The organism is Phaeobacter sp. JH20_02 (assembly GCF_048056915.1).
Classification (GTDB): Bacteria; Pseudomonadota; Alphaproteobacteria; order Rhodobacterales; family Rhodobacteraceae; genus Phaeobacter; species Phaeobacter bryozoorum.
Map to the genome: position 1 here is coordinate 114,520 of NZ_JAYMVP010000009.1, position 111,120 is coordinate 225,639.

A 111,120-nucleotide genomic window follows, 5' to 3' on the forward strand; every position below is an offset into this window, starting at 1 on the left:
GACTGCACCTGCAAGGACAGTTTCCATTGCAATTTGACTGTTTGACCAATCAAAGCCGTCAGTAATGCCATCTCGGCCACCAACGCCTCGACGACAGGTGGGTAATTATGCTGCTTCAGAATACCATCCAACACACCGTCCAGCCGCGCAACGCGGCCGCGCATGTCCGATACGTCAAGCTGGAAGGGCAGGACGGTATCGTCCCACGCGATTTTCGATACAAGTGTCATGGGGTTTCCTTACGCGCCGTGGATTGGCATATCGGGCCTATATAGGGTTTACACCATCAGAGTGAAGAGGTCAGCGCCGTGATCAGACGTTTTGGCGATACGCCGGATAATTCGAAAAGATACCGACGCAGGCCCGGCGTCTACGCTCTCTTGCCGCGAAATGGCAAGCTTCTGGTGACCTGTCAGCAGGATCCAGGCCCGGATATTCAGCTGCCCGGAGGCGGCATAGATCCGGGCGAATCACCCATTCCTGCATTGCACCGCGAGGTGATGGAGGAGACCGGCTGGACCATTTCCTCCCCCCGCAAGCTGGGGGCATTCCGCCGGTTTGCCTATATGCCGGAGTATGATCTATGGGCTGAGAAACTCTGCCATATCTATATTGCGCGCCCGGCCCGGCAGATCTCAGACCCGAGCGAACCACTGCATGAAGCGCTCTGGATGCGAGCGGATGTCGCGCAAGAGATGCTCGGCAATGCCGGTGATCGCCACTTTGCCGGATATATCGCGCGATGGATGGGACAAAGCTAGAAATCGACCGAAGATTGGCCAGCGACCCGGTGCAGGCTCAGCTTACGGGCCTTCATATTCGAATAGGGTGGCGGATACATCATCCTCCAAACCGTATTGCGACGACATCACCTGTGTCAGGTTCCAGTAGAGATCGTCGAGGAATTCCTGGCCGGTCTGATCCGAGTTGCACTTGCCGATCAGATCCACCAATCCCTCGGCCTCAAGCATCTCGCCATTCTCCAAACGCGCCTCAGTAAAACCGTCCGAATACAGCAGCAGCCTGTCGCCCTTCTCCATCACCACATCTTCTTGGGAATAGGTGATATCTGGCACCAGCCCCACAGGAACGCCGCCCTTCCCGATGAACTCTGTGCTGCCATCCTTGCGGATCAGCAATGGGTGCGGATGGCCAGCCTGCACCATCTTCAACACGCCGCTGCGCAGATCGACGATGCAATAGGCCATAGTAAAATACTCTTCGATCCCGGTGTCGGCGATCAGCCGGGCATTCAGCAGGCTTGCAACTTCTTCAGGTTGGCGAAGGGCGTAAAAGCGGTTGAATCGCTTCTCCATGCCGACGTTCTGATCGAAATAGGTCGACGACAAATAGCCGCCAAGTCGCGCCGTCATCATTGCGGACGTAATGCCATGACCGGAGACATCGACCGAGTAAAAGCCAATCCGGTTCACCCCGGGTGAAAACATGCCAACCAGATCACCACCGATATGACCGCAGGGTTTCAAGAGCAGGCTGACAGTGGATGACCCGAATTTTCGCGACAGTTCTGGAACCAGCGATTCCTGAATTTTGCGCGCCTGAATCAGATCCTTGTCGATAGCATCATAGACCCGCTGCAATTCATCCAGCGTATCCGAGACGATCCGGTTCTTCTCTGAGAGTTCTCGCTGCATCCGCAGGATACGCTCACCCGCAGAGATTCTGGCGCGCAGCTCGTCCGAACTGACAGGTTTGGTCAGAAAATCATCCGCGCCGGCATCCAGCCCCTGCGCCACCTCGTTCTTTTCACTCTTGGAGGTCAGCAGGATGAAATAGCTGTAGTTATCCTGCGATTTGGCCCGGAACGCCCGGCAGAACTCCAGCCCATTCATTCCCGGCATCATCCAGTCGCTGAGGATCAGATCTGGCGGATCACTCTCGCAGATCTCCATCGCGACCTCGCCGCTTTCAGCGTCGACGACGTCGAATCCCCATTTCTTCAGTGATGCCACCAGGATTCGTCGCTGCAGACGGCTGTCATCGACCACCAGGACACGGCGGATCGAATTGGTCGTAACCTCTTGGTTTATTTCGATCGAACTGTCTGGCAACACCGAGTGAACCCCACAAAAAACGGCGCAAGATACCTTAAACGCAAGTCACTATCGCGCTCTTCGCTTAACAGGAAGTGAAGTTTGCGAAATATGGATCTAGCCTCGCGTTAAACGGTGATTTACGAGTTTATAAGTAAAGCAATCGTAAAATGCGATATCAAAACAAGGATTGCAAAGATGATTGATTGGTCACGCGCTAAGGAGCTGCACGAGGAAGTCGGCGCTGAGGACTTCTCTGAAGTTGTCGAGATCTTCCTCGAAGAGGTCGAAGGCGTCATCGAAAAGCTGAGATCTCCGGATCTGACCACCTTGGAACAGGACTTGCACTTCCTGAAAGGCAGCGCCCTCAATTTGGGCTTCTCTCAATTCTCCCGCCTCTGTCAGGAAGGCGAGCGCCGTTCGGCACAGGGCGAGGCAAAGGATGTGGACACAGCCACGATCATCGCCAGCTATGAGGCGTCAAAAGAAGAGTTCCTGCGCGACATGAGCAGCAAGCTCTGAGCCAGTACCTGCTCAGATCACGAATTGCGCCAGGGTTTCATCGCTGGTGATGTCGGTATAGGCAAAGCCGGCAGCATCCAACCGGACGTAGAGATCAGCGAAATTCTCAGGTCGCTTGGTTTCTATACCAATCAAAACAGAACCGAAGTTGCGCGCTGATTTCTTCATATATTCGAACCGGGCGATATCATCCTCTGGCCCCAGAATACCCAGGAACTCCTTCAGTGCCCCGGGTCGCTGCGGCAAGCGCAAAAGGAAATACTTTTTCAATCCCATATAGCGCTGTGCTCGTTCCTTCACTTCTGGCAACCGCTCGAAGTCAAAGTTGCCGCCCGACGTGAGACAGACCACCGTCTTGCCACGGATCCAGGAGCGTACATCGCGCAAGGCCTCGATCGCCAGCGCGCCAGCCGGTTCCAGAACCACACCTTCGACGTTCAACATCTCAAGGATGGTCGTGCAGATCCGATCTTCGGCAATCGACAGGACGTCCGGCAGGGGCACATGTTTCAGCACCTCGAACGGCCGCTCACCGATGCGGCCAACTGCGGCGCCATCGACGAATGTGTCGACATGGTCCAGTGCTACGGGGTGTCCAGCAGTTAGCGCCGCCCTCAGACATGCGCCGCCAGAGGGTTCTGCAAAAAGACAATGCACCTTGTCGCCGAACCAGCGGGCCACGCCGGACGACATGCCACCACCGCCCACCGGCAGGATCACATGATCGGGAACGGCGCCCAGCTGAGCCTCGATTTCAACCGCGATGGAGCTCTGGCCTTCGATGACATCATCATCATCAAATGGTGACAGAAAATGCCCGCCTTCCGTTGCACACCAAGTCTGAGCTGCCGACAGTGTGTCGTCAAAATAGTCGCCAACCAGATGGATTTCGACGTTGTCGCCGCCAAACATGCGGGTCTTCTGGATCTTCTGCTGAGGGGTGGTTACCGGCATAAAGATCACCCCGCGCTTGTCCAGCTCGCGGCACATAAAGGCAACGCCCTGCGCATGATTTCCAGCTGACGCACAGACAAACAGCGACTGGTCCAGCTGCTTACGCATTGCGTTAAACGCACCGCGGATCTTGTAGGACCGCACCGGGCTCAGATCTTCTCGTTTCAGGTAGATATCCGCATCGAACCGTTCCGACAGCAGCGTGCTGCGCTGCAGCGGCGTGGCAGGGAAAATCGCGCGCATGGCCTGTTCGGCGGCCCGGGCCTGGGTCTGAAAATCACTCATGCCACTTGAGTGACCCAACCCCGCCCCCATGACAAGGGGGCAGGATCAAAGCATACTGAAGAATACCGCAGATCAGATCGCACGTTTCTCGACGTAGTAGCCGTATAGTGTAGTGAGAGCACTGATATTCAATACTGCAAGTCCAACCGAGAATATCAGCTGCAGAACAATAGCAATCAACACGGCATCGGCCAGCAGATACAGGATCAGTTCGGACAGCAATTGCAGACCAAAAAGGCAAAGCGCGAGGACAAACAGCGTTCCAAAAGCTCCTGCCGTCAACTCAAACGACTCACCTATCCCAAGTGGTTTGCCCAGCGCTGCCGCAGGTAGGATCAGAACAATCCGATACATGAAGACGGCAATCAATATGGCGATGACGAGCAGGAAAGCGAGGCCAACCATCCCCATTCCGCTAATCAGGGCAATCCCGATAAACATCACCACGCCGATGACAACGATACCGATAACGATCAGCTTGATCAGACCAATGATGTAGTTGCCGACCTCAGCTTTGTAGAAAGATGGCAGCCAGCCGTTGGGGTGTTCCTCCAACAAGACATAGCGATGCCAGACGACCGCGGTCCATGCCCCGATCACACCAACCACTATCGACATCCCTACAATGCGCCACAGAACTGCAAATAATTGCGGGCCCTCCCCCCTCTGCTCCTGCATCCAGCCGCCACCAAAAAGACCGCCAAGAAGCAAATAGGCAATCCCCATGGCAATCAGCGAGGGAACAAGGAAGATCTTCAGAAGCTGCGGCAAATTCCGCTGCACCATGCTTACCGAGTGTAGAAATAGCGTCCAGCCAATCATTTATTCAAACTCCAATACTGCTCAATCGTTGCACGCGACCACTATGCGGACACTCCGGTTCCGATATGGGGAAAACCTTGCTCTTCTGTCAAAAACCGGATAGGCCGCTGGCGTTCTGATCAAGAGGAAATCCCATGTCCGCGCCCAAGAAAGTTGTCCTCGCCTACTCCGGCGGCCTTGATACGTCAATCATTCTGAAATGGCTGCAGACCGAATACGGTTGTGAGGTTGTGACCTTCACCGCCGATCTCGGCCAGGGTGAGGAACTGGAACCTGCCCGCCAGAAGGCAGAGCTGCTGGGCATCAAACCAGAGAACATCTACATCGAAGACGTACGGGAAGAATTCGTGCGGGACTTCGTCTTCCCGATGTTCCGCGCCAATGCCGTCTACGAAGGCCTCTACCTGCTGGGTACCTCCATCGCGCGTCCGCTGATCTCCAAGCGTCTGGTCGAGATCGCCGAGGCAACCGGCGCCGATGCGGTTGCTCATGGCGCCACCGGCAAGGGCAACGATCAGGTCCGGTTCGAACTGGCGGCCTATGCGCTGAACCCTGATATCAAGGTGATCGCCCCCTGGCGCGAATGGGATCTGACCTCGCGCACCCGTCTGCTCGAATTCGCAGAGGCGCACCAGATCCCTGTGGCCAAGGACAAACGTGGCGAAGCCCCCTTCTCCGTGGATGCGAACCTTCTGCACACCTCCTCCGAAGGCAAGGTGCTGGAAGACCCCGCCGTTGCAGCGCCTGACTATGTCTATCAGCGCACCGTCCACCCGGAGGATGCTCCGAATGAAGCTGAATTCATCGAGATCGGCTTTGAAAAAGGTGACGCCGTCAGCATCAACGGCGAGGCAATGTCACCCGCGACCATTCTCACCAAACTGAACGAATACGGCGGCAAGCACGGCATCGGTCGTCTCGATCTGGTCGAAGGCCGGTTTGTTGGCATGAAATCCCGCGGCATCTATGAGACACCGGGCGGCACCATCCTCCTCGAAGCCCACCGCGGCATTGAGTCCATCACGATGGACCGGGGCGCAATGCACCTGAAAGACCAGCTGATGCCGCAATATGCCGAGCTGATCTACAATGGTTTCTGGTACTCGCCCGAGCGCGAAATGCTGCAAGCCGCCATCGACCGCAGCCAGGAACATGTCACCGGCACCGTACGTGTGAAACTGTACAAAGGTTCTGTATCCACCGTAGGCCGCTGGTCAGATCACTCGCTCTACTCCGAAGCACATGTCACCTTCGAGGAAGACGCAGGTGCCTATGATCAGAAGGACGCAGCAGGCTTCATCCAGCTCAACGCGCTGCGACTGAAGCTCCTCGCCGCTCGCGAGCGCCGGTTGAAGAAATGAGCGACCGCGTCGATATCGAAGATGATATAGACGACGATCTGACCGAAGAGATGGAGATGTTCGTCGAGGCGCAGGACACCGTTTGGAACGATGTCCGCGCCGAAATCTCCGCCGGTAAAAAGACGAGCCACTGGATGTGGTTCGTCTTTCCCCAGCTTGCTGACCTTGGCCAGTCCCATATGGCGCAGCTCTACGGGATCGAGGATCTGACGGAGGCCACCGCGTATCTGGCCCATCCGGTCCTGAACGCACGGTTGACCGAGGCGAGCGAGCTGCTGCTCACCCACAAAGACCGCAGCGCCGCGTCCATCCTCGGCGAAACTGACGCCAGGAAACTCTGCTCATCAATGACGCTCTTTGCTGCCGTTCCTGGCGCATCAGATGTGTTTTCACAAGTATTAGAGACGTTTTTCGACGGAACCCCCTGCCCGGTCACCCGTAGCACCCTGTCTTGAAAGCTGACGTAACCTCCCCTTTGGTCACCCTTGCCTGCTGACAGACGGATGCCTAACCCTTGGCGCAAAGATACCGAGGGGGAGACAATGGCACTTCAACCGCTGGCGGATGGTATCCGCGCCGGGCTGACCGGGAAAAACTTTGACGGTTCGTTGAAATTCGATTGCGGCGACGATGGCGTCATCGTTCTCGCAGATGGCGATGCCACGACAGAAAACCGTGACACCGACTGCACCATCCGCATCAGTACCGAAAACCTGAAGAAGCTGCTCACCGGAAAACTGAACCCGATGACCGGCGTGATGATGGGCAAACTGAAAATTTCAGGTGATATGGGGGTGGCAATGAAACTGGGCAAGCTGATCGGCTGATCACGGCGCAGCCCTGCGGCCTGTCATCTTTCCAAAAAATACTCCGGGGGTGAAGCGCCGCAGGCGCGAGGGGGCAGCGCCCCCCTGGTTCCCTTCCGTCAGATCTTTGTCGTTTGCAGCTGCTCGTAATAGGGCAATGCCGCTTGCAGAACCGGTTGCAGTTCATCCGGAACCTCGGGCAACGGTCCTTCTGGTCCTGCGAATTTCGTCGACTGCCAGACAGATCCATACCAATGTGCTGCCCAGATGCCGTCATCCTTGTGTCCGCCCATGGGCCATGACAGCATCTTCGGGGAAAACGGCATCTCGATCCTGTCACAGAGCCGTTCCAGCATCTGCGCGGGATCTCTGCGAATATCGTTGCTGTCCAGAACCACCGGACTCTGACCCCAACTCTGGACCAGATCGAGCAATTCCGCCTGCTGGCGAAACCCTATGTCATCCAACGTCGGATTTTCCCGTTTCTCCGCGTAGGAGGCAATGACCCGCGCCGGATGGCGGATCAGAAACACATTTGTTACCTCACGCATCCAGTCACGGGGTATGCCCTCGATCATATGCTGCGTCATGTGCTTCTGATAGAAAAACGGTTTTGCAGCCGGGACCGGCCCCAGCAACAAATCCACGACCGCTGCCGGCTCCTGTGGCTGGCTCTCCAGGATCTCAGCGCGCATTGGGTGCTCCAGTCCCGTTTTCGCCAGATACGCCGCATAAAAAGGTTCATCCACCACAGCGCAATCGCCGCGATTGCCAAAGGCATACATCATCGCCGTCGACAGATTGCGCGGCCCTGACCACATCGCGATCCGCATCAGGCGCACTCCCGCGCGACGAGATCCTTGTAGAGCGAGCGGATCCGCTCGGTCACAGGCCCCATGGCACCCTCACCGATCTGGCGACCATCAATCTCGCCCACGGGCGTCTGCGCACCAAAGGTTCCGGTCAGGAAAGCCTCATCCGCGCCGTAGGTATCCACCAATGAATAGTTGCGCTCAAAGACAGGGATGTCGTTGGCGCGGCACAGGTCGATCACTTTCTGTCGGGTGATCCCGTTCATGCAGTAGTCACCGGTCGAGGTCCAAACTTCACCTTTGCGAACGATAAAGAAATTGCAGGCGTTCGTCGTGTTCACAAAGCCGTTCACGTCCAGCATCAGCCCTTCGTCGGCGCCCGCCTTCTCGGCTGCGATACAGGCCAAGATGCAGTTGAGCTTGGAATGCGAATTCAGCTTCGGATCCTGCGTCATCGGCAGTCCGCGCAGATGTGGCACGGTTGCCAGCCGGATCGGGCGCGGCAGGTGAGGGCGCGAATGCTCCATGATGATGGTGAAGGTCGGTCCCTGCTGCGACAGCGAGGGATGTTGAAAAGGCCGAGTTTTCACGCCGCGTGTCACCATCAGCCGCGCATGGGCATCTGTGGTCATACCATTGGCTTTCTGCGTGTCCAGCACGACCTGTTTGACCTGATCAGGGGACATGCCGATATCCAGATCAATCGCCTTTGCGGCCTCGAACAGGCGGTCCAGATGCTCATCTATGAAGGCCCAGGTCCCATCATAGAGGCGCAGCCCCTCCCAAACGCCGTCACCCAGCATGAAACCGCTATCATAGACGCTGACCTTGGCGTCAGCTTTCGGAACAATCTCGCCGTTCAGATAGATCAGGATCTCTTCGTTGCGCTGATCTTCTTCCGCTTGGTGCGTACTCATTTTCTTGGTCATCTGCTCCTCCTGCGAGCCGCACGCTAGAAGCATTGGATCCCATTTCCAAGCGGTAACTTCCCGTCACCAAGCCGTGACAAACCATGTCATGTGATTGAGCCCGAAAGAGCCCCGAGCCACAGTAGAGCAACGATGGAGGCCATGATGCGTTCGACCAAATCCCTTAGACCAATCGTACTGACCTTGTTCATGGTGCTGGCCGTGGCCTTGAAAGGTCATCAGGCCCATGCCCAGAACGTCGAAACCCTGACCGTGGCGGGTGGCTGCTTCTGGTGCGTGGAAAGCGATTTTGAAAGCGTTCCAGGTGTTCTCTCGGCAGTATCCGGCTTCACGGGCGGCAGCGTGCCATCACCTACGTACAAACAGGTCACCGCCGGCGGCACCGGTCACTACGAAGCGGTTCAAATCCGGTTTAACCCCCAAAAAGTAACGCGCCAACAGCTGCTGTCCATGTTCCTGAGGTCAGTTGATCCGACAGATGCCGTTGGTCAGTTCTGCGACCGCGGCGACAGCTACAGAACAGCCATATTCGTCTCTGGATCGGATCAGAAATCTGCCGCAGAGGCCGCCAAGGCCAAGGCGCAAGCAGAACTCGGTCAGGCCATCGTCACACCGATCCTGCCTGCAACGGCATTCTATCCCGCCGATGCCTACCATCAGGATTATTACAAAGGGAACCGGCTGGTGCTCACGCGATTTGGTCCCAAACGTCAATCAGAGGCGTATAAGCGATATCGGCAGGCCTGTGGTCGCGATGCAAGGGTCTTGCAGCTATGGGGGGCCGCAGCGCCTTTTGCCAAGCAGCACTAGGTGCGGCACCATGGATAACTGCACGAAAAAGGCGCGGTGGAAAACGCGCCTTTTTCATATTGACTGATTGATGTCGTCAGAAACTTGCGTCTTGCACCTCTTTCAGGTCGGGGATCACATCGGCGGTGCCTTTGCGGGTGACCATCAATGCAGCTGCGCGACTGGCCTGCGCCAAGGCCTGCGCCATCGGCATGCCACGGTCCAATCCCGAGAGCACATACCCCGTGAAGGTATCCCCGGCACCCGTTGTGTCGACCGGAACAACCGAATGCGCTGCAACATCGTGGGTTTGACCACTCTTGCACGCATAATGGCGCGCGCCCTTGGACCCCAGAGTCACGATAACATCTGACACGCCCAGCGCTTCGGGCGTCTTGCCGGTCGCTTCACGCAACTGTTCAGCTTCGACCTCGTTCAGGAACAGATAGTCGAGATACGGCAGGACCGCCTGGACTGCCTCTGCATCAAAAGGCGCGGCGGCATAGGCAACCTTCAGGCCAAGATCGCGCCCCATTCGTGCAGCCTCGGCCTGCATGTTGGTCTCGTTCTGCATCACCAAAATGTCGCCCGCACTCGCCTCTGACAGCGCAGAGCCGACCTGATCTTCGCCGATCTGACGGTTGGCCCCGGGAAACAGGATAATCTGGTTCTCGCCCGACGGATCAACCGCGATGATTGCATGGCCGGTCGGCACCTCCAGCTGCGCAATATGGCGCGCGTCGACGCCATATTCCAACAACCGCGTGACGGCCCAGGCCCCGTCCGGTCCGACCGCGCCAAGATGGCAGACATGACTGCCTGCGCGCGCGGCGGCCACAGACATATTTGCTCCCTTTCCGCCCAGGAACTGCTCCAGCCCCTCCGCCGCAAGAGTTTCCCCCGCAGCTGGCATGTGAGGCAGCGCATAGATCATGTCGGCGTTGATTGAGCCCAAATTCCAGATCGCCATGAAATCACCCGATGTTGCAGGCAGCCAGAACCGCCATGTTCAGAATGTCGTTTGCAGTCGACGTGGTGGAGCAGATCTGGATCGGTTTATCAACACCGGACAGGATTGGACCAACAACTGTCGCGCCCCCCATTTCCTGCATCAACTTGACCGAGATCGACGCAGAGTGCCGCGCAGGCACGATCAGGATATTGGCCGGACCAGTGAGACGCTGGAACGGATATGCCTCCTGTGCCTTGGCGTTCAGCGCCACGTCGACCGTCATTTCGCCTTCGTACTCAAAATCAACGCCGCGCTTGTCCAGAACTGCCGGCGCGATGTGCATTTTCTCAGCCCGTTCGGAGACCGGATAGCCAAAGGTCGAGAAGCTCACAAACGCAACCCGTGGCTCCAGGCCCATATGACGGGCCACCCCGGCCGCATGTTCGGCGATATTGGCGAGATCATTCTCATCCGGCCATTCATGCACCAATGTATCACCGATCAGAACGATACGACCCTTGTGCAGCAGTGCGGTCACACCAGCCGATCCATTTGTCGCATCCGCATCAAACACATGATTGATCTGGTCCAGCACATGCGCCGACTTCCGCGTCGCCCCGGTGACCAAGCCGTCACCATGCCCGTGCGCAAGCATCAGGGCCGAGAACACATGGCGATCACGGCCAACCAGCCGGTGAACATCCTTACGGTCAAATCCCTTGCGATTCAGCCGCTCATAAAGAAAGTCCTTATAGGTTTCGAAATGCTGAGTATTGGCCGCGTTCACGATTTCCAACTCACGAACCGCATCCCCCAGCCCGGCTGTTTCCAGCTTGCTACGCACATCATCGGGGCGTCCAACAACCAGCGCCTTACCAAAGCCGGAGCGTTGATACATCACCGCCGCACGCAAGACGCGGGGATCGTCACCTTCGGCAAAGATCATCCGCGATTGCGCTGCGCGTGCACGCGCGTTCAATCCGCGAAGGATCGACTGAGTCGGATCCATCCGACCACGCAGGCCGTGCTCATAGGCATCCATATCTATGATCGGCCGACGCGCGACACCAGTGTCCATACCAGCCTTGGCAACTGCTGGCGGAATGCGATGGATCAAACGCGGATCAAAGGGAGTCGGGATGATGTAGTCACGGCCAAAGGACAGCGATTTCCCATAGGCCAGCGCCACCTCATCCGGCACATCCTCACGCGCAAGACCTGCCAGGGCATGGGCGCAGGCAATTTTCATCTCGTCGTTGATGGCGCGCGCATGAATATCCAGTGCGCCGCGGAACAGATATGGGAACCCCAGCACGTTGTTCACCTGATTGGGGTAGTCTGATCGGCCTGTGGCGACGATAGCATCAACGCGCACTTCATGGGCTTCTTCCGGTGTAATCTCCGGATCCGGGTTTGCCATCGCAAAAATCACCGGATTGTCGGCCATGGATTTTACCATGTCCTGTGTCACCGCCCCTTTGACAGAAACGCCAAGGAACACATCCGCGTCCTTCATGGCCTCTTCCAGGGAGCGCAGTTCCGTCTTGACGGCGTGGGCTGACTTCCACTGGTTCATACCTTCGGTGCGCCCCTGATAAATCACGCCCTTGGTATCACAGACGATACAGTTCTCATGCCGCGCGCCCATAGCTTTCAGGAGCTCGATACAGGCAATGCCGGCAGCTCCGGCACCATTGAGGACGATCTTCACATCCTCGATTTTCTTGCCAGAGATATGCAGTGCATTGATCAGGCCGGCCGCGCAGATCACAGCGGTACCGTGCTGATCATCATGGAAGACCGGGATATCCATCTCTTCCTTGAGCTTCTGCTCGATAATGAAACACTCCGGCGCCTTGATATCCTCAAGATTGATCCCGCCAAACGTCGGCCCCATCAGGCGCACCGCCTTGATGAACTCATCCGGATCCTCGGTGTCCAACTCGATGTCGATGGAATTCACATCTGCAAATCGTTTGAACAGGACCGACTTGCCCTCCATTACCGGTTTGGATCCAAGCGCACCCAGATTCCCCAAACCCAGCACCGCGGTCCCGTTGGAGATCACGGCCACAAGGTTGCCCTTGTTCGTATAATCATAAGCCGTCTCCGGGTTCGCCGCGATCGCCTCGCAGGGCACAGCTACACCGGGCGAGTAAGCCAGCGACAAATCGCGCTGCGTGGTCATCGGGACCGTTGCGTTGATCTCCCATTTTCCGGGTGTCGGTTCCAGATGGAAGGCAAGCGCCTCTTCGTTGGTAATCTTGGCTTTGGGCATTGGCTTTGGGTGTCCTCTCACTGTCCCAAGCGTCATAGCTCAGCACGCGCATCATCTCAACGAAGTTGCGTTTTCACCTTTCGTCGCAGTCGCCTGATTTGTAAGGTCGCGCCAACCAAATCCCCCATTTTACGGAGCCGAACTTTGTCCACAGTCACGCCGATGATGGCCCAATACCTCGACATCAAGGCGCAGTACCCGGATGCCCTCCTGTTCTACCGCATGGGTGATTTCTACGAGATGTTCTTCGACGATGCCGTAAACGCCGCCGAAGCGCTCGACATTGCGCTGACCAAACGCGGTAAACACGACGGCGACGATATCCCGATGTGCGGCGTGCCCGTCCATGCGGCGGAGGGATACCTGTTGACGCTGATCCGCAAAGGCTTTCGTGTGGCGGTCGGTGAACAGCTCGAAAGCCCCGCAGAGGCCAAGAAACGCGGGTCCAAATCCGTAGTGAAACGCGATGTGGTGCGACTGGTCACACCCGGCACCATCACCGAGGATTCCCTGCTGGAGGCGCGTCGTCATAACTTTCTGACCGCCTATTGCGAATTGCGCGACCAGGCGGCGCTTGCCTGGGCCGATATCTCGACGGGTGCATTTCACGTGATGCCCGTCGCGGCCGTGCGACTATCGCCCGAACTGGCGCGTCTGGCCCCTTCCGAACTGATTGTGGCTGATGGCCCAGCGCTGGATCATCTGCGTCCCATAGCTGACGACCACCAGATCCCCGTGACCCCATTGGCCAAGTCCAGCTTCGACAGCAGCGCTGCTGAGAAACGTATCTGCGATCTGTTCAAGGTCTCGACGCTCGAGGCATACGGCACCTTCAGCCGCGCCGAGATTTCGGCGATGGGCGCGGTTATCGACTATCTTGATATCACCCAGAAGGGCAAATTGCCCCTTCTCCAGCCACCGGTACAGGAAGCCGAAGACCGCGTCGTGCAGATTGACGCCGCAACCCGCCGCAGCCTGGAACTCACCCGCTCGATGACCGGGGGGCGAAGCGGCTCGCTGCTTTCAGTGGTTGATCGCACGGTGACGCCCGCCGGTGGGCGTCTGCTCGAACAACGGCTGTCCAGCCCCTCCCGCAATCTCGATGTGATCAGAGCGCGGTTGGCGTCTCTGGACTTCATCGTCGAGCAAACGCAGCTGGCCCAATCTCTGAGGGCCACCCTGCGCAAGACACCTGATCTTGACCGGGCACTCTCCCGCCTTGCGCTTGAGCGTGGCGGCCCTCGAGACCTCGCCGCCGTACGCAATACGCTGATCCAGGCGGAGGCGATTTCCAATCTCTGCGCGACGATGGAGATGCCTGAGCTGTTGCAGCAGGCACTCGCTGGCCTGACCGGGTTTGATGATCTCCTCCCCCTCCTTGACGCAGCGCTGATCGCAGAACCGCCACTTTTGGCGCGCGACGGCGGTTTCATTGCCGAAGGCTACGACAGCGATCTGGACGAAGCCCGCACCCTGCGCGACGAAGGGCGGTCCGTCATTGCGGCCCTGCAAAAGAAATACTCGGACCACACCGGTATCACTTCGTTGAAGATCAAGCACAATAATGTGCTGGGCTACTTCATTGAAACCACGGCAACCCATGCCGAGAAAATGCTCTCTGCCCCATTGTCAGAGACATATATTCATCGTCAGACCACCGCCAATCAGGTGCGTTTCACCACTGTCGAACTCAGTGAGATCGAAACACGCATCCTGAACGCGGGCAACCTCGCCTTAGAAATAGAGAAACGGCTCTATACAAGGCTTTCCTGCGCTATTCTCGACCATGCCGCGAGATTGAATGCTGCCGCGCGCGGGTTGGCGGAACTGGATCTTGTTACAGCGCTTGCCGATCTGACCCTAGGTGAGAACTGGCAACGACCATCGGTTGATAACTCCCGAGCCTTTGACATCATCGGTGGACGGCACCCAGTTGTGGAGCAGGCCCTGCGCCAGCAGGGTGGAACTTCATTTGTGGCAAATGACTGTGCACTCACGGCCAACGGTGGTGCCGCGATCTGGTTGCTGACCGGCCCGAATATGGCCGGCAAATCAACCTTTCTGCGCCAGAATGCCTTGATCGCCATACTCGCGCAAATCGGCAGCTATGTACCCGCCGACAGCGCTCATATCGGGCTGATCAGCCAATTGTTCAGCCGTGTCGGTGCCTCTGACGATCTCGCACGGGGCCGGTCAACCTTTATGGTGGAAATGGTCGAAACCGCAGCAATCCTCAATCAGGCGGATGACCGGGCGCTGGTGATCCTCGATGAAATCGGACGCGGCACCGCTACCTATGACGGCCTCTCGATTGCCTGGGCAACACTGGAACACCTGCATGAGGTCAACCGAGCCCGGGCGCTGTTTGCCACCCATTATCACGAGCTGACCCAGCTCGCTGGCAAATTGCTTGGCGTCGAGAATGCCACGGTTTCAGTCAAGGAATGGGAAGGCGATGTGATCTTCCTTCACGAGGTGAAGAAAGGCGCAGCAGATCGCTCCTACGGGGTACAGGTGGCCCAGCTCGCAGGGCTCCCGGCAAGCGTTGTCACCCGGGCCCGCGATGTGCTCTACATGCTGGAGGAAGGCAGCCGCAGTGGCGCCGGCAAAATTCAGATCGACGATTTGCCGCTGTTTGCAGCCGCCCCGCCTCCGCAACCGAAAGCTCCGACAGGCCCGTCACAATTGGAACAGCTCTTGGGTGACATCCACCCTGACGATCTCTCACCAAGAGAGGCGCTGGAGGCACTCTACCGCCTGAAGGAGGCCGCGAGCTGACATCGAAAAGCGGCCAGCTTGGATCACCAAGGGCCGCTTGTCATCTTTCCAAAAATACTCGCGCCGCAGGCACGGGCCATAGGCCCGCCTACGACCGCCGGTATCAACCTGCCGGTGTCGAAGACACGCCAACCTGCGCCGGGCGCAGAAGACGGTCGTGCAGCATGAACCCCTCGGCAGATACCTGAATGATATCGCCGGCTTTGGTTCCTGGAACCGGAGCTTCGAACATGGCTTCATGCACCTGCGGGTCAAATCTATCGCCCACTTCCGGCGCGATCACCTGCATACCATGTTTTTCAAACACGCCGAGCAGCGCCCGCATGGTGAGTTCGACGCCTTCGATCAGCGCTGCAGAAACTTCACGCTGCTCATCGGTCGCCGCTTCAATCGCGCGTTTCATGTTGTCGTATACCGGCAGCATGTCACGTGCCAGTTTGGACCCACCGTATTGCTCAGCTTCGCGACGCGCCTTGTCGCCGCGCTTGCGGGCGTTTTCCGCATCCGCCAGCGCGCGCATGAAACGGTCTTTCAGTTCATCCCGTTCGGCACGCAGGCTGTCCAATTCCAGTGCAGCATCATCATATTCTTCAGTCTGCGCAGAGAGCTCTTCCGCTTCGGCTTCTGTGATGTCGTCCAAAAAATCGTCGTTCTTGGGCTCTGCCATATTTCACCTCTAAGTCCGGTCGGAAAGAAGCTTCCCGACCAGTTGCGCCGTATAGTCCACAATCGGCACGATCCGGCCGTAATTCAGGCGGGTCGGGCCAATGACACCCACCGCACCAATGATCTTTCGATCCGCGTTCATATAGGGAGACACCACCAAAGAGGAACCCGAAAGTGAAAAAAGTTTGTTCTCCGAACCGATAAAAATGCGCACACCTTCGCCATCCTCGGTCAGCTGGAGAAACTCCTCGATATCGCGCTTCCGTTCGAGGTCATCAAACAGGTTTCGGATCCGGTCCAGCTCCTCAGCCGCCCCCCCTTCCGACAGCAGATTCGCCCGGCCGCGCACAATCAGTCGCGCCGTATCGCTGCCCTCATCTTCCCAAGCCGCCAGACCGCTTTCGATCATTTCACGGGCCAGAACGTCGATCTGCTGCTGACGGGCCTTGATCTCTTCCTGTATCGCACCGCGCACATCGCCCAATGTGCGCCCTTCGATCAAAGCGTTCAGAAAATTTGCCGCCTCCCGCATCGAACTTGGCGTTTGCCCCGGCGGTGGCGTGAACAGACGATTTTCCACGTGGCCGTCTGAGAACACCAGCACGACCAGAGCGCGATCATGGGCCAGGGTGACGAATTCGATGTGCCGGATCTCTGCCTCGTGCTTGGGCGTCAGCACTAGAGATGCTCCCCGTGTCACGCCTGACAGCGCGGAGCCGACACGATCCAACATACCTGCAAGACCTGCGGACCCGGTCCCGGAATTCGTACCCATGGTTTCATCAATTTTTTGACGATCCTGATTATTGAGATCACCGACCTCCAACAGACCATCAACAAACATCCGCAAACCGACCTGTGTTGGCACCCGCCCGGCACTGGTGTGCGGACTGTTCAGCAACCCCAGATGCTCCAGATCCTGCATTACGTTACGCACCGTGGCGGCGCTTACCTTCTCGTTCAGGGAGCGCGTCAGGGTACGGCTGCCAACCGGATCTCCCGTCTCAAGATAGGATTCCACAACAGCGCGGAACACGTCCCGCGACCGGTCGTTCATATCCTTCAGAATGTCACTACTGCTGTTCATCGCACTCTATGTGTGGTCGCTGCCGTTTCTGCGCAAGGCTTCGCCCGCCCCTACCCTTGTCATTAAAGAGCGCAGCATCAAAAGGTCAATCATGCTTGCATCGCCAACCCTGCGGGCGCTATCCCGATTGGTAAGCAAACAAAGGATGACCCATGCGACCCTCTGGACGAGACTTGAACCAAATGCGCGCCGTTTCCATCGAAACAGGCTTCACCAAACACGCCGAAGGGTCCTGCCTGATCAAGATGGGCGACACCCATGTGCTGTGTACCGCAACCATCGAGGACCGCGTTCCGCCCTTTATCAAAGGCACCGGGTTGGGCTGGGTAACCGCCGAATATGGGATGCTGCCCCGCGCCACGAACACCCGTATGCGCCGTGAAGCCGCAATGGGCAAACAGGGTGGCCGCACTGTCGAAATCCAGCGCCTCATCGGTCGTGCCCTGCGCGCAGGTGTTGACCGCGTCGCGCTTGGCGAACGGCAGATCAGCATCGACTGCGATGTCCTCCAGGCCGACGGCGGCACGCGCTGTGCGTCGATCACCGGTGGTTGGGTGGCATTGCGGCTTGCAGTGAACAAACTGATGAAGACAGGTGAGGTCAAGATAGACCCGCTTGTTGATCCCGTCGCGGCCGTTTCCTGCGGTATCTATGCAGGCCAGCCTGTCCTGGATCTCGACTACCCGGAGGATTCCGAAGCCGGTGTGGATGGCAATTTCATCATTACTGGATCGGGCCAGTTGATCGAAGTCCAGATGTCCGCCGAAGGATCCATGTTCAGCCGTGAGCAATTGAACACCCTGATGGATTTGGCGACCAAAGGCACCGCTGAACTGGCCGAGATGCAAAAGGCAGCCTGCGCATGACACGCAAGTTTGCCGGCGACCGCCTGCTTGTCGCCACACACAACAAAGGCAAGCTGGAGGAGATGAAGCATCTCCTCCAGCCGTTTGGCGTCACGGTAATTGGTGCCGGCGAAATGGACCTGCCCGAGCCGGCCGAGACAGAAGATACCTTTGTCGGAAATGCGCGGATCAAGGCCCATGCCGCCGCAAAGGCGACCGGCCTACCCGCCCTGTCCGATGACTCGGGTATCACCATTGATGCGCTCGACGGCGCCCCCGGAGTGTATACTGCCGACTGGGCAGAAACCGGTGACGGACGCGATTTCATGATGGCAATGACGCGTGCCCATAACGAACTGGAAGCGAAACAAGCCCCCCACCCGCGGCTCGCCCAATTCCGCTGCACTTTGGTTCTGGCCTGGCCAGATGGTCATGATGAGGTCTTTGAAGGTGTGATGCCTGGACAACTCGTCTGGCCCATACGGGGCAAGGACGGCTTTGGCTACGATCCAATGTTCCAACCTGATGGTCATGATCAGACCTGCGCCGAAATGGATCGCTGGGCCAAGAACAAGATCAGCCACCGCGGCCAGGCCGTTGCCAAATTCGTCGAGGCTTGTTTCGGTGGATGATTGGCGCAACGGGGGTTTTGGGCTTTATATCCACTGGCCGTTCTGCCAGGCCAAATGCCCCTACTGCGATTTCAACAGCCATGTCACGGCGCAGATTGATCAAACCAGATGGGCCGCCGCCTATCGTGCAGAGATGCTGCGCGCTGCTCCAGAGCTTTCTGGTCGTGTCTTGAACACTATCTTCTTCGGAGGCGGTACGCCGTCGCTGATGCATCCGGATACTGTCGCCTCCATCATCGAAACGGCGCGTGAAATATGGCCTTTTTCCAATGACATAGAGATATCGCTTGAAGCAAATCCGACCTCGGTCGAAGCCGGTCGCTTTGCTGGTTACCGAGATGCCGGCGTCAATCGGATTTCTATGGGTATTCAGGCACTTAACGACGATGACCTACGCCGCTTGGGGCGTTTGCACAACGTCGCCGAGGCGCAGAAGGCGTTTGATGTGGCTCGAAACTGCTTTGACCGAGTCAGTTTCGATCTGATCTATGCCCGACAGGGCCAAACACTCACCGACTGGCGACAGGAGCTTGATCAGGCCTTGTCGATGGCCATTGATCATCTTTCTCTCTACCAGCTGACAATTGAGGAAGGTACCGCCTTTGGGGATCGCTATGCCAAGGGCAAGCTGCGGGATCTTCCCAGTGATGACAACGCAGCAGACATGTATCTAGCGACACAAGAAATCTGCGACAATCATGGCTTGCCCGCTTATGAAATCTCCAATCATGCACGCCCCGGTGCGGAGTCCCGACACAATCTGATCTATTGGCGGTATGGTGATTACCTTGGTATCGGTCCGGGCGCCCATGGACGCCTCACCATTGGAGGTCAGCGATATGCTACTGAAACCTATCTTCAACCCGGTGCCTGGCTCAATGCCGCCGAACGCACAACCGGTGAGACCAGCCGCACGCAATTGACATCAGAAGAGAGTAGCGCCGAATACATGATGATGGGCATGCGGCTTGTCGAGGGGCTAGATAGTGATCGTTTTCAGGAAATCTCCGGCCGATCACTTCCTGCTGACCGTATCTCCGACTTGGCAGATATCGGTATGATCGAGATTTCGGGCAACCGTCTGCGGGCAACCGATTCCGGTCGTGCAGTCTTGAATGCGGTCCTCCGCGAACTATTGGTGGAGTGATCGAATGAGGGTTCTATACGCCACGCTCGGAATGCTCTGTGTTGGCCTGGCGCTACTGGGTGTTGCCCTCCCACTTCTGCCGACAGTCCCCTTCCTTCTTCTTGCAAGCTTCTTCTTTGCCAACTCCTCCGAACGCCTGCATGACTGGATCATCAGTCACCGCTTATTCGGCCCCATGATTCAGAACTGGCACGAAAGAGGAGCGATTCGCCCGGCCGCAAAAAAAGCGGCAACCCTATCGGTTGCCGCCGTTTTCAGCCTATCCATTCTACTGTCTGCCTCTTCACATGTCCTGATCATCCAGGCCATTGTCCTAAGCGCAGTGATGGTCTTTATTTGGACGCGCCCTAACGGCTGAGACGTCCGCAAAGATCATCCAACTCATCCAGAGACGCGTAGCTGATAGATACAACCCCGCTCTCGCCACCAGCACGATGGTCAATCGACACCTTCATACGCAAGGCAGCTGATAGATCAGCTTCCAACGCACGGGTATCGGCATCCTTCTCTGCAGACTTCTTCGCCGAGCGAGAGGTCGCAGCCTGAAGACCCGCTGCATCCTTCTTCACCAGAGCCTCAGTTGCGCGAACCGACAGACCACCCTTGACGATTTTCTTGGCGAGCTCTGACGCGTTGTCTGAGGTGATCAGAGCACGAGCATGACCGGCCGAAAGGCGGCGCTCCTGAACCAAGGTCTGAACATCATCCGGCAAATGCAACAGCCGGACGAGATTTGCAATGTGACTACGGCTCTTCCCTAATGCCTCGGCCATTTTCTCCTGGGTATGGCCAAATTTATCCATAAGCTGTTTATAGCTCTGCGCCTCTTCCATCGCATTCAGGTCGGACCGCTGAATGTTTTCGATAATGGCGACTTCCATCATCTCGACATCCGAGTAATCCCGAATAATAACTGGGACCTCGTGCAGCTGAGCGCCTTGCGCGGCACGCCAACGACGTTCGCCGGCAACAATCTCGTATTGACCGCCTGGGCGCGGGCGCACGATCAGCGGCTGCAGTACGCCCTTTTCCCTGATTGACGCCGTCAGATCGTCCAAATCCTCCTGTAGGAACTGGCGACGCGGCTGATCCGGGTTCGCGATTACTTTTTCGATCGGCACCATGACTTCGGTGCTTCTGATTGCCTGTTTTTCTGTGCTAACAGGTTCCGGGTTCACATCCGCCATTAGAGCTGACAAGCCTCTTCCCAATCCTCTGGGTTTGTTTTTCTTTTCTGACATTACTGCGCCTCCAGCTGTGGTCAGGCTGCGAGTTTCTGATGTCTCGCAATCAGTTCTTCTGCAAGGGCGCGATACGCATTCGCCCCAAGCGAGTTTGTGTCGTAGTTCAGCACCGGCAGCGCATAAGACGGCGCCTCACTGACACGTACGTTACGAGGGATCTTCGTTTCGAATACCAACTCCCCCAAATGACCGCGAGCGTCTTGCTCAACCTGCTGAGACAGATTATTCCGGCGATCAAACATGGTAAGGACAATCCCCTCAATACGAAGATTGGGATTGGCGGTTTGACGCACCTCACGGATGGTCAACATCAGCTGAGACACCCCTTCCAGAGCAAAGAACTCACTCTGCAAAGGAACGAGAACCGAATCCGAAGCCACCATAGCATTAACCGTCAATAGGTTCAGCGATGGTGGGCAGTCGATCAGGATATAATCCCAGTCGTATTCATCCATTGCCGGCTGACGAAGTGCATCGTGCAGAAGGAAGCTGCGCTTTTCATTGGTGAAAAGCTCGATATCAGCCGAACTCAGGTCGACGGTAGCAGGAATAATGCAAAGATCTTCGATCTCAGTCTCTCGAATGACATCGCTCAATGCGACATCATCAACGAGAAGATCATATGTCGTATGGGTTCGGTCAGCTGCTTCGATACCTAAACCTGTAGACGCGTTTCCTTGCGGATCAAGATCGACCACCAAAACCCTGTAGCCGGTTTCTACCAAGGCCGCCGCCAAATTGATTGCTGTCGTGGTTTTGCCAACTCCGCCCTTTTGGTTGGCGACTGCAATAATACGAGGCCCAGCCGGCCGGGACAAATCAGACACGCGTCACTCCCCTGATTTCTAGTATAACCGCCTCGGGTTCAGTCCAACTACTAGTAGATTTCAGGTCGAATTGCCATTGGCTCCTCGCGTTATCCACTTCTTTTTTCCATTGCACTCCTTTGGAAAGCAAAGCAATTCCACCGGGATGAAGATGATGTTCGGCAAAACCAAGAAGAGTCGTCAGATCAGCCAGAGCGCGGGCAGACATGACATCGGCGCCGATTGATGGAACCTTTTCAATTCTCTCAGAAACCACTTTTGCCGTCGCGCCGCATTCCCTAATAGCCGTGCGCAGAAAGGCGCATTTCCTTTGATCGCTTTCAATCAGCGTGATCGAACAATCAGGCGCCCGCTCCGCTGCAATGATCGCCACAACCACCCCAGGAAAGCCGCCGCCGCTGCCGATATCGACCCAAGTCTTCGGAAACTCAGTCAGCTCACAAATCTGGATAGAGTCGACGATATGCCGGTCCCAAACACTGTCCAGAGTGGATTTTGCTACGAGATTGATCTTGGGAGACCACTTTTTTACTAAACTTTCATAATGCTTAAGGCGATCATATGTTTCACGTGAAACATATGACTTTCCAATTTGCATTTCAATCATCTCAGGCGGTCCTACCCTGGGTCACAGTACTGCCACGCCGGAGCCTGGCAAGGATCAAAGCAAGCGCAGCTGGTGTCATGCCATCCACCCGACCAGCCTGCGCGAGGGTTTCAGGCCTTGATCGCTCCAACTTTCCGCGCAACTCGTTCGAAAGCCCTTCGAAATCATAGGTAAAATCAGCGGGAATAAGATATCCTTCGTCGCGCTTCATCGCCTCGATCTCGCGCTTCTGACGGAGGATATAATTCGCATAGAGTGCGTCCCGCTCGATCTGTCGGCGAATAGGCTCCTCGCACTGCTCCAACTCGGGAAGCAAGCGCAGGATATCTTCAAAAACGACATTCGGGAACGCCAGCACATCCATGGCAGTTCGCCGCTTCCCGTCCTGGTTCACAATTACGCCGGCCTCGTTGATCTCCTTTGGCGTGAATTGACGGCTATCCATCACGTCCCGCGCAGCCTCAAGCTTCTCCATTTTTTTGGAGAAGGCAGCGTGGCGGCGTTCTCCCACGCAACCCAACTCGATGCCAATACCTGTCAGCCGTTGATCAGCATTATCGGCGCGAAGTGAAAGGCGAAACTCAGCTCGCGATGTGAACATGCGATAAGGCTCAGTTACGCCATTGGTTGTCAGATCATCGATCATCACGCCAATATAGCTTTCAGAGCGACTGAATGTGACCGGATTGTTTCCTTTGGCATAGCGCGCCGCGTTCAGACCAGCCACTAGCCCTTGAGCTGCAGCTTCCTCATAACCCGTCGTGCCATTGATCTGGCCGGCTAGATACAAGCCTTGATGCGATTTCAGCGCCAGATCCAACCCAAGCGCGCGAGGATCGACATAGTCATACTCAATTGCATATCCTGGCTGCAGTATTTCGGTTTCTTCCAATCCGACTATCGAGCGCACGTAGCGCTCTTGGACATCCACCGGCAGGCTCGTTGAGATGCCGTTTGGATAAACGGTATGATCATCTGCACCTTCCGGCTCAAGAAAGATCTGATGGCTTGTCTTATCGGCAAAGCGCACAATTTTATCTTCGATGGATGGGCAATACCTGGGCCCTACCCCTTCAATATGCCCACCATACATCGCAGATCTGGCAAGATTATCTCGGATGATATCATGTGTGTTTTCATTGGTGTGCGTGATCCCACACACCACTTGAGGCGCTGAAATTGACTTACTCAGGAAGCTGAACAGAGTGGGATCTTCATCTCCAGGTTGGCCTTCAAGTCTATCCCAAGCGATTGTCCGACCATCCAGTCGCGGCGGAGTGCCGGTTTTCAATCTTCCCAAGCGAAGATCGAAACTGTCCAGCCGCTCTGCAAGCCGCACTGAGGGCTTATCGCCCATACGGCCACCGGGCCTGGAGACGTCCCCGATATGAATGACGCCTCTTAAAAACGTACCTGAAGTCAGGATCACGGCCTGGCTGAAGATTTCACTATCATCGGCGAGACGCACACCCTGAATGCGGTCACCGGTCATAAGAAAGTCGATGACTTCACCGATGACGATATCCAGATTGGACTGATCCTGAGTTTCGGCGAGCATTTGCAGGCGGTAGATTTTACGATCGGATTGCGCTCTCGGCCCCTGAACCGCAGGGCCTTTACGTCTATTCAGCAGTCGAAACTGGATACCGGCCTTATCTGCAACACGCCCCATGACGCCATCAAGGGCGTCTATCTCTCGGACAAGATGCCCCTTCCCCAATCCGCCAATGGCGGGATTACAGGACATCACACCGATGCCCTCCTTCGTCAGGGTCACGAGTGCGGTCCTCACACCCATGCGGGCTGCTGCATGTGCAGCCTCCGTGCCGGCATGACCACCGCCAACAACAATCACATCATAATCTGGATGTTTCACGTGAAACACTCCTCATTTCCCCAAGCAGAAACTTGAGAATATTTCGTCCAGTAGGTTCTCAACACCGACCCGTCCCACAAGCATCTCCAAAGCACGGATAGCAGACCGGATATCCTCCGCTGCGACATCATAGTATTCAGGTCCATCGGCTAAGATCATCTGTGCCGAGTTTAGACGATCAGATGCGGTTCGCATCGCTTCCTTGTGACGCGCACGCGTTGCAATACCAGCTTTTCCGGCCCTGTTCTGTAGGATATCGGTGATAGCCACTATCAAAGCCTCGACGCCCTGCCCGGTTTTTCCAGATATCGCCAGCACATCCTGATGTTCTTCGGCCAGGTCGGCTTTTGGAACCACCACAATATCGTCAGGCTCGATGTCGATATCAATAGCAGCAGGATCGTCGGTCAGAAATACGCGAAGGTCTGCTTCTTGAGCGCGCTTCTTTGCAAGTTTGATACCGATCCCTTCAACATGGTCGTCAGTCTCCCGCAAGCCGGCGGTGTCGAGTAGCGTCACAGGGAGACCCGCCAGATCCATCCGGACCTCGATCACATCACGCGTCGTACCCGCGTATTCAGAAGTAATAGCCGCCTCACGGCCGGCGAGCGCATTGAGCAAAGTCGATTTTCCGACATTCGGCGCGCCGACAATAGCAACTTCGAATCCATTCCGAATACGTTCAGCAATTTGAACACCTGAAATCTGCGGCTGCAAATCAGCAGCTACGCCGGCGAGCAGCCCCGCAACCTCGGCGGTTACATCGACAGGGACATCTTCATCAGCGAAATCAATAGTCACTTCAATAAGTGAGGCTGCGCGAATGAGATCCTTGCGCCACCGCTCGGCCAGGTCTGCCAAGCCGCCGGCGAGAACGGCTTGCGCCTGGACACGCTGAGCATCCGTCTCAGCCTCGATAAGATCCGCCAGCGCTTCAACTTGAGAAAGGTCAAGCTTACCATTTTCGAGCGCACGCCGAGTGAATTCGCCCGGATCCGCAAGGCGCACATCATCGAACCTACCCAGAAGCTCAAGCATCGCGGTTACAACAGCTGTACTTCCATGAACCTGGAATTCAACCGTATCCTCACCGGTAAAGCTGTTGGGGCCGGCAAATGTCAGGATCAATGCCTCATCAATCCGAGCGCCAGCCTGATCGGAAATCACCCGCAGACTACGCCCAGGACACGGCAAAGCACCGCCACTGATAACAGAAGCGGTGTTGATCGCCTGAGGACCTGACAATCGAATAACCGAAACGCCGGCCTTCCCCTGAGCGGAGGCCAGCGCAAAGATCGTGTCCATCGGAACCTTCCTTTCGTGCCGGCCCGGGTATTAGGTGTTCATTGAGTCGAAGAATTCAGAATTTGTCTTTGTTTGCTTCAACTTAGACAACAGAAACTCGATTGCGTCAGTGGTCCCCATCGGGTTGAGGATACGGCGAAGGACAAATGTCTTGGCCAGGTCACCCTTATCAACGAGGAGGTCTTCTTTCCGAGTACCCGACTTGAGAATATCAATTGCCGGGAAGACGCGTTTGTCCGCAATCTTACGATCAAGGACGATTTCCGAGTTACCGGTACCTTTGAATTCTTCAAAGATCACCTCGTCCATACGGCTGCCGGTGTCAATCAATGCGGTGGCGATGATGGTAAGCGAACCGCCTTCTTCGATATTCCGCGCCGCACCAAAGAATCGTTTCGGGCGCTGCAGGGCGTTTGCATCGACACCACCGGTCAGAACCTTACCAGACGATGGTACCACAGTGTTAAAGGCCCTACCAAGTCTTGTGATGGAGTCCAGAAGAATAACTACATCTCGTTTATGCTCAACAAGACGCTTCGCTTTCTCAATCACCATCTCAGATACGGCAACATGCCGGGTCGCTGGTTCGTCGAAGGTTGAGGAGACAACCTCACCTTTCACCGACCGCTGCATATCCGTGACTTCTTCCGGGCGTTCGTCGATCAGCAGAACGATCAGGTAACACTCAGGATGATTTTTCGCGATGGAATGCGCGATGTTCTGCAGGATCACCGTTTTACCGGTCCGCGGCGGTGCCACGATAAGAGAACGCTGACCTTTACCGATCGGCGAAACCAGATCGATCACACGGGCAGACCGGTCCTTGATGGTTGGGTCTTCGATCTCCATCTTCAGCCGTTCATCAGGATAGAGCGGCGTCAGGTTGTCAAAGGCGATCTTGTGGCGCGCTTTTTCGGGATCTTCAAAGTTGATCTTGGTAACATTTGTCAGCGCAAAATAGCGCTCGTTTTCCAGTGGCGACTTAATCTGACCCTCAACGGTATCGCCCGTCCGCAACGCATACTGACGGATCATGTCAGGCGAGACATAAATGTCATCAGGACCCGGCAGGTAATTCGCTTCAGGAGAGCGCAGGAAACCGAAGCCGTCTTGCAGTACCTCAAGCACGCCATCGCCGGCGATTTCCCAGCCTTCATCTGCGCGTTCACGCAGGATCTGGAACATCATCTCGCCCTTGCGCATCGTGGAGGCGTTTTCGATCTCAAGCTCTTCAGCCATGGACAGAAGATCCTTGGGGCTTTTTGCCTTCAGATCGGAAAGGTTCAGGGATTGAACGGTCATATATATACGGCCTTTATTCTCCCCCTGTTAACTGGGGAGCGGTGTCATAGGTATAAGGAAGACACGAGTGCCCGGACGGGCCCGTTAGGGCGCATACATAAGGGGTGTTCCCGTTTGAGTCAAACCCCCGCTCAGAACTTGAAAATGACTGATATGACGATGACCACCATCAGCAGCGTCGGGACCTCATTCATCATTCTATAGCTGCGACCGGTTCGGGTGTTCTGCCCGTTTGCGAAGTCCCGGTGACGGAACAACAGCCAGTGATGGAACCAGGTCATCCCCAGAACGCTCAGGCCCTTGCTCCAGGGCCAGATAACGCTCCAGTCCACCAACCCCGGCGTAAACACCATTACGAGGCCTGCTGCCCAGCTGACGTACATGGCGGGCCGCATGATGATACGAAGCAGCTTCTCCTCCATCATGACAAAGATCGGAAGGCTCTCTGGCACCTTCTCTGCCTGTTCCGCGTGATAGACAAAAAGACGCGGTAGATAGAAGAGACCAGCCATCCAGCTGATCACGGCCATGATGTGCAGCGATTTGGCGTAGGGGTAAATTTCAAACAGTAGATCGCTCAGATCCATGGTCGGCCTCTCGGTTCCCTCTCTCCCCTTAAAATATAAGTATTTTAAAAGGATGATGTTTTAGTAGTGCACCTGAAATACGGTGGATAACTGACTCATCCACTGGCTTATCCCTGCTCTGGATAACTTACCAGCTTTACCCCCAGCGACATGATGACTCTTGCCGGCAGGCCATAAAAACAACAGGAATACTGTGCCGGTAAGCTAAGTTTGATTTGGGGATAAGCTTGGGGTGAAACCGGAGCAACTGAGATATCCACGATTTGGAAGTTATCCCTATCCTCTCAGGGCGAATCTGCCGGCAAGCAAATGGGGATTTTGAGGTTCTCCACGGCTTGCGAAATGGCCGAAATTTCATACAAACCGTCCAAGGCCCATCACACTCTTGCCCACGGGGTTTTCCACATGTCTACCCACATCGTTCTGGCCTCTGGGTCACAAATTCGCGCCCAGCTCCTGCGACAGGCCGGCGTTCCTTTCGAGGTTGCCGCCGCCCGCATCGATGAGGAGGCCATCAAATCCGCGCTCCTGGCCGAGGAGGCCAAGCCGCGGGACATCGCCGATACGCTGGCAGAAGCGAAGGCGCGCAAAGTCAGTGCCAAGTATCCCGGGGCCCTTGTATTGGGCTGTGATCAGGTGCTCGAGTTTGATGGAAAATTGTTATCAAAACCAAAAGATTCGGATGAAGCTTTTGCGCAGCTGAAAATAATGCGGGGTCAGCGACATATGTTATTGTCCGCTGCGGTCATCTACCGCGATGGTCAACCGATGTGGCGGCATGTTGGGCAGGTGCGATTGCGGATGCGGTCCAGCTCGGATGCCTATCTTCGCGGTTATGTGGCGCGTAACTGGGACAGTATCCGCCATGCTGTTGGCGGATATAAACTTGAGGAAGAAGGGGTGCGGTTGTTCAGCACGATCGAAGGGGACTACTTCAATGTTCTTGGGTTACCCCTCCTCGAGCTGCTCAACTATTTGGCCCTGCAGGGAGTGATAGAACAATGAGCGACGCACGCATCCCTCTGGCTGGTGTGATTGGCAATCCAGTGGCGCATTCGCGGTCGCCACTGGTCCATGGCCATTGGCTTAGAACGCATGGCATTGCCGGTCACTATGTTCCGCTGCATGTTGAAGCCGATCAGCTGGAAACTGTTGTGCGCAGCCTGCCGATGATGGGATTTGTTGGGGCAAACGTCACAATTCCTCATAAAGAGAAAATCATGGATATCGCCGATCAGGTGACGGATCGTGCGACATTGATCGGCGCGGCCAATACGTTGATCTTCCGACCCGATGGGTCAATCCTGGCAGATAATACAGACGGATACGGCTTCATTACCAATCTGCATCAATCCGCTCCTGACTGGGATCCAGCATCAGGTCCGGCGGTCGTCTTTGGCGCTGGCGGCGCCAGCCGTGCCGTGATTGCCTCCCTGTTGGAAGCTGGCGTCCCCGAGATCCTGCTCAGCAATCGAACGCGGGAGCGGGCAGACCAGTTTCGCAGTGAGTTCGGATCGCGGATCCAGGTGGTGGATTGGGTGCAGGTTGGCAACGTCGTCGAACAGGCCGCGCTGCTCGTGAATACGACCTCACTGGGAATGATTGGAAAGCCGCGCCTGCGGGTGCCGCTGGATGGTCTGCGCCCCGGCACGGTTGTGACCGATCTGGTCTATACTCCGCTGAAGACGGAAATGCTGAAATGGGCTGAGGATATCGGCTGTACCACGGTAGATGGTTTGGGGATGCTGTTGCATCAGGCTGTACCAGGGTTCGAACGGTGGTTTGGCAAACGACCGGAGGTCGATGAAGCCACACGTGAGGCCGCGTTGGCATGAGCTTTGCACTGGGGCTAACCGGATCCATCGGAATGGGAAAGAGCGCAACCGCGCAGATTTTTGCCGATGAAGGATGTGCGGTCTGGGATGCCGACGCAGCCGTTCATCGCCTATACGATGCAGATGGAGTTGCGGTTGCGCCGATTGGCGCGCTGTTCCCGACGGCCATCGCCGGCGGGCGGGTCGACCGGGCACGTCTGCGTGAGATCATCGCCGGCGATGCAAGCGCCCTGCCCCGCATCGAAGCAATCGTGCATCCGCTTGTCGCCGCTGACCGCGAGGCTTTCAGAGCATCGTCGTCGCATGATGTTCTGGTCTTCGATATTCCCCTGCTGTTTGAAACCGGGGGTGACGCAGGTATGGATGCGGTGGCCTGCGTGTGGATCGACGCTCAGACGCAGCGCAGCCGGGTCATGGAGCGCGGCACAATGTCGGTTGAGCAATTTGAACAGATCCTTCAGAAACAAATGCCGATAGAGGAAAAGAAAGCGCGGTCGGATTTTCTGATCCAGACCGATACGCCCGACCATGCGCGCGATCAGGTGCGCGCCATCCTTGCCCAGATCAGAAAGCAGGTTGCAGATGCGTGAAATCGTCCTTGATACCGAGACAACAGGATTTGATCCGTTTTCTGGCGACCGCATCGTCGAGATCGGTGCGGTTGAGTTGCTCAATCACATGCCAACGGGCGAAACCTTTCATGTCTATATCAACCCCGAACGTTCCATGCCGCAGGACGCGTTCAAGGTGCACGGCATCGGGCCGGATCTTCTTGAACCGCCACAACAACCCGGACCCGGTGCGGTGACATTGCGCGACAAACCGGTATTTTCGAAAGTCGGGCAGAAATTTCTGGATTTCGTGCGGGATTCCAAAATGGTCATCCACAACGCCGCATTCGACATGAAATTCCTGAATGCCGAGCTGGACTGGATGGGCCTGCCAAAACTGCCGATGGATCAGGCAATTGACACGCTTGCCATAGCGCGCAAGCGCTTTCCCGGGTCGCCGGCGACACTGGATGCGCTCTGCCGTCGGTTCAATATCGACAACAGCAATCGTACGTTGCATGGCGCGCTGCTCGACTCCGAGATTCTGGCAGATGTCTATCTTGAACTGATTGGTGGTCGGCAGCCCGATTTCGGCCTTTCAGCATCAAGCGATAAGGCGCGTAGCGGGACTGTGATAACAGAGGACTGGCGCCCTACGGCAAGGCCGACACCCCTGCCCGCACGACTTACCGCAGAAGAACAGGAGGCGCATGACGCGTTTGTTGCGAAGATGGGTGACGGAGCACTGTGGAACAGCTCCGGCAGCTGACCCCCCGCGCCCGCGCGACTGCCAGCCAAAAAACGCCGCGGTTTCCCAGCGGCGTTTTTTGTCAGCGGGCCAAGGGCGCCGCTGTATAATGCTTACTGCGGTTTGTCGGCGGCAGCTGCGTCGGCCTGACGACGTGCCAACTCGTTGCGATAGATCGCGACGAAGTCGATATTGTCGAGGTTCAGCGGCGGGAAACCACCGTCTCGGGTCACGTCAGAGACGATGCGGCGCAGAAACGGGAACAACATGCGGGGGCATTCGATCAGCAGGAACGGATGCAGCTGGTCTTCCGGCACGCCGACAATGTTGAAGATGCCGACATATTCCAGTTCCAGAACGAACAGGACAGCATTGCCCTCCTTGTCCTTGGATTCGATGTTCAGCTTGGTCATGACTTCATACTGATTTTCGGCCTGACGCTTCTTTGCATCAAGCGCAACCTGTACGCTCACATCGGGCTTAGCGTCGGCGCCGACGCCTTTTTGCGCCATGACGTTTTCAAACGACATATCGCGGATGAATTGACCCAGGATATTCATCTGGACTTGCGGCTGCTGCACGCCTTCTGTTGCGCCGTTTTCGGCCATGAAGCTACTCCTAAACTATGTTTCGCCTGTGCTTAGCAGCTTGGCGCACGTATCTCAACGGGGTGTCACGCGAGCCGCTTACCTCTTGTCATCGACCCAACCGGATGGGCCATTGCGCGGTCTATCCCGAGTGACGTCCTCGTAGTCGCCGTCAATGATATCGCCGGGCCTACCGGAGGAGTGACCGCCGGGGTAATTGCGCCCCTGCATGCTCCCAGGACCCATTTGGAACCGTGCAACCGTCACTTTTGAACGCAGGTACCGGTAGACGGCCATACGGATCTGCGGGACAAGCAATGCAAAGCCGACTGCATCAGTGAAAAATCCAGGTGTCAGCAACAGCGCGCCGGCAACGAGGATCATCGCACCATGCGCGAGAGGTTCCGTGGGGTCATTCAACCGTTCAAAAGACGTGCGCAATTGGCCCAATGCCAGCCTACCCTGCGTTCGCACCAGCCAGGTTCCCAAAACCGCAGTCAGGACCACAATGGCCAGCGTGGGCCACAGGCCAATCGCGCCACCGACCTGAATAAAAAGTGCGATTTCGATGATCGGAACCATCAGGAAGGCCAGAAAAAGATACATGCGGGGTTTCCTCAGAACTTGCGCGGGACGGTGGACTTGCGCCGACCCGTCACCTACATAAGGTTGGAACGCTTTAGTTTCAAACGAAGCATGAACATCTACCGTAGAGGTTGTTATGGAGTCGCCCGTGATTCAGCTGTTGGTTTTGGCCGGTATTGCCGTGTTTTTGATCCTGCGCCTGAAGAGCGTTCTTGGCACCCGTGAAGGGTTCGAAAAGCCGGCCCTGCCTCAATCAGATCGCCAGAGCCGCCGTCCTGAGCTCGAGGTAATCGAAGGTGGGCCGGACCATGACATCATTGACTATGTCCCTGAGGATAGTTCGCAGGCCAAAGACCTTGCCGCAATGAAGAAAGCCGAACCCTCCTTTGAGGTACGGGATTTTGTGCAGGGCGCTCGCGGTGCCTACGAGATGATCCTGATGGCGTTTGAACGAGGGGATCTGGACGAAATCGAACCGTTCCTCGCGCCCGATGTCTTTGAGAGCTTTGTCACCGCTGTTTCGCACCGCGAAGATCAGGGGCTGACCATCGAGGCGGAATTTGTCGGCGTGCGTGAAACGACCTTGACCGATACCAGCTTTGATCCGGCTACAGGCAATGCAGAAATCACCATGAGGTTTGTCGCGGAACTGACCTCCGTCGTGCGGGACCGTGGCGGTGATATCGTCGAGGGCGATCCCAAGGCCCTGAAACGCCAGAAGGACACCTGGGTCTTTGGCCGCACCATGGGCAGTGCGGATCCGAACTGGCATCTGGTCGCCACGGACGCATGATGCACGGGCTCCGGCGGGCACTCTGTGCGCTGGCCCTTGGGGCTGGCGCATATTTGTTCCCGCAGGGCGGGCAGGCAGAAACGACCTATACAATGTTGTCCTTTGCTCAGCTAGAAGGCTGGGCGGAGGACGATCATGAGGAGGCGCTCGGCGCCTTCCTGCAGACCTGCCGCGATCTGGACGATCCGGATTGGCGCGCGCTTTGTGCGCTTGCGCGTGAACAGGATCCGCAATCTGCGCGTGGGTTCTTCCAGCTGCTTTTTCGCCCTGTCCTGATCGAGGATGGCACGCCGGCGTTGTTTACCGGTTACTTCGAACCTGAGCTGTCAGGCGCGCGCAGGCCCAGCTCCCGGTATCGGTATCCGGTCTACCGGCAGCCGCCGGAGGCGCGCAACTCCAGCCAATGGCTGACACGGCGCGAACTTCTGACAAGCGGCATCATGGAAGGGCGCGGGCTGGAGATCGCCTGGGTCGATGATCCGGTCGAGCTGTTTTTTCTTCAAATCCAAGGATCCGGCCGAATTCGCCTGTCGGATGGCTCCTCGATCCGGGTTGGCTATGGCGGCGCCAATGGTCATGAATATCGATCCATTGGCACCGAATTGGTTCGCCGTGGGATTTATAATATCCATCAGGTCAGCGCTGCGGTGATCAAACGCTGGGTGCGGCGCAATCCGCTCGCCGGCGAGGATTTGCTGATGCACAACCCCTCCTATGTGTTCTTCCGTGAGGTGAGCCGTATTCCAGCCTCTGCCGGCCCGCTGGGCGCGATGAACCGGTCGGTGACCACATTGCGCAGCCTGGCTGTTGATCCGAAATATACGCCACTGGGGGCACCGGTCTGGCTGGAAAAGGATGGTGCTAAACCTATGCGGCGCTTGATGATTGCGCAGGACACCGGCTCCGCCATAAAGGGCGCGCAGCGGGCCGATGTGTTCTTTGGCAGCGGGGATGAGGCGGGGATCGAAGCTGGCAAGCTACGCGATCCCGGTCGCATGGTGGTGCTGCTTCCGATCCAGCGAGCCTATGCGCTATTGCCGGGGGATTTCTGATGAGCCGCCGCAAACTGACCTCCGAAGAAATAGACCTCTGGCACCGGGTGGCGCGTCAGGCCGAGCGGCTGCACCCTAAAACACGTACTGCGCCAGCCACCGCTCCCCTGCCCAAGCCCAGGCCGAGCAAATCGCCTCTGCCACCGCAGGAGAGGTTCACGCCAGAGCTGTTTGAACTGGGTTCCAAAGCCATATCCCAGCCGACCAGACATGATCTTAAGCCCAGTGTGACAAGGGGGCTGATTTCTGCGCCGATGCAGATGGATGGCAAAGCCTACCGCAAGATGAAACGTGGCAAGCTGAAACCGGAGGGGAAGCTGGACTTGCATGGAATGCGGGTCGATGCAGCCCACCCTGCGCTGGTTCGGTTTGTCCTGTCAGCCCATTCTGCGGGCAAGCGGCTGGTTCTGGTGATCACCGGAAAAGGCAAAGATCGAGATGAACCCGGACCGATGCCTGTTCCGCGTGGCGTCCTGCGTCATCAGGTACCGCAGTGGCTGTCACTGCCGCCACTGTCGCAGGTCGTACTTCAGGTGACCCCGGCCCATGTCAGCCATGGTGGTGGCGGTGCCTATTACATCTATCTTCGGCGACATCGCTGATTGGTGGACTGCCTCAGCGATCTTCACCGCGATACACATTGGCCTGATAGTTTTCCGAAAGCGTGATTTCGACCGCGTTGTCTTCCTTTTCGACAACCAAACGACCGGGGAACAGCCGCTGAATCGACACGGCGTCACGGTCAAAGGCTGCTGCGGTCTGGCGGGCTGAATTCAAGATCGACAGCACTGCCGGCGAGGTCGCGGCTACGAAATGCCCGGATTCCGCCGTATCGGCATAGGCGGTGGTGTCGACCACTTCGATCGGCAACTCAGAGACATCGTCCAGTGATTTCAGATTGCCAAGCCGACCGCGGTTATGTGTTCCGCGCAGTCGCTGCGACAGGTTCAATACGTTATCCTTGCGCGAAACCATGACGACGAAGGGCTGTGGAACCGGGTCAATGCGGCGCATCTGACTGCGGAAAACCTCAACGTCGAGATCCGGGGACATCAGGATCACCGCGCCGAGGTTCTTGCTGCTCCAGCCTGGTGTTTTGATTTCCATCTGGCGCATGGTTTCCATCACCAGCTGCGATCCCATGGAATGGGCGACCAGAACGACGCGGTTTGACGCGCCAGGCTTCAGATTGCGCAGGAGCTGCTCCAACCCATCACGTGCAAACAACACGCTATCGCCATCATAGGCGTAGCCCAGCGGGTTTCCTTGGCTGGGCCAGGAATAGATGATCGTGGCGCCGGGGATATTGATATCGTTGCTCAGCTGAGCAGCCCGGAACGCCGTTTCAGCCTGGGTGGAGTTGAACCCATGCACAAATACGGTGATATCACGCTCCCCAACCGGGTAGTTATCCAGTTCCCGCGCGACGCGATTGTTCAGTTCCGCCATATCGGCAACCTCTTCCCGGCCCGCCATGGTGAATTGCGTTTCGGGATCGGGTTCAGCATAGGCAAAATCCAGCTGTCCCGGTGAATGGTTCGGCGGGATTGAGACCGTCAGTTCCAGTAGGCGCAGCGTATCGGATCGCTCCGCGCCATAGGTTCCATTTGGAAGGGGCCGGCGTGTCGTTGCGCCAAAAATGGTCTTGGCTTTGCCGATTTCCAAGGCTTCCGGCACAGTTGGGGTAAAGGATCTGTCGGTGCAGCCTGCTGCCACGATCAGAACCATGCTGATGCTGAACAGGACTCGTGAAAAATTCATGCGCGGGGCCATCTATTAACAATAGCGGCAGGCTACTGGCGGCCTGCCGCTATGTCCACAGATCGGGCAGATGCCCTGACGACCGTTAGAGCACATAGCGGCTGACATCAGCCGATTTGGTCAATTCACCAAGGTTCTTGCGGACAAAAGCAGCATCTACAATGACCGTTTCACCCGACCGATCCGGCGCGCTGAAAGACAGCTCCTCAAAGACACGTTCGATCACGGTATAGAGTCGCCGCGCCCCGATGTTCTCGACCGTCTGATTCACCTCGGCCGCGATCTTGGCGAGTGATGCGATGCCATCGTCGGTGAAGCGCACGTTGACATCCTCTGTCCCCAGAAGCGCCGTATATTGCAGAGTGAGCGCATTGTCGGTTTCGGTCAGAATGCGGACGAAGTCTTTCTCGCTCAGGGCACGCAGGTTCACGCGGATTGGCAGTCGCCCCTGCAATTCTGGCAGCAGGTCGGAGGGTTTCGCGATGTGAAACGCACCGGAGGCAATGAACAGGATATGGTCGGTCTTCACCGGGCCGTGTTTGGTCGAAACGGTCGTTCCCTCGATCAGCGGCAGCAGGTCACGTTGCACACCTTCTCGGCTGACATCGCCGCCCCTCGCATCCTGACGTGCGCAGACCTTGTCGATCTCATCCAGGAAGACGATCCCGTTCTGTTCAACGGACTCCAGCGCCGCCTTGGTGAGGGTTTCGTCGTCAAGCAGCTTGTCCGCTTCCTCACCAATCAGGATGTCGTAGCTGTCTGCGACGGTCATTTTCTTGCGGGTCGTCCGACCACCCATGGCTTTGCCGAACAGATCGCCAAGGTTCATCATCCCCATGTTGCCACCGGGCTGACCGGGGATTTCGAACATGGAACCCATCGGGTTCGAGCTGTCGGCGACATCCAATTCGATGACAGTATCATCCAGCTCGCCGGCTTTAAGCTTTTTACGGAACATCTCGCGGGTGGCGTCGCGGGCATCCTCGCCGGCGATGGCCTGGATGACTCGCTCCTCCGCCGCTTGGCGGGCCTTGGCCTTGACGTCCTCACGCATGTGTTCGCGGGTCTGAACAATGGCGATATCCACCAGATCACGGATGATCTGCTCTACGTCGCGGCCGACGTAACCGACCTCGGTGAACTTTGTCGCCTCGACCTTGATAAACGGCGCGCGGGCCAGTTTGGCCAGACGACGGGAAATCTCCGTTTTGCCGACGCCGGTGGGCCCGATCATCAGGATGTTCTTGGGATAGACTTCATCCCGAAGATCATCGCCCAGCTGCTTGCGACGCCAGCGATTGCGCAGCGCGACGGCTACGGCACGCTTTGCATCGGTCTGGCCGATGATAAAGCGATCAAGTTCGGAAACGATTTCGCGAGGGGTGAGATCAGTCATGAGGGGTCCGTTTCAGTGGGCGGGCGGCAGCCGGTCAAGCGGCAGCACCCGTGAGAGGGGGGAAATCAGCAGGGCCCGGATCCGCGCCCAGAACGCGCCGAGGATCACCAGGAACAGGCCCAGCACGAGAATGGTGGTCGCAGCGCCATCGCCGTCAAACACTGTCGCCGCGAGGGTGACGCTATAGCCGATGGCCGCAATCAGAAATGAGCGCCGGTCAATGATGATCGCGACCACGGCAAATGCAAACAGCACTGCCATCAGCGCCAGATTGGCCTCGGAGGTGCCGCTGTTAAGCAGGCTGAGCGCGATCGTATTAACCAGCGCCGGCGCCGCAACAACATGCAGCCAGAAGCCCTGCGCAGAGCGTCGTGTGACCCGATGCGGGTCGCTCAGGTCAAACATCATCGCGACGGCAAACACAGCGAGACCAACCAGCAATGTCACCCAGGCAAACGGGCCTGACGCAGAAAGCAGGAAGAGATCGCCAATGCCCGTCAGGCTGCCCGACTGATTTGCGGCCAGCATTAGGGCCAGCGCAAAGACACCAAGAGCGATCAGAGCCATGGCAAAAGGGACCCGAAAGCGCAGCCAGTAGACCGCGATGGCAACCGTTGTCAGCCCGAGGGGCAAGGGCAGGCTGCCATAGTCACCTTGCATGACCATGAACACCTGCGAAAATTCAGCCGTAAGTCCGACGCCTGCATTCAGCGTCCAGAGGATCGACAGTGCAATCGCCGGCGCCACCATGCGACGACGACGGATGAAATATTCGCTCAGCAGCCAAAGCACGACCGCGCCGATGATGGAGGACATGGTGGCTTTCTCAACCAGCCCGCCCAACCCTTCGGCCATGGAAATACCGGTAACAGCGGCCCAGCCCGTCGACAGAATGATCAAACCGATCACGATGAAGATCTCATTGAACCCTTTGAACAGCTCAAACGGCTCATCGCCCGGTGCCAGATTTTCACGCGCACCGCGTCTGCTGTGGGCCAGCGCCATAAGCGAGGCGGCCTGCGCCTCGCTCAGAAGGCCGGCACCAACCGCAGCCCGAATGTCGTTTTGATCGATATGGCTCATATCAGTCCTTCTGGCTGATCCGTTCGACTGTCAGACGTCCATTGGTGTAAACGCAGATATCAGCCGCGATGGCCATTGCGTCACGGGCCACGGCTTCGGCGTTGCGGTCACTGTCCATCATGCCGCGGGCAGCGGCCAGCGCGAAATTTCCACCCGATCCGATGGCGGCAACATCATGTTCTGGCTCCAGCACGTCCCCGGCGCCGGTGATCACAAACATATCTGCCCCGTCGGTCACGATCAGCATCGCTTCCAATTTCTGGAGATATTTGTCGGTGCGCCAGTCCTTGGCCAATTCCACGCTGGCACGTGCGAGTTGACCGGGGGTGGCCTCAAGCTTGGCTTCAAGCCGCTCAAGCAAGGTGAAGGCATCGGCAGTGGAGCCGGCAAAACCCGCGACGACATCGAAACCTCCGGGCGACAGGCGGCGGACCTTGCGTGCCGTTCCCTTGATCACGGTCTGCCCAAGGGAAACTTGCCCGTCGCCGGCAATGACGACCTCGCCATCCTTCTTCACGCCGATGATTGTCGTACCGTGCCAGCCCGGGAATTGATCGTCTGCCATCGTGTTCTCCTTGTTTCCAGGCCTATATGGGCACTGGTCTTTTGTACCTCAACCGGGTGCTATCCGCTGCGGGTGCCGGGGATCAAGCGAATAGGCGCCCTGCCCGCGCCCTGGCTATGATCTTCTTGCAACGACCGACCGGACGGTTTTCACAAGTGGTCATCTGATGATCATCGCAGAGCCGACAATTTGCGCCCTGATGCGGGTATTCTGTTCAGGTGAAATGGAACAGGTGTTCGTCACGACTGGAACGCGCTGGGAGAGTTGCCTTTATCTGGGCAAAGCGCCCGAAATTCATGCTATGCAAAAACTGCAAATCGGAGCTGTCGAACCGGCAATTGTGTGACTCGGCAGGCCACCCTACATGAGGCTCACAACCGACATGGTGTCGGCTGGTTCTCATAAGGAATGCGCAAATGGCTACCACCGCAAACATCCATGCGCCGCTCGGAGCAGTCACCGTACTCCGCCTGGTGGACGCAGTCTACAACGCCAAGTCTTCGATCGTGGCTTGGAAAGAAGCACGTGACACCCGCAAGGCTCTGTCCGCGCTGACCGATACGCAGCTGGAAGACATCGGTCTGACCCGCGCGGATATCGCAAAGATCTGAGGACGCTCATCCTCAGTCACAAAGATGATTTGGCCGCTCCTTCCAGGGCGGCTTTTTCTTTTGCGTAGGATCACTAGGCCATCAGGAGCGTAGCCGGTAGCGCCCTGCCTGATCCGGGAGCCAAGCCTCAATAGCGGCGGTTGCAATAACATGTTTGCCGCCATCGGCATCATCAACCACATCCAGCCCTCCGTGTACGGCGCGCACTGTCGCACGCCCGCGGGGCAGATCGCCTGCCACCAGATCGCAATCTACCTTATCCGGTTCCTGAACGCCGATGGTAACCTCGACACGCATTTCGGCATGATCAATGCCCAATTTGGCAAATAGCGTGATTGATGAGTGGTGCAGCGCGTCCTGCACGGCGCGCCGGGCGGCTTTGGTGTAGTCCTGCCCGTAGAGATCGTTGCCGGTTCCCATCTCCAGAATACTGCGTTTCTCAGTCATGCAATCGGCTCCATATCAAATGAAACGATGATAGCGGCGTTGGCGATGACGGTCTGGCCGCCGCCCGGCTTGTCAATATCAAGCCCTCCCTCGCTCACGTGGATGTCTGGTGTACCATAAGGAAAGATCTCACAAAGCGCCGCCCGATCTACGGCCTCAGGGTTCTGCACGCCGATTTCAGCGCGGATTCGCATTGCTTCCTTAGGGAAATCGAATAGCTCCGCAACATTGACGGAGTTATGCCAGAGCGCGTCTCTGATTGCTCGTTTGGCGGCCTCGGTATAGTCATTTCGCCGCAGCGACGTGCCCATGCCAAATTCGACCAGTACCCGTGTTTCAGCCATGATGCGGCTCCTGTCCATTGGGTTGAAACCTAACCATAAAAAAGGCGCCCCGATGGGACGCCTCTGATCTCTTCGGCCTACCGGCGGTCTTAGATCGACTCGTCGATCCAGCTCTGCAAAGCAGCCTTGGGCGCTGCACCTGAGCGGTTGGACACGACCTGACCGTCCTTGAAGATGAACAGCGCAGGAATACCGCGCACGCCCATGGCCGCTGCGGAGTTCGGGTTGCTGTCTACATCGACCTTGGCGATCTTCACCTTGTCGCCATACTCAGCGGCCAGCTCTTCCAGAGCGGGGCCGATTTGTTTGCAGGGACCGCACCATTCGGCCCAGAAATCCACCACAACGGGGACTTCGGAATTTTTCACTTCGGCGTCAAAAGTGGCATCGGTTACGGCGACGGTGGACATGGGCATGTCTCCCTAAGAGTGTGGCAGTTCGGCTGTGAACCTATGAACGGCTTAACGGATCGTCAAGGTATCTCGCGGCGCTTAAGGGCGGATGACACAATATCGTGTGGCAAGGCCATCAGCGACGCAGTGCGGGTCCAGAGCAAAGCCGTCTCGATCTGCCGATCCGGATAGAGCGTGGCCAGAGCATGGGCGTAGGCCCCCATCTGCCGCAACAGCCCCTCCGGGCAGGTCTCAGGACGGCTCGGCACAGTGGCATTCGATTTGAAATCAATTGCCAGCACACGTTTTGGGGTGACAATCAGCCGATCAATCACGCCGTGGATCCTGCGACCATCCAGATCCGCTGATACGGCGACCTCTGCCAGGGTATCCGGGGCAAAGATCTCCTGCAATTCCGGTGTGGTCAGGACCCGCGTCGCTTCCGCCAATAGTTCAGCGGTGTCTTCGTGACCTGCAAGCAGCGTCTCAGCCAGTTGCGGCCACATCTCCTTGCCGGTGCCGGGCAGATGTTCCAGCAATCTATGGAGTCGGCTGCCGCGCGCCTTGGCCGCTTCTTCATCCTGTCCCAGATCGCCCGGTAAGGCCTTCGCTCCGCCGAGATCCGATGGGCTTAGCGTTGGCACGGGCGGCGTGTAGGGAGGGGGTGCATGTCGGAACACATCCGGCAGCTGCGGCTGGAGAGGGACGACCGGCGCTGCAGAATGAAACGGCAGCCCGTCCCAATCGCCGTGTTGCAGGCGCAGCCCCTCACCATAGCTGGTCTGATAAGGGCTGGCACCTGCCTCTCTCAACGCGCGCTCAACCATCTGGTACCAGCTGTCACCGTCTTTGGACAGCTCGCCGGCAGCGGCGACGATCAGCCATTTTTCGGCCCTTGTCAGCGCCACATAGAGCAGTCGCAGCCGTTCGTTTCTAGCCTTGTCCTGCGCCGTTTCACGGGCGCCGTGCATCACTTGCGGCATCAGGGCGCTGGGCAGTTTCCACATCGGCCCGGCCTCGGCGCGCATGATTTCATCGTCGCGTGGCGGCTTGCGTTTGGCTGTGTCGGGCAGGATCACGATCGGCGCTTCCAGCCCCTTGGATCCATGCACTGACATCACCCGGATCATATTGCCCGCCGCCCCCATCTGGCGTTTGATTTCCAGATCATCGGCCTGCATCCAAACCAGAAACCCGGTGAGGCTCGGGATATCGGTGCGCTCGTAGGCGAGCGCCTGGCTGAGCAGGGCGTTGATGCCATCCTCCGCCTCGGGCCCCAATCGGCCGAGCAGGCGCTGGCGACCACCGTGGCGCGTCAGGATACGTTCGATCAGGTCATAAGGGCGCAGAAAATCGGTCTGGCCGCGCAGGTCGTCCAAAATTGCCATCGTGTCTGGATATTCCGCCGCCCGGTCGCGCAGAGCGGTCCAGAGGTAGCTGCCGCCCTCACGACGGTGAGCCAGATCGAACAGGGCCTGTTCGTTCCAACCAAACAAAGGTGATTTGAGAGCGGCGGCCAGTGACAGCGAATCCTCTGGCGTGGCGAGAAATGACAGCAAAGCGGCCAGATCCTTTACCGCCAGCTCGGCCCCGATTTTCAGTCGGTCCGCACCGGCAATAGGCAGTTCAGCCTTTTTGCAGGCACGGATGATCTCCGAAAATAATTCGGACCGGCGCTGCACCAGAATGAGAAAGTCACCTGCTTGTACAGGGCGGCGCTGAAAGCTGCCGCGCTCAGGGCCATCCTCGGGTAGCGTGACCTTGTTGTCGATCATCTCCTTGATGGTATTGGCGATCTGCTCGGCCAGAATGACCGTGTGGTGGCGGGCGCCGGGGCGATCTACCGGATCGGTCCAGTCACGCTCTTCCTCTGTGTCGATCTTGTCGACGACGGGCCAGAGGTCGACCCGTCCTGGCAGTTCTGATTTGAACGCGCGGTGCAGCGCGTCACGGTGAAAACCTGCGCCAGGGCTGTCCTTGAACACCAGATCGACCAGCCTCAGGATCGCTGCGGAGGAGCGAAAGGAGAACTCCAGCGCTGCATTCTGCAATGCGCTGCCGGTTTCCGCTAGCCGGTCGGCAAACTCAGCCTGCATTCGGTCAAAGGCGTCAGGATCGGCCCCCTGGAATGAGTAGATTGATTGTTTCTTGTCACCGACAACAAAAATGGTTCGCTCGACGTCGGATCGTGCGCCCTCGCCGGCGGTGAATTCTTGGGCCAGTTTTTCGATGACATCCCATTGCACCGGGCTGGTGTCCTGAGCCTCATCGACGAGGATGTGGTCAATCCCGCCGTCCAATCGATAAAGAACCCAGGCCGCAACAGCCGGATCATTCAACAGCTGCCGGGCCTTCAGGATCAGATCGTCGAAATCCAGCCAGCCGCGCAGCTGTTTGCGGCGATCATATTCAGGCAGGAATACCGCAGCAAAATCGTGCAAAACCAGCGATTTATCGACCGCAGCCAAGGCAAGACGCTGGGCGCGTGCGGCCTCGACACGTCGCATCAGCGGTTCCAGCTGATCCATCAGCGCAACGTTGTTTTCGCGCAGCTTCTTGGTGGGAAAGGCGTCGATCTTGGCACTGAAGGGCGCTTTGGCTGCCGCCCCCGTCAGGAAAACTGACTCAAGAATCGGCAGGTCTGCACAGGTTGGCTCCGTTATCTTGCGCAGCTTGGCTGCTGCCTTGATATCCGTGCTGCTGCCTTGCTCCAGCATGGTGCAGGTTCGCGCCAGAAGATCCCCTTCACCCCCGAGAAACACGCCGTCTTCCAACGCACCAGCGTCAAATCCTTCAGGCAGATCAAACAGCGTCAAAAGCCCCGCTCGATCGAGCGGCGCATCAAAATCAGACCGGCGTTGGCATATGGCAGCGGTCAGAGTCTCGAAATCGCTGTCTGTCACTTGCCGGGCCAGTTTTCCAATCAGATCAGCCCCAAACGGATCGGTGCTGTCTGCAATCGCCTCCACAACCTCAGCTCGCAGCAGCACTGCCGCGCGGTCGTCCATCTCTGAAAACTGCGGACTGACGCCTGCCTCCAGCGGAAAACGGCGCAGTAGTGAGGCGCAGAAGGAGTGGATTGTCTGGATCTTCAGTCCACCGGGTGTCTCGATTGCGCGCGCGAACAGGGTGCGGGCCTGCGCCATTCCCTCGGCAGAAATTACATCCTGCGCGCCCAGTTCCGTAAGCGCCGTGGTCAACGCCTCATCGCCGAGCATGGCCCATTCACCCAGCCGCTTGAACAGCCGGTTCTGCATCTCGCTGGCGGCGGCTTTGGTATAGGTCAGACAGAGGATATGCTGGGGTTGCACGCCGCGCAGCAACAGCCGTGCAACCCGGTCGGTCAGCACCTTGGTCTTGCCTGATCCGGCGTTTGCAGCCAGCCAGGTTGAGGCATCCGGGCGGGCGGCCCGGAACTGCGCTTCAGAGGCGGCATCGCGGGCGGTCATGTCAGAATCTCCGGTTCCGGCGTTGCGCTTCGGTCCCATTCGCCATAGCGCGCCAGATGGTCATAATCGCCGGTCTGAGTGTCCTGAAACACCATGCGACGGCTGCTATATCCTTGATCGGGCTCAAAATATGCACCGATCAATTTGCTCAGTTCCTCCCAAACCTTGCCGGGAGGTTCGTCCAGAAGCGGGGCTGCGACCTCTTTCAAAGGGCTTTTGAGACCAAGGAATATCGCGCGCTCCACCCTGCCCTCACCATAGCGATCAAAGGCGCCGCGTTCCGCCATCGCAGCTTCAATCAGCAGCTGTTTCTCGAACGCTTTCTGTTGGTTCTCGGATGGTGGATCGCCGGTCTTATAGTCAAAAAGATGCAGGCCTCCACGTTCATCCACATCAATCCGATCTGCCGTGCCAGCAATTTCAAAATCAAACGGTGCCACCCGTACCGCACCAGAGACCTCGAACCCGGAGGGGCGTGCGTTGGCCTGCCGCTGGCGCTCACCATTAATGAAATCGTCAGCGATACGTTCCAGCCGGGCCAGCCAGAGGCTGCGCGCGATGGCCCAGGGCACCTTGGCTTCCAGATGGGAGGCGGCGATTGCGAGAAAATTTGGCACCGTCAGCTGGCATGGGTCGGCAACAGTGGCCTTGATGAAATCTTCCAGGATCTTGTGCAGAACGATGCCACGCAGCAGGGCGTCGGGTTCCTGTACCAATGGATCGAGTGGGCGCAGCTTCAGCACATGCTTGGCATATATCGCGTATGGATCGCGGATCAGCCGAGGGATTTCAGTGATGGTCAGGCGCCGTGGGCGGGCTGTAACGGGAGGGCGCGGTGCCGGACGTTTTGCGGGATCCATCGGTACCGGTGCCTCAAGCGCGTCGGCCCAGCCGAGCCATTCCTGCCCGCGTGCCCGCATCTCCGCCAGTGCCGCAGGGCCGCCCTGCCCCGGCAGCCCGGACAACAGATTGGTCATACGGTTGAGCCAGCGCGACGGCACCGTATCCGCCTCATCCGACCGCTCGGAGCGAGTCATCCAGACCTGAGGGGCGGCGACCGCCTGCTGAAAATCATGAGCTGACAATCCGATACGTCGCTCAGGCAGTAGCAGGCCCGCCTGATGGCGAAGTTGGCGGTTGAGCCAGGGGTCGGGGGTGGCTGCCTCTGGCCAGCTACCTTCATTGAGACCACCGAGGATCACCAGATCGGCGCCCTGCACCCGTGCCTCCAGCGTACCCCAGATCAGGATGGAGCCATAGGGTGCATCCCGGTCGCGGACCTCACCTTGCGATAGCAGCGCCCGCAGGAGATCGGCAAAGTCCCGAGCTGTCATTTCGCCGCCATATCCAGCCTCGGCGCGCAGGTTGTCCATGATTTCCAGCGCCTTGCGGCCGGCTTTCTTGTCCCACAGGCCACCGCTTGCAGCGCCCTGACTGCCCAGATTTATCGCCTCTGCCAGCTGCCGCAGGGTATCGACCCACCGAGACAGTGGCTGCGTTCCGCTGATGGGTTTGTCGGCAAAGCACCGGGACAGCCAACCGGTCCATCCCGGCATCAGGTCGCGCCCGACTTCAAATGTGGCAAAGCTGTCGGCATCTGGGAAGGGAGGTCCGTAGCGGCGCAAGCGCAGTTCCAACTCGCGGGTGTGGCGCAGGTGATCGCCGCGCCCTGCCCCATCGTGGCAAAGAGGATGCTTCAGCAGGGTCAGCAGCGCATCGCAGGTAAGTGGCTTGCAGAACAGCTCGGCAATATGGCGCAGAAAACGGCCCGGCGGCGACAGTTGAAGGGGCTGACCGGCGGAATCATCCGGCAGGATATCCCAGCGGTCCAGCGCCGCTGCCACCTGTCTGGTCAACATACGATCTGGTGTGATCAGAGCGGCGGTCTGACCATCCTCGGCGGCTTGGCGCAGGCGCAGCGCAATGGCCAGTGCCTCGGCGCGTGGATTGGGCGCTTCGACCAGGGTCATCTCGGTGGTGGCCCGGTCGATATCACGCAGTTCCGGTCCTTCGCGCATCCAGGCATCGGTGACCGGCGCTGGGCGCAAGGCCAAGGATACCAACCTGTTACGGGCAACGGAGGCTGGTGGTGTTGCGACCCATGGGCGAACCTCATCCGCAGTCGTGTCCAGATCGCGCATGATCTTGAAGAACCGATATTGCGGATGATCCTCGGACATCAGCGGGTCATCAAGATGATCCCAGACATGCCGGGGCTGCAGGTCATCAAATCCTGGCAGGATCACGGCGCCCTGCGGCAGCCGCGCAATGGCCTCCATCAGCATCAGTGTAGTTCCGCGCGATCCGGTGGAACCTGCGAGAATGACAGGGTGTTCGGGCGGCTGCTTCTGCCAGTCCTCGATCAGATCCAGCACCACCTGCCGCTGGCGGGCCTGCGCGTCCATCGCGTTTTCATGGGTTTCTGCGAATTCATCTGCGATAGCGATGAACTGCTGCGCACGCGCCCAATGGCCCGACATATCGGAGACATCGAGTGATCGAATGGTGTCAGGGCTGACCCCTTCGCCCTGCATTTCGTCGAACAGTGCTGCCAGACTGTCGGAGAGATCGTAAAGCGAGGATCGCGCAGCCAGATCCGGCTGGGCATCCAGCAATTTGGCGATGAGCTGCGACAGCTCAAGTCGCCGCCGCAGCGGCGGCAATGCTGGCGGCAGACCACGCAGCGTCGCGCGCATATCAAGATCCGTGAGCAGAGAAATCTTGGGCAGCAACAGCGCTGGCCCTTGGTCAAACAGATCCCGCACCCGGCGCGCCATACGGGAGGTGTTGACGATCAGCTCCACCTTCGCCAGCGCTTCCGGTGGTGCGGCTTGGCTGCGTGTGATTAGCCCCTCAACAAGGGCGCGCGGGAAATCGACGCCGCAGGGAACGGCAAAGAGGCGTGGCGTGTCTTGCGGCTCAAATCTCATCTTGGGCTATCAGTTCCTCGGCCAGGGGGATCCCCTCGGGGGTGCCGACATCGCACCAATGACCGGGATATTCCAGCGCAAACAGGCGGTCCTCCTGTGCCATCAGATCCCAAAGTGTGTTCAGTGAGAAGACGGTTTCTTCGATCTCTGCCAATCGGTTGGTGCGCAGAAGTTGTACGCCGCCATAGACCAGATCGCCGCCCCGCTGCAGGCGCCCGTCGCCATCGGTATGAAAGTCGCCACCACCGCTGCGCCCTATGGTGCGAGCAATGGGAATACAGGCCAGCAGCGCGTCCATGCGTTCCGGATCCCAGGCAGCTCTTAGCAGGCGCAACGGGTTTGGCCCGCGCCAGACCACATCGGGATTCACGGTATAGACCGGCCCGTCTGGTGCGCCGAGCAGCGGCAAGGCCTGTCGCAGTCCACCCCCGGTATCAAGGATTTGTGGCTGTTCGGGGCTGATCACCACTTCACTGTCGGCAAGGTGGCGGGCCAGAATGTCGCCCTTATAGTGGCTGTTGGCCACTATCACAGTCGGTGCAACCTCTCGTGCCATGTCCAGAGCGCGATCGATCAAAGGACGGCCAGCGACCGGGATCATCGGTTTTGGCTGATCTGCGGTCAGATGGCGCATCCGGGTGCCAAAGCCCGCGGCGAAGATCATGACGGGATATCTGGGGTCTGCCATCAGCCGCGCAACCGGTCGAGGACCTCAGGGGTGGGCACCGGCATTTCACGATGCAGGAACTCCGCAAGCGGTGCCATTGCCGGGTGGTCGAGGCCCCGATGAAAATGATCCCACACACGCGGGATCAGATCGACGTATTGCGGTTTGCCATAATCCCTGCCCAAACGCGCAAAAATACCCAGAATGCGCATATTTCGCTGCACACCCAGCACGGTATACGCCGCGCGAAAGCTGCCTTCGTCGACACCGGTCGCGGTGACGTAGCGATCCATCATCTGCATCTCGATGGCGGCAGGCACATCCCTGCGGGCGTCCTGTAACAGAGACACGAGATCGTAGGCCCGATGACCCGCACGGGCGGCCTGGAAATCCAGCAATCCGACTTTTGCGACGCCGGTGCGCTCGGGCAGCCAGATCAGGTTTTCCGCGTGATAGTCCCGCTGAACCAAAACAACATCACCTTTGATCGTGCGGCGCAGGATATCCTCGAACTGGTCGGTGAAGCTGGCAAGATGCTCAGCCGACGTCTCCTCACGGATCACATCCCGGTATTTTTCAAACGCGAGGCCGGATAGTTCTGCCATCAGTCTGGGTCCCAGCGGCTCCAGCTCTGGCATCGGGGCGTCATGCAGGGCGATCAGAACATCGGTAGCGGCCTCATATAGCGCGCGTTCCTGTGCCGGATCATCGCGCATCACACGCGCAAAGAGAGCATCGCCCAGATCTTCGATGATCAGGAACCCGTTTGTGCGGTCTTCGGCCAGAATCTCCGGTGCGCTCAGTCCCTGGTCGCGCAGGTAGGTCGCAATCTCCACAAATGGAGCAACATCCTCGCCCTGATCAGGCGGGGCATCCATCAGCACAACAGAGGTGCCATCGTGATGGCGCAGCCGTTCATAGCGCCGGTTGGACGCATCGCCGGCCAGCGGCTCGCGCGTCCAGTCCTGCCAGGGGGTATCACTCAGAAAGGTTGAGATGAGATGGTTTCGGTCGGTCATGTGGAAATCTGCTTCATCAGGGTGTCCCAGCGCGGATCGCTCCATCGCAGGGTGGCGGTGCGGGCATCGTCATGGTCTGGGTCCAGCGCCAACGAAACATGCAGCGCGTCGCTTGGCGTGAGTTCCTCTAGGCGGTCCGGCCATTCAATCAGGCAAATAGCTGTTTCAAAAGCCGCAATCAGACCCAGCTCTTCGATTTCATCGAGGGCTGACAGACGGTAGAGATCGGCATGCCACAGCTCTCCGCCGGGCAGCTCATAGGTCTGAACCAGAGTGAATGTGGGCGAGGGGACATCCTCGGGCACGGTCATCTGAGATTGGATCAGGCTGCGGGCAAAATGGGTTTTACCGGCGCCGATGACGCCTTCCAGCAGCAGGCAATCGCCACCCTGCAGCTGGGCACCAATACGGGCGGCAAGCACGGCGGTGTGGTCGGGTGAGGGGAGAGGGATTACGAGCGTCTGGGTTGTCATGGGGCGACAATGCCGCCACGCGCGCAAGGCTGCAAGCCGGATCGAAAAAGCCCGGTATCGAACCGGGCTTTCCTGCTGATCGAAGGGCTGCCTACAGCGCTATTTTTCCTGCTTGGTAATCGCAAACCGCTGTTGGTCCACCGGCGCCGGCGCCGGGTCGGGGGAGCGGAAGCTGACCATGGTTGCCCCGTTCTGGATGGCGGTCACCTTGCAGATCAGCGGGGTGCCGTTGCGCAGCTGCACGTTTGCCCACCAGGGGGTGCGGCTGTCGCTACCTGCAACGAAATCGCGAACTTCTCCCCAGGCCGGTGTTGCGGCGCACATGTCCTGCCATACCCGACTGGAGTCCATGATGGTGATTTTGGCAAAGCTGCCGTCGGGATCCATCTGCCACAGATCGTGATAGGCGGCGTTGGAGAAGGTCATGGTACCGTCATTTGCAAAAACGGCGATGGCTTCGTCCATCTGGTCCATGATCGACTGACCCATTTCAAGCTCGGAACGGAACTGGCGGGTCAGGGTGATCTCGGCGGTGATATCCTCAAACAAGAAGGCAATCGCCCCATCCGGATGCGGGCGGCCAGAGACGGAGTAGACTGACCCCGATGGCAGCGACCATGTTTCCTGATAGCGGCCCTCGGCTGCGGCTTCCAGAAGGTCGGCCATCTGATGGCGCCAGCTGGAGTAATTCTTGGGTTCCGGCATCATGCGTTGATCGCGCAGCCGGTCAAAGAAGGTCAGCAGGTTCGGCCGCGAGCTGAGGAAATTGGCGGGCAGGGCGGTCAGGTCGATCAGCACCGGATTAAACAGTACCAGCTGACGATTCCGGTCAAAAATCGCAAGACCGATAGAAAGCTGGGCAAATGTCTTTGCCAATGTCTGGACGAAGTTGCGCTGGGCGATTTCGGCGTCAACAACCGCATTCACATCCACCGCGTGGCACAACCAGCCGGCTTCGGTTTCGGTGGTCGAGATATTGTACCAGAGCTTCTTCTTGCTCTCGGGCATGGGGATCGAAATCCGTTCAGGTTTGCCGCTGGCCATCGGGTCATCAAGATTGGTGAACAGCGGTTCCGAGAAATCGACGTTGCGGCCACGGAGCTTCTGGCTGAGATCGTCATAGGCAAGATTGGACCAGGTAACCGCACCGTCATCGGATTGCAGCCAGACAGGGTAGGGCGCCTGATGCACGGCTGAACGCAGGGTCGTAAGCTCCTGGTCGATGCTGTGATTATGCTCCTCGGATGTCGTGCTGCGAAGCTGTACCCGGGTGACACCATCAATCCATTCGCAGAGCGCCTCGCGGCTTTCGGCATTTGCCGTACCCGAGAGCACCAGCGGTCCGACATCCTTCAGAAAGCCGGGAGACTGCGGCAGGCCCGGATAGCTGCGGGCCAATTGTTCTCGCAGGTTGGCCCAGCTGAAGCTCTCCGCCTGTTCGCCCACGAACCGGCGCGCGCCGGAGGACCAGCCGATCAGCGTCGTGTCATCAAAGAGAAACACCGCATCAGAGCGCCCATCGCCCTGCAGCAGATCCTGCTCAAAGCCCTTGGGTTTGGGGTTCGGAGACAGCCACCAGACAGCTGCTGCGGCCGTAGCCGCACAAAGCGTTGCCAATACAAGCCAGTCGGTCGATAGGATCTGCTGCATGATGTCCGTTACCCACAAGTGTTTTACTCTCCCGACCGATGTTTCCCGATAATGGTTAAATGAAGTTTAATTGGTTGCCTAAAAGTGAATAGTTAAATTTCTATACGTTTATTTTCCCCGATGGGAACGGCATTTTCGCCTGTCAGAGCGTCAATCTTGCTTCGGGGCCAGCTGACCTGCACCAATGCGCCACAACGTTCCGGATCACGGGTCAAGGTCTGATTGGGATCGGATCCATTTGCGAAAATCAGCTGAGCGCCGCTGCGTTCCAGCAATGTCTTGGCGATGAACAGTCCCAGACCCATGCCCTCATACTCGGGACGCTGGCGCCGGTCGCTGTCGCTACGACGCCGCCGCACGAAGGGGTCGCCGATCCGGCCCAGCAGATGTGACGGGTAGCCCCGACCATCGTCGCTGATGCGCAGTGTAATCGTCTCATCGTTCCAGCTGGCATCGATCCAGACTGTTGTTCGGGCAAAATCCACCGCGTTCTGCACGAGATTGCGCAGGCCGTGAATGATTTCCGGCTGGCGCAGGATGGTCGGATGCTGGGGATCACCATCGCTTTCCGGGGCTTCCTCGAAGATCACGGTTTTGCCCCGGTACATATGCGGTTCTGCCGCCTCGTTTATCACGGTGGAAAGCGGGGCCTGGCGCAGATGCAGATCATCCTTGCCGGCGCGCCCCATGCCTCTGAGAATATCGCGACACCGGTCCGCCTGTTCACGGATCAGGGCGGCATCTTCGCGCAGGTCGGGCCGGTCATCCAATTCGTCGATCAACTCTGCGCTGGCCAGTTTGATCGTGGCCAGCGGTGTGCCCAACTCATGGGCCGCAGCGGCCACAACGCCGCCCAGATCGGTAAGCTTCTGTTCGCGCGACAGGGCCATCTGGGTCGCGGCCAGCGCATCCGACATCGAGCGGATCTCTGCGCTAATCCGGTAGGAATAGGCGCCAATGAACAAGACCGCGATCACGATGGCAGTCCAGTTGCCAAAGACAAAGATATCCGGCACCCGCAGCACAAACCCCTGCGGCGTGCGCAGCGGCAGATGAAATTCCGCAAGCAGTGTTACCAGGATGATCGCGGTGGCACCGATAATCAGGGTCGAGCGCAGCCGCATCATCGAGGCGGAAATCGTCACCGGCCCCAGCACCAGTAGCGCGAAGGGGTTGTTCAATCCACCGGTCAGATAGAGCAGGAAGTTCAGCTGCAGGAGGTCAAAGAGAACCATCAGGAAGTTCTCGAATTCCGAGAGGCGTTTGTTCTGCGGGAACAGAATGATCGCAATGAGGTTGCCCAGAACCGAAACACCAATCGCGATATAGCAAAGCACGAGCTCCAGCTGCAGATTATAGAGCTGCTGTGCCACGGTGATGGCAGAGACCTGACCAGCTATCGCCACCCAGCGCAGCAGGATCAACGTGCGCAGGCGAATCCAGTGGCTCCGTTCCTGCCCGCTCAGCAGGTCAATATTTGTCGCGCTCATACCGCACTCCGTGCCGAGGGGATGGAGCCATTTTGTTTGGCCCCGGTCGGGATCTGGCTGACATATGGCCTGCTCTGGAACAAGACGAAACCAGACTGTCGCAGTATCCTCGCATTCCTGGCGCAGACAGACAATTGATCTGCTTTGGCGATGGCCTCCTTATACGGTGACTGTCGCCGGGATCGCCCGCGGCTGCGCTGATTTGTCCGTCTGGTCATTGGGGTAAGGCCTGCGATAGGTCGACCCTCGTGCAGGATCGCTGGACCACTTCTGGCCGATGCGCGGCGGCTGCTTCGCTCCGCCCGTTGCATCGCCTGAGATTCTTGGTAGGTCTGGCGCAGCCTGATGACCCATCTAATTCTTGCGCAAAGTGTGATCTCATGACCCGTCTCTATGCCATCCTTGCTGCCGTTGTTGTCGCTGCCCTGGTAGGGGGAGCCTGGTTTGCCACACGCGGAGGAGGCGCGGGTGATGACTTCGCCGAATGCCGCGCCAGTCAGATCGCAGGAGGGTCCGATACAATCGGCGGACCGTTTGAGCTGCTGAACGCAAAGGGTGAGACGGTGACGGATAAGGATGTGATCACCAAGCCGTCGCTGGTCTATTTCGGCTATACGTTCTGCCCTGATGTCTGCCCTCTGGATGTTGCCCGCAATGCCGAGGTCATCGATCTTCTGGATGAGCGTGGACAGGATGTGACACCGGTGTTCATCTCCATCGACCCGGATCGCGACACACCTGAGGTGGTGGGTGATTTTGCCGCCAATCTGCATGAACGGATGATTGGTCTGACGGGATCACACGAACAGGTTAAGGCCGCCAGCCGCGCCTACAAGACCTACTACAAGAAACATGACGGCGACGAAGACTACTATCTTGTTGATCACTCGACCTTTTCCTATCTGGTTTTGCCCGAGCAGGGATTTGTGGAGTTCTTTCGCCGTGACGAGACACCGGAACAAGTTGCTGACAAGGTCGGCTGCTTTCTGGAAAACCTGTAATCCTGATGAAGGTTTGACGTTTCGGAGGCGAGACGTAATATCAAGCCTCACGACCTGATAACATTGCGGGGGAGACCGACAGCATGGGCGAAGCTGCTATGCAGGAAATAGGACCGGACAAGACGCTCTTGCTGGTCGATGATGACGAACCCTTTCTGCGGCGCTTGGCCAAGGCCATGGAAAAACGTGGCTTTGAGGTGGAGACAGCAGGATCTGTCGCAGCAGGCAGCGCCATAGCCACAGCCCGCCCTCCAGCCTTTGCGGTGGTCGATCTGCGGCTAGAGGACGGCAACGGGCTTGATGTGGTGGAGATCCTGCGAGAGCGCCGCCCCGACAGCCGAGTGGTTGTTCTGACTGGATATGGTGCCATTGCGACAGCCGTTGCAGCGGTGAAGATTGGTGCGACGGATTACCTGTCAAAACCTGCTGATGCGTCGGACATCATGAACGCGCTGCTCGCCAATGAAGAAGAGCTGCCGCCGCCGCCGGAAAATCCAATGAGTGCGGATCGTGTGCGGTGGGAGCATATTCAGCGGGTCTATGAACTATGCGACCGGAATGTATCGGAAACCGCGCGACGGCTGAACATGCACCGGCGCACGCTGCAGCGCATTCTCGCCAAACGCAGCCCCAAGTGAAGCGAAAGCCTCTCCAGATCGGGAGAGGCTTTTTTCTTGGGATCAGAGCAGTGCCAAGAGATCGGCGTGCCGGGTGATGTAATCTTTGCGGACCTCGACCGGTGGTCGCAGGCGGATGGAAAGCCCTTCCATAAGCGTTTGATCCGGCTTTCCAAACAGGCGGTCGGCTTCGCTGCGGGAAAACCCGGCGATCTCGATTGCTTCCATCCAGGCGCTGATCCGATCTGCTTTCTTGATCTGGGCCTTGACCGTTTTAGGTAATACGGCAGGCAGACCAAAGCGGATATGAATCGCCGTCGTCAACCGCTGGTCCAATTCGCCGTAACTTGGGCCAACGGCATTCTTTACCGGCGAAATCATGTCTCCGATGACATATTCCGGCGCGTCGTGCAGCAGGGCCGCCAGCTTCCATCGCACCGGCGCCTTTGTGTTGAGGCGACCGTAGATCGTCTCCACCAGAAGCGAATGCTCTGCCACGGAATAGGCAAAATCACCGATGGTCTGGCCATTCCAGCGCGCCACAAAGGCCAGCCCATGGGCAATATCCTCGATTTCGACATCGACCGGAGTCGGATCAAGCAGGTCAAGGCGGCGACCGGAGAGCATCCTTTGCCAAGCGCGCGGAGGTTTGGGGGGCATGGTCAGTCTCTTCCTTTGGCGGTGGGTTCTGACTAGCCGGTGAGTGCGTGCAGCGCAATTGCCGGCACGGCGCCTAAGGCAGGCCGCCAACGGTGTTCTCGAGCCTATGTGGTGGCAGGATCACCTGCTGAGCACACATGGACACCACGAACAGTTGACCGGCCGGGATTTGATACCGGCCGGTTCTGGCCCCATATTTATAGGTACGACAGGGGCTCTTGCCCCCTTGGCAAGCCTCTTTCGTCGCTTAGGCACATGCGAAAGGAGATTGTCATGTTTAAACGTCTTGCCTGCACCTCGCTTATCTTTGGGATGCTTGCGACTGCGCCGCCGGTGCTTGCCGCTGGCTGCAGTCCCCGCGATCACCTGGTGGATCGTTTGCAATCCTCATACGCCGAGCGGTTGACTGCTGGCGGGCTGCAAGCCAGCCAGCCCGTTTCCACCGTGATCGAATTCTGGGCTTCAGCAACAACCGGCACTTTCACCGTGCTGGTTTCCCATCCCAACGGGTTGAGCTGTGTGGTGGCCTCCGGCACCGGGTTTTTTCAATTGACGGAAGACCCCAGGCCGCAAGGAACCCCCAGCTGACCTGTCCCCCCGGACCGTTGGGAAGGTCGGGGCGCACGACCTCCGGTCGCTGCGCCCCGGCGCTTTCGGGCATCTTCGTTGCTTATAAACCATTGCGGTGTTACCTGCTGCGGTAGACAAAATGTAACCGGAATGGAGCACGCAATGGCCGGGGATTATATCGTCAAGGACATCGCGCTGGCCGAGTTTGGCCGCAAGGAACTCGACATCGCTGAGACCGAAATGCCGGGGCTGATGGCCCTGCGTGACGAATATGGCGACAGCAAGCCGCTGAAAGGGGCCCGGATTGTCGGGTCGCTTCACATGACCATCCAGACTGCGGTTCTGATCGAAACGCTGGTGGCGCTGGGCGCGGATGTGCGCTGGGCCTCCTGCAACATCTTCTCGACCCAGGACCACGCTGCGGCCGCAATCGCGGCAGGCGGCACGCCTGTCTTTGCGATCAAGGGCCAGACCCTTGTAGAACATTGGGATTATCTGGATCGCTCGTTCCAGTTCCCTGAAGGCGCAAACCTCATTCTGGATGATGGTGGCGATGCAACGCTTTACGTGCTGCTTGGCGCGCGCGTAGAGGCTGGCGAAACCAATCTGATCGAAGTTCCGACCTCCGAAGAAGAAGAAGCGATCTTCAACCAGATCAAAAAGCGTATGGCCGAAAGCCCGGGCTGGTTCACCAAAACCCGTGAGGCGATCAAAGGCGTTTCCGAGGAAACCACCACCGGCGTTCATCGTCTTTATGAGCTGGTGAAAGAAGGGCAGCTGCCCTTCCCGGCGATCAACGTGAACGATTCGGTCACCAAGTCGAAGTTCGACAACAAATACGGCTGCAAGGAATCGCTGGTCGATGGTATCCGTCGCGCCACCGATACGATGATGGCAGGCAAGGTCGCCGTAGTTTGCGGTTACGGCGATGTGGGCAAGGGTTCAGCTGCCTCCCTGCGCGGCGCCGGTGCCCGGGTCAAGGTCACCGAAGTGGACCCGATCTGCGCCCTGCAGGCCGCGATGGACGGTTTCGAAGTGGTCCTGCTGGAAGATGTAGTGGACAGCGCCGACATCTTCATCACCACCACCGGCAACAAGGATGTCATCCGCATCGAGCATATGCGCGAGATGAAGGATATGGCGATTGTTGGCAATATTGGCCACTTCGACAACGAGATCCAGGTCGCCAACCTCAAAAACCACAAGTGGACCAACATCAAGGAACAGGTCGACATGATCGAGATGCCCTCGGGCAACCGTCTGATCCTGCTCTCCGAAGGCCGCCTCTTGAACCTTGGCAACGCGACGGGTCACCCGTCTTTCGTGATGTCGGCCTCCTTCACCAACCAGGTGCTGGCGCAGATCGAGCTGTGGACCCGTGGTGAGGCCTACAAGAACGATGTCTACATCCTGCCCAAGCACCTGGACGAAAAAGTTGCTCGTCTGCACCTGGACCGGATCGGTGTGAAACTGTCGAAACTGGCCCCCGAACAAGCGGCCTATATCGGCGTCAAACCCGAGGGCCCGTTCAAGCCTGAGCACTATCGCTACTGATCCTATCTTCCTTCTGATTTTCGGAATGAAGTAAACGTACAGAACACCCCGCCATCGGTGGGGTGTTTTCTTTTATGTGACTGATTTTTATTTGCCTTTTAATAGGTCTGACCTAGCACGCACTGCGCGCGAAAACGTTGTTTCGCGCTCAAAAGTTCCAATAATTTAATGTCGAGATTCCGGAAAAATCCGGGAACGTATTCGAGCGGCATGACGTTTGATTTCCGTACTTCAAACGAAGGAGAAAACGACATGACCGAACTGAAAACCAAAACCCGTATTCTTGCTGGTGTGACTGCTGCTGCCCTGATGGCTGGCGCTGGTATTGCGCAGGCTGGCACCTCGGTGCCGCGTGGCGAAAGCAAGGCTGACACCCAGATCGAAACCGTTGGTGGCCAGGAAACAACCGGCAGCGTGTCGCTCGACACCACCGAAGGCACCACCGTTCCGCGTGGTGAATACAAGGTAGATAGCGGCGTTGAGACCGTGAACGGCCAAACTCCGGCGGATGGCGATGAAAACGTCAATGTAAGCTCTGACGCTTCCACCACCATCCCGCGCGGCGAATATGATGCCTCGGATGCCGCTGGTGAACCTCTGCCGCCACTGGATGAGATGACCGTCGCTGATCTGGTCGGCAAAAACGTCTTCTCCGCGACCGGCGAGAATGTCGGTGAGATCGACTATGTGATCGAACAGGACGGTAAGATCGCAGGTGTGATCGGCGTCGGCGGTTTCCTTGGCTTGAATGAATACACCGTTGCCGTGCCGTTGTCCGACATGGATTTCACCCGCAACGGTCAGCTGAAGCTGAGCACACGTACCGAGGCGGCTCTGCGCTCGATGCCGGAGATCGACGAAAACATGATCAAGCCGCTGCAGGATGATCGTCTCATCGGCGACCGCGTATAACGCGACTCTGCCACATTGAATCGGCACCTGATTGAGGTGTTGTGAGATGGCTTTCGCGCCCCTCATCCGAGGGGCGCCATTTCTGTCGTGTTCGGCGATTGTTCGTCGTTTCGCACAGAAATGAGAGTTTACCGCCGAAATTCCCGGTTGCCCTGTTCCGTTCTGCGACTAAGCTGCTGGAATAAGAACTGATCAGGCGCAGTGCCTGGCGATACCAGTAGTTCCGCTGAGTAACATGGGAGAGAGAGTTTTGGGAAAACGCGACGATCTGATCGAGCAATATGCAAGTGATCTGAAAACCAAATGTGGCATGGATCCGGATATGGACCTGCTCACCAAGGTCACCATCGGCTGTGGTCCGGCCATCTATGACGCCGACGCATCCACCGTAGCCTCCAGCCAGCCGGCAGAGCTGGAGACCGTCAAAAATAACTTCCTGATCAAGAAATTGGGCCTGTCCGATGGGCCCGAGCTGATGTCTGCAATCGATAGCGTGATCGAGACCTACGGGAAGTCTGAGCGGAACAAATACCGCGCAGTCGTCTACTATATGCTGACCAAGCACTTCGGGAAAGAATCCGTCTACGGCTGATCAGATTGCCTGAAGACCGCTGAGGATCGCCCGTCGGAAACCCCCGGCGGGCGCTTTTCGTATATCATGATGTACGGTGGGGCGGCTTCTTCTAAGTCGTTGTGTCATTGGTTCGTGGAGACACCGGGATTAACCGACATCACGGCGACACGGAACATGCCCCGGTTGTACATGTATTGCATTTTACCTGTATTGCCTTTGCGGAATCACCGCTGGTCGGCCTATCTTCTAGATACCGGTCAGGATGGCCAGGATCACAGATTTACGAACACGTGTGGTGGAATTGGAGCACGTGGGGTGAAAGGGAAGATCCTGTCATATGATCGGATCTTCCCTTTTTTGTGCATAGCGTTTCGCCAGCGAAGGGCGTCAGAACAACGTCAGCACGACACCAATCGCACTGCAGGCCAGCGTGGCGTAGCCGCCATCAATCATTGACAGGCGCAGCGGTCTGACAGCGTAGAGGTTATTGATCATGATCCATGGGGTGATGAAAAACAGCCCTACGCCCAGCCCACCTACGAGGCCACCGCCCACGGTATCAATCCCCGACAGGGCAAAGACATGGCGCATCATGCCCGCAACAATGAGCTGAAGCACAAAGGTAGCAACAAAAACCGCCGGTGTTTGCCCACCTGTCGGTTTGCCGTTTTCATCGCGAGGCACCTTTGCCGCCTGCATCCAAGGCTCAGCCAGCACGCCATACCAGACCGCGCCCAGAACAAAGCCGGCAATCGCGGCTGCGATAACATTCAGTATTTCCATTGCACTCTCCCTGATACCAGCGCCAGCCTGAGAATTCTGTCAGATCAACCGGGATCTGTCTCCCCCAACGCGCAGATATGGGCCCATTCTTCAGCGGTGACAGGTTGTACCGAGAGGCGGGAGTTCTTGACCAGAACCATGTTTTCAAGCCGCGGATCGGCTTTTATCTTATCAAGTGTCACCGGTTTGGAAAAGCTGCGCACCGCTTTGATATTGACGCATTCCCAGCGCGGGTCATCCGTGGTGCTGTCTGGGTGGGCCTCGGCACAGATTTCGACGATCCCGACCACAGATTTCTCCTTCATCGAGTGATAAAAGAACCCGAGGTCGCCGATTTCCATGTCGCGCATGAAGTTGCGCGCCTGGTAGTTGCGGACGCCGTCCCACTCCTCACCCGCGCCACCTTTGGCTAGCTGATCAGCCCAGCCCCAGGTGGAGGGTTCGGATTTGAACAGCCAATAGGCCATCAGCCGACGACCTTTTTCCAGGTGATCAGCTCAACCGCTTCAAACAGTCCGGCCTTTGCATAGGGGTCGCTATCCGCCCAAGCCTGGCCCGCAGCCATGTCTTCGACATCAAGGATGATCAGCGAGCCGACCATGCCGCCGTCTTGATCCAGTAGCGGTCCCGCCTGCGCAACAACGCCGGTCTCCTCGATATAGGCCAGATGCGCGGCACGGTTGTCCATCCGGGTCTGCAAATGATCAGGTTTATCGCGCGCGATCAGGGCAATCAGCATGTCATTCCTCTTTTAGTGGTCTTGAAAGCAGTTGAGCGGTGGCATCGGCAATCGTCAAGCGCTGATCGAGCAGGGCGACGACGATAGCGGTGATAGGCATGTCCAGTTGCCGCGCCGTGGCCGCGGCATGAACCGCGCGTGCCGTGGCGGCGCCTTCGACTGTGATATTTGGATCGAAAGCCTCGCCGCGGCCGATGGCAAGCCCCAGGCGGTAGTTTCGCGACAGATCAGAGCTGCATGTGAGCGTCAGATCGCCAAAACCGGAGAGACCGGCCAGTGTCTCGGGGCGGGCCCCTGTGGCCAGCGCCATACGCTGCATCTCGGCATATCCCCGGGTCATCAGCGCGGCGCGGGCGCTATCGCCCAGACCGGCACCAATCACGGCGCCGCAGGCAATTGCGATAACATTTTTCAGCGCACCGCCAATCTCTGCGCCAATCGTATCTGTGGTGCGATAGAGCCGTAGGGTCTTGGTGGTCAGCTGTTGTTGTAATTCCCTGCCGGTCTCTGCGTTGCCACAGGCCAGCGTAAGGGCCGTTGGCAGGCCCCGTGCGATGTCAGCGGCGAAACTGGGGCCGGTCAGCAGCGCCGTTCGGGCCCCGGGCAGGCAGTCACGGATCACGGCCAAAGGACCAAGCCCGGTTTTGAGTTCCATCCCTTTGCAGCAGGCCACAAGCCTGCGGTCGCGCAGCAAAGCGGCGTGAGCGGTTATGAACCTGCGCAGCGTCTGCATTGGCACCGCAAGCAGCACCGTTTCGGCCTGTGCGGCGCGTTCCAGATCGTCTGTCACCGTCAGCTTGTCCGGCAGCGCAGCATCTGGCAGGCGCCGACTGTTGCGGCGGGTTTCCTGCATCTGCAGCGCCTGGTCGGCGTCGCGCGCCCAGAGAGTGACCGGCCCGTTGGCTGCCAGCGATATCGCCAGAGCAGTGCCAAAGGCACCGGATCCGAGCACGGAAACACTCATGCCTTTGCTCCTTTCTTGCCGCTGCCCAACATGGCAGGGCTGCTTTGGTCCAGTGGCCAGCGTGGTCGCGCGGCAAGGTCCATGCCGTCGCGCTCGCCATTGCGAAACCGTTCCAGTCCGGCATAGGCAATCATCGCGGCATTGTCGGTACAAAGTGCGAGCGGCGGGGCAACGAACCGGGCGTCGAACTCGGCACAAACTGTCTCTAACGCGGCTCGAATGGAGGCATTGGCCGCGACACCTCCGGCAACGGCAACCGTGCGCGTGTTGGGGCTCTCCTCGAGGTAGAGCCGGATCGCCCGGCGCGTCTTCTCGGCCAGAACATCGGTGACAGCTGCCTGAAATCCGGCGCAGAGATCGGCCCGGTCCTGACGTGTCAGACCGCCTTTTTCGGCCATAACCTGATCGCGCATCCGCATCAGCGCTGTCTTGAGGCCGGAGAAGGACAGGTTACAATCTGGACGATCCAGCAAAGGGCGGGGGAAGCGGAAACGACGAGGATCACCGGTCTCCGCCTCAGCCTGTACGGATGGGCCACCCGGTTGCGGCAGACCCAGAAGGCGGGCGGTTTTATCGAAAGCCTCACCCGGAGCGTCGTCAATGGTGCCGCCAAGCCGTCTGAAATCGGCAGGCCCACGAACGATCAGGTACTGACAATGGCCGCCGGACACCAGAAGCATCAGATAGGGGTAAGGGACCGCATCGGTCAGCCGTGGAGTCAGCGCATGACCGGCAAGATGGTTCACGCCAATCAGGGGCAGCCCACTCGCGGCGGCCAACCCCTTTGCGCACATGACCCCCGAGAGGACGCCGCCAATCAGCCCGGGACCTGCGGTGACCGCGATAGCATCCATATCCGACAATCTCAGGTCGGCGGCAGCCAGCGCATCACGAACGCAATGATCAAGTTTTTCAGCATGAGCGCGGGCCGCGATCTCCGGCACGACGCCTCCAAAGGCACTGTGAAGCTCGGTCTGGCCGAAAACGATGGAAGACAGCACCTCCGCCGGGCCGTGTCCCGGATGGCGCACTACCGCTGCCGCCGTATCATCGCAGCTGCTTTCCAATCCCAGCAGGGTGAGGTCTCGTGTCATGGCGTTACCGTTGCATCATATCCCCGCTGGGGCTACCACCTATGGCAGTGGCGAACAATCCCGAGGGGCGTGTGATGGTCGGCCTATTGATGACACGCCCCCGCGCGGCGGCGGAACGGTTCGTTGCGGATCTTCCGGCATCCACCCGCTCGGCGATGCAGGTGATCTACGCACCATTGCTTGATGCGCGGCCCGTTGATGTGCAACTGACTTCGCCCGCAACCAATCTCTATACTAGGGATGTGGTTTTTTCTTCCGCCAATGCAGTCCGGTTTGCCCCTAAGCCTCAGTCAGGTCAGCGGGCCTATTGTATCGGAGACCGCACGACCGACGTCGCCAGAGCAAAAGGGTGGCAGGCGAAATACTGCGGGCAGGACGCCGATCAGCTGGTCCGGACGGTGACAGAGTTATCACCCGAAACCCCACTCGTTCATCTTCGCGGTGTCCACAGTCGCGGTGATATCGCAAAGCGGCTTTGTCAGGCCGGTATCAACTGCCAGGAACATGTGATCTACGATCAGGTTCTGCTGCGCTACGACGATCAGGCCCGTGCGGCGCTGGATGCGCAAGCCTCGCTGATCGTGCCGCTTTTTTCACCGCGCACTGCGCTGCAATTCGTCAAATTGGCACCATATCGCGCAGAACTCCATCTGATCGCCTTCAGCAAAGCAGTGGCCGAGCCTTTGAACGTATTGAAATGCAAAGACTTACAGATATGTAACTCTCCAACGGCGAAGGATATGTGCGCATTGGTGCGTGATGCCGCAGCTGGTCTGGCGCGGGTTGAGGGTGGACCATCGGCACAGTAAGTTTATTGCCGAGTTGATGTTATGAGATTTTTAGAATCGAGGGGGATGTCGGCGTGGCTGACAAGAAAACATCCGATGAGATGCGGGCCGAGAGGGGCCAGTCGTCTGTCTCCAAGCTGGACATCGACGAAACCGCAGCTGGCGACGATCCGTCCGAGCTGGTCGAAGCGACGCAAGCTGAGGACACCAAATCCGAGGTGGATTCAGAGGCCGAAGACGTGCAGCCAAGCGAGCCGGTAAATGCTGAAACCGGCTCTGTCTCTGATGATCAGCGCGATCAACTTGACCCGCAGCAGGCAGAAACTGTCGAACTGGTCGAAGCCTCGACTGCGGAGACCGCCGCTACGGAGCGCAGTGCAGATGATCTGCCCCCCTTCACCCCACCGGCGCCCGAGGTTGAGCGTATCGTAGAGAGACGCGGCGGTTTTGGCGCAGCGGTTCTGGGAGGGGTCGTGGCGGCTGGGCTTGGGTTTGTGGCCGGGCAGTCGAATGTGCTGGACGGCTTCCTGCCCCCGTCGTGGCGCACCGCCCCTTCGGTTGATGCCACGGCTCTGGAGGAGCTTCAGGAGAGCCTGAACACAAGGATTTCCGAGCTGGAAGACCGGATTGCCGCCACCGCTGCCGATCTGAATATTGCACCGCTGGCGGAACAGCTGGATACGCTGAAGCAGGAGGTGGCCGCGCTGCAATCCGGAGCGACCGCCGCAGGTGATACCGGTCTCGCGGACGCGCTGGATAGTCTGGCGATCCGCGTTGATGCGCTGGAAAGCCGTCCGATCACGGACGCGGCTAGCCCAGAGGCTGTTGCTGCCTTTGAGGCGGAACTGAACAAGCTTCAGGACAGCTTGGCTGCACAGCGGGCCGAGGTCGAAAAAATGGTCGATGAGGCGCGTGCAATGGATGCAGCCAGCGCCGAGGCCGCCCGAATCGCCAGTGCGCAAACAATTGTCGCGCGGCTGCGCTCGGCGCTTGATGCGGGGACAAGCTTCAGCGGTCTGCTGGATGAGCTGCGGGCGGTTGGTGTGACGCCGCCAGAGGCGCTGGCAGGCTCTGCAGAGGCTGGCGTCAGTACCCGCTCCAGCCTGCGCGATGGGTTTGCCCCGGCTGCACGTGAGGCGCTGGCTGCGGCACGTCAGGAAGCCAAGGGAACCGGCGGTATCGCCGCCTATATGCGGCGTCAGCTTGGGGCACGTTCGGTCGCACCGCGCGAAGGGGATGATCCTGATGCCGTTCTGTCCCGTGCCGAGGCGGCCGTCCAGAATGGCAATCTGCAGGACGCACTGATGGAACTTGAGGCCCTGCCCGAAACCGCGCTTGCGCCGCTCGCTGATTGGCAGGCTGCTGCACGCGCGCGCCTCTCGGCGGTTGCTGCCGTGAATGAACTGGCCCAAAGCCTGAACGCCAAATAAGGAAGCTGCCATGCTCTGGTCATTGTTGAAGATTCTCGTTTTCGTCGCCATCGTGGCGGTGCTCGCCTTTGGTGCCACATTGCTGACGGAAACCGCTGGCGGCGTTCAGATCACGGTCGCCGGCACCGAATACACCCTGAGCGCATTGCAGTCGGTCATTGCGCTTGCAGTTCTGGTTTTTGCCGTTTGGGTTGCATTCAAACTTCTCTCACTTCTTCTGGCGACGCTACGGTTCCTTAATGGCGATGAAACCGCGATTTCGCGCTATTTCGACAAGGGGCGCGAGCGCAAGGGCTATCAGGCGCTATCCGACGGGTTGATGGCGCTGGCTTCTGGCGAAGGGCGGTTGGCAATGGCCAAGGCTGCGCGCGCGGAGAAATATCTTGAAAAGCCGGAGCTGACGGACCTGCTGACAGCGCAGGCTGCGGAGCTGGCAGGCGACACGAAGAAGGCAGCGGAGGCCTATAAGCGGCTGGTGAGCAACCAGTCCACCCGCTTTGTCGGGGTGCGCGGCATCATGAAACAGAAGCTCTCCGAAGGGGATACCGATACGGCGCGTCAACTGGCCGAGAAGGCGCTTGCTCTGCGGCCCAAACACGAAGAGGTGCAGGATACGCTGCTGACACTTCAGGCGCGGGCGCAGGATTGGGCTGGTGCGCGCAAGACGCTAACGACGAAGTTGAAGACCGGCACCCTGCCGCGTGACGTCTACAAGCGCCGCGATGCGGTGCTGGCCCTGTCCGCCTCTCGCGCGATTGTCGAAGACGGGGCGACCGTCGAACAGCAGGAACAGGCGATCGAGGCCAACCGGCTTTCGCCGGATCTGGTCCCCGCGGCGGCCATGGCGGCCCGTGCCTATCTGGCGCGCGACAAGAAGCGCTACGCCATCCGGGTTCTCAAAAAAGCCTGGGAAGCGCAGCCGCACCCGGATCTGGCACATGCCTTTGCCGAGGTCGAGCCGAATGAAACCGCGGCGGAGCGGGTGAAACGCTTTGCTCAACTGTCGCGGCTGGCGCCGCAGCATGATGAAACCCGGCTGGTGATGGCCGAGCTGCATATCGTCGCCGAGGATTTTCCAGAGGCCCGTCGTGCGCTGGGCGATTTGGTCGAACGAAATCCCGATGCACGGGCGCTGACCTTGATGGCGGCCATCGAGAAGGGCGAGGGTGCCTCGGACGCGGTAATCCAGGGCTGGCTGGCACGGGCGTTGAATGCGCCACGCGGACCACAGTGGGTCTGTGATACCTGCAATCATATCCACGCGGAATGGGCGCCGGTCTGTGAAAACTGTTCTAGCTTCGACACACTTAGCTGGCGCCGCCCCGAGGCCCCCGAGATTGTCGGCGCCACTGGTGCGCAGGTGCTGCCCTTGATCACAGGCACGCCGGAAGGGGCCGCCGGACCGGATACAAGTGACATCCCCGAGGTCGAATTGCTGGAAAGTGACGATCCGGCGGCGGTACCGGATCCAGACAGCCCAGCATCCGACGCTTCCGAAGAACCCAAGGGGAAATTCCAAGGCGCGAAATAGATCTTTTCCAAGCGGCGCGCCAATGCTAACGCGCGCCGCACAGACCGCTGCGGGCCCTGACCCGCGCTGGTCGCCGCTGTAGCTCAGATGGTAGAGCACGTCATTCGTAATGATGGGGTCGGGGGTTCGAGTCCCTTCAGCGGCACCATACCACCACCGGCAAAAGATCATCGCGGCAGGATCGCCCGACTTAATATCGGTGGCCGATCTATAGCCGCGATCAATCAAAAGACCGCAGATATCTGCCAGACCCCCTGTTGCATTGGACCTGCTCCACGCCAAAGCGGAGCCAATTGCCGGTGCCAGAGTTGAGTTTGCCTGCCGAAACCCCTATCTCGGGGCCAAACCCGTTGTACCTGCCAGACAAAGGATCGCGTCTCTTGGCCAATCACCTTTACCAGAACGACCTGCCCGACGGGCTTGATCTCGGGCCAGTCGTTGCGATCGACTGCGAGACGATGGGTCTCAACCCGCATCGGGACCGGCTTTGCGTTATTCAGATGTCAGGCGGTGACGGCAATGCGCATATCGTGCAGGTCTCCAAGGGGCAGTCCGAAGCCCCCAATCTCTGCCGGATGCTCAAGGATCCCAACGTGCTGAAACTGTTCCATTTCGGCCGCTTTGATATTGCGGCCATGTATCACGCGTTTGGAGCGCTGGCGGCACCGGTGTATTGCACCAAGATTGCCAGCCGCCTGGTCCGCACTTACACGGATCGCCACGGGTTGAAGAACCTGACTCAGGACCTGATCGGTGTCGATATTTCCAAGCAACAGCAGATGAGCGACTGGGGGGCGCCGCAACTGACCGATGCGCAGCTCGACTATGCCGCGTCCGATGTCCTGTATCTGCACCGGCTGCGCGCGGCGCTGGACAAGCGTCTGGATCGGGAAGGTCGCAGCGAAATGGCGCAGGCCTGTTTCGATTTTCTGCCGATGCGTGCCAAGCTGGATCTCGCCGGCTGGCCCGAAACCGATATCTTTGCACACTCATGAGCAGCGCAGAGACATTCCTCGCCACCGCGCGACAGGTGATCACCGACGAAGCCCGTGCTCTGGATGCGCTGGCGGACAATCTGGATGCACGCTTTGCCGAGGCCGTAGACCTCGTGCTTCAGGCCGAAGGGCGGATCATCGTCAGCGGTATCGGTAAATCCGGTCATATCGGGCACAAGATCGCCGCGACCCTGGCATCTACCGGGACGCCCGCTTATTTCGTCCACCCCGCCGAAGCCAGCCACGGCGACCTCGGCATGCTGTCCAAAGGTGATGTGGTGCTGGCGATTTCCAACTCTGGTGAAGCGCCTGAGCTGGCAAATCTGCTTTCGTTCACGCGTCGCTTTGGCATCCCGCTGATCGGACTGTCCAGCCGGATGGACAGCACCCTGATGAAAGAGGCCGATGTGCATCTGCAAATCCCCGCCATGGGCGAGGCCTGCGGTTTTGGCATGGTGCCCTCGATTTCGACGACGCTCACTCTGGCGATGGGCGATGCGCTGGCCATCGCCCTGATGAAGCACAGGGATTTCCGACCTGAAAATTTCCGCGCCTTCCACCCCGGTGGCAAGCTGGGCGCACAGCTGTCGAAGGTTGACGACCTGATGCACGACGGGGCGGCCTTGCCGCTGGTCAGCACCGAAACCCCAATGCCCGACGCGCTGATCGAAATCAGCCAGAAAGGATTTGGCGTTGCTGGTGTCACTGATGCGGGCGGTGTGCTGCAGGGCATCATAACCGATGGCGATTTGCGGCGGCATATGGACGGGCTGCTGGAAAAATCCGCCGCCGATGTCATGACTCACAACCCGACCACCATTGCTCCCGGCTCGCTTGCGGAAGAAGCCGTCGCAATCATGAATGACCGCAAGATTACCTGCCTGTTTGTCGTCGATCCCGATGCAGAGACGGCAAAGGCCGTCGGACTGCTGCATATCCACGATTGCCTGCGCGTCGGGCTTGGCTGAGGGGGGACGCGGCGAACCATGGATGGCTATTCCCGCCTTGTGGCCTATCTGAAGGTCTTGCTGCCGCTGATGGCCCTGGCGCTGATGTCGACCATGTTCCTGATTTCACGCGGCGTCGAAACAGATGCGGTGATCCCCTTCGCCCAAGAAGATCTTAAGGATCGCACCCGCGGACAGCAGATCACCGCGCCGTTCTTTTCGGGAACCACCGCGCAGGGTGATGAAATCATGGTAACCGCCGCCTTGGCTCGCCCGGGTGGCCCAGACGCGCCAGCAACCGCAGTGAACCTCGAAGCCGAGATCAGGATGACCAGTGGCGGCCGCTTCCTGCTGAGTTCGGACACAGGCGCCTTGCGCCCGGATAAGAATATGGCAAACTTTCGCGGCGATGTTGAAATCCTGTCGAGCGACGGTTTGCGGGTCATCACGCAGGAATTAAACGCCGCTCTCAATGGTGTGCAGGCGGACAGCCCAGGACCCGTTCAGGCCAGTGGTGCGATGGGCGATCTGACCGCAGGCGCCATGCAGATCGACACAAAAACCGAGGGCGGGCCGGTACATATGGTTTTCAACAAAGGGGTCAAGCTGCTATATGACCCGCAACAATCAGAAAGATAACCTGTGTTGTATCTGCGTGTATTGATGTTCTGCCTGCCGGTCGCCCTGTTCTCAACGGGGGTGTCGGCGCAGTCCGCGTCCATCGCATTCGGCTCGATCAAGGCTGATCCGTCGCAACCGGTGGAAGTCACCGCAGAGACATTGGACGTGAATCAGGCTGACGGGTCAGCTCGGTTTGTCGGCGACGTTGTGATCGTTCAGGGTGTTATGCGGTTGTCGGCCGACAACGTTCTGGTGATCTACAAGCAGGACGAAACTGGCAAAACAGGCGTCGAACGGCTGGAAGCCACCGGCAATGTCATTCTTGTAAACGGTCCCGACGCGGCAGAGGCGGAGAGAGCCGAGTACACCATCGACTCCGGAACCGTGGTGATGACGGGCAATGTATTGCTCAGTCAGTCCACCGGGACGCTGACGTCCAATCGCCTTGTTGTGAATCTGACCACCGGCACCGCCAGCCTATCTGGCCGGGTGAAAACCATTCTGAACGGCGGCGGCGACTGATGGCCGCGCCCGCATTGACAGTCACCGACGGCAGCTCAGGTCTGCGCATCGAAAAGCTGCGTAAATCCTACAGCAAGAAGGTCGTCATCCGCGACGTCTCCATGTCATTGGACCGGGGCGAGGTCGTTGCACTGCTTGGGCCGAACGGCTCAGGTAAAACCACCAGCTTCTACGCGATTGCTGGTCTGGTATTCCCTGAGGCTGGCTCGGTTACCATCGATGGGCAGAATGCAACCACGCTGCCGATGTACCGTCGCGCGCGCATGGGCATTGGCTACCTGCCGCAGGAAATGTCGATCTTTCGCGGCCTGTCGGTGGAAGATAATATCTCCTCCGTGCTCGATATTGCGGTGAAACACGCCCACAAACGCCGCGAGCGTCTGGAAGAACTGCTGTCTGACTTCTCGATTGAGCATCTGCGCCGGGCGCCGGCGCTGGCGCTGTCTGGTGGTGAGCGTCGCCGCGTCGAAATCGCCCGCTGTCTGGCTGCGGATCCGAAATATCTGCTTCTTGATGAACCTTTTGCCGGGGTCGACCCGATCTCGGTCGGGGATATTCGCCATCTGGTTGGTGATCTGAAAAAACGCGGTATCGGCGTGCTGATCACCGACCACAATGTCCGCGAAACACTGGAGATCGTGGACCGCGCCTATATCCTGCATGATGGCAAGGTGCTGATGTCCGGCACGCCGTCCGAAGTGGTCGAAAACGAAAATGTGCGCCGCGTCTATCTCGGGGACAATTTTCGGATCTCTTGATCCCTACGGACACGGTCCAGCTGCACAGTGACATGCCGGGTCTGCGCCTTGCCGCCCACCTTTGACAGCAGCGCGTCATCAACCATTTGAGAACAGGTGGAAACCCGCCGCCTGCTCATAAATGGGTAACCGTTTGACGCCGATTTGCATTGACTCTCTCGCCTGGTTGTCATCGAATTGACTTATGGCAAACCCGCAGTCCGATGCTGTCCTCGCTCCAGCCTTGTTAACAAGGCCCAGACGAATGCAATCGACTGTCTTGCCTAAATCCCACTTTCAGAACTGAAGCGAGAGCAGCCGGGCTTGGCCCGAGTTGGGTTTTGAGGGTCTATTTGTGAAGGAGATCACATGCGTTACCAAATCAGCGGAAAACAGATCGACATTGGCGAGGCGTTGCAGTCCCATGTGCAATCGGAGCTTGGCGTGGCGGTCGCGAAATATGCTGAACGCCCGACGGACGCCAATGTCGTCTTCTCGCGGTCTGCGCATGAATATGTTTGTGAAACGACCGTGCACCTGTCCACTGGTCTGACCGCGCAAGCAAAAGCGCATGCCACTGAAATCTATGCCGCATTTGAGGATTGCTGCGAAAAGATGGAGAAGCAGCTGCGTCGCTACAAGCGTCGGCTGAAGGACCATCACCGTGATCGGAGCGAGCCGGTTGAACTCTTCGGCGCAAGCTCTTATATCCTCGCCTCTGAAGACACCGGCACCGAGTCTGAACCAGAATCATTGCAGCCTATCATCGTCGCCGAGATGGAAACGCAAATTCCATCCCTTTCGGTTGGTGAGGCCGTGATGCAAATGGAACTGGCGGGCGCCCCGGTTCTGGTGTTTCGCAAAGAAGGCAAGGACGGCCTGAACGTCGTCTATCGTCGTGAAGACGGGAATATCGGGTGGATCGATCCGTAACCTGTCACGGAGTTTTACGTGAGTTGAGCGGAGCTATTGAAGTATGCAGATCTCTAACATCCTGAAGCCTGAGGCCGTACGTGTCTTTGGCGCTGCATCCAGCAAGAAGCGTCTGTTTCAAGAAATTGCAGATGTTGCTCAACTCGCCTACGGGCTCCCCGCGCAACCAACGGTCGAGGCTTTGCTGGATCGCGAAAGCCTTGGCCCCACCGGTGTGGGGCACGGTGTTGCCCTGCCACACGCGCGCCTTGATGGTCTGGACAAGGTTGTCAGTGTATTCCTGCTGCTGGAGACACCGCTGGAATTTGGTGCGGTGGATCGCCAGCCGATTGATATCGCCTTCGCGCTCTTTGCACCGGAGGATGCCGGCGTTGAACATCTCAAAGCGCTGGCACTGGTATCGCGCACGCTTCGTGAACAGAGCTTTTGCACCAAGCTGCGGGCCAACCCTGACCCGGCGACGCTTCATACCATCCTGACCGAGGATCAGTCGGTTCAGGCGGCCTGACGTCGCACACGCGCGGGCGGGCGTGTCAGCGCGCCCAGGCGTCAAACCCGAACAATATGTAATCGCGCTGGTAGACAGTTGCGATCTGCGCCTCCAGCGTGTCGTCATAAATATCCTGAAGACTATACGGCTGGTCGACCCCGGGTGCGTCCGGGGCGCTGGCTTTGGATTGGCCAAGCCACCGGGCAAGATCAGGCAAAGTCGTGGCCAGATCCTCTTCTCGTAGGATCAGATCTGGCGATTGAACAGCTGAAAACCCCGCAATTGTCTGCGCCTGAGTGGCCCAGCAGGCATCGGTGCGAAACCCGGTCTGCCCTGAAAGATTCGCACCAATCACCTCGACAAAACCTGCAAAAGCCGTTCGATGCTGTTCGCGGGTATAGGATCCATGTGCAGGGTCCTTGGGCAGCGGAACCTTGAACTGTTTGCGCAGCAGATTACGGATCTGGCGCAATGTTCCTGTCTCTGACCCGAGAATACGCGTGCAAAAGACATGATGCAGCCGGGCCGCCGGATGACGCAGAACGGTGAGGCTGCGGAACCCGGGATGGCCGCGCTTCCATTGCCGCAGCTGTTTTTGGTTCATCCCCTCAATCAAGGCGCCATCGCCGTCTGGTTCCTGCCCGGCCATCCAGCTGCGTATGACATCCGTCGGACCACCGCTGATCGGCAGATACAATAGCGGCAGCTGCTGCCCCGCGATGTAATCAGGCACTGCCGGGCCGCGCCGAGGTTCGAAATTCGGGGTCCGAGAGAGGTTGAAACGATCCAGCCGCGCCATCGCGCGGTCAAGCTCCGAAGGATTGGCGACCTTCTCTTCCAGCGCAGCGGGGTTTTGCGGTTTGAGGCTATCGTCGAGCTGCGCCAGCCGGGCATCGACACCCAGCCACTTTGCCAGTCCGTTGATCACCTCCAGATCCTGAAGATCCTCATAGGCCAGATAAAAGGCTGTCTGGCCAGACCTTTGCAGCCGGTTCAGCAATGTAAGCTGAAAACCCTGCAGCTCGGTAACGTGATGGGCAAATTCCTCCGCATCGACCGTCGCCAGCCCGTCCTTGCGGCGTTTCACGTTTGTCAATTTCCACTGGCCGGTGCTGCGCGCGATCTTATGCGAGACATAGCTGTCTGCCGGGTTCCGAGTCAGGATGATTTTGGCACAACGTGGATCGTCAAGCAGCGCGTCCAGAATGCGCGGGTCATGGTCGTGGAAGTAGCGAAAACCGTTCAACGCGCCCTCGGCGTCGCGGATCTGCGACAGAAATCCCAGTACGTCACTGTCGCGCTGTGCTTGTGTCCAGCCCAGCGTCGTCTCGCGGTTGGGATAGCTGATAAAATAGGGGTTAAAGGCCTCGCCGTGACAGGTGACGCCCTCAAGCGCGTTCAGATTGGCTTCCAGAAAATTGGACCCGGTCCGCATCTCCGCAAACACAACAAAGTAGTCGAAGTCTTGGGTCATGGTTCGCTATTGCACCAAATAGGGTTTGCGCGGCGTCTTCGGCATGTTCAACGGCCCCTGTTCCGCCGGGAAATCGCCCATCAGATAAGGGTGCATCCCCTGGTTCTTTAGATTTTGCAGAAACTGACCAAATCCCGCCAGATCCACCATCCTTGGCGCCGTCGTCAGATGTCGCTGCGCCTGTGCACCGAATTCATCCAGAATGGTCTGGAGGGGCTCCATCGGAGATTCGACAAATTCGGCCATCGACCAGATCCGCACACGCGCCTTTACGTATTTGGAGCGGAGAATTTCGATATGTTTCGCCTCGATCTGCTGCAATCGTGCCGCTTCACGTCGCAGGTCGGAGAAATTCCTGTTGGACCGGAACAGGGGCACCGCCCAGGCACCGGAAATCACCGAAACCTGTGCATTGGGGTCGCGCGCTACCAGCCAATTGATACTCTGATTGTCCTGCGGTCCAAACTGGAAACATTGCCGTTCACCACGGGTGTTCCAGATCAGATTGGTCAGAAACCCCTTGGGATGATAATCCCGTAGCTTGGCACTGTCGCTCAGACCGCCGTTCATCAGCGTCTGGCGGTCAGCAAATTCCACCCGCTCGGGGGCAAAAAGATGCCCATGAACCTTTGCGCCGGTGACCTGGGTCAACCACTCCTCAAAATTTTCGAACAGCTCTGCAAAACCCTGAAACATCGAGTAGGGGTTACAGGTGATGCCATTCTCCAGCCCATTGGCCGGAAGGCGGCTTTGCATATAAAGGCCGGGACGACCTCGGGTGCGCCGCTCAACCGCCTTGGAGAAAATCCGGTCTATCTTGCCCGGATTGGGTTCCGAGGTTTTCATCAGATCCGGCTGATCACCCAAAAACGTCGAATAGAGCCGATCCGCATGAGGCCAGATTTTCCGCGCGACAAAGCAGTCGGACCGACGCAGCAGTTGCAGATGGTCGTCGTAGAAATTATGCGGCTTGCCCTGAAAGTCGAACTTGGACAGGGTCAGTGACCGGCTTTCGATATTGCTGGAATAGAGCCGAACGAGGGTTTGGTAATAGCTCTCATCCGGGATCCAGACCTTGCGAAAATACCGGTCGTAGCGCGGCCGGTCTGGGTCTTCCAGAATCGCCGAGAGTGTCTGCCGCGTCAGGCACCACCACTGACTGCCCATATGAGGCACTAGCCCGTCGGGGATCCTGCGCTTGATGCCCAGCTTGCGCTGAAGCGAGACATATTTGTCAAAAAGGTATCGGCGTTTCTTCCACGAGAAGGGAAAGCGCAGCGTGAACCGTTCCACATCTAGCCCGCCGACAATCCATGGCACATCGGCAGTGGTCGCGCTTTCGATGAAGTCGGTGCGGGGCCGGGCGGCAAGATAGTCCACCAGGTCAGACACCGGGCGCAGCGGCAGGCAGGACCCGGAAGCAAGAAACACATGCCGCACCGAGGGATATTTTGCCAGCATCAGCTCGGATGCGGATTGAGAGGCTGCGACGATGCCCCAGGTCCCCCATTCGCAGCGATGCCGCCGCGAAAACCGCACCATTGGATCACCTGCAAATGCGGCCTTGAAGGCAGAATATGTTGCCTGAGGGACCTTCTTATCAACGTGCAGAACAACGGGGCACCCGCCTGCGACCCAATGGCGCGCGACCTGTTCGGCCCGGTCCAGTGCCGTATGGACCAGCAAGACGATGCCAACCGTGCTCATGCCCAGTTGCCCTTGGACATCAGGCCAAGGATCTCCAGCTGGCGCCAGTTGATGTATTTCTCGCTCCACTTGCACCAGAGTTCTGGCTGATCCTCTATGGCCTTGGCGTAGGCTTTGTATTCGGCCGATCCCGCATAATGCTGTTCACGCAGCATCTCTTCCTCGGCCTTGGTCACAAACGTGTGGAGGAATTTTGTGTGCAGCAAGGCGCCGCTGGCCTTTTCACCACCATCCGTTTCATAGACCTGATTGAGGCCGCGTGGCAGCAAGGCATGGGTCGAGCTGACATAGGTATAGCGGCGATCCCATTTCACCAGCGGGATCTTGTTCAGCGCCGGTGCTTTCTTTGGTTGATCGGCAAAAAAAACACGCGCCCGCGGCCCTCCCTGGATCCACAGGTTGCCATAGATCGGATTGCGCTTGATCGAGTAGTTGCCGCTGTCGAACCAATTGGCGATTTCGAGCGGATCCTGTCCGGCGCGATAGGGAACGGCATCCAGTTTCCCTTTTGGATAGACGTCAATCAGCATGGCCGAGAAACTACGGATCGCAGAATTGTCGAGCCAGTCGGTCAGTGCCCGTAGCGGACGACTGTCGCAGAACGGGTAGATGAACAGCTCATCCGGGTCGACGACCAGCACCCAGTGACCATGGGCGTAGCGACGTTTCAGATGGTTCATCCAATCAATGCCGAAACCGGCACGCTTGTAACTGGCCACTGTGTGCCAGACCGAGACATCGGGCTGGCCTTGCAGATATTCGCGCGTGCCGTCGACCGATCCATTGTCTACGACGAGGAAATGATTGACGCCCAGTTTGCGATAGTAATCGAGGAAATATGGCAGCCGGATCTGTTCATTGCGCAGGGTTGTCACCAGCAGTATGTCACCGGGCCGGATCTGATCGGTCTGATCCTGAACCGCTGACAATTCGCGGGACTTGCGCATGGCACGCAGGATCCGGCGTTTCCGCCGCAGCCGCATGCGATAAGACTCCCAAAGGCTCAAGACTGCTTCCATCCCCGGTTGCAAAGGTGCCGTGTCGGACTGTCGTCAACCCGACCGCATCACCGCCAGCGACATTCCGCACAATATGCCATGTAAGCTATTTGGAAACAATGAATTTGGGATTGACGGTGTTGTTGCGAAATGGCTCCCGCAAAGCCCCTCAGGCGGCTGCGAGGCACGCGTCCAGAGCTGCCCGTTCCAGCCGATAGGCGCGGCTGTCCGCCTCACCGTCGCGTTCGTCGCGCCACCAGCAATAGGCCACCATTCGCCAGTGGAACCAGGGTTTCAGCTCCAGGTAGCGCGCCACCACCTGCGGATCAGGGTAGGCCGCCAGGAATGCCGCCTCCTCAACTGCAGATAACGGTGCACCGCGATAGACCTGCTGCATTGCCGGAGACAGGAATAGCGCGACGTCCTCTGCCGGATCCCCGATCTGTGGGCATTGCCAGTCGATCAATGTCAGCTGCCCATCGCAGGTCACTATGTTGCCAGGAACCGGATCCCCGTGGATGAGTCTATGGACGCCAAGCGGTGCGACAGGTCTCGTGGGTTCAATCCGCAACAGGTCATTGCCCATGCGACAATGGCCCAGAATGGTGCGGGTCTGGGCGGCAATCTCTGCGCTGCCGGATATGCCGTTTGGTAGATCTGGAATGACAGGCTGTGTGTGCAGACGTCCCAGTAGTTCTGCCACACGGGTGGTACCGGATGACCAGGTCACCCCGGGCGAGTGTTGATAGGCCAGCCAGTCGCGCCCTTCGAACTGACCCGCGGCCAGCGGAGACGGCACCATGCCAGTGCGGTAAAGCGCGCTGAGTGCCGCCTGCTCGCGTGAGGGATCATTGGCAAACAGCGGGTTGGCATTGCCTCTGCCATAGAGCTTCACAACAATACCGCCCAACCGCCAGACCCGGTTGGAGCGACCGCCCAGCAGCGGACATGGCGTAGCGTCGCTCAGGCCGAGGCCAGCGAGATGCGCAAGAAAACGTGTTTCGAACTGTGTCCGATGATGTTGCAGGTCAGGCTCCGTCGCTATGGTCTGTGTTACCACACAGTCCAGGTCTTCGGTGCCATTATGCGTCAGACTGCAGGTGCCGTAGGTTCACGCAATGCTGTCACCGATGACGCCAAAATCGCCGAGCCGCCCTCAAGGATCAAGGCCACTTCGTTGCCCCGCATCTGAGTTTCTTTCACCCTTGTATAGGTCTCAGCAGTATCGGAGAGAACGATTTCACCGTTTTTCTGGCTTTCCAGAGTGAAACTATAGCTGCCAGCATCAAACGCGTACCCGTCATCGTCAATACCCTGCCACTGATACGGCTCAGCAGTGACCGGTAGGCTGATCCGCTGAACTTCCTTGCCGCTATCATCCTTGACCACCAGGTGAACAGTGTCCGCGATCTGGGCTGGATTGGGCGACACGGTGACAGGATTGGTCCCGTCAAAATAGGCAGGCGCCGCAGACCGGGTTTCCATACCGACCCAGCCCGACATAGCTGCCATATTGGCGAGACCCAATTGGGCCTGGATACCTTCCAGAACCTCATTGCCCTGAACCTGCTGCTCGACCATGGAAAACTGTGCCAGCTGCGCAGAGTACTCTGTCGAATCAATGGGTTCCAAAGGGTCCTGATATCGCGCCTGCGCCGTGAGCATCTTCAGAAACGTCTCAAAGTCAGAGGCAATTCCGGTGGCTTTTTTCGGTTCCGGCGCGGCGGTCGCTGCCTGTTGCTGTTGCGGTGCCGCAGCACCCGATACAGTTGTCATCGTCTTACATCCTCATATCAAGCCCAACCTCACCGAGGTTGAGTGATTGTGTCATCGGTTCTACGGGGAGATCGGCCATCTCTTCCTCGCCACGCCCTGCGGATCGACCCGCTGGGGTATGGGAGGCGTCATGGCCACCGCCCTGATTGGAGGTCTCACCGCCTGAGAACTGGAACGAGATATCCTCAAATCCCATGCGCCGGAATTCATCCGCCAGTTCGTTGATATGGCGGCGCATCAGATCGCCGGTTTCGGCGCGTTCGGTCTGGATCATGACGCTGACGCCGGTATCCGTGACTGAAACACGCATATTCACATGCCCCAGCTCCTTGGGATTTAGAGCAACGTCAACGTTGCGATCCCCTTTCATCGCGAGGGCTTCGGCCATCTGATTCGCAATCAGACGAGGGGTTTCCGGCTTGTGAACGGTTCCCGGGCTCACGGTTGCCTCGGTCAGCAATTGCGCCAGGCCTGGTAGTTCCATTCCTGTGCTGCCGCCTGTGACCTTGGCCCCTCCGGCCTCTGCTGAGGTCAGCGAATCAAGCGCTAGCGCCGAAGTGGCGTTGGCGCTAGGCATCGCGGCAGTCAGGGCCCCGGCACCAAGGCCGAAGCGGGCCGTCGAATAGGTGCCCTGCGGGATATGTGCAGCGGTCTGAGCGGCTGTGTTCTGCTGTACCTGCTCAGACGCGGCGCGCCGGGCTTCAAATTTCTCTCGTACGGGCGGCGGTGCTGCCTCTACCGGGATCGGTGTTGCCGTCCGCTGTTGCTCGACGGGCTGGGTCTGCTGCGCCGAAGGGGGTTTAACCGCCTCATTTGCCGCTTCAGACTGCGGTGCAGTTGCAGCCAGCGACTGCGCGGTTTTTTGCTCCGCCTGAGTACGTGCTGTGGACTGCGCAAGGGCATCAGTGCCTGCAGGCTGGCGGTTCAATCCTGCACCGGTGCCAGGTACCTCGGGCGTCGCTGTGCGGTGATCACCGGTCAATTGTCGATCCGCCTTGGCTTCGGCGCTCGTCGGATCGCCTTTCAGCGCAAGCTTTTGATTCGCCTCTGCCGCGGCGCGTTCCGGCATGCTGGCTGTCTCAGACTGCGCCCCTTGAAGCCCACCGTTGCGGGGATCACCCACCGCCTGTGCCCCAGCTTCAGATTGTTGGATCATCGCAGCGGATCCGGCAGTTTTTGCAGCATCCGAGGCTGCTTTAAGGTTAGCAGCCTGATCATCCGACGCGCCGTCAACCGTTCTCTCGGATTGCATCGCCTGCTTGCCGCTTTCGGCATCGGGATCAGATGATCCATCGGTCTGACTGCCGCTCTGGCCGATCGCCATTGGCGCAGGATGCGCGCTGGGCACCTCATGCTGTTCAGCTGTCGTTTCCGGCTGAACCATCACGATTTTGGGGTCGTCAGAAATCTGTTCTTCGCTCGACGTATCTTGCCGGGCTTCGTCGATGGGCGCCTCTGCGTCACCATCCTGTACGGTTTGATTCGCTTTTTCCGAAGCGCCGGACGCTGAGGTCTGCTGTTCTGCGAGTTCCTCAACCTCGGTCACCGCGGTTTCTGCGCTATCCGAAGATTTTGCAGTCTCTGCCATAACCGCGTCAAAGCTTGCGCCTTTACGCGATTTTGCCGATTCGCCTTGCTGGATCTTCTCCGATCCCTGCGCTCCACCAGGGGTGGGAGTCGTAAGTGCGTTGATAAACATTGGCTTCCAGACATTCTATCTCGATCCATGCACCTTAACGCCAATCGGTTACGGCAATTTTAACCGATCATCCGCCAAAATAGAAAAAATCGAAGCAATTTCGACGTCTCAGAATGAGGTACATCATGGAACAGATTGCTCAACTACCGGCGCTACAGCGTCCCCAAGTGATCAAACCGCCACAAGACCCGCTGCGCAAAGCAGCTCAGGAACTTGAGGCGACCTTTCTTACAGAAATGTTGAAATCCGCAGGCCTTGGCGAAAGCCGCGAAACCATGGGCGGCGGCGCGGGCGAAGATCAGTTTTCCAGTTTTCTTGTGCGCGCACAGGCGGAGCAGATCTCCAAAGCAGGCGGTATCGGCCTGGCAGAATCACTTTATCACGCATTGAAAGAGGCACAGACCAATGACTGATCAGACACCGCAACAACTGATTGAGGAACTCGATTCCCTGCTTGATGCCGAACGCGCGGCATTGGTCAGTGGCAATCTGCAGGCGCTGGAGCCGCTGCTTGCAAAAAAAGAGGCAATCATCACGACGCTGAATATGACAGCCGATCTGGAGCGCGAGGCTCTGGAGCATGTCCAGGGCAAGGTTTCGCGCAATCAGGTACTGCTCGATAGCGCGATGGAAGGTATTCGGGCGGTGGCTGCCCGGATGGCCGAACTGCGTCGTGTGCGCAAGGGGCTGGATGTCTATGATCAGTCGGGGCGGAAAACCCGCTTTGCGACCGGGGGCACACCCAGCTTGGAAAAACGGGCATAACCAGCCCAATTTAGGGAAAATTCTAGCAATGGAATTTCCGGCATTAGCACTCCTTTAGCACATAGTAGGCCAATGTCACTTTGCACCTTCCAAAGAGGGTGGCGCGGAAGCCGGACGGCGGAACGCATAGTCAGAAAGACGTCAGAGAGCGCCCTTCGGGGCAGGGAAACCAGAGGTCAAAACGCCTCTAATCAAAGGAATACATGCTATGTCCAGCATTCTGACTAACAACGGCGCAATGGTTGCACTGCAGACCCTGCAGTCCGTGAACAACAGCCTTGACGAAACGCAGAGCCAGATTTCGACCGGTAAACGTATCGGTTCGGCCAAAGACAACGCGGCCGTTTGGGCGATCTCCAAAACCATGGACTCCGACATCGCCGCCTATAAGTCGGTTCAGGAATCCCTGGGCGTTGGTGAGGCAACTGTTGCTGTTGCTCTGTCCGGCGCGGAGCAGATCGTTGAAACTCTGACCGAGATGCGGCAGCTGGCGGTTTCCGCGAACTCGGAAAACGTTGACCATGCTAAGATTCAGGACAGCATTGCCAAGAAGGCGGCGCAGATCGAGTCGATCATCGACTCTGCTGAATTCAACGGCGCGAACCTGCTCGATGATACGGTCACCACTGCACTGACTGTTCTGGGTGGACTGGATCCGGCCGCAGATACAATCACTGTGACCTCGATCGACTCGGCAGCAAACATCAGCACAGCGGGTATCACCAGCATCACCGACGTTGCCACCGCGTCTACTGCTCTGACCGAGATCGAAACCATGCTGGGCAACGCAATTGATGCGGCAGCTCAGCTGGGTGCGGACTCCAACCGTCTGTCCGACCAGGGCATGTTTGTGTCGAAACTGTCCGACTCCCTGACAATGGGCGTCAGCACCATGACCGACACAAATATGGAGGAATCCTCTGCAAGGCTGAAGGCGCTGCAAACCCAGCAGCAGCTGGCGGTGCAATCATTGTCGATTGCAAACCAGGCGCCACAGACCCTGATGCAGCTGTTCCGTTAATGACAGCTTGATCTGGGGCGCTGTTGCGCGCCCCAGATCCCCTATCGCAGAGAATCTGTAGATTACATGTTAGGATAACACGTGAATGCCCTTCTAAAGGCGAAGAGCGCCTATTCGGCGGCGAAGGCCCCGACCCGAACTGCAAAGAACCTCGAATATGAAGTCATTGCCCGAGTAACACGTCGCATGGTTGCGGCCGCACAGAAAGGTAAGCCTGGGTTTACCGAACTTGCCGCAGCGCTCACCGACAACCGAAAACTCTGGTCGATCTTTTCAATCGAAGTTGCAAGTCCAGGGAACCCACTCCCGGATGAACTGAAAGCTCAGTTGCTCTCGCTTGGTGAATTTACCCATCAACACACCAGTAAAGTCTTGGCCCGCAAAGCGGACGTGCGGCTGCTGGTCGAAATCAACACGGCCATTATGCGTGGCCTTCGCAGCGGAGCGTCCTGAATATGAGCGGATTGGTCCTGAAACTTGCCCCGAAAGAGCGGGTATTGGTGAATGGTGCAGTAATTGAAAACGGGGATCGGCGCAGCCGGTTGTCGATCGTAACTCCGGATGCAAACATCCTGCGCCTGCGCGATGCCATCCATCCCGAAGAAGCCAACACGCCGGTACGTCGCGTCTGCTACGCCGCGCAGCTGGTCCTGTCTGGCGATGTTAACGGCGAGGAAGATCGTTTGCAGATGTTGCGCCGGATTGAAGAGCTGAGCCAGGTCTTCACCGATCCGGACAGTCGCGCCTCGCTGGCAGAGGCCACTGATGCGGTTCTCTCCGACAACCATTACCGGTGCTTGAAAGCGTTGCGCACCCTCTTGCCACGCGAAGACCGGTTGATGGCAGTGCGCCCATCATGAGTTCTCAGCCGATTATGCCGGAAACGGCATCGTCGGCTGGAATTGTCATCACAGAGAATGATCAGGCCGCCTTGGGCCTGTGAAGCACAATCCAGGTGTGGGCGTGAAAGCAGGCGTCTCACACAGAGCTTGAGTTTGAATATTCTGCCTCGCCTCATGTACATATCGTGATAACGGCAGACACCCCAGTCAAACGGTGGACATCCCAATCAGATCCGCTGGCTCAGAGCGAATTGCTCGTCCCTCGGATCGATTGGCAGACGCAGCATCTAACGGCATCAGCATCAATGAGATCACTTGCGTGGTGCAGCGGCCCGCCCAGACCACCTCAATGTCGCCATTCTTATCTGTAGCGGCGGGGCGCATTTTACCAAATGCTTGATCGATATGGCAGATGTCGGCGGCCTTTCATCTGCGACAGATTGCTGTGATGCTGATCACTTCGCCTTGGATAGATCTCTGGTTGGAGCGCGTGCACACAGGATAGCTATGCGCCCTGTTCTGGACCGTGCGCGGCGTCTGAAGCAGGTTCGATATCCCTGACATGAGGGGCATTGGCGCAGTTTTCAACTGGCTGGAGAAGCTGCTGCTCCGTCCCGTCAGAACCCGGCGCGGCCTGTGCGGATCACAAACCTCTCCATACGTCAGTCTGCTCACAATCTGCATCTGCTCGCAGGACGTCGTCTTGACTATGCGGTCGTACTGCTGGCGTCCGTCGATAGAAACCGGGGTACAAGATTGCCCTATCGGATCGCCACGGCGCGTCGCATCATCAGCATCAGGCGGTTGAAACTGCTCTGTATCCCTTCCGGGTCTGCTCTACCGAAAAAGGAATCCAACTCAGGCCAGAGCTTTACGGCCTGATCAAGCGTGACGTCGTTGCCCTCGGAGTAAAGGCCTGCGCGAATCATAACTTCGGATTGCTCATAGGCGCCCAGGTATTTGCGAACATCCAGAATCGCTGCATTCTCGTCAGGCGATGCAGCGGCCGGCAGGCTACGGGAGACGGAACGCGAAACGTCGACAGCCGGAAACCGCCCCCGCTCCGCGATTTCGCGGTTGAGCACGATGTGACCATCAAGGACGCCTCGCAAAATATCTGCAATCGGCTCATCCATATCGGAGCCTGCAACCAGAACACTGAAAATAGCTGTGATATCCCCCTGATTCTCGTTCCCAGGACCGGCTCGTTCGCAGAGGCCGGTGATCAGCGGAGTGACCGAAGGCGGGTATCCACGCAGTGCCGGAGCCTCGCCGGATGAAACGGCAATTTCTCTATGTGCCTCGGCAAACCGGGTCACCGAATCTGCCAGAAACAAGACATTTTTCCCCTGGTCGCGAAAGTGTTCAGCAACCGCCATAGCCGACCAGGCGCAGCGACGGCGAACCAGCGCCGACTGATCCGATGTGGCCGCGACGACCACCGCACGCTTCATCCCCTCGGCACCCAGCACGTCCTTGACGAAGTGGTTGACCTCACGTCCGCGCTCGCCAATGAGCGCAATAACAACCACATCAGCTTCCATATTCTGCGCCAATGTTGACAGCAGCGTGGATTTCCCCACGCCGGATCCGGCAAAAAGTCCGACACGCTGACCTTTGACAATCGGCAGAATCGTATTGAACACCGCCAGCCCAGTGGCGAGTCGTTCTCCCATCGGGCGACGTGAGGCGGCTTTGGGCGGAGAAGCCATCAGATCCCGCGTGGCTTCGCCGCGCATGAGAGGACGTCCGTCCAATGCTGCACCAAAGGGATCAATCACCCGGCCGATCCAGCTGTCAGAGGGCGCAAAATCCGGCGTCGGATGCAGAAGTACAGCATCGCCAATCGCCACGCGATCTGGCGCTGTATCAGGTAACATGCTGACTTCACTGCCAGAAATCCTCATGACCTCGCCCTGCAACGGGTCGCTTCCGGCTCTCCGCAGAATCAGGCGGTCACCGATACGTGCCTGGCCGTTCAACCCCGATACCGTGATTGCACCACCTGATATTTCCGACACCCGACCCACCGCCGAAGACAGTCTTTTGTTCGCCAAATCCTGAGTCAATGCGTTGATGGCTGAGATCATGTTCTGGTGTCTCCAACTGTTCCTGAAAACAATTTCTAAAGGAATTGGGGTTAAGCCTTGATTGAAATTGATCGAGGGAGAAGCCCCGGTGTTTAAAGAACTGAACGTCTTTAAGATTGCCTACTCAATGGCGACCCATGCAGGGAAGCGCCAGGCATTGGTGTCACAGAACATCGCCAATGCCGACACGCCAGGCTACCATGCCAAGGATATCAAGCCTTTCAAAGAGGTATACGCTCAGGGTTCGCGCCCCGGCGACATGATCGCCAGCCGCTCCAACCATCTGAACGGTGCCTCAGGCAATGGGATGGACTGGGCTGTGACCCAGACCAACAACAGCACTGACCCCAACGATAATTCCGTCTCGATCGAAACCGAAATCCTGAAAGGGGTCGAGGTGAAGCGGCAGCATGATCGTGCTTTGGCGATATACAAATCGTCGATGAACGTTTTGCGCAGCAGCCTTGGCCGGAACTGAGGAGGTTAGATCATGAGCGAATTTTCCAAGTCCCTTTCCGTTTCCGCAAGCGCACTGAAGGCACAGGCAAGCCGTCTGCGCCACGTGTCGGAGAATATTTCCAATGCGGACACGCCCGGTTATCGCCGGAAGACCGTCCCGTTCGAAGCGGTGCGCGATCTGCGCACGGATGTCGAGAAGGTCGAAGTTGGTCCGGTGCGTCTGGACCGGTCAGACCTGGAGCAGATCTTCGATCCCTCGCATCCGCTGGCTGACGACAGCGGTCATTACGAAGGGTCCAACGTCGATCTGATGATCGAGATTGCCGACGCCCGTGAAGCTCAGCGCAGCTACGAGGCCAACCTCAAGATGTTCGAACAGGGGCGGCAGATGTCGTCCTCGCTGATGGAACTGCTGCGCAGATAACATCGAAATTTTCTGAAACACACTGACATACTTGGAGATCCAGAATGGATATTCGCAGTCTTTCCGCCACAAACGGCTATGCCGCAGCGCGTCCCGCAACCAAAGTTGACCCCGAGCACGCGCCAACAAGCGCCGAAGCCCGGATCAAGGCCAGCTTTGAGGAATTTGCCGGCACGCTCCAACAAAGCGAGCAGGTCTCGGTCACCGCCATGACCGGCAACGGCGATCCGCATGCCCTGGTACAGGCACTGGCACAGACGGAGCTTGCCGTGGAAACCGCAGTGACCGTGCGCAACAAGGTCGTCGAAGCCTATCAGGAAATCCTGCGGATGCCGGTGTAAGCCGATGATGAGCGAAGGGCTTTTCTACGACACTCTGCGCCAGGCTCTCTGGGCTGCGGTCATGATGTCGACGCCGGTTCTGCTGGTCGCGCTGGTCGTCGGCCTCGCGATCGGCCTGTTTCAGGCTCTGACATCGGTGCAGGAAATGACCCTGACCTTTGTCCCGAAGCTTACCGCCATTCTTGTCGTTTTCTGGATGACCATGGGGTTCATGACGCAAACCCTGGTCGCCTTTTTTGATGGGCACGTTGTGCCGCTGATTTCAGGAGGTCTGTAATGGGAGACACCGGTTACACCACCTTGTCCCGCCAATCCGGTCTGATGCGCGAAATGCGTGTTGTGGCAAACAATATCGCCAATTCCGCCACCACCGGCTACCGGGCTGAAGGCTTGATCTTCTCGGAGTTCATCCAGTCTGCCCCCGGCCAGGAATCCCTGTCGATGGGGCGGGCCAACATCCGTAACACCTCCATGGCACAGGGGGCGCTGACCCAATCCGGCGGTGACCTCGATCTCGCTATTGAAGGCGACGGTTACTTCATGGTCGAAACTCCGATGGGTGAGCGCCTGACCCGGTCGGGGGCGTTTTCAACCAACGCCGAAGGCGATCTCGTCACTATGGATGGCCATCGGGTTCTGGATGCGGGCCGGGCGCCGGTCTTCATTCCGGGGGATGCCAAGTCGATCAAATTCGGCGCCGATGGCACGCTGAGCGCGGACGGTCGCGCCCTTGGACAGATCGGCATTTTCAAGCCGGAAGAGAATTACCAGATGGTCCGTGAAGACGGGGTTATGTTCCGTGTTGATGGAGAAATCGAAGTGGCCGGAGAATCGCGCGTGCTTCAGGGCTTTCTCGAAGGCTCCAACGTCAATGCCATCTCTCAGCTGGCCCGCATGGTCGAGATTCAGCGTGCCTATGAAATGGGCCAGAGCTTTCTTGAGACCGAACACGAACGTGTCCGCAACGCCATCAAAAACCTGACTAAGTCGTAGGAGTACCCCCATGCGCGCCCTCAAGATCGCCGCAACCGGAATGACCGCGCAGCAACTGCGTGTAGAGACGATTTCGAACAACCTCGCCAATATGAATACTACTGGTTACAACGCACGGCGTGCGGAGTTTGCGGACCTGCACTATCAGCAGGTGACGCGGGCCGGCACGGTAAATGCCTCTGATGGAACCGTGCTGCCAACCGGTGTGCAGGTCGGTCTTGGTGTGCGTGCCTCGGCGATTTCCATTCACCTGGCCCAGGGTGCCCTGACCCAGACCGGCAACGATCTGGACGTCGCAATTGACGGGAAGGGCTATCTGGAGGTTACCCTGCCGTCCGGCCAATCCGCCTACACCCGTGATGGCGCGCTCAAACGGTCGGCCGAAGGGTTGATTGTCACCTCCGACGGGTTCACCGTGTCGCCGGATATCACCATCCCGACCGATGCACGCAATGTGTCGATCAATGCCGAGGGCGAGGTCTATGCCTATTTCGACGAGGCCGCCGAAGGTCAGTTGATGGGACAGCTGACACTTGCCGGCTTCTCCAATCCCAAGGGTCTCGAAGCGCTGGGCAGCAACCTCTTTGTCGAAACCGAAGCCTCCGGCGCAGCCAGCGTGGCGACGCCCGGCGAGAATGGTCTTGGTACTCTGCGCCAGGGCTACCTGGAGGCCAGTTCCGTCGATGCCGTGCGCGAGGTCACCGAGCTGATCGAAGCGCAGCGCGGCTATGAAATGAATGCCAAGGTCATCTCTGCCGTCGATCAGATGATGGGCGCAACCACACAGGTCCGCTGATGAAACCGATCCTCGCCATTATGATGCTGCTCTGCGCCCAACCTGTCTGGGCCGATATACTGGTCCCCGTGCGCACCATCCGCGCCAAGGAAATCGTGACGGCCGAGGATCTGGTTCTGAAACAGGCCGAGGTGCTGGGCGCGATCTCAGATCCTGCTCTCGTGATCGGGCAGGAGGCGCGCGTGGCACTCTATGCGGGGCGGCCGATGCGTCCCGGTGATGTCGGGCCTCCGGCCATCGTCGACCGCAATGATCTGGTCACCATTCGTTTCAAACGTGGTGGACTTACCATCCTCGCCGAGGGCCGCTCGCTTGGCCGTGGCGCAGATGGAGAGGCCATACGTGTCATGAATTTGTCGTCACGCACAACTATCAGCGGGCGGATCGCCGCAGATGGAACAGTTGAGGTAAACTGATGAAAAATAGAATTTATTTGGCAAAATCCGCCCTTGCTGGTGTGATCATGCTCAGCGCCTGCGGACGGCTCGACCATGTTGGCAAGCCTCCCACGTTCAGCCCGGCAAATGAATCGCCCGAGCATGTCGCCATGCTGTTTCAGGGGCTGCCGGTCGATACCCAGACACAGCGTCCGGTCGACCAGGCCTCGCTCTGGAGCGGCTCGCGTCAGTCGCTGCTTGGGGATCGGCGGGCAACCAAACGGGGCGATATCCTGACGGTCGTCATCGAGATTGACGAAGAGGCCGAAATTTCAAACGACACCAAACGGTCCCGCTCCGGGTCCGAGAGCCTGGCGCTGCCGCAGCTGCTGGGCCTGCCGCAGCGGATTGACCGGAAATTGCCGGACGGTGCCACGATGGCTGATGCCGTCGATATCGGCAGCAGCAGCAGCTCGGGTGGCAAAGGGTCCGTGAAACGGAGCGAGAAACTGGAACTGCGGGTTGCCGCGACTGTGGTCGATGTCCTGCCGAACGGTGTTCTCTCCATCAACGGTACGCAGGAGCTGCGCGTCAACTTTGAGATGCGCGAATTGCTGGTGACCGGTTATGTCCGCCCCGACGATATCAGCCGTCAAAATGAGATCACCTACGACAAGATCGCGTCCGCGCGGGTCTCATATGGTGGCCGCGGCCAGATCACTGATGTCCAACAACCGCGTTACGGCCAGCAGGTGCTGGACGTGATCCTGCCATTCTGAGGCCTGCACATGCTGTCAAAACTACTGCCTGTCATTCTACTGCTGGTCGGAACTGCCGGAGGTATCGGCGCCGGGATCATGATGGCTCCGGCACCGGCCCCAGAAGACCACGCTGAGGATAGCGGCGAACATGCCGAGGAGATCACTCCGGAGCTGCCGGGTGATGAGGAAGAGCAGCGCGAATACATCAAGATGGCGAACCAGTTCGTGGTTCCCGTTGTCGAGCGCGAACAGCTGTCCTCGCTGGTGGTGGTGTCGCTCAGCCTGGAAACCAAGGCTGGCATGAACGAGAAGATCCACGCTTATGAACCCAAGTTGCGGGATATCTTTCTGCAGGTTCTGTTCGATCATGCCAATATGGGTGGCTTTCGCGGGGCCTTCACCCGATCCGACATGTTGACACCGCTGCGGACCGCGCTGCGTGAGGCCGCGCAGAAACAACTGGGCAAAGATATCTATGACGTCCTGATTGTAGAGATGTCGCGACAAGACGTCTGACCAATGCACTGCCGAAAAGAGAAAGGCCGGTTCATTTGAACCGGCCTTTCTCTTGGATGCCATCCTGTGTCAGGTGGCTCAGTCCATATTCATCAGGCGATTGTGCAGTTTTTGCGCCTTGTCTTTCTTGACCCTCAGGCGCTCTTCGATTGCCATTGTCTCCACCGCGTGTTTGCGACCGAATGCCTTGCGCAGATTGTCCATTGCCCGCAGTTTCTGTGCCGTGATCTGCGCCAGTTCCATATTCAACTCTCGACGGGCGCGGGTATGCCAGCCTTGCCACAGAAGATCGGCACCAAGCGCTTTCATTGCATGGTCGGAGCTGGCCAGATCGCGGCTGTCTTTGATCTGCTGGTCCAGCTTAGTCAGCTGGCCGCGCACCCGGGCTTCCGCATCCAGAACCGGCTTTACCTTGGCATGTTCCTGCAGATACAGGGCTTCGGTCACATCGGCCATTTGATCGAGCATTTTCTGCTTCATCACACCATCCCCTTGGCCCGTTGGCGCATGTTCTCCGCAAAGCGGATCGCGGCGGCAACCGGCGCATAATGCTCTTCGTGAATTTCCTCGCCGATCTGAACCGCGGCATGCAGGGCGCGCGCGGTCGGCGGATCGCTATGGATCGGGACACCATTCTCATTGGCAACTTCGCGAATGATAGCAGCGACTTCATCCACCCCCTTGGCCACACAGACAGGCGCCTGTCCTGGTGCGCGGTCCCATTTCAATGCGACAGCGTAATGAGTCGGGTTGACGATAACGACATCTGCCTTTGCCACATCTGCGACGCCTTGGCCCATGGCAATCTGATGGGCCTTTTGTCGGCGGGCGCCCTTTAGATGCGGGTCGCCTTCGGACTCTTTGCTTTCGTCCATGATTTCCTGGCGGGACATCATGTTTTTCCGATTGTGCTCTGCCTGCTGAAACGCGGCATCGATGACACCAATACCCAGCGCGATGATCAGCGCGAGGATGAGAAACTCCAATGCCAGCTGCGCCATCATCATCACGACGACAAAAGCACCGGTGGCAGAAGACGCGATCATATCCGGCAGCCGATAGTTCAGGTAGACACCCATGCAGACCGAGTAGAGGATCAGCTTTACGGTGCTCTTGAAGAACTCGAAAAGGCCCGAACGCCCGAATTTATTCTTGGCGTTGGAAATGATCGAGATCTTTGAGAGTTTTGGCTCCAGCTTGCTGGGAGCAAAAACCAGGGCCCGCTGGGCGACAATGGACAGGAAAACAGCGGCCATAGGGACGATAAAGATCGGCAGACTTGAGGTCCCGACAGCCATCATGATCCCGCCAACCGGCACGGTGCCGGCGCCGTTGAAGAATAATTCTGCCAGCCGGTCGGGTTGATCGAGAAATGACATCAATATTGTGCCGATTTCGGCGACAACGTCTGCCCCCGACACGTAAATCGCGATGATCAGCCCGAGATAGGACGCCGCCACCGACAGGTCGGTAGATTTTGGAACTTCACCTTTTTTCCGAGCTTTCTCAAGCTTCTGCGGTGTTGGTTCATATGACTTGTCTGAGTCGTCGTCGCTCATGGCATCCCCTCACCCGGATTGGCAAAGAAGCTCATAAGCGCGGTGCTCCAGATATCCAAGATCATCGGGCTGGCAACCATCAGGATTGCGAGACCTCCGAAGGTAACCACCGGCGCACCGACAAAGGCCACCATCAGCGCGGGCATGGCGCGGTTGATGACACCCAGTGTCAGATTGTAGACCATCGAGCCGATCAGGAACGGTGCAGCGAGAGAGAACCCCATCGCAAAGGCGCGCGAAACACGGTGTACACCCCAATCCGACAGGCCGGATGCCGCCGGGAATTCACCCACCGGGAACATCATGTAGCTGTAGATTATGAATTCAGCCACACGGATATGAAGACCCAACATGACCGCCAGCGCCAATCCCGAGATCAACAGGACGGCGCCAATAGCGGGCATTGGCTCGGCACCGATACCGCCCAGAACCTGTGCGAGAGACGTCGACTGCGCGGCAATTGTTCCGGCGATCTGGATTGCATGAACAAACATGCGGATTGCGACCCCGAGGGCCAGACCAACAACGGCTTCACTCAGCGCGAGACTGGCGTAATGCAGCGGGCTGGCCGGTTCTGGCAGCAACGGCAAGGCCGGCGCCACGATAAATGTGAACGCCAGCGAAATGGCCAGTTTGATCCGCACCGGGACATATTTTTCGCCAAAGGCGGGTAGTACGGACACCATGGCCGCAACCCGCAGAAAGACGATGGCCCCATGCCAAAAGCCGGCGCCCAGAAGGGCGACCAGCTCAGGCGGCAGAAAGCCAATGCTCATGCTGGAACCATGCCTACCAGGGCAGGTCTGGCCTCAAGTCCGATTTCCTCGAAAGACAAAACCGGATTGAGGATGCCGCGTGATTTCAGGATTGTCCGCAGGTATCGACGACGCCGGGTCGAGGTGACAACCGCTGCAAAAACGCCCTGTTCTGTCGTGCTGTTCAGTCGGTCGCTCAACCCCTCGGCCAGTCGGTTGAACTGATCCGGCGGCAGCGCGATATCGACGGCGCCACCCTGAGCGTCGATCTGGTAGGTAGAGAAGGTCTCTTCCCATTCCGGGGCCAGCTGGATCAGCGGAATGGTCCCATCCTCGCGCTTCATCTCACCAACCAGCTGGAAACCGAGACGTTGGCGCACATGCTCACAGATGATCTCGGGCTGGTTGGTATGGAGGCGTGCCTCGGCAATCGATTCGAGAATGAGAGGCATGTTGCGGATGGACACCCGCTCCTCCAGAAGCAGACGCAAGACGCTGTGCAACGTGTCCATCGGCACCTTGTCCGGCACCAGTTCGTCCAGCAGTTTGCGATTTGCCTCGGCGCGGAAATCATCTGTCAGCTCGGTCATTTCGTTCAGCAGACGGCGCAGGGATTTCAGCGTCAGCAGACGCGGGAAGTTCTGCTTGATCACTTCCAGCAAATGGGTGGCCAGAATTTCCGGTGCGGTGACGATTGTGGCGCCTGAGAGCGCTGCATCTTCCTGGCTCTTCGAAGATATCCAACGCGCAGGTGCACCATAGACAGGTTCTGTCACATCGGTGCCGGGCGGCAGGGCTGCGTGATTGTCGGGCATCAACGCGAGCACCATTTCGGGATGCAGAATGCCGCGCACTTGTTCCACCCCTTGCACTTTGATCACATAGGTGCCGGTCATCAGCTCAGGCTCATCCGTCAGGCGGATCTCCGGCAGGATAAGCCCAAAGGTGGTTGCCACATGCGTCCGCATATTGGCAATGCGGGCATCCAGCCCGGTCCCGGCATCCAGAACCATGCTCACCAGATCCGGTGCGAATTCCAGGTGCAGGTCGTCCAGATCGAGGATGTCACCCAGCGCCCGGTTTTCCTTCGGCTCCATGACTTCTTCGATCCGCTCGTCCATATCCGCTTCTTCGCGGTCCTTCATGTTCTTGCTCATCTTATATGCGGTGTATCCCAGTACAGCGCCCCCCACCATGAAGGGGATAAACGGCAGACCCGGAACCAGCGCAAACAGCGACATGAGCACGGCAACGGTTGCCAGAGCGGCCGGATGTTTGCCCAGCTGATCGGCCAGCGCGATATCGGTCGAGCCCGTCGCACCGCCGCGGGCCAGCAAGAGAGCTGCCGCAATCGAGATGATGACCGAGGGGATCTGAGATACCAGACCATCGCCAACCGTCAGGATCGCATAGGTTTCAAATGCGGAAACAACCGGCATGTCGTGAACAAGCACGCCCATGATCAGGCCCATGATCAGGTTCAACAGGGTGATCAGCAGGCCGGCGATTGCGTCGCCTTTTACAAATTTGGACGCACCGTCCAGAGAGCCGAAGAATGTTGTTTCGCGTTGTTCCACCTCGCGACGCTCGCGCGCTGTGGCGTGGTCAATGGCGCCGGCCGACATGTCGCTGTCGATTGCCAGCTGCTTGCCTGGCATCCCGTCCAGTGCAAAGCGGGCGCCGACCTCGGCCATCCGCGCTGCACCTTTGGTAATGACCATGAAGTTCACGATCAACAGCACCCCAAAGACAACGAGGCCAAGGAATACACTGCCCCCCATGACGAACTGGGCGAATCCCTCGATCACCCCGCCTGCGGCATCGGTGCCGGTATGGCCCTGACCGATAATCAGTTTTGTCGAAGACACATTCAGCGACAACCGCAGCATCAGAGAGGCCAGCAGGATCGTCGGGAATGATGAGAAATCCAGAGGCCGCTCGATAAACAAGGTGATTGTGAAAATCAGGATCGCAAGCCCGAAGGAAGCCGCGAGACCGATATCCAGAACCCAGGCTGGCATCGGCAGAATCATCATCACGATAATCGCCATCAGCGCGAGTGCGAGCAGCACGGTGGGGCTGAACAGTTTTTGTATATCAATATTTGGCACGGAAATTCAGCCCTTATTTCAGTACGATGAGAGCCTGCGCGGATGCGCCGCTGCCCGTTAATGGGACCAGTGAGCCCAATCGAGCTGCGCCGGAGGGCGCTGCGCCTTGGGTGATCAGCGGTGAGGGATTGTGAAGCATGGCGAGCGGTTGCGGGGCAGAGAAGGTGGCCCGTTTGCGCTCCACCGGCAGCGCGGCAACGGTCTCGACTGGCTTCAGATCAGCCCGAACGCGATCGAAACGTGCTGTATAGCGATTTGCATAGGTCGGCGTGCGCGAGTGATAGGCGCCGGCCGCCTGGGACCAATCGCCGAATTCATCATGCAGTTCGCGCAGGAAGCGCGCCGCATATTGCGCATTGGCAAGTGGATCGAACATTTGGTCAATCGAGTCGAACGCCTGACCATGCCATTTGAAGTTGATCTGGAAACACCCGACATCAAAGCTGCGCGCGCCGCGCTTGAAGTGCGAGAAGACATAGGCTCTCGCCTCATCTTCGGTCTGAAACCACTTACCGGCGCCTTCCATATTGACCGTCCACGGCCATGGCTGAAGCCCTTGTTTGCCGCCACGACCGGTTTCCGTTCTGGTAATCGCGCGCAGAACGTCCAGTGGCACGCCCTGATCACGTGCCGCGCGCCGTGCGGCGAGATCACATAACGCCGAAACCTGCGGTGAGGACGCATGTCCGGTCTGCGGTTTCAAAAACACCAATAGCCCCAGCGCCGCACAAAAAAGCGCAGGCCATACTGGCAAACTGACTGTGCAGCGGGCACATCGCCGCTGTTGTCTGAAAAGAAAGCTCAATTTCGGCATTCTGCCTGTCCAAATGAGGATTCACCCTAAGTCCGAGCCTAAGACCAGAGCATTGACAAACCGTTATCATCAGATGCGCCAAGACCGCCGGTGAGGCGGTCCTGGTATCTGTCAGCGTGGCAGAAAAGATCGTTGTCAGCTATGATCCGTCTTCGGAAAGCTCTGGCTGCCGCGTCACCTTCTGCAGCAGATCGGCAATACCGCCGCGTGTTCCCTCGCTGCTTTCGACCAGGGCCCTCGCATGAGCTAGGGGCGGCAAACCACTTGGTTCTTTTGCAGTTTCTTCGATCTGTGTCGTCACCCTCGCGACTCCGCCAAACTGCTGCGCAACATCAGCATCAATGGTTGCAAGATTCTCGCGATCTTCCGAGTGCCAGAAACCGCGCGCCGCCGCATCCTCTTCGTCTTCTTCAAGAAGATATTCGCCAGCTCTTGCATATTCACCGTTTCGCCACAGCGCTTCGGCGCGCAGCTTATTTGCTTCAGACCCGGACAGCCCCATCAGCTCCACCAGCGCGGAGTGCGGTTTGTCCATCGCGAGTGCTGCCTTGGCCAGAAGCAGGCGTCGTTTGGCGTTGCCGGGTTCCATGGCGAGCTTCTTCAGGATCGACTGTGCCTGCTGTGCAAACCCGAGATCAAGCAGCCGCTGAGCCACGATATCGGCAATCGGAGCTACCTCGGCCGGGGTACCATTGGCCGCAATGACCAGCGCATACTGCAGGAATGTCACATCATCTGCGCGTTCCGTCAGCAATGTCAGAAGCGGTTCCAGCGCGGCAGTGCGCGCCGCAGGACCATCACGTCTGCTCAAGGCATCCAATTCATTGAAGCTGTCATGGAACTGGCCGGTCAGGGCCAATGCCGAGACCACGGCGCGGCGCAAGTCCATTCCCAGTGGGCTATCGCGATTCTCGACCTCATAGGACGCGGCAAGATCCGGGACATCCGGCGACAGCGCAGAGCGCTCGGCAAAGCTGAGATCAATCAGCTCAATCAAGGCACGGGGGGCGTTTTCCGTCCGCTCCGCGACCTCCTCCGTCAGCTCCTGAGCCACGGTTTCGACGTCACCTTCCAATTTGGCGATTTCGGCTTCGGCCAGATTGATTTCGGGCACGTGGTCGACGCCGGTACGATCAACCGAACGCAGCGTGGCGCCCGCCAGATGAGGGTCACCGGCCTTTGCAAAAAGCGTGCTGACCCGCGGGCCGACCTGGACCCGCAAATGTGGTGGCAGCTTGGCAAAGGCCTGCTGGATTGCATCCGTCTTTGCGTTTTTCTTGATCGTGCCATCGGCCAGCGCTGCCCAGAGCGCCACTTCGCTGTCGCAGACCTGTTGCCCGGCGAAGGCGTGGTTTACGCCAAGGTCCTGACCGTCCAGCACAGCCCCCATCGCGGTTAGCGCGACGGCATCATCATGTTCCGCTGCGCCAGACGGCATCATACGCAAGATCGCCTGTGCCTCAGCACCGAACCCGAAAAAGAGATAGGCCCGCGCCAGGGTTAGGACGGCAGCCGGATCGACATCGTCGAATTCACGCACCAGTTCAGCCCGAAGCGGTGATATCTGGTCAGAGAATGGCTCATCAGTGCCCCATTCATGGATGGCAAGCTGTGTGCTCGACAAGCAGTGTGTCGGCTGATTGGAATCGCCCGAGCGGCGCGCAACCAGGCCGGTTTCGCGATCCACGGAGGACGTGACAGAGATCTGGTCCAGCGGATTAAGAGGGCGATCACGGCTGCTCAGCGGGTCAAGGATATGTCCGGCGGGACCATCGTGAACTTCTACACCAACAAGCTCCAGCAGGCCCTGATTGGTTGCCCGGCTGATCTGTTGCAACAGCCGCTGTTCAGATTCGTTGACTGTGGCTGCGCGCTCCGTTTCTGACAGGTCGAGCAGCATATCGGTATCAACCTGTACCGGGACCGGTGTTGGTTCCGGGGCTGGCGCGGCGGCAACACTTGTGCCCCCGGCAGGATTTGCTTCAGTGTTTGTGCGGGGTGTCCGGTTCAGATTAAGGGGCAGCACCACAGCTGATGGGGCGTCCGCCACAGCCACGGGGAGGCGCTGTACCGGATTGGGCCGGTCGGAGCTGCCGGACGTGACGCCGGCCAGATCGAGTGCGGCGCGTGCATCAGCAGCGGCGCGCGCCGCTAGATTGAAGCGATAGCCTGCGCTGTTGAACGTGCCGGGCAACAGAGGCAAGGGCGAGCCTGCGATGACACGCCGCTCGGCCCCGGCGGGGCCATCGGCGATATCGATCACCAGATACCCGTCCTTCTGCACGAAGGAGGTCACCTCACATGCGCAACCAAGCTGTAGGTTCAGCGGTTGTCCGGGACCGGCCTGCGACACAGATTGCAGGCGCGTCCGCGGAATAAGGTCGAAGATTCGGGATGTATCAAACACCACTGTTGGCGTTTCAATGACCACCTGCGCCGATTGGCCTGACTGACGCAGCGACCATGGCGCGCCATTTGGAAGCCGCATGACCAGCCGGGAAAACCCGTCATGCTCTCCCGAACGGGCGACCACCGTCTGGGCATCCACAGATGCCGCAGCCAGGGTAAATGCTGCAAGGGTCAGCGCGCGCCACATCATGCTGCGTCCTGTTTCACCGACTTCAACGCGTCTTCCAGCTCAGAGAAGCCGGGGCGAATATGCGACGGGGTGTTCTGACGTCCGACTTCGATGCAGATCGCTGCGGCATGATTGTGCAGATTTGCCACCAGAACTTCTCGGATGAGGGAGTAGAAATGCGCATCTTCCTCGGTTACCGACTTCACCTTACCGGCGAAGGGGCCAACCAGACCGTAGGCCAGGAAAACGCCAAGGAATGTCCCGACAAGCGCGCCACCAATCAGCTTACCCAGGACTTCCGGGGGCTGGTCGATCGAGCCCATCGTCTTGATGATCCCGAGAACCGCCGCAACAATCCCAAGCGCGGGCAGCCCGTCTGCAAGTGTCTGAAGCGCATGGCTGGAATGCAGCGCGTGATGAAGATTTGCCTCGATGCGCTTTTCCAGAACCTCTTCCACCTGATGGGGGTCGTCATAGTTCATCGAGGCGGACCGCATGGTATCACTGATCAGGTTCACCGCCTCTTTGTCGGCGAGAATCTTGGGATACCGGTTGAAGACCGATGAGTTCTCGGGATCCTCGATATGTTGTTCGACCTCAACGGGATTGGCCCGCGCGATCCGGATCAGAGAGAACAAGAGACACAGAAGATCGCGATAGTCGTCGGCCTTCCACTTGGGACCCTTGAACACTTTGCCCATGTCCTTCAGCGTGTGTTTCACGCCGCCGATGTCATTGCTGATCAGAAAGGCCCCGATACCGGCGCCGCCGATCATCATGAATTCAAACGGCAGGGCCTTGATGATGATTGTCATCTTACCACCGGCCAGGAGATATCCCCCGAACACCATGACAAAGATAACCACGATGCCTACAATACCGAGCATTAGGTCCACTCCGAATTTCGTTTGTTTCTACAAGTTTAGGCGATTCACGTTAAAAAAGCCTGAGGAGCAGCGCTTGCTTACTCCTTTGGAACAGACCCGTTGCGCCCCGCCAGGACCACGCTGATTGTATAGGCTGCCTGCGGGCTGAGCCCGGCCATGATGCCTGCGGCTGCCTCAGGGCGCATGCGCGCGAGGAAACCAGCTGCAAATGCCGGATCCATTTCCTCAAACAGTGCTGCTGATTCCTTGGGTTTCATCTGCTCGTAGACCGCAGTCAGACGCGTCAGATCCCCTTCTGTTGCACCATCGGCGAGAGCCAGTGTCGATTTCAGCTCTTCCTCCGCCTGTTCCAGCGCAACAAGCTTCTGTTCGATTGCATCATCTGCGATCTCGAGCGCCTTCATGCGATCTTCAATCTCGGCCTCGCGCGCAGACAGTGCAGCTTCGCGCTCCTGAAAGGCCGCCAGCATGTTCTGGAGCTCTGCCGATGACGGCATCGACTTACCGTTCAAGGTGCCTTTCGGCTCATCCTTCAGAGTCGATTCGTCTTGCAGGTTTGCAACTTCCCGGGCGATCGCCGGTCCTGCCTCCAGCCCGAGGCGCACAATAGCGGAGCCCATCAGCAAGAAGGCCAGCATCATGAGCGCACCGCTGCGTGTCCGCTTCATGCGCGTTGCTTTTTTTGGTTTTGCCTTCGGGGCTTTGGTCTGTGCTGTCTTGGCCATTACGCTACCCGGCCCTGCGAACGGTTGTGGCGGACAAACATCAGCCCTGCAGGTTTTGCAGGCTCAGGTTCCGGTGCCGCTTCTGGCTCGGCGTCGGCTTGATAAGCGGCGGCGAGCGCGTCGTTTTCTTCGGCAGCTGCGGGTTCGGGTGCCTGTGCCTTAGGCTCAGGCGCCGCAACTTCGGGCATGTCGTGCATGGATGCCATCATCAGCTCCAGGCGTTGTGCAACCGATTCGGCCCGGCCGGTCAGCTGGTCCAGGGCCTTGCTAGATCCATCCGATACATGGCGTGCTGCCAGCAGTGATTTATTCAGGTCATCGACCTGGGCGGAGAGCACGGCAACCGCTCCTCCCACACCTTTCTCCAGATCGTTGAAACGCTTCAGCCGTCGCGAGAGCACCAGGCAATAAAAGCCTGCCCCCATGGCCCCGGCCGCAAGCAGGATATCTGCAATCAGTTCCATCCCGTTCTCCTAGTTCAATACGAAGTCCATAATCAGCAGATCACGCACCCGGCCCTGGCCGGTTGCGATATTGATCCGCCGCAGCATCTGTGCGCGCAGTTTCGGCAAGGCCATCGGATCGGTCAGATCCTCCAGTTCCAGTGCCCTGAGATAGCTGTTGAGAACATCGACAACACGCGGGAGGATTTTTTCGACCTCGGCCCGATGGGCGAGATCAACCTCCAGCTGAGAGCGGAATCGAAGGTGTTTTAGCCCACTTGCCTTGCGCAAGGTGATCACAATCGGTTCCATTTCGATAAAGGCGAGATTGGCGATATCCTCCGCCGTCTCACCGTTGTCCACGCCTTCTGGCGCCACTTCGGTCGCATCCACCCCTTCTGGGGCTGCGCTCTGACCAAAGGGAAGAAGGCCTGACTGGACAGCGAAGAATCCCCCACCGGCACCAGCAAGCGCAAGAACAACCCCAATGATAAGGGGCAGCTTGCTCTTCTTGGCCGGGGCGTCCTGTTCTGTGTCTACTACAGCGTCTGTCATGACTATCCCTAATACGTCGTGCCTCATCTTCTTAGCTTGCGGACACTAACCGAATGTTAAGGGCAATCCGGCAAAAGGGTTGCACATCGGACAGAATGCCGGTGCTACGGAGGTTAATGTGCAGCAGATCAAGAATGTCTGGGCAGGTTTGGACACGCGAAAGCGCCTGATTGCCGTGGGGGCCACGGTGATCGTGATTCTCAGCGTCCTGGCGATGTCCCGTGTGGCGAATACACCCACGATGCAATTATTGTACGCCGGGCTGGAAAGCGGCTCGGCTGGGGATGTGGTGCGCGCGCTTGAACAGCGCGGCACAGAATATGAAGTCCGCGGGGGGTCAATTTACGTTGCGGCCTCTGCGCGCGACGAACTTCGCATGACACTGGCAAGCGAAGGCCTGCCGGCAAACGGCGGACGCGGATATGAGCTGCTCGATTCGCTCAGCGGCTTCGGAACAACATCACAGATGTTTGACGCCGCCTATTGGCGCGCAAAAGAAGGGGAATTGGCCCGTACGATTGTGGCCAGCCCGCATGTGACCCAGGCAAGGGTGCATATTGCCAATACGGGCTCGAACCCGTTCCAGCGCACGGCCGAACCGACTGCCTCTGTGTCGGTTGTCCCGATGGGCTCGCCCATCACGCCGGCCCAGGCCAATGCGATTCGGTTCCTGATTTCCTCTGCCGTGACAGGTCTCGCGGTGGAGAATGTTGCGGTGATCGATGCCAATGGCGCCCTGATCGGCTCGCCCGAGGCCGCCGCAGCTGTTGGCGCGGGTACGGATGATCGCTCGCAGTCGATTCGCGAACGGGTCATGCGCCTGGTCGAAGCGCGCGTTGGTCATGGTAATGCTGTGGTCGAAGTCAGCGTCGAAACGGTAACAGATACCGAATCCATCCGGGAAAAGCGCATTGATCCCGAAAGCCGTGTCGCAATCAGCACCGACGTGGAAGAACGCGCGGATTCGTCTCAGAACCAATCGGGCGAAGTGACGGTTGCGTCAAATATCCCGGACGGAGACGGGGCCTCTGGCGACGGGTCGAAAGCCAGCACCAGTGCCACGCGTGAACGGGTCAACTATGAAATCTCTGAGACAGAAAAAGAGATTCTGCGTGGACCGGGTGCGATTAAACGACTGACCGTTGCTGTATTGCTGAATGGCGTCCAGACAACCACGGCAACCGGCGAAACAGTGATGGAACCCCGCCCGGAAGAAGAGCTTGGCGCGCTGCGCGAGCTGATCTCTGCCGCGGTTGGCTTCAGCGAGGAGCGCGGGGATGTCATCACGCTGAAATCGATGGAAATGCCTACGGTAGAGCCGCAAGGCACCGTTGTCAGCGCCTCCATCTTTGACAACATCTATCTGGATGCAATGTCGCTTATCCAGATGGCTGCCTTGGCACTGGTGACGCTGATCCTTGGTCTCTTTGTCATTCGTCCGATCCTGTCGAACCAGGCCAGCGTTCCGGCCCTTGGGGCACCGACAGGCGACGCCATGGACGAATTGCCGGCACTCGGCGGAGGCGGTTTCATGTCCAATCCGAACCTCGGCGCCGATCTCGCGCTGGATGGTGAGATCGAGAACAACGAAACCGGCCAGTTCGAACCCATGGGTGGCATGGGCATGGGCAGCGGCATGGGCATGGGTGACATGAGCGGATTGGGCGATATGGGTGGCCTGCCTGCCCTTGGCGGTGGCAGCGACAACCCCGTTGATCGCCTGCGCTCGATGATTGGCGAACGCCAGGAGGAAACTGTTCAGATTCTGCGCGGCTGGCTGGAAGAAAATGAGGAGAGAGCCTGATGACCATTGCCCATCTTCTTGAAGATTTTGCCATGGATACACCGGCGGTGCCGGTTGTCGAAGTCAACGAGGAATTGTTGGAAGAACAGCGTCTGGAATCCTACGAAAAGGGCTACAGCGCCGGTTGGGATGATGCGGTGACAGCGAAGGACAAGGAGAGCAAGCATGTCTCCTCGGAATTGGCCAGTTCGCTCGAAGATCTCAGCTTCACCTTCCACGAGGCGCAGACGCAACTGCTCGAATCGCTGGATCCGATGTTCAAGGTTCTGACGAGCGCTGTCCTGCCCGACGCAATGGCTGCGAGCTTTGGACATCACATAGTTGATCAGCTCACCGACATGGCCAAGAGCCAGGCGGATCAAGCGATCAATATTGTCGTCTCCCCCGGCGAGGGGGCGACGGTGCGTGCGCTTCTGACCAAGAGTTTCGCTGTACCGGTTCAGGTGCGCGAGGATGTCATCCTGAGCCCGGGTCAAGCCTATCTTAAGGTCGGCGGCATTGAGCGGGAAATCAACAGCTCGGCCCTGATCGACTCTATCCAGGATTCGATCGAGGCCTTCTCCTTTCACATAACAGAGGACAGCAAATATGGATAAGTCTGCTGAAATGAACCGGAAATCTGGCGATGCAGGCAATCCGTTTGTGTCGGTACCCGTTGAGGTCGTCGTATCGGTCGGCAAGGCCAGGCCGTTGATCCGTGATCTTGTCAACCTGGGCGAGAACGCGATTCTGACGCTCGACAAACGGGTGGAGGATCCCGTGGATCTCTATGTCGGCGACCGCCTGGTCGCCAGAGGCCAATTGGAAGAGCTGGAAGGCGAGCAAGCAGGTCAACTGGCTGTGCGCCTGACGGAAATCGCGGATTTGCAAAGCGGCCTGGGATGACACGCACTGCCCTTTTTGCCGTCGCGCTGGCGGCTATGCTGGCCCTCGGTCTGCCGGACCCTGCAAGCGCGCAGGATCTCAGCCTGTCATTGGGCGATGGTCAATCAATCTCCGCCCGTTCGATCCAGCTGATCCTGCTGATCACCGTCCTCAGCCTCGCGCCGGGGCTGCTGATCATGATCACATGCTTTCCGTTTCTTGTGACGGTCTTGTCGATCCTGCGGCAGGCCATCGGTTTGCAGCAGGCGCCGCCGAATATGTTGATGATCAGCCTCGCGCTGTTTCTCACCTATTTCGTCATGGAGCCTGTCTTTACCGAGGCCTGGACCACCGGGATCAATCCGCTGATCGAGGAACGGCTGGATGTTGAAACCGCGCTTGAACGTGCTTTGCAGCCGTTCCGTGTCTTCATGGCGGCGCGCCTTGATCCCGATACATTCTACGCGATAGCGGATCTACGCCCGGCCACTGCGGGTATTGACCCAACCGCCGATGCGCCGCTGTCAACCTTGGTGTCCAGCTTCATGCTGTCAGAAATCGCCCGCGCGTTTCAGGTCGGCTTTCTTGTCTTTCTGCCATTTCTCGTGATCGACCTGGTGGTCGCGGCGGTTCTGATGTCGATGGGTATGATGATGGTCCCACCGGCCGTTGTGTCCATGCCGTTCAAACTCGCGTTCTTTGTCGTTGCCGACGGCTGGAGCCTTATCGCGAGTGCTTTGGTGCGCAGCTACTTCCCGTAGTTGGATATCGCCTTCCTAATCCTCCGGTCGCCATTGCGGCCGGGGTTTTTCTGTGCCATCACCCTGAGCGCTGCCATATACTGCGGTCGCCCTCATCCTTCAGCACATCCTTGAGGGTTGATGACCGGGCTTTCCTCTCCCTCTCCCTCAGATTTAGTGATCTGGACCTCGGGCCCCGCTGATGTAACGCGCGGAGAGCGAGCCGTGCTGTCATCTCGGGCAATGTGCTGAAATGTCCAGGACCGCATCTCCCAGACCTCCAGGTTGTGACAATCACGAAGGTAGAGTTCAGTGACAGCGCATCTGCAAATCGCGGATCCGCAACAGCTCCCTTACTACGAAGCACCCCCCGAAGCCACGTGGCTTCAGGGGGTGCTGGTCTTGTCTATCTTGGGGCCTCGCTGCTACCGAACTACAAATTCGGCATGCAGGGCACCGGCCGCCTTCAGGCTCTTGAGGATATCGATCATGTCCCGCGGCGATACGCCCAGGGCGTTTAGCCCGGCGACCACTTCGGACAAGGAGGTTGTTTCCGGAACTTCCGCCAGCTGTATGCCCTCCTCCTCTTCAATGGCGGCACCGGTGCGTGGGACGACAACCGTTTCGCCATCTGCAAATGGATTGGGCTGAACCACGAGGGGTGTTTCCTCGATCCGCAGGGTCAGATTGCCTTGCGCAACCGCGACACGTGAAATACGGACATCGCTGCCCATTACAATGGTGCCGGAGCGTTGATCCACAACCACACGCGCCTTGCGCTGCGGTTCGACCAGGATATTCTCGATCCGACCAACTGCATGGGCCGTTGACCGGCTATTGGTGCGCTGCACGTCAATTTCCACGGTCCCGGAATCCCGCATCAGAGCGACGTTTCGACCAAATTCCGCATTGATCGCCCGCTCGATACGGCCAGCGGTGGTGAAATCTGGCTCCCGCAGGGCAAGGCGCATGGACGTCAGTGACGAGAGATCAAAGTCGATCTCGCGCTCGACCCTGGCCCCCGATGGAATAACACCGGCGGTCGGCACCCCCTGGGTGACAGAGGCACCTTCACCCTCCGCGACCGCGCCACCAGCCAGAATGGTCCCTTGGGCAACGGCATAGATCTGACCATCGGCGGCATTCAGCGGCGTCATGACCAGCGTCCCGCCCAGTAGGCTTTTCGAATCGCCAATTGCGGACACCGTCACATCGACGGTGCCGCCAACACGGGCAAAAGGCGGCAAAGTCGCGGTGACAAACACCGCCGCAACATTCTTCGGCCGAAACTGCTCACCGGTGACATTGACGCCCAGCCTTTCGAGAATGTTCGACATGATCTCTTCGGTAAACGGTGAGTTGCGCAGACCGTCGCCGGTCCCGTTCAGACCAACCACAAGACCGTAGCCGACCAGATCATTGCCACGAACGCCGTCAAACTCGACCAGGTCCTTCAGCCGGATGGCATTGGCCTGTGCCATCGCAGGCAACATCAGCACCGTCAGCAGAAGTCGAATGAGCTGCATCATGACAGGAACCTCATCAGAGACAGCTGTGATGTTCGCGCGGTGACAGTAAACAGGCTTTCCAGTTGGAACTGCGCCTCGTCGAGACGGGTTGCTGTCTCATATGGGTCGGCTTGGACGAGTTCATTGAACACCAGGCTCAGGCTGGTCTGCGCCGCGCCATTGCGTGTTGCCGTCTGCTCGATGCGCCCTTCAACAAAACCAAGATCCGATTGCATCTGCGTCAGTTGAACCTGGCTTTCACGCAGCTCTACCCCGGTGCTACGCAACAGTTCGAATTTCACGTCCGAGCTGAGGCTCAGGCCGGGTTCATTTACCAGTGTCGCAATCGCGAGGCTCTGCAATGTCTGTTTGAACGCAGCATCATTGGCCTTCAGAGAGACCGTGACCTCTTCGTTGGGCCCGATTCTCACCGGGTCCATCAAATCCGAAGAGCCCTGGTACATCACTGCATCAAACCCCAGCGGATCGGCAAACCAGTCCTTGACGGCCTGGACAATATCCGGGGCGGTGCTCAGCAGGGATACCTCGGTCACTAGTGCGGACATCAAGGTGTTGAGATCGGCGAGAGGCTTGGCTTCGGTATCATTGCCGGCGAACAGGCTGCGGCCGGCCGCTTCTCCGTTCAGCGACCGGATGGCTTCCGTCAGGAACACCTCTGCCTGGTTGGACAATTGCTTCGACGTTTCGTCATTCGGCGAGGTGGTGACGGAGAAGATGTCACCGGTCAGCGTGATGACGTTATCGGAGATCAGCTCAATATTGTTCTGCATCGAGGATGCGAACAGCGCGGCCTCGGTATTTGCCACCTGAAAGGACTTGAGCCGGTCAAGGCTTCGTTCGACGTCGGACAGATAGGTGAGATCGCCACCTAGTTTCTGTGTCAGCTGCGAGGTTTTACCCGAACTCAATTCCTGCGTCAGGGTCGAGATGTCGTTCTTCAGACCCACCGACCGATTGCGCAGGAACAGATGCTGAGCCATGTCCCCATATGAGTTCATAATCATTCGTTAAATCCTCAGAAGCGTTTCCATCAGCTCATCAACGACGGAGATCATTCTGGCGTTGGCCTGATAGACTTTTTCAATCACGATAAGGTTTTGCAGTTCAGCATCACTGTCGACGCCCTGCGCCAATTCGCGCTGATACATTTCGGTATAGGTTGCCGCCGCGAAGGCGACATTCTGTTCTGCGGAATTTTCACTCTGTGCAAAACGCGACAGCAGATTCGCGCTCAGCGTGCTGGCATCCAGATTTGCGGTGCCGAGGCCGACGGACGATACCAAGCGCTTGGCGTCGAGCGCATCGGCATATCCGCGCAGAAGCGTTGCATCGCCGGCATTCCCGGGCGCCGCTGCATTGAGACCATCCCGCAACCGCCAGGTTTCAGCCTGTTCCTGCATCGCGATCTTGTCGTTCAATTCAATACGGTTGGCGATGCCAACAGTATTGGCAGGGTCAAAGAACGCACCTTGATCGGTGAAAATCCCGGGATCGGTGGCGCCCAAAGTCGGATCCAAGGTTGGATCCTGGAAGCGTTCGACGAGATCTTTTGCCATCGCATCGAGATCTTCCTGAGCTTCCACGGTCAGAACGTCGCGCACCTCGAAATGGGCCGCCAGAGTCCCGCCGCGAATTGGCCCGCCGGGGCCGGTTGCAACGTCGATACCGTTGATTTGCAGACCGGAGAGCAACCCGTTGCCGAGGGTCATGTAAGGCAGGGTATCGGCCTTGCCATCGAAACTCAGCTCAGCGGCCTGACCATCCAGAAGCACGGCGCCGCCTTCTGAGAACAGGGCGACCTGCCCACGGTCACGGTTCACAACCTTGACCGGGATAATCTGGTTCACCTCGTCGATCAACAGATCACGCTGATCGAGAAGCGATGCGGAATCGGATCCGGTGGACTGACTGACTGCAATTTTTGCGTTCAGTCTTTGCAGCTTTTCCAGCGATTGATTGACGGTATCAACTTGCACGTCGATGGCCCTGTCGGCGGCTGTGCGCCGATTGCGCAGCCCTTCGGCCGCATCGGAAATCGACCGCACCAATTCTTCAGCCTGGATCGCAAGATCGTTCAAGCGCGGCCCTGAATCCGGACGGGAAATCACCTCGATCAGACCAGAGTCAAAGTCGGTCAGCCGCTGTGTGATGGAATAGGGGTCGTCGGCGCTGCCCACCAGCTCGGTCATACGACCAAAGAAGGCGGATTTCACCTCGGCAACGCCGACCTCTGAATTGGCGGATCGCACGCTGGACTGCAACGCCGGATCGTTGATCCGCTGGACGTTGCCGACCTTCACCCCGCTGAAACCGTCGCCGGCGCTGGTGAGCGCCAGACTCCGGCGCGAATATCCTGGTGTCAGGACATTCGACAGGTTTTCGGAAACAACCGAGGTTGAGCGGCCAGCCGCCGTCAGCCCGGTCATTGCGGAATTGAGAGCACTTGTAATGGACATGGATCATCCAGCCTTTGCGCGAATGTGGATCAAAGGAGAAGGCGCTTATCAGCGCTTGATGTTGGTGGTTTCCTGCAACATCTCATCCACGGTCTGAATGACCTTTGCGTTCGACGAATAGGCGCGCTGGGTCTGGATCATGTTGGTCAGTTCCCCCGCAACATCGGTTGCGGACTCTTCACGCGCATAGCCCAGGATATCGCCTGTCGGACCCTCACCTGCATTCCACAGGAAATAGGAGCCGCTTTCGCTGGATGGCATATAGGTCTGGCGATCCATTGCGATCATACCGTTGGGATTGGGCAGATCGACAAGAGGCACCTGATAGACCACTCGGCTGACGCCGGTGTCATAATTGGCATGCACATATCCGGCTTCGTCGATTTCCACGCCGGTGAAGTTACCGACCGGGGCGCCGTCCTTTGAAATGGAGGCGGGTGCGAAGGTATCCGACAATTGGGTAAGCCCGTTGTCATCCCCCAAGGTGCCGATATTGATCTCCATCGGGCCGCCTGCAACAGACACGATGATCGAGCCGGTTGCCGGGTCATAGGCCCCACCTGTCGTTGCCGTGACAGCATTGAGAGCGCCGCCGGAGGTCCGGTTGTCATCAAAGGTCAGCGTATATTCACCAATCGCAGTGGCGCCGGTGGCCGTATCGGTAATGATCATCGTCCACTCGTTCGACTCGCCTGTTGCGGGAACGGTGGGAACAAATTCGATCTGCAGACTCTCCGACTTGCCGAGGTTGTCATAATACTCGATCGACAGGTTTTCGCTGGTACCGGCCGACGTGGATTCGGTTGCGGTCGCAGGCAGGTTGACACCCAGAGACATCTCGGTTGTCGGCTCACCAGACAGTTTGTTTACATTGAAACGAACCGGCTCCAGCGCATCGGAGGTATCGCGCGGGTAGGGTGGGATTGTACCATCGGACTGTGCGGGCCAGCCCATCAGGACGAGGCCGGATTCAGTGGCCAGCAGGCCATCGGCGTTGGTCCGGAACGATGCAGTGGTGGTCAGCATCATCTGCGGATTCGCAGCGCCTGTCTCGACCTCGTTCATGGATGTCACCGGCAGCATACCGCGGCCTCGGACCGCGAGGTCAGTCGCATTGCTGGTCGACACCAGCGGGCCCCGCTCATCAATCAGGCGGACGTTGGTTGTCCGCACGCCCCCGGCAGAATAGGTGCCGCCAGACGAGCTCATGACCATCGAGTGGAAATCGGTCTGGACCCGCTTGTAGCCGGCGGTTGAGGAGTTTGCGATGTTGTCGGAAATGGAGGCCAGTCGGCTGGCATTCGCGGTAAGCCCGGCAACACCGGCATTAAGCGAGGAAGAAATCGTCATGGATACGCCTTTCTGCTGCATCGAATCTTTCTTGATGCAACAGCTAGCCGATTGCCCATTAACGGGCGGCTAACAGATAAAATTGTCTGATCTGTTCGCCGCCCGTTTTTGGGGATCCATGGGTTATTTGCGCAGAAGGATGATTTCGACCCGATTGTTTCGCGCTGCCATCGGATTGCTATCCGCCAGTTTGCGATCGGCATGTCCCGTCACCCGGTGCATCCGCTTGGACTTCGTTCCACCTGATTCGAGCATCACCCGGGTCGCGTCAGCCCGTGCATGGGACAGTTCCCAGACCGGATTATTGGCGACAACGACCGCATGTGATCTGATGTGGCCGCCGATTGCGATGTTGTTTTCAACAACGCCGGTGACGCGTGAAACCATCTTCACGATGTCGCGGAACAGGAGGGTCGGTTCGGCTGTACCATCTTTGAACAGCGGCGAATCCTCGGTGTCGAAGAGTTCGACTACAAGGCCTTCGTCGGTGACGCGGGTAATGATGTGCTGCGCCATCTCGATCGAGACCATGCTTTCGCCGCCACGCCCCTTCAGCTGCTCTTCCAGGGCTCGGAACTGCTCATCGGCAGCCTCGCGGTCCTTGTCCTGTTCGACGCCGGAGTCACCCTTGGCCTGCTGGGCGTCTGCGGGGTTCACATCGGTCGCACCGGTACCGTTCTGGGGCTGGATTTCCTCGGTGAACATGCTGTCCCCGCTGAACGCCCCGTTGCCGCCGCCGGAGACCCGACTCAGCGGAATGGATGGCGAGAAATAATCCGCCAACCCTTTGCGTTGTTTCTCAGTCGTTGCATTGAGCAGCCACATCAACATGAAGAACGCCATCATAGCCGTCACGAAGTCCGCATAGGCGACCTTCCAGGCTCCACCGTGGTGACCATGGGCACCACCTGACTTTTTCTTCTTGATGATAATGGGCGCCACATTTCCTTGTGCGCTCATAATCCACCACCTATTTTCACCCACTACCGGGATATCAGGCGGTGTCTTAAGTGAGGCTTAACAGATAAATTTGCCGGCAGTTATGGCCGCCAAAGTCCCTGTTTTACCCGTAATTCGGACGGATTCTGTGCCCATTTCGTGAAATGGGCACCGCCACCAGATGCCATATTGGCGGCGGTGCAGTGCATCAGGCCTCTAGCAGAATCGCGTCGTAAGAGTCGCGGAGCTTGTTTTTCAGCACCTTTCCGGTGCCACCTAGCGGCAGCGTATCGACAAAGATGACACGGTCAGGGATCTGCCAGCTTGCTACCTTGCCCTGGTAATACTCGCGCAGATCGTCCTCGGTCACGTCGGGGGAGCGTTTTACAGCGATCACCACCGGACGTTCGTCCCATTTGGGGTGTCTGGCTGCGATTGCCGCTGCCTGAGCGATACCGGGGTGGGACATCGCGATATCCTCCAGCTCGACGGTCGAGATCCACTCACCGCCAGACTTGATGATGTCCTTGGAGCGATCACGAATGATCATATAGCCATCGGCATCAATTGTGGCGACGTCACCGGTATCGAACCATCCATCTGCCGTCAGCGCTGTATCCTCGGCGCGGAAATAGCTGTCGATCACCCAATGACCGCAGATCTGCAAATTGCCCTGTGTCTGTCCGTCATGAGGCAGAACAGCGCCGCTGTCGTCTACGATGCGCAGATCGACACCATACATGGGGCGGCCCTGTCCTTCGCGCAGCTTCGCCTGCTGCTCGGCGTCCAGCTCATTGTGTTTCTGAAGCAGCTGGTTCAGCGTCCCGATTGGGCTTGTTTCCGTCATGCCCCAGGCATGCACCAGATCAACGCCGTATTTGTCACGAAATGTGGGGATCATGACCGTTGGCAGGGCAGAGCCGCCGACAATGGTGCGTTCCAGGCTCTCGGCGGTGCATCCGGTCTCCTCCAGCCCTTTCAGCAAACCCATCCAGATTGTGGGAACACCCAGCGCCACGGTGACCTTTTCCGCATCAATCAGCTTGGCCAGGCTCGCCCCATCCAGATGCGGCCCGGGCAGTACCAGCTTTGCCCCAACCGCCGCGGTCATGTAGGGCGTCCCCCAGGCATTCACGTGGAACATCGGAACAACTGCCAGAACGGTGTCCCGCGCCCGCAGGGCGATACCGTCGGGCTGGTTGCCGCCAAGCGTATGCAGAACGCTGGTGCGATGGGTGTATTCAACCCCCTTGGGATTGCCGGTCGTGCCGGAGGTGTAACACAGGCTCGATGGCAGGTTTTCATCCAGATCAGGCCAGGAATACGGGGTTGTTTCCATGTCCAGGAGCGCATCGTAGAACAGCACGTCTTCGATCTGGGCTGCGATCTCGGCGTCCGGCGGCCCCATCACCACGATATTCTGCACGGTGGTCAGATGCGCGCGCAGCTGTGCCACAGCCGGAACAAAGGTGGTGTCGATGAACAGGACCTGATCCTCTGCGTGGTTTATGATGTAGATCAGCTGCTCCGGTGTCAGTCGCGGGTTGATCGTGTGGCAGACAAACCCACCCCCGGAGACGCCGAAATAGATTTCGAGGTGGCGACGATTGTTCCAGGCGATGGTGCCGCAACGGGCGCCCTGCGCGATGCCCAGCCGCCCCAGGGCGGCCGCCAGCTTGCGAGCGTTGGCGTCGATGTCTCCCCAGGTGACATGCACGGTTTCGCCCGAAGTCTCGACAGATGTGACCGTGGTCCCGCTATGGAACCGCCCTGCATGTTCTATCAGTGAGCCTATGGTCAGCTGTTTGTGCATCATCTTGCCAAGCATCTTCGTCTTCTCCGAATTGAAATGTCAGGCGCGGGCCAGGGCACCGCGTATAATATCTGCCGCTTTCTCCGCGATCATGATGGTTGGCGCATTGGTGTTGCCGCCAATCAGGCGCGGCATGATCGACGCATCAACCACCCGCAGCCCCTCCAAACCATGGACCCGGAGCGCGGGATCCACCACCGCAAGCGGGTCGGTTCCCATTTTGCAGGTGCCAACCGGATGATAAATCGTATCTGCCCGCGCGCGTATGTGCTGTTCCAATGCGGCGTCATCGACTTCGCCGTCGATAAACAGCTCCTTGTGAATATAGCCCGCCAGCGGTTCTGCCGCCATGATTTGCCGGGTTTTGCGCACCCCCCTGATAAGCACGGCCAGATCATCGGGATCAGCGAGAAATTGCGGATCAATCCGTGGCGGTGATGTGGGGTCGGCACTGGTCAGGCCGACCGTGCCGCGCGATTTTGGCCTCAGCACGCAGATATGGCAGCTGAACCCATGCCCCATGTGCAGCTTCCGGGCGTGATCATCCACGATGGAAATCACAAAATGCAGCTGCACATCGGCACGCTCTTGGGATGGGTCCGTTTTCAGGAATGCGGCCCCTTCCGCAAAGGGAGTCGCAATCATACCACGCCCGGTTTTCCGCCAGTTCCATATGTGGCGCAACAGTGAGATACTGCCGGGCAGGGAAATGCCGAAATTGTCGCGATCCTTGGATTTATAAGCCAGTGTAAAGTCCAGATGATCCTGCAGATTCTGCCCCACCCCGGGCAGCTCATGGACCATGTCGATCCCGTGCGGGCGGATATCCTCGGGTCGACCAACGCCGGAGAGTTGCAGCAGCTGCGGCGAGTTGAACGCTCCACCGCAGAGCACCACCTCGCGGCGGGCGCGGACACTATGCTCAGTGCCGCTCAGGAGGTAGCTGACGCCAACCGCACGTTTGCCGTCGAATATGATCCGGGATGCCTGCGCCCGCGTGATCACCTTTAGATTCGCGCGGTCCATCACCGGGTGTAGATAGGCCGCCGCCGCCGAGCAGCGCTCCCCATTGCGGTCAGCTCTGTGGAATTGCGTCACCTGATAAAGGCCGATGCCCTCGTTGTCGCCTGTGTTGAAATCCTCGCGGTGTCGGATCTGCAGGGATTGGCCAGCCTTGATAAAAGCATCGGTGATCGGGCGGGGCGATTTCTGGTTGCTGACCTGCAAGGGGCCGGCTGCACCATGCAGATCATCGCCGCCGCGTTCGTTGTTTTCGGCTTTTCGGAAATAGGGCAGCACCGAGTTCCAATCCCAACCGGGACATCCCAATGCGGCCCACTCATCGTAATCGCTGGAGTGGCCGCGAATATAAAGCATAGCATTGATCGCACTGGAGCCGCCCAGGCCTTTACCGCGCGGCTGATATCCGCGTCGCCCGTTCAACCCCGGTTGCGGCACGGTTTCATAGGCCCAATTGTTGATTTTGGGGCGTCCCGGTAGCATCGCGACCACAGCGGCAGGAGCGCGAACCAGAAGCCCGTCACCGCGCCCGCCGGCTTCCAGCAGGCAGACCGTGACGGTTGGATCTTCGCTTAGTCGGGCAGCCAGCGTCGATCCCGCAGAGCCTCCGCCGACGATCACATAATCCGCCTCCATCACGCTCTCCCCCATGTCCAGCACGAACAGCTCTCCCCAGCTGCCAGAGGATGAGCGCTGTTTTTACGGGGGCTGTCTACTCTGACGGTACGTCATCGCGCAGGCGCAATAACACGCCAAAGGCGTGATCAAGCATCGAGAAAAAT

117 protein-coding genes and 1 tRNA gene (1 of these 118 only partly in view) are annotated in these 111,120 nt (G+C 58.3%); 55 read left to right on the top strand and 63 right to left on the bottom strand.

Annotated features, from left to right (window positions below):
- Positions 1-230 carry the 5' portion of an Hsp33 family molecular chaperone HslO gene (locus tag VWY34_RS02170; RefSeq protein ID WP_416534332.1) on the bottom strand. 772 nt of this gene lie to the left of the window's left edge, so only the first 230 of its 1,002 coding nucleotides appear in the window; the start codon lies at positions 228-230; its stop codon lies off the left edge, out of view.
- A gap of 78 nt (positions 231-308) precedes the next feature.
- Here VWY34_RS02170 and VWY34_RS02175 point away from each other — a divergent pair, with 78 nt between their 5' ends.
- On the top strand, positions 309-761 hold the full coding sequence (locus tag VWY34_RS02175) for an NUDIX hydrolase (protein ID WP_416544119.1): 453 nt from the start codon (positions 309-311) through the stop codon (positions 759-761).
- Between the two features lie 42 nt (positions 762-803).
- On the opposite strand, the gene VWY34_RS02180 is transcribed toward VWY34_RS02175, so the two are convergent.
- Positions 804-2,075 carry a PP2C family protein-serine/threonine phosphatase gene (locus VWY34_RS02180; RefSeq protein ID WP_416548750.1) on the bottom strand — a complete coding sequence of 424 codons (1,272 nt, stop codon included), beginning with the start codon at positions 2,073-2,075 and terminating at the stop codon, positions 804-806.
- 177 nt (positions 2,076-2,252) lie between these two features.
- On the opposite strand from VWY34_RS02180, the gene VWY34_RS02185 reads away from it, so the two are divergent.
- A complete protein-coding gene (locus VWY34_RS02185) occupies positions 2,253-2,576 on the top strand; it encodes an Hpt domain-containing protein (RefSeq protein WP_340547137.1) in 324 nt (107 codons plus the stop codon).
- Positions 2,577-2,588: 12 nt separating this feature from the next.
- Here VWY34_RS02185 and ilvA read toward each other — a convergent pair whose 3' ends face one another.
- Entirely contained in the window at positions 2,589-3,815 is a 1,227-nt protein-coding gene (gene ilvA / locus VWY34_RS02190; RefSeq protein ID WP_340547136.1) for a threonine ammonia-lyase IlvA, read from the bottom strand.
- Between the two features lie 72 nt (positions 3,816-3,887).
- On the bottom strand, positions 3,888-4,637 hold the full coding sequence (locus VWY34_RS02195) for a hypothetical protein (protein ID WP_416544120.1): 750 nt from the start codon (positions 4,635-4,637) through the stop codon (positions 3,888-3,890).
- A gap of 134 nt (positions 4,638-4,771) precedes the next feature.
- On the opposite strand from VWY34_RS02195, the gene VWY34_RS02200 reads away from it, so the two are divergent.
- The 3 genes from VWY34_RS02200 (at position 4,772) to VWY34_RS02210 (ending at position 6,825) form a co-directional block, all read left to right on the top strand.
- Positions 4,772-5,998: an argininosuccinate synthase gene (locus VWY34_RS02200; protein WP_340547134.1), complete on the top strand. Its 1,227-nt coding sequence runs from the start codon at positions 4,772-4,774 to the stop codon at positions 5,996-5,998.
- Positions 5,995-6,453 (top strand): DUF1810 domain-containing protein, encoded by a 459-nt coding sequence (locus VWY34_RS02205; RefSeq protein WP_416544121.1) that lies wholly within the window; start codon positions 5,995-5,997, stop codon positions 6,451-6,453. Before VWY34_RS02200 ends, VWY34_RS02205 begins: the two co-directional genes overlap by 4 nt.
- Before the next feature lie 87 nt (positions 6,454-6,540).
- The gene (locus VWY34_RS02210) at positions 6,541-6,825 is read left to right on the top strand and encodes an SCP2 sterol-binding domain-containing protein (RefSeq protein WP_416534335.1); all 285 of its coding nucleotides are present in this window, start codon (positions 6,541-6,543) and stop codon (positions 6,823-6,825) included.
- Between the two features lie 98 nt (positions 6,826-6,923).
- Here the strand turns inward: VWY34_RS02210 and VWY34_RS02215 are convergent, their stop codons facing one another.
- Positions 6,924-7,637 (bottom strand): HAD family hydrolase, encoded by a 714-nt coding sequence (locus VWY34_RS02215; RefSeq protein ID WP_340547131.1) that lies wholly within the window; start codon positions 7,635-7,637, stop codon positions 6,924-6,926.
- Positions 7,637-8,545 carry a D-amino acid aminotransferase gene (locus VWY34_RS02220; RefSeq protein ID WP_416544122.1) on the bottom strand — a complete coding sequence of 303 codons (909 nt, stop codon included), beginning with the start codon at positions 8,543-8,545 and terminating at the stop codon, positions 7,637-7,639. Before VWY34_RS02220 ends, VWY34_RS02215 begins: the two co-directional genes overlap by 1 nt.
- Before the next feature lie 144 nt (positions 8,546-8,689).
- On the opposite strand from VWY34_RS02220, the gene msrA reads away from it, so the two are divergent.
- Positions 8,690-9,355, top strand: coding sequence for a peptide-methionine (S)-S-oxide reductase MsrA (msrA, locus tag VWY34_RS02225; RefSeq protein ID WP_416544123.1), 666 nt, complete (start codon positions 8,690-8,692; stop codon positions 9,353-9,355).
- Between the two features lie 76 nt (positions 9,356-9,431).
- Here msrA and VWY34_RS02230 read toward each other — a convergent pair whose 3' ends face one another.
- Both VWY34_RS02230 and VWY34_RS02235 read right to left on the bottom strand, forming a co-directional pair.
- Positions 9,432-10,304, bottom strand: coding sequence for a ribokinase (locus VWY34_RS02230; protein WP_416544124.1), 873 nt, complete (start codon positions 10,302-10,304; stop codon positions 9,432-9,434).
- Between the two features lie 4 nt (positions 10,305-10,308).
- Positions 10,309-12,564 (bottom strand): NADP-dependent malic enzyme, encoded by a 2,256-nt coding sequence (locus VWY34_RS02235; RefSeq protein WP_340547128.1) that lies wholly within the window; start codon positions 12,562-12,564, stop codon positions 10,309-10,311.
- Between the two features lie 162 nt (positions 12,565-12,726).
- Between VWY34_RS02235 and mutS the strand changes: the two genes are divergently transcribed.
- A complete protein-coding gene (mutS, locus tag VWY34_RS02240; protein ID WP_416544164.1) occupies positions 12,727-15,342 on the top strand; it encodes a DNA mismatch repair protein MutS in 2,616 nt (871 codons plus the stop codon).
- 103 nt (positions 15,343-15,445) lie between these two features.
- Here mutS and VWY34_RS02245 read toward each other — a convergent pair whose 3' ends face one another.
- Both VWY34_RS02245 and hrcA read right to left on the bottom strand, forming a co-directional pair.
- Positions 15,446-16,009, bottom strand: coding sequence for a nucleotide exchange factor GrpE (locus tag VWY34_RS02245; RefSeq protein ID WP_340547127.1), 564 nt, complete (start codon positions 16,007-16,009; stop codon positions 15,446-15,448).
- Positions 16,010-16,018: 9 nt separating this feature from the next.
- The gene (gene hrcA / locus VWY34_RS02250) at positions 16,019-17,095 is read right to left on the bottom strand and encodes a heat-inducible transcriptional repressor HrcA (RefSeq protein ID WP_340547126.1); all 1,077 of its coding nucleotides are present in this window, start codon (positions 17,093-17,095) and stop codon (positions 16,019-16,021) included.
- Positions 17,096-17,247: 152 nt separating this feature from the next.
- On the opposite strand from hrcA, the gene rph reads away from it, so the two are divergent.
- The 4 genes from rph to VWY34_RS02270 are packed head-to-tail and all read left to right on the top strand — an operon-like array spanning position 17,248 to position 20,077.
- Positions 17,248-17,961: a ribonuclease PH gene (gene rph, locus VWY34_RS02255; protein ID WP_416544125.1), complete on the top strand. Its 714-nt coding sequence runs from the start codon at positions 17,248-17,250 to the stop codon at positions 17,959-17,961.
- The gene (gene rdgB / locus VWY34_RS02260; protein ID WP_102855694.1) at positions 17,958-18,572 is read left to right on the top strand and encodes an RdgB/HAM1 family non-canonical purine NTP pyrophosphatase; all 615 of its coding nucleotides are present in this window, start codon (positions 17,958-17,960) and stop codon (positions 18,570-18,572) included. The genes rph and rdgB overlap by 4 nt, the downstream gene beginning before the upstream one ends.
- Entirely contained in the window at positions 18,565-19,719 is a 1,155-nt protein-coding gene (hemW, locus tag VWY34_RS02265) for a radical SAM family heme chaperone HemW (protein WP_416544126.1), read from the top strand. Before rdgB ends, hemW begins: the two co-directional genes overlap by 8 nt.
- A gap of 4 nt (positions 19,720-19,723) precedes the next feature.
- On the top strand, positions 19,724-20,077 hold the full coding sequence (locus VWY34_RS02270; RefSeq protein ID WP_416544127.1) for a YbaN family protein: 354 nt from the start codon (positions 19,724-19,726) through the stop codon (positions 20,075-20,077).
- Here VWY34_RS02270 and VWY34_RS02275 read toward each other — a convergent pair.
- The 7 genes from VWY34_RS02275 to VWY34_RS02305 form a co-directional block, all read right to left on the bottom strand.
- Positions 20,067-20,960 carry a ParB/RepB/Spo0J family partition protein gene (locus VWY34_RS02275; RefSeq protein WP_416539883.1) on the bottom strand — a complete coding sequence of 298 codons (894 nt, stop codon included), beginning with the start codon at positions 20,958-20,960 and terminating at the stop codon, positions 20,067-20,069. The genes VWY34_RS02270 and VWY34_RS02275 overlap by 11 nt on opposite strands.
- Before the next feature lie 20 nt (positions 20,961-20,980).
- On the bottom strand, positions 20,981-21,790 hold the full coding sequence (locus VWY34_RS02280; RefSeq protein WP_340547121.1) for a ParA family protein: 810 nt from the start codon (positions 21,788-21,790) through the stop codon (positions 20,981-20,983).
- Entirely contained in the window at positions 21,783-22,397 is a 615-nt protein-coding gene (rsmG, locus tag VWY34_RS02285) for a 16S rRNA (guanine(527)-N(7))-methyltransferase RsmG (RefSeq protein WP_416539884.1), read from the bottom strand. The genes VWY34_RS02280 and rsmG overlap by 8 nt, the downstream gene beginning before the upstream one ends.
- A 1-nt stretch (position 22,398) precedes the next feature.
- The gene (gene mnmG / locus VWY34_RS02290; RefSeq protein ID WP_416544128.1) at positions 22,399-24,273 is read right to left on the bottom strand and encodes a tRNA uridine-5-carboxymethylaminomethyl(34) synthesis enzyme MnmG; all 1,875 of its coding nucleotides are present in this window, start codon (positions 24,271-24,273) and stop codon (positions 22,399-22,401) included.
- A 12-nt stretch (positions 24,274-24,285) separates the two neighbouring features.
- Positions 24,286-25,578, bottom strand: coding sequence for a tRNA uridine-5-carboxymethylaminomethyl(34) synthesis GTPase MnmE (gene mnmE / locus VWY34_RS02295; RefSeq protein WP_416539886.1), 1,293 nt, complete (start codon positions 25,576-25,578; stop codon positions 24,286-24,288).
- Positions 25,579-25,608: 30 nt separating this feature from the next.
- The gene (gene rho / locus VWY34_RS02300; RefSeq protein ID WP_416534345.1) at positions 25,609-26,880 is read right to left on the bottom strand and encodes a transcription termination factor Rho; all 1,272 of its coding nucleotides are present in this window, start codon (positions 26,878-26,880) and stop codon (positions 25,609-25,611) included.
- Between the two features lie 131 nt (positions 26,881-27,011).
- On the bottom strand, positions 27,012-27,467 hold the full coding sequence (locus VWY34_RS02305) for a CopD family protein (protein WP_416544129.1): 456 nt from the start codon (positions 27,465-27,467) through the stop codon (positions 27,012-27,014).
- Between the two features lie 405 nt (positions 27,468-27,872).
- Here VWY34_RS02305 and VWY34_RS02310 point away from each other — a divergent pair, with 405 nt between their 5' ends.
- From VWY34_RS02310 to dnaQ, 4 genes are read left to right on the top strand one after another with little or no spacing between them, the layout of a single operon-like run.
- Positions 27,873-28,472, top strand: coding sequence for a Maf family protein (locus tag VWY34_RS02310; protein ID WP_340547115.1), 600 nt, complete (start codon positions 27,873-27,875; stop codon positions 28,470-28,472).
- Positions 28,469-29,302: a shikimate dehydrogenase gene (locus tag VWY34_RS02315; RefSeq protein ID WP_416534347.1), complete on the top strand. Its 834-nt coding sequence runs from the start codon at positions 28,469-28,471 to the stop codon at positions 29,300-29,302. The genes VWY34_RS02310 and VWY34_RS02315 overlap by 4 nt, the downstream gene beginning before the upstream one ends.
- Positions 29,299-29,892: a dephospho-CoA kinase gene (gene coaE, locus VWY34_RS02320; protein ID WP_416544130.1), complete on the top strand. Its 594-nt coding sequence runs from the start codon at positions 29,299-29,301 to the stop codon at positions 29,890-29,892. Before VWY34_RS02315 ends, coaE begins: the two co-directional genes overlap by 4 nt.
- Positions 29,885-30,622 (top strand): DNA polymerase III subunit epsilon, encoded by a 738-nt coding sequence (dnaQ, locus tag VWY34_RS02325; protein ID WP_340547112.1) that lies wholly within the window; start codon positions 29,885-29,887, stop codon positions 30,620-30,622. Before coaE ends, dnaQ begins: the two co-directional genes overlap by 8 nt.
- Before the next feature lie 92 nt (positions 30,623-30,714).
- Here the strand turns inward: dnaQ and secB are convergent, their stop codons facing one another.
- Together secB and VWY34_RS02335 are read right to left on the bottom strand one after the other, a co-directional pair.
- Positions 30,715-31,209, bottom strand: a complete 495-nt coding sequence (secB, locus tag VWY34_RS02330; RefSeq protein WP_340547111.1) for a protein-export chaperone SecB — start codon at positions 31,207-31,209, stop codon at positions 30,715-30,717.
- 78 nt (positions 31,210-31,287) lie between these two features.
- Positions 31,288-31,794: an FxsA family protein gene (locus VWY34_RS02335; RefSeq protein ID WP_416539888.1), complete on the bottom strand. Its 507-nt coding sequence runs from the start codon at positions 31,792-31,794 to the stop codon at positions 31,288-31,290.
- A 115-nt stretch (positions 31,795-31,909) separates the two neighbouring features.
- On the opposite strand from VWY34_RS02335, the gene VWY34_RS02340 reads away from it, so the two are divergent.
- The 3 genes from VWY34_RS02340 to VWY34_RS02350 are packed head-to-tail and all read left to right on the top strand — an operon-like array spanning position 31,910 to position 34,220.
- Positions 31,910-32,566, top strand: a complete 657-nt coding sequence (locus tag VWY34_RS02340) for a Tim44/TimA family putative adaptor protein (RefSeq protein WP_416534350.1) — start codon at positions 31,910-31,912, stop codon at positions 32,564-32,566.
- Positions 32,563-33,618, top strand: a complete 1,056-nt coding sequence (locus tag VWY34_RS02345; protein ID WP_416534351.1) for a murein transglycosylase A — start codon at positions 32,563-32,565, stop codon at positions 33,616-33,618. Before VWY34_RS02340 ends, VWY34_RS02345 begins: the two co-directional genes overlap by 4 nt.
- The gene (locus VWY34_RS02350; protein WP_416534352.1) at positions 33,618-34,220 is read left to right on the top strand and encodes a Smr/MutS family protein; all 603 of its coding nucleotides are present in this window, start codon (positions 33,618-33,620) and stop codon (positions 34,218-34,220) included. Before VWY34_RS02345 ends, VWY34_RS02350 begins: the two co-directional genes overlap by 1 nt.
- A 13-nt stretch (positions 34,221-34,233) precedes the next feature.
- Here the strand turns inward: VWY34_RS02350 and VWY34_RS02355 are convergent, their stop codons facing one another.
- The 4 genes from VWY34_RS02355 to hslV form a co-directional block, all read right to left on the bottom strand.
- Positions 34,234-35,379 carry an alpha/beta hydrolase gene (locus VWY34_RS02355; RefSeq protein WP_340547106.1) on the bottom strand — a complete coding sequence of 382 codons (1,146 nt, stop codon included), beginning with the start codon at positions 35,377-35,379 and terminating at the stop codon, positions 34,234-34,236.
- An 85-nt stretch (positions 35,380-35,464) separates the two neighbouring features.
- Positions 35,465-36,775, bottom strand: coding sequence for an ATP-dependent protease ATPase subunit HslU (gene hslU, locus VWY34_RS02360; RefSeq protein WP_416544131.1), 1,311 nt, complete (start codon positions 36,773-36,775; stop codon positions 35,465-35,467).
- Positions 36,776-36,787: 12 nt separating this feature from the next.
- Positions 36,788-37,858: a hypothetical protein gene (locus VWY34_RS02365; RefSeq protein ID WP_340547104.1), complete on the bottom strand. Its 1,071-nt coding sequence runs from the start codon at positions 37,856-37,858 to the stop codon at positions 36,788-36,790.
- A 1-nt stretch (position 37,859) separates the two neighbouring features.
- Positions 37,860-38,423, bottom strand: coding sequence for an ATP-dependent protease subunit HslV (gene hslV / locus VWY34_RS02370; protein WP_340547103.1), 564 nt, complete (start codon positions 38,421-38,423; stop codon positions 37,860-37,862).
- 166 nt (positions 38,424-38,589) lie between these two features.
- On the opposite strand from hslV, the gene VWY34_RS02375 reads away from it, so the two are divergent.
- Both VWY34_RS02375 and VWY34_RS02380 read left to right on the top strand, forming a co-directional pair.
- Entirely contained in the window at positions 38,590-38,769 is a 180-nt protein-coding gene (locus VWY34_RS02375) for a hypothetical protein (protein WP_416544132.1), read from the top strand.
- A gap of 70 nt (positions 38,770-38,839) precedes the next feature.
- Entirely contained in the window at positions 38,840-39,034 is a 195-nt protein-coding gene (locus VWY34_RS02380) for a DUF1127 domain-containing protein (protein WP_340547102.1), read from the top strand.
- An 81-nt stretch (positions 39,035-39,115) separates the two neighbouring features.
- Here the strand turns inward: VWY34_RS02380 and VWY34_RS02385 are convergent, their stop codons facing one another.
- The 10 genes from VWY34_RS02385 to regB all read right to left on the bottom strand — a co-directional run bounded on the left by VWY34_RS02385 (position 39,116) and on the right by regB (position 51,895).
- Complete coding sequence (locus tag VWY34_RS02385) at positions 39,116-39,481, bottom strand: Lin0512 family protein (RefSeq protein WP_416544133.1); 366 nt, start codon at positions 39,479-39,481, stop codon at positions 39,116-39,118.
- On the bottom strand, positions 39,478-39,825 hold the full coding sequence (locus VWY34_RS02390) for a Lin0512 family protein (protein ID WP_340547100.1): 348 nt from the start codon (positions 39,823-39,825) through the stop codon (positions 39,478-39,480). Before VWY34_RS02390 ends, VWY34_RS02385 begins: the two co-directional genes overlap by 4 nt.
- 89 nt (positions 39,826-39,914) lie before the next feature.
- Positions 39,915-40,235 carry a thioredoxin gene (gene trxA / locus VWY34_RS02395; protein ID WP_340547099.1) on the bottom strand — a complete coding sequence of 107 codons (321 nt, stop codon included), beginning with the start codon at positions 40,233-40,235 and terminating at the stop codon, positions 39,915-39,917.
- 62 nt (positions 40,236-40,297) lie between these two features.
- Positions 40,298-43,666, bottom strand: coding sequence for a double-strand break repair helicase AddA (addA, locus tag VWY34_RS02400; RefSeq protein WP_416548752.1), 3,369 nt, complete (start codon positions 43,664-43,666; stop codon positions 40,298-40,300).
- The gene (gene addB / locus VWY34_RS02405) at positions 43,663-46,596 is read right to left on the bottom strand and encodes a double-strand break repair protein AddB (protein WP_416544135.1); all 2,934 of its coding nucleotides are present in this window, start codon (positions 46,594-46,596) and stop codon (positions 43,663-43,665) included. Before addB ends, addA begins: the two co-directional genes overlap by 4 nt.
- Complete coding sequence (locus tag VWY34_RS02410; protein ID WP_416534360.1) at positions 46,586-47,260, bottom strand: nucleotidyltransferase family protein; 675 nt, start codon at positions 47,258-47,260, stop codon at positions 46,586-46,588. The genes addB and VWY34_RS02410 overlap by 11 nt, the downstream gene beginning before the upstream one ends.
- A gap of 23 nt (positions 47,261-47,283) precedes the next feature.
- A complete protein-coding gene (locus VWY34_RS02415; RefSeq protein ID WP_416544136.1) occupies positions 47,284-48,282 on the bottom strand; it encodes an aminoglycoside phosphotransferase family protein in 999 nt (332 codons plus the stop codon).
- Complete coding sequence (tsaE, locus tag VWY34_RS02420; protein ID WP_340547095.1) at positions 48,279-48,755, bottom strand: tRNA (adenosine(37)-N6)-threonylcarbamoyltransferase complex ATPase subunit type 1 TsaE; 477 nt, start codon at positions 48,753-48,755, stop codon at positions 48,279-48,281. The genes VWY34_RS02415 and tsaE overlap by 4 nt, the downstream gene beginning before the upstream one ends.
- Positions 48,756-48,854: 99 nt before the next feature.
- Positions 48,855-50,405 carry a PAS-domain containing protein gene (locus tag VWY34_RS02425; protein WP_340547094.1) on the bottom strand — a complete coding sequence of 517 codons (1,551 nt, stop codon included), beginning with the start codon at positions 50,403-50,405 and terminating at the stop codon, positions 48,855-48,857.
- A 92-nt stretch (positions 50,406-50,497) separates the two neighbouring features.
- Positions 50,498-51,895, bottom strand: a complete 1,398-nt coding sequence (regB, locus tag VWY34_RS02430) for a sensor histidine kinase RegB (protein ID WP_340547093.1) — start codon at positions 51,893-51,895, stop codon at positions 50,498-50,500.
- A 380-nt stretch (positions 51,896-52,275) separates the two neighbouring features.
- Here regB and VWY34_RS02435 point away from each other — a divergent pair, with 380 nt between their 5' ends.
- Together VWY34_RS02435 and VWY34_RS02440 are read left to right on the top strand one after the other, a co-directional pair.
- A complete protein-coding gene (locus VWY34_RS02435) occupies positions 52,276-52,896 on the top strand; it encodes an SCO family protein (RefSeq protein WP_340547092.1) in 621 nt (206 codons plus the stop codon).
- Positions 52,897-52,979: 83 nt separating this feature from the next.
- Positions 52,980-53,534 carry an ActR/PrrA/RegA family redox response regulator transcription factor gene (locus VWY34_RS02440; protein ID WP_014876423.1) on the top strand — a complete coding sequence of 185 codons (555 nt, stop codon included), beginning with the start codon at positions 52,980-52,982 and terminating at the stop codon, positions 53,532-53,534.
- A 42-nt stretch (positions 53,535-53,576) separates the two neighbouring features.
- Here the strand turns inward: VWY34_RS02440 and VWY34_RS02445 are convergent, their stop codons facing one another.
- Positions 53,577-54,173: a hypothetical protein gene (locus VWY34_RS02445; RefSeq protein ID WP_416539900.1), complete on the bottom strand. Its 597-nt coding sequence runs from the start codon at positions 54,171-54,173 to the stop codon at positions 53,577-53,579.
- 273 nt (positions 54,174-54,446) lie between these two features.
- Here VWY34_RS02445 and VWY34_RS02450 point away from each other — a divergent pair, with 273 nt between their 5' ends.
- The 4 genes from VWY34_RS02450 to VWY34_RS02465 all read left to right on the top strand — a co-directional run bounded on the left by VWY34_RS02450 (position 54,447) and on the right by VWY34_RS02465 (position 57,801).
- Positions 54,447-54,761, top strand: coding sequence for a hypothetical protein (locus VWY34_RS02450; RefSeq protein ID WP_340547090.1), 315 nt, complete (start codon positions 54,447-54,449; stop codon positions 54,759-54,761).
- 144 nt (positions 54,762-54,905) lie between these two features.
- The gene (ahcY, locus tag VWY34_RS02455) at positions 54,906-56,297 is read left to right on the top strand and encodes an adenosylhomocysteinase (RefSeq protein WP_340547089.1); all 1,392 of its coding nucleotides are present in this window, start codon (positions 54,906-54,908) and stop codon (positions 56,295-56,297) included.
- 252 nt (positions 56,298-56,549) lie between these two features.
- Positions 56,550-57,209, top strand: a complete 660-nt coding sequence (locus VWY34_RS02460; RefSeq protein WP_416534366.1) for a PRC-barrel domain-containing protein — start codon at positions 56,550-56,552, stop codon at positions 57,207-57,209.
- A gap of 250 nt (positions 57,210-57,459) precedes the next feature.
- Positions 57,460-57,801 (top strand): DUF2853 family protein, encoded by a 342-nt coding sequence (locus VWY34_RS02465; RefSeq protein ID WP_340547087.1) that lies wholly within the window; start codon positions 57,460-57,462, stop codon positions 57,799-57,801.
- Positions 57,802-58,170: 369 nt separating this feature from the next.
- On the opposite strand, the gene VWY34_RS02470 is transcribed toward VWY34_RS02465, so the two are convergent.
- From VWY34_RS02470 to tsaD, 5 genes are read right to left on the bottom strand one after another with little or no spacing between them, the layout of a single operon-like run.
- On the bottom strand, positions 58,171-58,566 hold the full coding sequence (locus VWY34_RS02470; RefSeq protein ID WP_416544137.1) for a DUF1761 domain-containing protein: 396 nt from the start codon (positions 58,564-58,566) through the stop codon (positions 58,171-58,173).
- A 44-nt stretch (positions 58,567-58,610) separates the two neighbouring features.
- Positions 58,611-59,033, bottom strand: a complete 423-nt coding sequence (locus VWY34_RS02475) for an EVE domain-containing protein (RefSeq protein ID WP_416542687.1) — start codon at positions 59,031-59,033, stop codon at positions 58,611-58,613.
- The gene (locus VWY34_RS02480) at positions 59,033-59,305 is read right to left on the bottom strand and encodes a YciI family protein (RefSeq protein ID WP_340547084.1); all 273 of its coding nucleotides are present in this window, start codon (positions 59,303-59,305) and stop codon (positions 59,033-59,035) included. The genes VWY34_RS02475 and VWY34_RS02480 overlap by 1 nt, the downstream gene beginning before the upstream one ends.
- Before the next feature lies 1 nt (position 59,306).
- A complete protein-coding gene (locus VWY34_RS02485; protein ID WP_416544138.1) occupies positions 59,307-60,269 on the bottom strand; it encodes an NAD(P)H-dependent glycerol-3-phosphate dehydrogenase in 963 nt (320 codons plus the stop codon).
- Positions 60,266-61,363, bottom strand: a complete 1,098-nt coding sequence (gene tsaD, locus VWY34_RS02490) for a tRNA (adenosine(37)-N6)-threonylcarbamoyltransferase complex transferase subunit TsaD (RefSeq protein ID WP_416548754.1) — start codon at positions 61,361-61,363, stop codon at positions 60,266-60,268. Before tsaD ends, VWY34_RS02485 begins: the two co-directional genes overlap by 4 nt.
- 155 nt (positions 61,364-61,518) lie before the next feature.
- On the opposite strand from tsaD, the gene VWY34_RS02495 reads away from it, so the two are divergent.
- The 11 genes from VWY34_RS02495 to VWY34_RS02545 all read left to right on the top strand — a co-directional run bounded on the left by VWY34_RS02495 (position 61,519) and on the right by VWY34_RS02545 (position 70,375).
- Positions 61,519-62,172, top strand: a complete 654-nt coding sequence (locus VWY34_RS02495; RefSeq protein ID WP_416548756.1) for a uroporphyrinogen-III synthase — start codon at positions 61,519-61,521, stop codon at positions 62,170-62,172.
- 53 nt (positions 62,173-62,225) lie between these two features.
- Complete coding sequence (locus tag VWY34_RS02500) at positions 62,226-63,581, top strand: hypothetical protein (RefSeq protein ID WP_416544141.1); 1,356 nt, start codon at positions 62,226-62,228, stop codon at positions 63,579-63,581.
- 10 nt (positions 63,582-63,591) lie between these two features.
- On the top strand, positions 63,592-65,112 hold the full coding sequence (locus VWY34_RS02505) for a heme biosynthesis protein HemY (protein ID WP_340547079.1): 1,521 nt from the start codon (positions 63,592-63,594) through the stop codon (positions 65,110-65,112).
- Between the two features lie 72 nt (positions 65,113-65,184).
- Positions 65,185-65,260: transfer RNA gene (locus tag VWY34_RS02510), tRNA-Thr, on the top strand.
- A gap of 232 nt (positions 65,261-65,492) precedes the next feature.
- A complete protein-coding gene (locus VWY34_RS02515) occupies positions 65,493-66,107 on the top strand; it encodes a ribonuclease D (RefSeq protein WP_416544142.1) in 615 nt (204 codons plus the stop codon).
- Positions 66,104-67,075 carry a KpsF/GutQ family sugar-phosphate isomerase gene (locus VWY34_RS02520; protein WP_416544143.1) on the top strand — a complete coding sequence of 324 codons (972 nt, stop codon included), beginning with the start codon at positions 66,104-66,106 and terminating at the stop codon, positions 67,073-67,075. Before VWY34_RS02515 ends, VWY34_RS02520 begins: the two co-directional genes overlap by 4 nt.
- A gap of 18 nt (positions 67,076-67,093) precedes the next feature.
- Positions 67,094-67,693, top strand: a complete 600-nt coding sequence (gene lptC, locus VWY34_RS02525) for an LPS export ABC transporter periplasmic protein LptC (protein WP_340547076.1) — start codon at positions 67,094-67,096, stop codon at positions 67,691-67,693.
- 24 nt (positions 67,694-67,717) lie between these two features.
- Positions 67,718-68,197, top strand: coding sequence for an LptA/OstA family protein (locus VWY34_RS02530; RefSeq protein WP_416538503.1), 480 nt, complete (start codon positions 67,718-67,720; stop codon positions 68,195-68,197).
- Entirely contained in the window at positions 68,197-68,955 is a 759-nt protein-coding gene (lptB, locus tag VWY34_RS02535; RefSeq protein ID WP_340547075.1) for an LPS export ABC transporter ATP-binding protein, read from the top strand. Before VWY34_RS02530 ends, lptB begins: the two co-directional genes overlap by 1 nt.
- Before the next feature lie 348 nt (positions 68,956-69,303).
- Positions 69,304-69,867 carry a ribosome hibernation-promoting factor, HPF/YfiA family gene (gene hpf / locus VWY34_RS02540; RefSeq protein WP_416538487.1) on the top strand — a complete coding sequence of 188 codons (564 nt, stop codon included), beginning with the start codon at positions 69,304-69,306 and terminating at the stop codon, positions 69,865-69,867.
- A gap of 43 nt (positions 69,868-69,910) precedes the next feature.
- Positions 69,911-70,375 carry a PTS sugar transporter subunit IIA gene (locus VWY34_RS02545; RefSeq protein WP_340547073.1) on the top strand — a complete coding sequence of 155 codons (465 nt, stop codon included), beginning with the start codon at positions 69,911-69,913 and terminating at the stop codon, positions 70,373-70,375.
- Positions 70,376-70,400: 25 nt separating this feature from the next.
- Here VWY34_RS02545 and VWY34_RS02550 read toward each other — a convergent pair whose 3' ends face one another.
- From VWY34_RS02550 to VWY34_RS02575, 6 genes are all read right to left on the bottom strand, one after another.
- A complete protein-coding gene (locus VWY34_RS02550; protein WP_416544144.1) occupies positions 70,401-71,831 on the bottom strand; it encodes a nodulation protein NodH in 1,431 nt (476 codons plus the stop codon).
- Positions 71,832-71,837: 6 nt separating this feature from the next.
- Positions 71,838-73,538, bottom strand: a complete 1,701-nt coding sequence (locus VWY34_RS02555; protein WP_416544145.1) for a beta-1,6-N-acetylglucosaminyltransferase — start codon at positions 73,536-73,538, stop codon at positions 71,838-71,840.
- Positions 73,535-74,521, bottom strand: a complete 987-nt coding sequence (locus VWY34_RS02560) for a glycosyltransferase family 2 protein (RefSeq protein WP_416544165.1) — start codon at positions 74,519-74,521, stop codon at positions 73,535-73,537. Before VWY34_RS02560 ends, VWY34_RS02555 begins: the two co-directional genes overlap by 4 nt.
- 184 nt (positions 74,522-74,705) lie before the next feature.
- Positions 74,706-75,596: a phosphotransferase family protein gene (locus VWY34_RS02565; protein WP_416544146.1), complete on the bottom strand. Its 891-nt coding sequence runs from the start codon at positions 75,594-75,596 to the stop codon at positions 74,706-74,708.
- Positions 75,597-75,625: 29 nt separating this feature from the next.
- A complete protein-coding gene (locus VWY34_RS02570; RefSeq protein ID WP_340547069.1) occupies positions 75,626-76,312 on the bottom strand; it encodes a flagellar hook capping FlgD N-terminal domain-containing protein in 687 nt (228 codons plus the stop codon).
- A gap of 4 nt (positions 76,313-76,316) precedes the next feature.
- The gene (locus VWY34_RS02575) at positions 76,317-77,900 is read right to left on the bottom strand and encodes a flagellar hook-length control protein FliK (RefSeq protein ID WP_416544147.1); all 1,584 of its coding nucleotides are present in this window, start codon (positions 77,898-77,900) and stop codon (positions 76,317-76,319) included.
- Positions 77,901-78,136: 236 nt separating this feature from the next.
- On the opposite strand from VWY34_RS02575, the gene VWY34_RS02580 reads away from it, so the two are divergent.
- From VWY34_RS02580 to flbT, 5 genes are all read left to right on the top strand, one after another.
- Entirely contained in the window at positions 78,137-78,424 is a 288-nt protein-coding gene (locus tag VWY34_RS02580) for a rod-binding protein (protein WP_416534379.1), read from the top strand.
- Positions 78,417-78,776: a flagellar export chaperone FlgN gene (gene flgN / locus VWY34_RS02585; protein ID WP_340547066.1), complete on the top strand. Its 360-nt coding sequence runs from the start codon at positions 78,417-78,419 to the stop codon at positions 78,774-78,776. The genes VWY34_RS02580 and flgN overlap by 8 nt, the downstream gene beginning before the upstream one ends.
- Positions 78,777-78,984: 208 nt before the next feature.
- Positions 78,985-79,797 carry a flagellin gene (locus tag VWY34_RS02590; protein WP_416534380.1) on the top strand — a complete coding sequence of 271 codons (813 nt, stop codon included), beginning with the start codon at positions 78,985-78,987 and terminating at the stop codon, positions 79,795-79,797.
- A gap of 81 nt (positions 79,798-79,878) precedes the next feature.
- On the top strand, positions 79,879-80,250 hold the full coding sequence (flaF, locus tag VWY34_RS02595) for a flagellar biosynthesis regulator FlaF (RefSeq protein ID WP_340547064.1): 372 nt from the start codon (positions 79,879-79,881) through the stop codon (positions 80,248-80,250).
- A gap of 2 nt (positions 80,251-80,252) precedes the next feature.
- A complete protein-coding gene (gene flbT, locus VWY34_RS02600; RefSeq protein ID WP_416534381.1) occupies positions 80,253-80,657 on the top strand; it encodes a flagellar biosynthesis repressor FlbT in 405 nt (134 codons plus the stop codon).
- Positions 80,658-81,400: 743 nt separating this feature from the next.
- Here flbT and VWY34_RS02605 read toward each other — a convergent pair.
- Positions 81,401-82,729, bottom strand: coding sequence for a FliI/YscN family ATPase (locus tag VWY34_RS02605; RefSeq protein WP_340547063.1), 1,329 nt, complete (start codon positions 82,727-82,729; stop codon positions 81,401-81,403).
- Positions 82,730-82,817: 88 nt separating this feature from the next.
- Between VWY34_RS02605 and VWY34_RS02610 the strand changes: the two genes are divergently transcribed.
- Genes VWY34_RS02610 through VWY34_RS02650 form a run of 9 tightly spaced genes read left to right on the top strand, consistent with a single transcriptional unit; the run spans position 82,818 to position 87,396 of the window.
- The gene (locus VWY34_RS02610) at positions 82,818-83,207 is read left to right on the top strand and encodes a FlgB family protein (RefSeq protein WP_340547062.1); all 390 of its coding nucleotides are present in this window, start codon (positions 82,818-82,820) and stop codon (positions 83,205-83,207) included.
- A 12-nt stretch (positions 83,208-83,219) separates the two neighbouring features.
- Positions 83,220-83,612 carry a flagellar basal body rod protein FlgC gene (gene flgC / locus VWY34_RS02615; RefSeq protein WP_340547061.1) on the top strand — a complete coding sequence of 131 codons (393 nt, stop codon included), beginning with the start codon at positions 83,220-83,222 and terminating at the stop codon, positions 83,610-83,612.
- A 44-nt stretch (positions 83,613-83,656) separates the two neighbouring features.
- Positions 83,657-83,953, top strand: coding sequence for a flagellar hook-basal body complex protein FliE (gene fliE, locus VWY34_RS02620; protein ID WP_340547060.1), 297 nt, complete (start codon positions 83,657-83,659; stop codon positions 83,951-83,953).
- A gap of 4 nt (positions 83,954-83,957) precedes the next feature.
- On the top strand, positions 83,958-84,230 hold the full coding sequence (locus VWY34_RS02625; RefSeq protein WP_340547059.1) for a flagellar biosynthetic protein FliQ: 273 nt from the start codon (positions 83,958-83,960) through the stop codon (positions 84,228-84,230).
- A complete protein-coding gene (locus VWY34_RS02630) occupies positions 84,230-84,946 on the top strand; it encodes a flagellar hook-basal body complex protein (RefSeq protein ID WP_416544148.1) in 717 nt (238 codons plus the stop codon). Before VWY34_RS02625 ends, VWY34_RS02630 begins: the two co-directional genes overlap by 1 nt.
- A gap of 10 nt (positions 84,947-84,956) precedes the next feature.
- Positions 84,957-85,742 carry a flagellar basal-body rod protein FlgG gene (gene flgG, locus VWY34_RS02635; RefSeq protein ID WP_340547057.1) on the top strand — a complete coding sequence of 262 codons (786 nt, stop codon included), beginning with the start codon at positions 84,957-84,959 and terminating at the stop codon, positions 85,740-85,742.
- Positions 85,742-86,158 carry a flagellar basal body P-ring formation chaperone FlgA gene (gene flgA / locus VWY34_RS02640; protein WP_340547056.1) on the top strand — a complete coding sequence of 139 codons (417 nt, stop codon included), beginning with the start codon at positions 85,742-85,744 and terminating at the stop codon, positions 86,156-86,158. The genes flgG and flgA overlap by 1 nt, the downstream gene beginning before the upstream one ends.
- Positions 86,158-86,898 carry a flagellar basal body L-ring protein FlgH gene (gene flgH / locus VWY34_RS02645; RefSeq protein WP_340547055.1) on the top strand — a complete coding sequence of 247 codons (741 nt, stop codon included), beginning with the start codon at positions 86,158-86,160 and terminating at the stop codon, positions 86,896-86,898. The genes flgA and flgH overlap by 1 nt, the downstream gene beginning before the upstream one ends.
- 9 nt (positions 86,899-86,907) lie before the next feature.
- Positions 86,908-87,396 (top strand): flagellar basal body-associated FliL family protein, encoded by a 489-nt coding sequence (locus tag VWY34_RS02650; RefSeq protein ID WP_340547054.1) that lies wholly within the window; start codon positions 86,908-86,910, stop codon positions 87,394-87,396.
- Positions 87,397-87,474: 78 nt separating this feature from the next.
- Here the strand turns inward: VWY34_RS02650 and VWY34_RS02655 are convergent, their stop codons facing one another.
- The 10 genes from VWY34_RS02655 to VWY34_RS02700 form a co-directional block, all read right to left on the bottom strand.
- Positions 87,475-87,876, bottom strand: coding sequence for a hypothetical protein (locus VWY34_RS02655; RefSeq protein WP_340547053.1), 402 nt, complete (start codon positions 87,874-87,876; stop codon positions 87,475-87,477).
- Positions 87,876-88,955 carry a flagellar type III secretion system protein FlhB gene (gene flhB / locus VWY34_RS02660; RefSeq protein ID WP_416534385.1) on the bottom strand — a complete coding sequence of 360 codons (1,080 nt, stop codon included), beginning with the start codon at positions 88,953-88,955 and terminating at the stop codon, positions 87,876-87,878. Before flhB ends, VWY34_RS02655 begins: the two co-directional genes overlap by 1 nt.
- Positions 88,952-89,731 carry a flagellar biosynthetic protein FliR gene (locus VWY34_RS02665; RefSeq protein ID WP_416534386.1) on the bottom strand — a complete coding sequence of 260 codons (780 nt, stop codon included), beginning with the start codon at positions 89,729-89,731 and terminating at the stop codon, positions 88,952-88,954. Before VWY34_RS02665 ends, flhB begins: the two co-directional genes overlap by 4 nt.
- A complete protein-coding gene (gene flhA / locus VWY34_RS02670) occupies positions 89,728-91,761 on the bottom strand; it encodes a flagellar biosynthesis protein FlhA (protein ID WP_416538504.1) in 2,034 nt (677 codons plus the stop codon). Before flhA ends, VWY34_RS02665 begins: the two co-directional genes overlap by 4 nt.
- Before the next feature lie 73 nt (positions 91,762-91,834).
- Positions 91,835-92,635, bottom strand: a complete 801-nt coding sequence (locus VWY34_RS02675) for a transglycosylase SLT domain-containing protein (protein WP_416542681.1) — start codon at positions 92,633-92,635, stop codon at positions 91,835-91,837.
- A gap of 139 nt (positions 92,636-92,774) precedes the next feature.
- Entirely contained in the window at positions 92,775-95,231 is a 2,457-nt protein-coding gene (locus VWY34_RS02680; protein WP_416544166.1) for a hypothetical protein, read from the bottom strand.
- Positions 95,231-96,100, bottom strand: coding sequence for a flagellar motor stator protein MotA (gene motA / locus VWY34_RS02685; protein WP_340547048.1), 870 nt, complete (start codon positions 96,098-96,100; stop codon positions 95,231-95,233). Before motA ends, VWY34_RS02680 begins: the two co-directional genes overlap by 1 nt.
- Before the next feature lie 77 nt (positions 96,101-96,177).
- Positions 96,178-96,825, bottom strand: a complete 648-nt coding sequence (locus VWY34_RS02690) for a hypothetical protein (protein WP_340547047.1) — start codon at positions 96,823-96,825, stop codon at positions 96,178-96,180.
- Positions 96,825-97,289, bottom strand: a complete 465-nt coding sequence (locus VWY34_RS02695) for a hypothetical protein (protein ID WP_416534389.1) — start codon at positions 97,287-97,289, stop codon at positions 96,825-96,827. Before VWY34_RS02695 ends, VWY34_RS02690 begins: the two co-directional genes overlap by 1 nt.
- 9 nt (positions 97,290-97,298) lie before the next feature.
- Positions 97,299-97,823 (bottom strand): flagellar basal body-associated FliL family protein, encoded by a 525-nt coding sequence (locus tag VWY34_RS02700; RefSeq protein ID WP_340547045.1) that lies wholly within the window; start codon positions 97,821-97,823, stop codon positions 97,299-97,301.
- 118 nt (positions 97,824-97,941) lie between these two features.
- On the opposite strand from VWY34_RS02700, the gene fliF reads away from it, so the two are divergent.
- From fliF to fliP, 4 genes are read left to right on the top strand one after another with little or no spacing between them, the layout of a single operon-like run.
- Positions 97,942-99,627 carry a flagellar basal-body MS-ring/collar protein FliF gene (gene fliF / locus VWY34_RS02705; RefSeq protein ID WP_416534390.1) on the top strand — a complete coding sequence of 562 codons (1,686 nt, stop codon included), beginning with the start codon at positions 97,942-97,944 and terminating at the stop codon, positions 99,625-99,627.
- Complete coding sequence (locus tag VWY34_RS02710) at positions 99,627-100,223, top strand: ABC transporter ATP-binding protein (protein ID WP_340547043.1); 597 nt, start codon at positions 99,627-99,629, stop codon at positions 100,221-100,223. Before fliF ends, VWY34_RS02710 begins: the two co-directional genes overlap by 1 nt.
- The gene (locus VWY34_RS02715; protein ID WP_040175044.1) at positions 100,216-100,512 is read left to right on the top strand and encodes a FliM/FliN family flagellar motor switch protein; all 297 of its coding nucleotides are present in this window, start codon (positions 100,216-100,218) and stop codon (positions 100,510-100,512) included. The genes VWY34_RS02710 and VWY34_RS02715 overlap by 8 nt, the downstream gene beginning before the upstream one ends.
- The gene (fliP, locus tag VWY34_RS02720; protein WP_340547042.1) at positions 100,509-101,252 is read left to right on the top strand and encodes a flagellar type III secretion system pore protein FliP; all 744 of its coding nucleotides are present in this window, start codon (positions 100,509-100,511) and stop codon (positions 101,250-101,252) included. The genes VWY34_RS02715 and fliP overlap by 4 nt, the downstream gene beginning before the upstream one ends.
- A 404-nt stretch (positions 101,253-101,656) precedes the next feature.
- Here the strand turns inward: fliP and VWY34_RS02725 are convergent, their stop codons facing one another.
- The 7 genes from VWY34_RS02725 to VWY34_RS02755 all read right to left on the bottom strand — a co-directional run bounded on the left by VWY34_RS02725 (position 101,657) and on the right by VWY34_RS02755 (position 110,974).
- A complete protein-coding gene (locus VWY34_RS02725) occupies positions 101,657-102,760 on the bottom strand; it encodes a flagellar basal body P-ring protein FlgI (protein ID WP_340547041.1) in 1,104 nt (367 codons plus the stop codon).
- Positions 102,757-103,764 (bottom strand): flagellin, encoded by a 1,008-nt coding sequence (locus VWY34_RS02730; protein WP_340547040.1) that lies wholly within the window; start codon positions 103,762-103,764, stop codon positions 102,757-102,759. Before VWY34_RS02730 ends, VWY34_RS02725 begins: the two co-directional genes overlap by 4 nt.
- Before the next feature lie 3 nt (positions 103,765-103,767).
- A complete protein-coding gene (gene flgK, locus VWY34_RS02735; RefSeq protein ID WP_416544149.1) occupies positions 103,768-105,216 on the bottom strand; it encodes a flagellar hook-associated protein FlgK in 1,449 nt (482 codons plus the stop codon).
- Positions 105,217-105,264: 48 nt separating this feature from the next.
- Positions 105,265-106,587 (bottom strand): flagellar hook protein FlgE, encoded by a 1,323-nt coding sequence (locus tag VWY34_RS02740; RefSeq protein WP_416542678.1) that lies wholly within the window; start codon positions 106,585-106,587, stop codon positions 105,265-105,267.
- Positions 106,588-106,689: 102 nt separating this feature from the next.
- Complete coding sequence (locus VWY34_RS02745; RefSeq protein WP_416534391.1) at positions 106,690-107,526, bottom strand: flagellar motor protein MotB; 837 nt, start codon at positions 107,524-107,526, stop codon at positions 106,690-106,692.
- Between the two features lie 187 nt (positions 107,527-107,713).
- Entirely contained in the window at positions 107,714-109,333 is a 1,620-nt protein-coding gene (locus tag VWY34_RS02750; protein WP_416544150.1) for a long-chain fatty acid--CoA ligase, read from the bottom strand.
- Between the two features lie 24 nt (positions 109,334-109,357).
- Positions 109,358-110,974 carry a GMC family oxidoreductase gene (locus VWY34_RS02755; protein WP_416544167.1) on the bottom strand — a complete coding sequence of 539 codons (1,617 nt, stop codon included), beginning with the start codon at positions 110,972-110,974 and terminating at the stop codon, positions 109,358-109,360.
- Positions 110,975-111,120: the final 146 nt, after the last annotated feature.

Coding starts and splice junctions, on each gene's coding strand:
- VWY34_RS02185 (WP_340547137.1), top strand. CDS start 2,253: ATGATTGATTGGTCACGCGCTAAGGAGCTGCACGAGGAAGTCGGCGCT.
- ilvA (WP_340547136.1), bottom strand. CDS start 3,815: ATGAGTGATTTTCAGACCCAGGCCCGGGCCGCCGAACAGGCCATGCGC.
- VWY34_RS02195 (WP_416544120.1), bottom strand. CDS start 4,637: ATGATTGGCTGGACGCTATTTCTACACTCGGTAAGCATGGTGCAGCGG.
- VWY34_RS02200 (WP_340547134.1), top strand. CDS start 4,772: ATGTCCGCGCCCAAGAAAGTTGTCCTCGCCTACTCCGGCGGCCTTGAT.
- VWY34_RS02205 (WP_416544121.1), top strand. CDS start 5,995: ATGAGCGACCGCGTCGATATCGAAGATGATATAGACGACGATCTGACC.
- VWY34_RS02210 (WP_416534335.1), top strand. CDS start 6,541: ATGGCACTTCAACCGCTGGCGGATGGTATCCGCGCCGGGCTGACCGGG.
- VWY34_RS02215 (WP_340547131.1), bottom strand. CDS start 7,637: ATGCGGATCGCGATGTGGTCAGGGCCGCGCAATCTGTCGACGGCGATG.
- VWY34_RS02220 (WP_416544122.1), bottom strand. CDS start 8,545: ATGACCAAGAAAATGAGTACGCACCAAGCGGAAGAAGATCAGCGCAAC.
- msrA (WP_416544123.1), top strand. CDS start 8,690: ATGCGTTCGACCAAATCCCTTAGACCAATCGTACTGACCTTGTTCATG.
- VWY34_RS02230 (WP_416544124.1), bottom strand. CDS start 10,304: ATGGCGATCTGGAATTTGGGCTCAATCAACGCCGACATGATCTATGCG.
- VWY34_RS02235 (WP_340547128.1), bottom strand. CDS start 12,564: ATGCCCAAAGCCAAGATTACCAACGAAGAGGCGCTTGCCTTCCATCTG.
- mutS (WP_416544164.1), top strand. CDS start 12,727: ATGATGGCCCAATACCTCGACATCAAGGCGCAGTACCCGGATGCCCTC.
- VWY34_RS02245 (WP_340547127.1), bottom strand. CDS start 16,009: ATGGCAGAGCCCAAGAACGACGATTTTTTGGACGACATCACAGAAGCC.
- hrcA (WP_340547126.1), bottom strand. CDS start 17,095: ATGAACAGCAGTAGTGACATTCTGAAGGATATGAACGACCGGTCGCGG.
- rph (WP_416544125.1), top strand. CDS start 17,248: ATGCGACCCTCTGGACGAGACTTGAACCAAATGCGCGCCGTTTCCATC.
- rdgB (WP_102855694.1), top strand. CDS start 17,958: ATGACACGCAAGTTTGCCGGCGACCGCCTGCTTGTCGCCACACACAAC.
- VWY34_RS02270 (WP_416544127.1), top strand. CDS start 19,724: ATGAGGGTTCTATACGCCACGCTCGGAATGCTCTGTGTTGGCCTGGCG.
- VWY34_RS02275 (WP_416539883.1), bottom strand. CDS start 20,960: ATGTCAGAAAAGAAAAACAAACCCAGAGGATTGGGAAGAGGCTTGTCA.
- rsmG (WP_416539884.1), bottom strand. CDS start 22,397: ATGATTGAAATGCAAATTGGAAAGTCATATGTTTCACGTGAAACATAT.
- mnmE (WP_416539886.1), bottom strand. CDS start 25,578: ATGGACACGATCTTTGCGCTGGCCTCCGCTCAGGGGAAGGCCGGCGTT.
- rho (WP_416534345.1), bottom strand. CDS start 26,880: ATGACCGTTCAATCCCTGAACCTTTCCGATCTGAAGGCAAAAAGCCCC.
- VWY34_RS02305 (WP_416544129.1), bottom strand. CDS start 27,467: ATGGATCTGAGCGATCTACTGTTTGAAATTTACCCCTACGCCAAATCG.
- VWY34_RS02310 (WP_340547115.1), top strand. CDS start 27,873: ATGTCTACCCACATCGTTCTGGCCTCTGGGTCACAAATTCGCGCCCAG.
- VWY34_RS02315 (WP_416534347.1), top strand. CDS start 28,469: ATGAGCGACGCACGCATCCCTCTGGCTGGTGTGATTGGCAATCCAGTG.
- coaE (WP_416544130.1), top strand. CDS start 29,299: ATGAGCTTTGCACTGGGGCTAACCGGATCCATCGGAATGGGAAAGAGC.
- dnaQ (WP_340547112.1), top strand. CDS start 29,885: ATGCGTGAAATCGTCCTTGATACCGAGACAACAGGATTTGATCCGTTT.
- secB (WP_340547111.1), bottom strand. CDS start 31,209: ATGGCCGAAAACGGCGCAACAGAAGGCGTGCAGCAGCCGCAAGTCCAG.
- VWY34_RS02335 (WP_416539888.1), bottom strand. CDS start 31,794: ATGTATCTTTTTCTGGCCTTCCTGATGGTTCCGATCATCGAAATCGCA.
- VWY34_RS02340 (WP_416534350.1), top strand. CDS start 31,910: ATGGAGTCGCCCGTGATTCAGCTGTTGGTTTTGGCCGGTATTGCCGTG.
- VWY34_RS02345 (WP_416534351.1), top strand. CDS start 32,563: ATGATGCACGGGCTCCGGCGGGCACTCTGTGCGCTGGCCCTTGGGGCT.
- VWY34_RS02350 (WP_416534352.1), top strand. CDS start 33,618: ATGAGCCGCCGCAAACTGACCTCCGAAGAAATAGACCTCTGGCACCGG.
- VWY34_RS02355 (WP_340547106.1), bottom strand. CDS start 35,379: ATGAATTTTTCACGAGTCCTGTTCAGCATCAGCATGGTTCTGATCGTG.
- hslU (WP_416544131.1), bottom strand. CDS start 36,775: ATGACTGATCTCACCCCTCGCGAAATCGTTTCCGAACTTGATCGCTTT.
- VWY34_RS02365 (WP_340547104.1), bottom strand. CDS start 37,858: ATGAGCCATATCGATCAAAACGACATTCGGGCTGCGGTTGGTGCCGGC.
- hslV (WP_340547103.1), bottom strand. CDS start 38,423: ATGGCAGACGATCAATTCCCGGGCTGGCACGGTACGACAATCATCGGC.
- VWY34_RS02375 (WP_416544132.1), top strand. CDS start 38,590: ATGATCATCGCAGAGCCGACAATTTGCGCCCTGATGCGGGTATTCTGT.
- VWY34_RS02380 (WP_340547102.1), top strand. CDS start 38,840: ATGGCTACCACCGCAAACATCCATGCGCCGCTCGGAGCAGTCACCGTA.
- VWY34_RS02385 (WP_416544133.1), bottom strand. CDS start 39,481: ATGACTGAGAAACGCAGTATTCTGGAGATGGGAACCGGCAACGATCTC.
- VWY34_RS02390 (WP_340547100.1), bottom strand. CDS start 39,825: ATGGCTGAAACACGGGTACTGGTCGAATTTGGCATGGGCACGTCGCTG.
- trxA (WP_340547099.1), bottom strand. CDS start 40,235: ATGTCCACCGTCGCCGTAACCGATGCCACTTTTGACGCCGAAGTGAAA.
- addA (WP_416548752.1), bottom strand. CDS start 43,666: ATGACCGCCCGCGATGCCGCCTCTGAAGCGCAGTTCCGGGCCGCCCGC.
- addB (WP_416544135.1), bottom strand. CDS start 46,596: ATGAGATTTGAGCCGCAAGACACGCCACGCCTCTTTGCCGTTCCCTGC.
- VWY34_RS02410 (WP_416534360.1), bottom strand. CDS start 47,260: ATGATCTTCGCCGCGGGCTTTGGCACCCGGATGCGCCATCTGACCGCA.
- VWY34_RS02415 (WP_416544136.1), bottom strand. CDS start 48,282: ATGACCGACCGAAACCATCTCATCTCAACCTTTCTGAGTGATACCCCC.
- tsaE (WP_340547095.1), bottom strand. CDS start 48,755: ATGACAACCCAGACGCTCGTAATCCCTCTCCCCTCACCCGACCACACC.
- VWY34_RS02425 (WP_340547094.1), bottom strand. CDS start 50,405: ATGCAGCAGATCCTATCGACCGACTGGCTTGTATTGGCAACGCTTTGT.
- regB (WP_340547093.1), bottom strand. CDS start 51,895: ATGAGCGCGACAAATATTGACCTGCTGAGCGGGCAGGAACGGAGCCAC.
- VWY34_RS02435 (WP_340547092.1), top strand. CDS start 52,276: ATGACCCGTCTCTATGCCATCCTTGCTGCCGTTGTTGTCGCTGCCCTG.
- VWY34_RS02440 (WP_014876423.1), top strand. CDS start 52,980: ATGGGCGAAGCTGCTATGCAGGAAATAGGACCGGACAAGACGCTCTTG.
- VWY34_RS02445 (WP_416539900.1), bottom strand. CDS start 54,173: ATGCCCCCCAAACCTCCGCGCGCTTGGCAAAGGATGCTCTCCGGTCGC.
- VWY34_RS02450 (WP_340547090.1), top strand. CDS start 54,447: ATGTTTAAACGTCTTGCCTGCACCTCGCTTATCTTTGGGATGCTTGCG.
- ahcY (WP_340547089.1), top strand. CDS start 54,906: ATGGCCGGGGATTATATCGTCAAGGACATCGCGCTGGCCGAGTTTGGC.
- VWY34_RS02460 (WP_416534366.1), top strand. CDS start 56,550: ATGACCGAACTGAAAACCAAAACCCGTATTCTTGCTGGTGTGACTGCT.
- VWY34_RS02470 (WP_416544137.1), bottom strand. CDS start 58,566: ATGGAAATACTGAATGTTATCGCAGCCGCGATTGCCGGCTTTGTTCTG.
- VWY34_RS02475 (WP_416542687.1), bottom strand. CDS start 59,033: ATGGCCTATTGGCTGTTCAAATCCGAACCCTCCACCTGGGGCTGGGCT.
- VWY34_RS02480 (WP_340547084.1), bottom strand. CDS start 59,305: ATGCTGATTGCCCTGATCGCGCGCGATAAACCTGATCATTTGCAGACC.
- VWY34_RS02485 (WP_416544138.1), bottom strand. CDS start 60,269: ATGAGTGTTTCCGTGCTCGGATCCGGTGCCTTTGGCACTGCTCTGGCG.
- tsaD (WP_416548754.1), bottom strand. CDS start 61,363: ATGACACGAGACCTCACCCTGCTGGGATTGGAAAGCAGCTGCGATGAT.
- VWY34_RS02495 (WP_416548756.1), top strand. CDS start 61,519: ATGCAGGTGATCTACGCACCATTGCTTGATGCGCGGCCCGTTGATGTG.
- VWY34_RS02505 (WP_340547079.1), top strand. CDS start 63,592: ATGCTCTGGTCATTGTTGAAGATTCTCGTTTTCGTCGCCATCGTGGCG.
- VWY34_RS02520 (WP_416544143.1), top strand. CDS start 66,104: ATGAGCAGCGCAGAGACATTCCTCGCCACCGCGCGACAGGTGATCACC.
- lptC (WP_340547076.1), top strand. CDS start 67,094: ATGGATGGCTATTCCCGCCTTGTGGCCTATCTGAAGGTCTTGCTGCCG.
- VWY34_RS02530 (WP_416538503.1), top strand. CDS start 67,718: ATGTTCTGCCTGCCGGTCGCCCTGTTCTCAACGGGGGTGTCGGCGCAG.
- lptB (WP_340547075.1), top strand. CDS start 68,197: ATGGCCGCGCCCGCATTGACAGTCACCGACGGCAGCTCAGGTCTGCGC.
- hpf (WP_416538487.1), top strand. CDS start 69,304: ATGCGTTACCAAATCAGCGGAAAACAGATCGACATTGGCGAGGCGTTG.
- VWY34_RS02545 (WP_340547073.1), top strand. CDS start 69,911: ATGCAGATCTCTAACATCCTGAAGCCTGAGGCCGTACGTGTCTTTGGC.
- VWY34_RS02550 (WP_416544144.1), bottom strand. CDS start 71,831: ATGACCCAAGACTTCGACTACTTTGTTGTGTTTGCGGAGATGCGGACC.
- VWY34_RS02555 (WP_416544145.1), bottom strand. CDS start 73,538: ATGAGCACGGTTGGCATCGTCTTGCTGGTCCATACGGCACTGGACCGG.
- VWY34_RS02560 (WP_416544165.1), bottom strand. CDS start 74,521: ATGCGGCTGCGGCGGAAACGCCGGATCCTGCGTGCCATGCGCAAGTCC.
- VWY34_RS02570 (WP_340547069.1), bottom strand. CDS start 76,312: ATGACAACTGTATCGGGTGCTGCGGCACCGCAACAGCAACAGGCAGCG.
- VWY34_RS02575 (WP_416544147.1), bottom strand. CDS start 77,900: ATGGCAGAGACTGCAAAATCTTCGGATAGCGCAGAAACCGCGGTGACC.
- VWY34_RS02580 (WP_416534379.1), top strand. CDS start 78,137: ATGGAACAGATTGCTCAACTACCGGCGCTACAGCGTCCCCAAGTGATC.
- flgN (WP_340547066.1), top strand. CDS start 78,417: ATGACTGATCAGACACCGCAACAACTGATTGAGGAACTCGATTCCCTG.
- VWY34_RS02590 (WP_416534380.1), top strand. CDS start 78,985: ATGTCCAGCATTCTGACTAACAACGGCGCAATGGTTGCACTGCAGACC.
- flbT (WP_416534381.1), top strand. CDS start 80,253: ATGAGCGGATTGGTCCTGAAACTTGCCCCGAAAGAGCGGGTATTGGTG.
- VWY34_RS02605 (WP_340547063.1), bottom strand. CDS start 82,729: ATGATCTCAGCCATCAACGCATTGACTCAGGATTTGGCGAACAAAAGA.
- flgC (WP_340547061.1), top strand. CDS start 83,220: ATGAGCGAATTTTCCAAGTCCCTTTCCGTTTCCGCAAGCGCACTGAAG.
- fliE (WP_340547060.1), top strand. CDS start 83,657: ATGGATATTCGCAGTCTTTCCGCCACAAACGGCTATGCCGCAGCGCGT.
- VWY34_RS02625 (WP_340547059.1), top strand. CDS start 83,958: ATGATGAGCGAAGGGCTTTTCTACGACACTCTGCGCCAGGCTCTCTGG.
- VWY34_RS02630 (WP_416544148.1), top strand. CDS start 84,230: ATGGGAGACACCGGTTACACCACCTTGTCCCGCCAATCCGGTCTGATG.
- flgG (WP_340547057.1), top strand. CDS start 84,957: ATGCGCGCCCTCAAGATCGCCGCAACCGGAATGACCGCGCAGCAACTG.
- flgA (WP_340547056.1), top strand. CDS start 85,742: ATGAAACCGATCCTCGCCATTATGATGCTGCTCTGCGCCCAACCTGTC.
- flgH (WP_340547055.1), top strand. CDS start 86,158: ATGAAAAATAGAATTTATTTGGCAAAATCCGCCCTTGCTGGTGTGATC.
- VWY34_RS02650 (WP_340547054.1), top strand. CDS start 86,908: ATGCTGTCAAAACTACTGCCTGTCATTCTACTGCTGGTCGGAACTGCC.
- VWY34_RS02655 (WP_340547053.1), bottom strand. CDS start 87,876: ATGAAGCAGAAAATGCTCGATCAAATGGCCGATGTGACCGAAGCCCTG.
- flhB (WP_416534385.1), bottom strand. CDS start 88,955: ATGAGCGACGACGACTCAGACAAGTCATATGAACCAACACCGCAGAAG.
- VWY34_RS02665 (WP_416534386.1), bottom strand. CDS start 89,731: ATGAGCATTGGCTTTCTGCCGCCTGAGCTGGTCGCCCTTCTGGGCGCC.
- flhA (WP_416538504.1), bottom strand. CDS start 91,761: ATGGCGATTATCGTGATGATGATTCTGCCGATGCCAGCCTGGGTTCTG.
- VWY34_RS02675 (WP_416542681.1), bottom strand. CDS start 92,635: ATGCCGAAATTGAGCTTTCTTTTCAGACAACAGCGGCGATGTGCCCGC.
- VWY34_RS02680 (WP_416544166.1), bottom strand. CDS start 95,231: ATGTGGCGCGCGCTGACCCTTGCAGCATTTACCCTGGCTGCGGCATCT.
- motA (WP_340547048.1), bottom strand. CDS start 96,100: ATGCTCGGTATTGTAGGCATCGTGGTTATCTTTGTCATGGTGTTCGGG.
- VWY34_RS02690 (WP_340547047.1), bottom strand. CDS start 96,825: ATGGCCAAGACAGCACAGACCAAAGCCCCGAAGGCAAAACCAAAAAAA.
- VWY34_RS02695 (WP_416534389.1), bottom strand. CDS start 97,289: ATGGAACTGATTGCAGATATCCTGCTTGCGGCCGGGGCCATGGGGGCA.
- VWY34_RS02700 (WP_340547045.1), bottom strand. CDS start 97,823: ATGACAGACGCTGTAGTAGACACAGAACAGGACGCCCCGGCCAAGAAG.
- VWY34_RS02710 (WP_340547043.1), top strand. CDS start 99,627: ATGACCATTGCCCATCTTCTTGAAGATTTTGCCATGGATACACCGGCG.
- VWY34_RS02715 (WP_040175044.1), top strand. CDS start 100,216: ATGGATAAGTCTGCTGAAATGAACCGGAAATCTGGCGATGCAGGCAAT.
- fliP (WP_340547042.1), top strand. CDS start 100,509: ATGACACGCACTGCCCTTTTTGCCGTCGCGCTGGCGGCTATGCTGGCC.
- VWY34_RS02725 (WP_340547041.1), bottom strand. CDS start 102,760: ATGATGCAGCTCATTCGACTTCTGCTGACGGTGCTGATGTTGCCTGCG.
- VWY34_RS02730 (WP_340547040.1), bottom strand. CDS start 103,764: ATGATTATGAACTCATATGGGGACATGGCTCAGCATCTGTTCCTGCGC.
- flgK (WP_416544149.1), bottom strand. CDS start 105,216: ATGTCCATTACAAGTGCTCTCAATTCCGCAATGACCGGGCTGACGGCG.
- VWY34_RS02740 (WP_416542678.1), bottom strand. CDS start 106,587: ATGCAGCAGAAAGGCGTATCCATGACGATTTCTTCCTCGCTTAATGCC.
- VWY34_RS02745 (WP_416534391.1), bottom strand. CDS start 107,526: ATGAGCGCACAAGGAAATGTGGCGCCCATTATCATCAAGAAGAAAAAG.
- VWY34_RS02750 (WP_416544150.1), bottom strand. CDS start 109,333: ATGCTTGGCAAGATGATGCACAAACAGCTGACCATAGGCTCACTGATA.
- VWY34_RS02755 (WP_416544167.1), bottom strand. CDS start 110,974: ATGGAGGCGGATTATGTGATCGTCGGCGGAGGCTCTGCGGGATCGACG.